We start from the raw sequence: 92,662 nt of genomic DNA on the forward strand, positions 1-92,662 counted from the left end.
GACGTGCGCCGGATGGATAAGGCCGAACTGATGCGCAGCGTGTCGTTCGTCTTCCAGAACACGCGCCTCTTCAAGACCACAATCTTGGAGAACGTGCGCTACGGCAGCCCCGAAGCGACACCCGACGAGGTGAACCGCGCCATCAACCTGTCGCAGAGTCGCGAGATCGTCGACCGACTGCCGGAGGGGCTGAACACCGTCATCGGAGCCGAAGGCACTTACCTCTCGGGCGGCGAACAGCAGCGCATCGTCCTCGCACGCGCCATCCTCAAGAACGCGCCCATCGTGGTGCTCGATGAGGCCACGGCCTTTGCCGACCCCGAAAACGAGCATCTCATCCGCCAGGCGCTTGCATATCTCACCGGCGGCAAGACCGTGCTGATGATCGCCCACCGGCTGACCACCGTGCAGGATGCCGACAACATCGTGGTCGTCGACCGCGGCAGCATAGCCGAACAGGGCACGCACGAGCAGCTGATGGCCCGCAAAGCGCTCTATTATAATATGTGGAACGAATACCAGAAAGCGGTGGCGTGGAAACTATAACCATTCAAAAAGACATACAACTATGACCGGATACTTTCAAAACCGTTTCGCCCTGTCGGAAAAAGGGGCAAAAGACTTGCGGCGAGGCATTGCCTTCTCCACGCTGCTCAACCTTGCGTTGATGGTACCGCCCACCTACTTGTTTCTCTTCCTCATGGAATACATCGGCACGCAGCCCCTGACGCCACGCCACACGCTGTGGTTCTACCTGCTCCTGGCCGCGGCACTGGCGGCCGTCATGTTCATCGTGGCCCGCCGACAGTACGACAGCACCTACACCACCATCTACACCGAGAGCGCGCAACGCCGCATCAGCATGGCCGAAAAGCTGCGCCGTCTGCCCCTGGCCTTCTTCGGAGAACGCAATCTTTCCGACCTCACGTCGACCGTGATGGAGGACTGCACGGAGCTGGAACACACCTTCTCGCACGCCGTTCCCCAGCTGTTCGCCTCGGTGTTGAGCATGCTTCTCATTGCCGTCGGCCTGTTCTGCTACGATTGGCGACTGGCCTCCGCGCTCTTCTGGGTCGTCCCGCTCGCCTTCGCCACGCTGCAGTTGTCGAGACGTCGGCTCGACAAGGTGTTTTCAGAACACTATCACGTGAAGCGCGGCGTCACCGAGCAGATTCAGGAAGGACTGGAATGCGTCCAGGAAATCAAGTCGTACAGCGGCGAACAGGCATACTGCCACAGCTTTGACCTTAGGCTGAAGGATTACGAAAAGGCACTGGTTCAGGGCGAACTGGCGGCCGGCGTCTTTCTCAATCTCGCCGCCATGCTGCTCAAACTGGGCATGCCGACGGTCATTCTGCTGGGCGCGTGGCTGCTGCAACGCGGCGATGTGTCGCTATTCGTCTACCTGGCGTTCCTCATTGTCTCCGCCATGGTCTACAATCCGATACAGGAAGTGTGCGCCCATCTGGCCATCCTTGCGTTTCTCGATGTGCGCATCGACCGCATGAAAGAGATCGAATCCATGCCGACACAGGAAGGGAGCAAGGACGTGGAGATGAGCAATTACGACATCGAGTTCCGTCATGTCAGCTTCGCCTACGAAGCTCGGAAGCAGGTGCTGCACGACGTTTCCTTCACAGCTCGCCAGGGAACGGTGACAGCTCTCGTAGGTCCGTCGGGCGGAGGGAAGAGCACCACCGCCAAACTGGCCGCGCGATTCTGGGACATCGACGGCGGACAAATTCTGCTCGGAGGCTGCGACATCGCCGCCATCGACCCAGAGACGTTGTTGAAAAACTACGCCATCGTCTTCCAGGACGTGCTGCTGTTCAACGCCTCCATCGCCGACAACATCCGCATCGGTAAGCGCGACGCCACCGACGAGGAAGTGCGCCGCGTGGCAAGGCTGGCCCAATGCGACGACTTCATCGGCCGCATGCCGCAGGGATACCATACGATCATCGGCGAGAACGGCGAAACGCTATCGGGAGGGGAGCGTCAGCGCATCTCCATCGCACGAGCGTTGCTGAAGAACGCGCCCGTCATCCTGCTGGATGAAGCCACCGCCAGCCTCGACGCCGAGAACGAAACGAAGATACAGGCGGGCATTTCCGAACTGGTGCGCGACAAGACCGTCATCATCATCGCCCACCGCATGCGCACCGTCCGCAATGCCGACCACATCGTGGTGCTCGACGGCGGCACCGTCAGCGAGCAGGGCGCGCCCGACGAACTGATGGCCCGGGGCGGCGAGTTCGCCCGAATGGTGAGGTTGCAGCAGGAAAACAAACATCCCAACAAATCAGAAAACATACGACAATGAAAATCGAAAGAATCAATCATAAGTTCAAGCAACTGACCAAGTGGACGCTCTCCCATCGCCTCATCGTGACCGCGTTGTTCACGGCCGTTGTCGCCTTCTCGTTCATGGGCACGAAGCGCATCGTGATGCGAACCTCCTTTGACGACTATTTCGTTGGCGACGATCCCATGCTGCTCAAGACGAATGAGTTCAAGTCCATCTTCGGCAACGATTACTATGTGGCCGTACTGGTCAGGAACAAGGACCTCTTCTCCACGCGCAGCCTGACACTTATCCGCCAACTCAGCAACGAACTGAAAGACAGCTTGTCATACGCCGACAAGGTGACGTCGCTCACCGACCTTGAGTTTGCCGTCGGAACGGAAGACGGCATGACCATCGAACAGATCGTGCCCGAGCGTATTCCCACCGACGCGACCGCACTGCGAGAAATCAAGCGCAAGGCTTACAGCAAGCCTTATCTGGCCAGGAAGATGGTGTCGTCGGACGCAACGATGACCTGGATTATGGTGAAACTACGGCCTTTTCCTGAGGACAGCGTATGGAAGCAAACGAGTGACATCGCACCCGACATGCTCACGGGCAAGGAGGCGGGCCACATCATCGGCAAGGCCAAATACGCCGAACTCTCGCCCAACGCCTCGGGCATGCCCTATCTGGGCTATGAGAAGTTCATTTATCTGCAAAGCGAGTTGGGGCGGCTGTTCCTATTCGCATTCATGGTCTCCATCGTCGTCATGCTGTTTGTCACCCGTTCGCTGCGTGGCGTGGTCGCACCGTTGCTCACGTCGATATTGGCGCTCGTGATAGGCTTCGGCGTCATTGGGTGGGCAGGGCTCTACATCGACATGAGTACGTCCATGATTGCCGTGATTCTCACCTTCGCTTGCTCCATAGCCTATAACATCCATCTCTACAACTTCTTCAAGACACGCTTCGTCGAAACGGGCCGACGACGCGTTGCCATCGTCGAAGCTGTGAGTGAAACGGGCTGGGGCGTGCTCCTGTCGGGCCTCACGACCGTAGCGGCGATGATGACTTTCCTCGCCATGAAGATTGTCCCGATGAAAGCCATCGGCGTCAACACCTCGCTGTGCCTGCTGAGTGTATTGCTCACTTGCCTGTTCATCACACCCGTCATGCTGTCCTTTGGCAAGGACCACAAACCTATCGACAACATGTCGAAAAGCCTTGAGGGCTACTTTGGCAACCTCTTCGAGCGTTTCGGCAGCTTCATCGTGCGCAAACATCGTCCTATCATCGCCTCGTCAGTGCTGATTACGGCTTTATGCGGCGTCGGCCTCTTATTCATCGAGCCGGCTTTCGACATCGAAAAGACGATGGGCCACAAGATTCCATACGTCAAGAAGTTTCTCGACCTCTGCCAGACGGAACTCGGCTCCATGTATGCCTACGACCTCATGATTACGCTGCCACACGACAACGACGCCAAGAAACCGGAGAACCTGCAACGGCTCGACCGGCTGGCTGCAACGGCCGACGGCTACAAACTGACCAAACGCCATAACTCCATCACCGACATCGTGAAGGATATGAACTGCACACTCAACGGCAACAATCAGCAGTTCTATCGCATCCCCGCCGACGCCAACATGGTGGCGCAGCTGTTGCTGCTCTACGAAAATGCCGGCGGCACCGAGTCGGAATACTGGATGGATTACGATTACAAGCGGTTCCGGCTACAGATAGAGATGAAGGACTACAACTCCAACGAGGCCGAAAAGGAGATGGCCGCCCTGGAACGAGAAGCCCGCAGGCTGTTCCCCGGCGCCCACGTTACGGTAGTGGGCAACCTTCCGCAGTTCACCGTGATGCAACAATACGTGGAACGCGGACAGATGTGGTCGATGTTACTCTCGGTACTGGTCATCGGACTGATTCTCGTGCTCATCTTCGGCAACTGGAAAGTGGGCCTTGTCGGCATGATTCCCAACATTGCGCCAGCCATCATAGTGGGCGGCGTGATGGGCTGGCTCGATTATCCGCTTGACATGATGACCGCCTCGCTCATCCCGATGGTGCTGGGTATCGCCGTCGACGACACCATCCACTTCATCAACCACAGCCATGTAGCCTACGACCGATACGGCAACTATCAGCAAGCCATCAACCGGACATTCCGCACCGAAGGGCTTGCCATCGTCATGTCGACCATCATCGTCTCGGCAACGTTCGCCGGCTTCATCCTCTCCGACGCCACACAGATACGCAACTGGGGAATCCTGGCCGTGGCAGGCATGGTTTCGGCACTGTTGGCCGACCTCTTTCTCACGCCCATTCTCTTCAAGTATCTCCGTGTATTCGGGAATGACAAGAAGACGGGAACTCCTCAGTGAACGCAGCGAACGATAACTCCTTTAAACTCCTTATCCCCTAAAATAACTCTTAAAAAAATGAGAACAAGACACTTCATATTGTCGCTCATCGCCATGCTGGCGGTCGGCGGCGTGCAGGCAGCCCAGCTATCGGGCCGCGACATCATGCAGAAAGTAAGAAACCGTGCCGACGGCGACACCCGTTATGCCACCATCGAGATGACGCTTATTCAGAAAAGTGGGCACAAACGAGTCAGGAAACTGGAATCATGGGCCATGGACATCGGAAAGGACACGAAGAAAATCATGTTCTTCACCTATCCCGGCGACGTGAAAGGAACGGGCTTTCTCACCTGGGACTACGACAACACGGACAAGGTAGACGACAAATGGCTCTACCTTCCGGCCATGAAAAAGACTCGTCGCATCAGTGGAAAGTCGTCGAAAACAGACTACTTCATGGGCAGCGACTTCACCTATGACGACATGAGCACCCGTAGCGTGGACGAGGAGAAACATACTTTCCTGCGCGAGGAGACGCTTGACGGACACCGCTGCTGGGTTGTTGAGTCGGTGCCTTACGGCAAGGACGACATCTACACGCGTCGTATCACGTGGATTCGCCAGGACTGCCTGATGGCGGCCAAGGCCGAATTTTACGACAAACTCAACAAGCTGCACCGCAGTTTGACCATCTCCGATATAGAGAAAGTGCAGGGATTCTGGACCATGCACTTCATGAAGATGGAGAATGTACAGACAGGTCACCAGACAATTATCCGCATGAGCAATCAGAAGTTCAACGTGAAGATTGCGCCGAATCTCTTCACCGTTGCCAAACTGGAGAAAGGACTATGACATGGAAGTATTGCGATTATGGTTTCTGCTGCTTGTGCCGTTGCTCTCGGCACAGGCTCATGCGCAAACCGACACGCTCGACGAAGCGTCGCTACAGGTCAGAGTGAAAGGCTTTCTCGACAGCTATCACGCCGTCAGGACAGAGGGAAAGGCCGACTGGATGGCGTCGAGGACACGGGCACGGAGCGAAGTGACGCTTGAGAAAGGCCCGGCCTCGCTCTTTCTCTCCTTGAATGCCACCTACAATGCCCTGCTGAACGACCGCACGGGTATCGAACTGCGTGAGGCTTATCTCTCCTATGCCAAAGGCAATGTAGACCTGCGCATGGGGCGACAGATCATCGTGTGGGGCGTGGCCGACGCCCTGCGCATTACCGACTGCGTGTCGCCGTTCGACTACACCGAGTTTCTGGCCCAGGACTACGACGACATTCGCATTCCCGTCAATGCGCTGCGGGCCCGATACACGTGGCGAAGCCTTACGTTGGAAGCGGTGTGCGTCCCCACAAGTGCTTTCGGTATAGTGCCTACAGACTCACGTAATCCATGGGCTTTGCGACCGGCAGCCTCCTCGCTGCCTTATACCATCGACCTGGAAAGCGGCAAACCGGACAAACGGCTGGCCAACATGGAGTTCGGCGGCCGATTGACTCTGAACCTCAGTGGTCTTGACCTCTCGCTGAGCGGCCTGCGCACGTGGAACAAAATGCCGGTCGTGACGACCCGCTTAAGCACCGACGGACAGTCGTTGTTCATCGACGGACTGTATCGGCGCATGACGATGGCAGGCGCCGACTGCTCTCTGCCAGTCGGCCGGTTTGTGCTGCGCGGCGAAACGGCCTGCTATTTCAATGAGGCTCAGGAGGCCATAGCGGGCACGGATGTTCTTCAGCGCAACGTGCTCCACGCGCTCGTGGGCATAGACTGGTTTCCCGGCAACGACTGGAATGTCAGTGCCCAGTATGCTCATCGGCATTTGTCGGGTCACCTCGGCAATGCCACCCATCGCAACACGGGACTTGCCACGGCAAGAATCGGCAAGGAGTTGCTGCGAAACACGCTGAAGTTGTCGACTTTCGCCTATATCGACGTGACGAACGGCGGCGTCTTCAACCGCTTTTCGGCAGCCTACGCCCTCAACGACCAGATAGAACTGACCGCCGGCTACGACTTTTTCCATGCCGACAAGGGCACCTTCAGCCTATACCGCCACAATTCGGAGACATGGATGAAGCTGAAATACAGCTTCTAAAGCCTGACGGTTTATAAAGCCATTCATCCGCAAGCGGCGGCATTCACTTCAAGTCATAGAAGAACTTCCACAGCGGAGCCGCCATCATGACCTGCATGAACGCGCCGGCTTTCAGCATTTCGAGCACCTCGGCCTTGTCCACGAGATAGACTTTCAGGTCTTCCGTGGCGTCGAAATGCGTGGCGCCCACCCGCTCCACGCCCTTGGCACGGTAGCTGTAGCAGAGGTTGTCCATCGAACCGGGATTGGGAGCCACGCGCAGAAGCTCCGTCCACACGCCGTCGCCATAGCCCGTCTCCTCCATCAGCTCACGGCGGGCGGCCTCCAGGGGCGTCTCTCCCGCCTCCACGCAGCCCGCGGGAATCTCCGTCGACATCACGCCCAGCCCGTGACGGTACTGCCGTTCCAGGATAATCTTGCCGTCGACGGTCTCGGCTATCACGTTGATCCACGTGGGATAATGCAGCACGTAGTATTCGTCGTGTATGCGCCCGTCGGGCAACTGCACCCTGTCGCGATCGACATTGAGCCACGGCCGCGAGATAAGATTCTCCGTCGACAGCACTTTCCATTTCATTTCGTCGTCATCAAACTTCATGGTCTCTTGTGTATATGGGGTTTACAAACATGCGGTTTCACGCCTGTAAAGATAACACAAATCGACGACAATGCGGCCAACGCGCCGCCTTGATTTGGCAAGAGGCCTGCTTTCAGGACGTCAAAGCACCACGATGACGTTCTGAAAGCAGGCTTTTTACAAGCCAAAAGGGCAGCTTTCGCAAGACGAAAGCTGCCCTTTGACGGGACGGCGGATGTGCCATATGAAGGGGGATGGTGTGGAAGGAAGCTTCGGAAGCTTATTCGCCCCACACCTCGCGGGCGATGTCGCACACCAGGTCGACCTTCGCCCACTGCTCCTCCTCGGTCAGTTTGTTGCCGATTTCGCACGAGGCGAAGCCGCATTGCGGACTGAGATAGAGATGGTCGAGCGGCACGTAGCGGGCAGCCTCATGGATGCGGTCGATGACGGCACGGCGGTCTTCGAGCACGGGCGACTTGGTGGTGACGAGACCGAGCACCACCTTCTTGCCCGCCGGTACATACTTCAGCGGTTCGAAGCCACCCGACCGCTCGTCGTCGAACTCCAAGTAGAAGGCGTCCACATTGGCCCGGGCGAAGAGATAGGGCGCCACGGGGTCGTAGGCGCCACGGCAGGCATAGGTGGAATGGTAGTTGCCGCGGCACACGTGGGTGTTGACGACGAGGTCGTCGGGCAGGTTTTCCAGCGCAAGATTGTTGACACGCAGGTAGCGTTCGGCGTCGGTCTCCAGGCTGAAGTTGGCGTTCATCTTGCTTTTCCAATAGTCGCCGTCCACGATCATGCCCCAGGTGCAGTCGTCGAGCTGCACGTTGCGGCAGCCGGCGGCGTACAGGTCGAGAATCACCTGGCGGTAGGCTGCGGCAATGTCGTACTCCAGCTGGCCGCCGTCGGGATAGACACGCAGCGTGTTGAGCGTGTTGTCGCCACGGAAAAGCTCGGCCAGCAGCTGGGCCGGAGCCGGCAGCGTCTGCTTGGCCACAATGCCTTCCTCTTCGAACTGCTTCACGAACTTGTAGTCTTCGACGAACGGATGGGCGTGGCCGCCGATGCGACCTGTCAGCCGGATGGAGCCTTTCGTCGTCTCCTCGCCGTGGAATTGGTAGCCGTGGGCCAGCTCGATGTGCTCTATTCCCTCGAAGCCCCACATGAAATCCAGGTGCCAATAGGCGCGGCGGAACTCACCGTCGGTGATCGCCTTCAGGCCATGGGCCTTCTGCTTGGCTATCAAGTCGGTGATCAACTGATCTTCGATTTCTCTCAACTGCGTGGCCGTGATGCGGCCTTCCTCAAAGTCCTTGCGAGCTTTCTTCAACGCTTCGGGGCGCAGGAAGCTGCCCACGACGTCGGCTCTGAACGGGGTTTGAATCGTTTGTTGGCTCATTTTTCTCTCTTATAAAATATGTTTGACTTTGTGTTGGCGTCACTTTGACGAATGCAAAGGTAAGCGGTCTGCACTTAATGAGCAAATATTTTGCGCATAACGGAAGATTATGCTACTTTTGCCACATATTCATCCATTTGACAGAATATCATCCTTTAAAACAGTAAAAACAAGAAATGACAGAAGAAAGACTCGACGACATCGACATCAAGATTCTACGGCAGCTGCAGCGCGACGCCCACCTGACGGTCAAGGAGCTGGCCGCGCGCGTCCACCTGTCGCCCTCGCCCACTTTCGAGCGGCAGAAACGCCTGGAACGGGAGGGCTACATCGAACGCTACATGGCCATCGTCGACCGCAAGAAGGTGGGCAACGGCATTATCGTGCTGTGCAACATCCGGCTGAAACAGCATTCGCAGGCGTTCATCCAGGAGTTCATGGACGCCGTGCAGAACATCGAGGAGATCACCGAATGCTACAACACCAGCGGCGACTTCGACTTTCTCGTCAAGGTGTATGCCCACGACATGAAGGCCTACCAGCAGTTCATGCTCAACACGCTGGGCCGCATGGAGTGCATCGGAAGCCTCCACAGCGTCTTCGTCATCGGCGAAATCAAGAACACCCACGCCGTGCCGGTGGTCATGAAGTGAGCGGACGGCGGGCGGCGGCGGCCTCCGCAAGAAGCAAGAAGCGCGAACCCATGATGGATTCGCGCTTCTCGTGTTTTGCAAAGGTCGTTCCGTTAGATTGGTTTGGGATGTCTCCTGCAGCTTCAGTCGGCCTGGACAAGATAGAGACTGGGCAGGTCTAGCCAGGCGGGCGTGGTGTAGCCGCTGTAGGTTCCGTCCTTCGACAGGGCCAGACGAATCTGCGCGAACTCGTAGACGGACGAGTCGAACGACTCGTTCGGCGTGAAGTTCCAGTTGACTTTGCCGTCGACGACCTTCGGAGAGGCCACCACCTTGATGCTCGCGTCCTTGTAGCGATAGACGGAAGTGGTGCCTTTCTTCAAGCCCATGATGAGCGTCATGATCCTGTAGGTCTTGCCCTTGTAGTCCTTGCTGCCCAGCAGGGAGAGGTTGGCGATGGAGAATGTCATCTTGGTTTTGTCCACTTCCACGGGGAAAGCCAGGTCGACGAGGTGGGCGTTGTTCTTGTCTGCAAACCGCAGGAGATAGCTTCCATCCGCCGCTTTGGCCAGTTCCACCGGCACGGACTTCCATGCCGACTTCACATGATACATCAGATTGTAGGTCTGAAGATAGGCCTTGTCGAAGCTGTAGGCCTGGTACACCTCCATCGAATCGGTGTAGGGGCCCGACTGCACGTAGACCTTGCCCGGCCGTCCGGCCGTGCCCGCGTTCTCGGAGGTCTCCACGACCAGGCTGTCGCCGTCGACCGAGGCCTTCAACCAGGCCACATCGCTCCACGCCTTGGCGTCGGACGTATGCTTCACGTAGAACTTCATGACGCTGTGGTCGCTTTCCAGCGAGAGCGTGGACACCAGATGGGGCAGGAACGAAAGTCCCTTCTGCTGCACGACGGCGTCCAGCGACTGGTCGCCGCAGCTGATGCGGATGGCGGCCGAACGCCCTGCAATCTCCTTGTTCTCGTCTACGCTGACGGTGATGGAGTCGCCGTTGACGACCGCGATGTGGCACCATGAGGCCGAAATCTGAGCGGTGATGGCTGCGGGGGCCGCCACGCGGAGGCCGCCCGTGGCCTTGCCGCCCTCGAAAAGGATGTCGGAATTGACGATCTTGATTGGCGAACGCCAGTCCACTTCCTTGCTGTTGTCGTCGGAGCAGGCCGCAAAGAAGACCATGCCCAGCAACAGTATCATTGAACTAAAGACTTTTCTCTTCATTGTTTTCACGTTTTAGTTGGGTTTCTTGACCAGATAAGGTGCCTTGAACGACAGCACATCTCCCTTGTAATTGGCCTTGGTCATGCTCTTCGGAGAGAAGGCCGACACCGTGAACATGCCGATTTCGCGGCTTCCGAAATGGCCGCTGAAGGTGCAGGTCTGCTGTTTCGTCGCGTCGGAATAGGTGAACGTGCCGTTGTAGAAGTAGCCGCGGTTGTAGCCCGTCCAATATTTGCCCTCCGCGTCCAGGAAGATGTCGTAGCAATAGAACTTCTTCCCTTCCGTGTCGGTATACTCGCCGAGATACTGTCCACACTCCATGGAGATGGAAGAGCTGGTCGGCGTCCTGAGTGATATGTGCAAAGTGTCGGCTCCACACATGAAGTAGAGCTTGCGGTCGGCCGTGATCCAGGCGTCCACCTTGCCCTCGTCGGTGCCCAGGTCGTAGCGCAGTTCGTAGTTGCCGACGATGTCTTTATTGAAGTCAGACTGCACGATGTCGATCGTTCCCTTCACGTCGCCCAGCGAATAGTTCACCTTTCCCAGGCGCACATGGCCCGTATTGTTGCCCGTGAAGGTGAGTTTCGCGTTCTCGCCGTTGGCCTCCAAGGTGAACCAATCACCCGTCTGCTCGATCTTGAAGTCCTTGAGATGCGACATGACGACGGTCTTTGTCAACTCGTCGTCGCCCAGACGGATGGCTCCGTTCACAGCGCCCAGCAGGCCGGGAAGGTAGGATGACGACAGTGTTCCCTTGAGAGCGACGTCGGTCGCGCCGTCGTCCACGCACTTCAGCTGCATGGTGGCGTCGTCGTTCTGGAAGTTGCGCACGCTCTTTCCACCCACTTCGACGGGCTGGTAGAGCCTGATTCCCTTGTCGGTGAACGTGTAGGCCACGTCGTTTCCGCCGATGTTCATCTGGCGGGAGCCCAGGTCGAAGGTCTGACGGGCGGTCTCCGTGCCGATGGTTCCTTCCGTATGGTCGTACCAGAACAGGTCGCGCTGGTGCTCGACCTTCGACAAATAGGCTTCGGCGCTCTCGTTCAGCTTGTAGAGATACATGGTGTTGCCGATGCGTTTGCCGTGCATTTTGATGACATCGTCGCCGATACTGTCGATGACAAACTCGTAATCGCCCTGCTTGGCCTGGTAGGCGCCGCTCGAAGGAGTGGCATATTCATGGAGCAGCGTGCTGTAGGTGTCGAACGAGAGGACAGGACCGGCGTCCGACTTCAGGCTGTATCCGGTAGTCTCCGCTGTCTTCACGCCTTCCTTGCGGGCCTCGACCGTGCCGTTGGTGTTGAACTTCAGCGTGTAGGTGAAGCCGCCGTAGCCCTGCGTCTTGCCGGGATAGTATTCGAAAACCCAGCCGTTTGAGGCCCCTGTCAGCGTGGTCTGGGCCTTGGTCAGGTAATCGTTCATGCGCAGGGAGGACGGCTTGTCGAACAAATCCTCTTGGTTTTTCAGGCACGACTGCAAGAGCGTGGCCGCCCCCAAGACCAGCATGAACGTCAATATCGTTGTTCTTTTCATAATCGTTACGTTTAAAAGGTTATTCCACTTTCAGGTCGGTCAGGCTGACCTTGCCTGTCATCACGTCTTGTTGACGACGCAGAATGGCGGCACGAAGCTCGTCCAGCACGACGCCCCAGGAGTCTTTCATGTAGTTTCTCACCATCTCAAGCTTCTGCTCTATCAGCTGTCTGCCCGTCACGCCGTTCACCGTTCCCTTGGCAGCTTCCACCATCCAGGTCTCCCATTGCTCGGGCGTGCTGGTCACGTAGATGGACAACAGTTCGGCATAATCCTCACGGTCGTCGTCTTGGGAGTAGGCCGAGATGAAGCCACGGTGCAGGTAGCCCGTGTCGTTGGGGGCCACGTTCCACTCATCGTTCACGTAACCGGTGTCCGAAATCTTCCTGAAATCGTTCTGATAAGGCTTGTTCTGGTTGAGAATGTGGGTGAACTCGTGGTGAATCGTCTTGAGATAATAATAGTTGAGGTCGGCCGCGGACGAGAGATGGGTGCTCAAGTCGTTGACACCTGTCAGGTAAATCTTCTTGCCGCCCTCGGCCGTTCCGAGGATGAAAGTGCCGTTGTTCTTGTATTGCCATTCGCCGATGAGGAAGATGTGCTTGGGGAAATTGGCGCGAGTGAAGTTGATTCCGGCCACTTCGTCGTATGTTTCCAGACACACGTGCTTGAGCAGATGCGCCATCTTGACCGACTCCTCCAGCCTGGCCGGCACGGTGTAGTAGCCCATGTCGGCCTGGTTGTCGGCAAAGCGATACTCGAAGTTGATGTTGTAAGTGTTCACGAAGTTGGCCGTCAGCCACTTGTCGAACGCCGTCTCCTCTACTTTCGTCTCGACGATGACGCTCTCATCGCTCAGTTTCTCTTCGCTGCAAGCCGCCAGGCCCAGCCCTGCGGCAGCGCACAATAGGATATTTAAAAAGAATGTTTTCATACGATTCCTTGTTTATAAGTTAGTTGTTGCGTGGATTTGGCGCCATGCCCGCGTCGCGAGCCTTTTGCGGAATCTGGATGGCACGGCGCGGATCGTCCTGCGTCAGCTGGTCTTCGATGGAGGCGGGGTTGCCCGACGCGTCGATGGTGCGGCGCGGAATCACGATGCGATAGCGCTTGATGTCGAACCAGCGGAGCCCCATGTGCAGCGTCTCTATGCGACGGAAGTCGAGCACGCATTGCAACATGCTCTCCACGACGCCGCCTTCCTCGCCGATGTTGAAGTGCGGATGCAGGTGCTTCTTGATGGTGGAAATCAGCGGATCGCCGTCATAACTGTAGTTCACCGACGAATAGAAAGCCTGGATGGAGGCCGGCGTCAGCGTCTGTCCCGCAGCCGCCTTCACGCAGTTGCGCATCCACAGCGTCAAGTCGGCAGCCGCCTCGTTCAGCTTGTTCTGCATGATGCGGGCCTCAGCACGGTTGAGCAGACACTCGTCGGTGGTGAACAGCGGGTAGACACTGCGGTGATAGCCCGTTCCGGCCACAGGGTTCGTGTACTCGAAGTCACGCGGGAAACGCCAGAAAATCACGTAGCTGAAGTTCGATCCATTATAAGAATGGCCCCTGTCGTAGAACGACGAGGTGGAGGTGGGGCCCCAGATGTGGTTGGCCGCAATGTCCTCGTGCTCCGCAATGTAAGGAACGTGGGCGAACTTCTTGGCCGAACTCGAGTTGGCCAACACGCGGCCCGGACTTCCGTAGGTCGTGGTCAGCAGCAGGTTGGCCGCCACATCGGTGGCAGAATAGTGGTTGACGCGTACTGCATAGTCGTTGGGCAGCGTGCCCATCTTCTCATAATCGCGCAGAATGGCCGACGGGTCGGCTCCCAGACAGAGCGTGGCATACCGCTCGGCTTCGGCCCACTCCTCCTTGTAAAGGTAGAAACGGCAGGCAAAGGCATAGGCGGCCCGCATGTTGAAATGGTACTTGGGCACCTTGAAATAGCTCTCGCCCATCATCGGCAAAGCCTCCTTGAGGTCGCGTTCAATCTTCTCATAGACGCCGGCCACGGTGCCTCGGTCGCCTTTCGGGTTCAGTTCCGTCTCGGGAACTACCCTGTATGGCACGCCCAAATCGGTCTTGCTCGTCTCGCTGTTGTAGGCCATGCAAAACTCGTTGACCAGCAGGAAATGGTTGAAAGCCCTGCAAAGCAACGCCTCGGCCTTGGCTTCACGCAGCGTTGGCGTGATGGCTCCACCCTGCTTCTCTATGCCTTCGAGTGCCAGGTTGGCGTTGGAGATACAATCGTAGCAGCCTGTCCAGAACCGCGCCGAGCTTTCATTGTCCGACTCTGTCACGTCACTCCAGCTGTAGACGCTTTCATAGTAGCGCGAAGTATTGGGGTTGTTCTCCATGTAACGGTCGGTGTTGTCCGACATCAACTCGTTGACGACGAGGTAGTCGTGGTCGGGATAGGCCGACACCAACATCTTCTGCACCTCATCCTCCTTGTCTATTTCAGCACGGTTGTCGGGCATTTTGTCGAGGAAACCATTACAGGCGCTCAGCGAAAGCAGGCCCAGCAACGCCACACCGTATATATATATCTTCTTGTTCATAGCTGTATTCGTTTAGATTCCAAGTCGTAATGTAAGAGTAAACTGCTTCGGCATAGGCGCAGCCACGCCACCGGTGTTGAAGAATTCCGGGTCTTGGCCGTTGAGTTTCTTGTCCGCGTAGATGAGGAAAAGGTTGGTTGTCTGCAACTTGAGCGCGAGGGACGACAGGCCCAGGCGGCCGCAGAACGGCTTGGGGATGTCGTAACCCAGCGATATTTCCTTCATTCGGACGAAGTCGCCCTTGGCGATGCGCTCCGTAGAGTAGTTGTATGCGCTGTAGGCGTAGCCCAAGTGCGAGTCCAGATTGCGCTGACGCTGGCTTGCGATGACGGGAATCGTCGTCTTGTGCTCGTCTCCCGGCACCGTCCAACGGTTCTTGAACTCCTTCGGTGTGGCCGTCATGTCGCTGTAATAGCTCCTGAACACGGGGTCGAGACGCACCACATTGCCAAACGAATAGGTCACGAAGACGTTCAGCGTGAAGCCCTTGTACTTGAAGATGTTGCCCAAAGAACCGGTCTCCGTGGGGTCGGTCGAGCCTTCATACTTGAGGAATCGGAGCTTATCGGGGTCGCTCGTCTGGAAATAAATGCCCGTGGTGGAGATGTTGCCGTCCTGGTCGAGGAAGGTGGGAATACCCTCCTTGTTCAGCCCTTTGAACGGAATGGAGAACAGACAGCGCACCGGGCGGCCCTCCATCGTGAAGCCATTGCCCGATATGAGCGACATCATTGAGGTCGAACTCTGCAGTTCGGTCACCTCGTTGTGCGTGTGTGAATAGATGAAACTGCTCGTCCAGCTGAAGTCTTTGGTCTTGATGTTGGTCGTAGAGAGGCTCAATTCCACGCCATTCGACTTCATTGCGGCGATGTTTCCGTACTGGGTGAACGAGCCGGTGAAGCCTTCCGTGACGGTCGGACCTATCAAATCATAGTTGTTTCGCTTGTACCAATCCACCGAAAGATTGATTCGGTTGTTGAGGAATCCCGCATCCATACCCAGGTTCAACTCATGCTTTTTCTCATAGGTAAGCCCGTGGTTGGCGGCCGAAGACTGGTAGAGCGCGGTCTCCTTGATGTTCGCCTCCGGGCGCCAGGGTGTGGAGCTGCGGATGATGACGGCCGCATTGCTCACCGAGGGGCGGTCGGCCGTCAGCGAATAGGAAGCCTTGAGCGTCAGGTGGCTCAGCTTTCCCTTGAAAGTCTTCTTGAACCAAGGCTCCTCATGGGCGTTCCAAGTGCCCGCCAGGTTCCACGTTGGCAGCCAACGGCTGCTGCGGCTCTTGCCCAAACCATTGGTTCCTTCGTAGCGATAGGTGCCGTTGATGGTGTAACGGCCCTTCCATGAATAGGTGGCGTTGGCAAAGAAGGCGGCACTTCGCGTATGGGTGTTCCTCAAAGTGTAGTACTGCGTGTTCTCCTCCGCTCCTTTCTTGAACACCTCGTAGTTGTAGTTTGCGATTTCACCGGCGTCATATTGCATGCCCCAACCACGGAACCAGGTGTTGTGCCGATCGATCGAATTGGTTTCCAAACCGCCGTAGAAGTTCACGATGTGGTCGTTGGCATAGACGTCGTTGTACTGCAAGCTGGCGCGCATGTCCCAACCGAAGAGGCTGCGGTCGGTGCGTTCGAAGATACCGCCGTAGTCGAGCACGGTGTGCTTCACGTCGTAGGCGTTGCGCCGGTCCTTGTAAAGGAACGGGTTGTTGTCGCGGATGACGGTGGTATAGGCTGCCCGATAAGCCTCAGCCTGATTGGAGTTGTCGAGGATATAGTGCTCCTGCGACGTCCCGGAATACTTCACGGCCGTGAGCAGCGACAGCTCCACCTTCGAGATGGGCTTGTAGTCGAGCTTGAACTGGCCGCGGAAGTCCTGCACGTGGAGGTCCATATAGTTGTTGTCCAGCTCGTGCTTGATGTTGAATGGAGCGTAGTTGCGGGTGTAGAACTCGTTCGGGTCCAGGCAGCGCGACGTGTTGAGCGCGTAGGAATAGGGGTTGATGTCGAAGTCGCGGTCAACCGTTCCGTTCACCGCATCCACCGAAGAGGCCAGCGTTCCCGGTGCCCGCTGCTTTCGGAAGGAGGCATTTCCCGCGATGTTGGTCGTCAACTTGTGCGACAACCGATAAGTGGCGTTGAAGTTGGCCGTGTAGCGTTGCACCTTGCTTTGCATCGTCCAACCCGGATCGAGCATGGCGCTGACCGAGCCATAGAACTGCGCCCGCTCCGTACCGCCCGAGATACTGACCGAGTGGTTGCTCATGACGTTGGTGTTGAACAGCTCCTTGAACCAGTCCGTATTGCGGTATTCGGCCGAACGCAGATAGGCGTCGCGCGCCGCCTGCGTGTTGGGCAGCCCGAACTGGCCCGACGCGATGTCGTATTGGGCTATCAGGTCGTACATCTTTCCATAGATACCATACTCCGAACGGTTGGAAGTGTTGGCGTAGTTGAGGAATCCTTTCTGCTCCAACTCCCTGTAAATGGAAATCTGGTCCTGGGAGTTCATGATGTTGAAGGTGCTGTAGCGCGGAATCAAACGCATCGTAAACTCACCCGTATAGTTGATGTGTGCCTGTCCGGCCTTGCCCCTCTTCGTGGTGATGACAATCACGCCGGCCATGGCGCGGGCACCATAGATGGAGGTTGCCGAACCGTCCTTCAGTATCTGGAAGCTCTCGATGTCGTCGGAGTTGAGTCCGGCGATGGCCGACGATATCAAAGTGGCGGCGTCTCCCGAAGAGAGTTCGTCGGCACTGACGTTCACCACGTCTTCCTGAATCACTCCGTCGACCACCCACAAGGGCTTTGAGCTTCCGTAGATGGACGTGGCGCCGCGCACACGGATCTTCGGTGCCGTTCCGAAAGTGCCGCTGACGTTCTGCACCGACACACCGGCTGCCCGCCCTTCGAGCGACCGGCTGATGTCGGCCACACCGTCGAGCTTGGCCTTGTCGGCGTCCAACTTGGTGGTGGCACCGGTGAAAAGGCGCTTGTCCACCTTCATCATACCCGTCACGACGACCTCTTCGAGAGTAGCGTTGTCGGGCACCAGCGTCACCTTCATTCCGTTGCGGGCCGTCACGGTCTGGCTTTTCATGCCGACATAGCTCACGACGAGCTTGGCGCCGTTGGGCACCATGATGGTAAACCGCCCGTCGACATCGGTCACCGTGGCCGTCTTCGTGCCCTGCATGGTGACGGAAGCGCCTATCACGGGCTCGCCGTCGTCCTGCGAGACCACCGTACCCGACACCTTCGTTTGGGCCAGCGCCGTCCCCAAGCTTAGGAACAGCCCGACTAAAAGCATTAAAAGTTTTCTTTCCATAGATTCTCTGGTTTGTAAATTCTTCGATATTCAAAGTCGAAGGACTGCATAGGGACGCTGACGTCGCCGCCGTCTCGAAAGCGCGGCGTCAGCCGATTGTTAATTTATGTCCATTCAACGAAATTCTCTTCTCCGGTCTGCCAAAGGATTGCAACATTACAAAACATGTTCAAGAGCATGCCTTCCAATTACAAAACGCCCTCTTTTCAAGGCTTGCCATTCTTTTTCATAACTTTGTTCTGGTGGTAAAGATTCCCGAAAAGCTGCCTTTTCATCGACAACCCTCATGGCAAATTTATATATTTTTCATTTTGTTTGCAAGCATAAAACAAACGCTTGTTAATAAAAAAGGGAATATTAACAACTCCATCGGTGGCATAAACATAAATTAAATGTCGTTTTATTTTGCCTTACTTGCCTTTTCCCGTAACTTTACCGCAATGTTTATCACATCCCATCACACAGAATGAACAACATCAAACGAATCGTATTGACCGGCGGCCCCTGTGCCGGCAAGACCACAGCCCTTATCAAGGTGATAGAACATTTCAACAGTTTGGGCTACCAGGTGTTCACCATCCCCGAAGTTCCCACCATGTTTTCGCAGGCGGGAATGAACTATCTGACCCGCAACAAGGCCCTTTTCTACGAAGGGGAGAAAGCCACGCTCGAAGTGCAGCTGGCCTTGGAAGACAAGTTCATGCGCATGGCGGAGGCCTGCGAGCAGCCCGCCATCATCGTATGTGACCGCGGCACGATGGACATCTCGGCCTACATGAAGCCCGAGATGTGGCAGGAAATCACCCGGGCCGTGGACACCGACACACAACGGCTGCGCGACGGCCGCTACGACGCCGTGCTCCACCTGGTGTCGGCCGCCGACGGGGCCGAACGCTACTACACCACGGCCAACAACCGGGAGCGCACCGAGGGGCTGGAACTGGCCCGGCAGCTCGACAAGAAAATCATCAACGCGTGGACGGGGCACCCCCATCTGCGCGTCATCAACAACGACGACGACTTCGACCGCAAGATAAACCGCGTGGTGAAGGAAATCAGCAACGTGCTGGGGCTGCCCCAGCCCATCGAGAACGAGCGCAAGTACATCGTCGAAGTCACGGGGACGATGGCCGACTACACCGAGACCGACATCACGCAGACCTATCTGGCGTCGGAGCCGGGCAACGAAGTGCGGCTGCGCAAGCGCGAGTGGCAGGGCAACCGGGTCAACGTCCACACCACCACCAAGCGCATCTCGCCCACCGAGGAGATTGTGGTGGAGCGGCAGGTGAGCAACAACCTCTACGAATCGCTGCTGCAACAGGCCGACCCCTACCGGCTGACGATACACAAGAAGCGCAGGAGTTTCATCTACCAGGGCCAGTTCTTCGAGCTCGACACGTATCTGGAGCCTGTCGACAACCTGGTGATTCTCGAAACCAAAGGCATTGCCCGCCACGAGGACATCAAGTTTCCGCCCTTCCTCAAGGTGGTGAAAGACATCACCGGAGACATCCGATACTACAACTACACGCTGGCCGTGAAACACTGACGGACAGCCTTTCGACAGGCGTCCCGCAGCCCTTGCGCGACAACCGCTCTGCCGCCGTTTTCCCAAAGCTGCCCTCTTGCCGCCTGAAAGCTGCCCTTTCAGCGTGCAAAAGGGCAGCTTTTACAACACGAAAGGACTGCGGTTGAAAAGCCATCCGCCAGCCGTCATCCCGCCGGCAACACCCTTCAACCTGACACCCAACACTTTTTTCACCCTTTTGCTTAGTTTTTTCGGTCGCCCAACTGTATTGGAAGTATATGAAACAAGAAACGACATCCATCGAACGGCTGTTCCGACAGCACTACACGAAGATGTACCATCTGGCCAGATACATCCTCTTCGACGCCGACGAGTGCCAAGACGTGGTGAGCGACGTGTTCGCCCACATCCTGGAAGACGGCATTGTGCTGCTTCCCGGCACCGAGGAAGCCTTTCTGTTGCGCAGCGTTCGCAACCGCTGCCTCAACCTCATCGCCCACAAGAGCGTGAAGGGGCGGGTGGCGCGGCTGCTCTTCGACGACGCGACCATCGGCACAAGCGAGGACGACGACGAGCGACTCGACAGGCTCATGCACGTCATCGACCGTCTGGAACCGCCGCTGCGCCGACAGATTCTGCGCCTGCGCCACCTCCAGGAGATGAGCTATCAGGAAATCGCCGACACGCTCGGCGTCAGCAAGGTGACCGTCTACAACCACCTGTCGCAGGCGATGGATACCATCCGAGAACTTTTTAAAACCGCAAAACGATGAAAGAAGAGACCATCAACGAAAAGCGGGCGCGACTGCTCGACATGCAGGAACACCCCGACCGCTACACGGAAGAAGCGATAGAAAATCTCCTGACCGACGAGGACGTGCGCCGGTTTGCCCACGACATGGCCGCGGCGAAGCGGGCCATGAGGAAGCATGAGCGCGAGGAAGTGGACGTAGACCGAGCATGGAAGGCCTTCGCCATGCGCCATCGGCACCGCCGTCGCAGCCGGCTGAAGGCTGCCGCCTCGACCATCGGCATTATCCTGCTGTCGGGCGTGGCCTTTGCGGCCGTTCTGCAATGGGGCGTTTTCAGAAACACAGGACTGGAAGCGCCGACGGCCGACCGGCCGGCCGCCATCCGGAAGTCATCCGTCATGGCGACACAGGACTCTACGACCACGCCCAAGGACAGCGTCGCCCACCGGCCCGTCGTCTTCGACAACGCCGAACTCGCCACCGTCCTCGGCCAAATGGCGGCCCATTACCATGTGGACATCGTGTTCCGACATGAACAGAGCAGGCACATCAGGCTCTACTTCAAGTGGGAGCGCGAGAAAAGTCTGGCGCAACAACTGGAGCTGCTCAATGCTTTCGACCGCATCAAACTGACTCTCGACGACCACACCGTAACCGTAGACTAAGCCATGAAACACCTGATGATTGCCTTGTTTTGCGTCTGCTGCTGTCAGCTTCAGGCGCAACGTGTCAGCAAACTATATAATAATGTGTCGCTGGCCTCGGCCCTGAAGGAACTCAACACGCTCCAGGACCGCTACATCGTGAACTTCATCTACGACGATCTGGAAGACTTCAAGGTGTCGACGCGGCTGTCCAACCTGTCGGTTCCCGACGCCGTGCGCCGCCTGACGGGCTTCTACCCCGTCCGAATGACCATCAAGGACAACGTGATTCTCGTGGAATGCACGCACAAGACACGGCGCCACCTGACGGGAAAGGTCGTCGACGAGCATGGCGACGCCCTGCCCTACGCCAACGTGCTGCTGCTTTCGGTCGGCGACTCCAGTGTCATCGCGGGGGGCGTGAGCAACGAGAGCGGCGTCTTCGTCGTGCCCTACGAACCCGAAAAGGTGCTGGCCAAGGTCAGCTATGTGGGCTACGAACCGGTCTGCCGACTATGCACGGGCGAGGATGTCGGCACGATTCGGCTCAAACCGTCGACCCTCTACCTGCAGACCGTGAAGATACGGGGACGCCAACAGCTGTACAAGATGTCCAAAGGAGGCATGACCATCGACGTGGAACATTCGCTGTTGCGGCAGGCCGGCACGGCCAACGACGTGTTGAAGCAGCTGCCTCGCGTCAATGTGGGCCACGATGGAGCCATCACGGTCTTTGCCAAAGGCACCCCCGAGGTGTATGTCAACGACCGGTTGGTGCGGAATCAGCAGGAACTGGCCAGTCTGAAATCGACCGAAATCAAGGCGGTCGACGTCATCACAAGCCCCGGTTCGCGGTACAACGCCGAGGTTCAGTCGGTCATCCGCATCAAGACGAAGGGCACGCTGGGCGAAGGGTTGAGTGCTTCCGCCACGTTGTCGGCCGACAACAACAGCCGGATGAACACGCGCGACCAGCTCTCTCTGACCTACCGCACGGGCGGACTTGAAATCTTCGGCAACACCACCTATAACAACAGCTACACTGGTGAAGAGAACAAGATATCGAGTAGCATCACGACAACGGCCCATTCGCTCTACACACAGGAAGATGCCAACACCGATTTCCGCTCCTCCTACACGCTGTCGAAGCTGGGATTCAGCTATGACTTCTCACCCCGCCACTCGTTGGGGGCCAGCTATTCGCTCTTCAAAAGTATCACCGGACGGGGCTACAGCAATCCTACGCAGGACGTGTGGCGCGACGGCACGCACACGGCACAGGTGCGTCAGCGGCTTCGGCTGGACGTATTCAACGGTCCCGAGCATGAAGCGAACGTCTATTACCTGGGCCAGGTGGGCCGGCTGAACATCAATTTCAACGCCACTTGCCTATGGAAGAAGAATGGACGGAACGACGACTGGCAGGAAAGGAGCAAGGAACTGGAAGACCGCGACGTGCACACCTACAACACGCAGCGCAACAAACTGGCGGCGGCCAAGCTCGTCTTGAGCCATCCACTGGGGCAAGGCACGCTGGAAGGGGGCGTCGAACTGACCCGCACCACGGCGCATTCCACCTATCGGAACCCCGAGAACTACGTCGGCAGCACCGAAAACGACACGCGGGAAAGCCGCGTCGCGCCCTTCATGGACTACAGTTTGACGCTGGGACATTGGACTTTCGAAGCGGGACTGCGCCATGAGCGTGTCGACACGGAGTATCGGCTGTTCGGGCAAAGAGAGGATGAGCCGAGCCGTTCCTACAGCAACTGGTTTCCCAACGCCTCGCTCTCGTGGAACAAGAACAGCTGGAGCGCGCAGTTGAACTATGCCAAGAAAATTGCCCGACCTTCGTATCGTGACCTGCGCAGCAACGTGCAGTATATCAACCGGTTCGCCTACGAGGCGGGCAACCCTTATCTGCAACCCGTCATCCGACACAACATCGAACTCAACGTGCTCTGCAAATGGCTCAACGTCAGCCTGGGCTACAGCTATCGCAAGCACGACATCGTCTACTCGTCAGGCCTCTACCGGAACCAGGAAATAGCGCTCATCCAGAATCGGAACTATCCCCATACGCAACTGCTGTATGGCTCTGTGGTCGTTTCGCCCAAGTTCGGATGGTATCAACCCACGCTGGAAGTGGACCTGCGGAAGCCTTTCTTCCCCACGAAGCGCTATGGCTGCAGCCGGGACTTGCAGGAACCATCGGCCAATCTGGAGCTGAACAACAAGCTGGTGTTCAGTCGCCACAGCTTTGCCACCATCCTTTTGGCTTACGACACGGAGGCCTGCACCGACTTCATAAAGGCCAAATCGAGCGGCACCGTCGACCTGGCCTACTCCCATTCTTTCTTCAACGAGTCGCTGTCGCTCAACGTTTTCGTCAACGACTTGCTGAAAACGAGGCGCAGCGCGTGGACACTATACGGGCAGAATGTCGTCGATACGAAGGACTGTTATGAGTTCACGCGCAGCATCGGCCTTATCCTCACCTGGCATTTCAACGCCACGCGCAGCAAATACAAGGGCACCGGCGCAGGTATCGACGAGAAACGGCGGTTGTAGGGGGCCGCAAAGGGCCGTCTGTATGGGGCACAGAACGAAGCGTATACAAAGACGGGGAGTAGAAAAAGAGGTTAAGTTGTTTATATTCAGAAGGTTAGTCGTTTGTCTGTAGTTGAGGCTCTGCAAAACGAAATGTTACATTGCTTTATATTTGTGTTACATTTGGGGCATGTTGAGGCGTAAAGGTTAACGACAGGTTTACATCGGTTGACGAATGTGTTACATTAGGAAGAATGCGGGGCGACGATGTCGCTTCTTTTTTATTGCTTCTCTGAAAAAAAATAAAGTGTGTTTTTATTCTATATAATGATTATTTGGTATATTTGCAACACAAAAAGAAAGATTATGGCAAAGGTTATACACGTACATTTGACACATGGGTTAGAGAACACGGAGCGGAAAGACTGGTATTTCAGCAGCATATCGGCGGTTTACACGGTATTCACAGCTGAACAGGTCGGCGTGACGCGCAATTATTTGCTTCATGCGGGGCTTTCTGGCAACGGCTCAATCGTTACGAAACGGGCTATAATAAAGCAATCTACGCTGATTTCCGGAGGTTCCGGGGCGAGGTATAAAGACTGAGAACGAAAAGGCTTAAAACGGCATTAAAACGACGTTTACAGGGGTGGTGGAATCGGGGTGGTTTCATTACCCTTTTTTCGTGCATTTTGGACGTTTTTTGAGGGGTGGATGTTCAGGTGGATGTTCAAAGTGGATGTTCATTTTCTTAAAAGTGGATGTTCAAAACTCTTGCCAAGCTCCCCCCAGTAGAGAGGTTGCCAGCGAACAAAAAAGGGGGGATTGGTGTAGGAAACTGACACTTTGCGAGCAACTTTTAGAGGGCGTTACACCTTTTATATATAGGGATTTAGGATGAAAATGGTATGTTCTGGGGGGGGACACCCCACAGGGGTACTATTTCGTACACATTCCACCCTTTATGACATGGAAGGGTTCTAACCGACGTTCGCAGTGTCTGAAGAGTGGGCATTGGAGGCAAGCCTTTCTTTTTCAATAGTTAGTTGGCGGACTTGCTCCTTGAGTTGTCCGATTTCCTCTGCTTGTGCAACTAATTGTCTATCCTTTTCTGTAATTAAAGTTAATAATGTTGGAGCAGCATTTTGTTCCTGCTCTTTGCGTTCCATTTCCTCTACTTCATCAATGCGTTGTTTGAGGATCTCGTCTTCGTTCTCAAACATATATGGATGCTCCCAACTTTCTTTTCCGTCTTCCAAACGAGTAGGTAAAATAGATGATTTGCGGAACATGCTTTCTCCTCTACCTGTTAATAGCCACTCTGGACTTACCAAGTAATTTTCAGACAGAATAGCGAGCATATCTACACCAACATGCATTCGGCCGTTCATAATTTCTGAAAACTTGGCTGTTTTAACGCCAAGTTCTTCAGCAATTTCTCCTTGCGTATGCGCAATATTGTTGGACAAAAGCTCTTGAACAGCCCTTACAAACCGGTAATCTATATGCGTTTTCTGTAAAAATGGGTTTTCGGTGTTCATTTTTTCTGAATTTATTTGGTGGTTATACAGGAATTCTGTATCTTTGCAACGTATTCCATTTGGAAACGCGGCCAAATGTACAAAAAAGGGTCGAGAAAGAAGAATGTTTTATTTAAAAAATATAGAAGTATGAGAACTTACGATGTGTTTTTCAACAGCGAAACGAGCAGCAACAACAAGGGTTGGAAAGCGACCTACGAATACTGCCGGGAGTGGATCCGTGAAAACAACGGAACGACTGAGAGTTATTTTGCCGACTACAAGGGTGGGACTGTATCGATAGTTTGCAACGAGACAGGTGAAACCGTGTACGAGGATAATGTAAGGTAACAGATTGCAGGATAACAAGGCGGATGGCTCGGATAGCAGGTTCGCAACCTCCGGGTTCGATTCCCGGCATCCGTTCAAAGTAGTAACAAATAAAAAGTGAGATTATGAAGATTAACAAGGAACAACTAATTGACGCTCTTGATTTCACGGCAAAAGAGTATCACAAAAAGACACAAGGACATAACGGTTATAGCTCATTTGATGAGTTTATAAAAGGAATATTGTCTTCTTGCGAGGATTGTAATGGCACTTTAGAAGACGCCGTCTTTATAGCGAACGACGCTTACGAAAAACTTTAATAAACTTAACGCTGCGCTATCGGCATGACGGGCAAAAAAACATGATAAAAGATTACACAAAAGCAATTATCAGAGAGGACTACGACAAGTACTATAATTACAAAGACGCACCATCTTTACGAGAGTATGTTGAGACAGAGGCTGAAAACGCCCCCGGATTCTTCGCTTTCCTTTTTCAAGATAGCAACATCGAAGGCTACTCCGACCTCACGGAAGCGCAAAAAGTAGAATATAAAGAATACTTGAACTCATTGTAAAATGGTAAGACATGAACAAGAATTTATTAGACCGAGTAAGTGTTGAGAAAATAGATGCGCTGGTTGACGCCTTAAGCGGGGTGATAAGTAGTATGCGCATTACAGGAGAGAATAGTGCTACTTGTTTTTGTAATGAAGCATATTGGGCATGTTATTCTTTAAGAAATATGATGTTTGCATCTCTAAGACGTCGTGAACAAAAATCAACAGGTGATTAGATTGTAGGATAACCCAAGGCGGCTACGTCCGAATGGTAGCGGACATTTGAGGGAGCAACGGGGTTCGATTCCCCACCGCCTGCGATAAACATTAATAATTAAAAAAGTGAGATTATGAAGACAAGAAGAAACGCAAGGCACTATGAAAGTCAGGAAAAGTATGCGGAGGCGTTGAACGCTTCGCAAAAAAATGACGGCATCATTCGTTGTTATCGTCCGACAAGAGCAGAAGAGGGTCCTCAAGAAGACATTGGACTTGTGTTCCGATTGCTCCGTCGAGTAGATTGCTTAGAGCAAGAACTAACTGCGATAAGGAAACAACTGAGCGAAATCGCTTGCAGGAACGCTGAAGGGAGATGTGCAGTTTTACATAGTCAACAGCCTTCATCTCGGCCTCCTCATCAGGATGGTAGTAAGAGAAAGATAGCTTACTTGGTATTAGAAGAAGATTTAATACAGGTAGAATGTTTTGCTCGGCAAATTCACGAAGAGCCTGTTCGCTTTTCTCAGATGCGACGCGCTGTTGATGAACTGTGATAGTTGCTTTGAATAGAAATTTGGTTGTATCCATGTTGTTCTATTTGGAATTTGGCTATAAAGTTAGTAAAAATAAACGAATTAAATTAAGTGAGATTATGAAAAAGTACATTCACATACAAAAAGCGGACCGCGAGTTTATCGCGAAGGCTTTGGGCATTACCGAGCGTACTATTTTTAACGCTACTCATTTCGAGAACATGAGCGAGGGTAATGACCTTGCGAAGAAGATACGCACGCTGGCATTGCAGCGTGGTGGCATCGTGATGGTGGACGCCCCAGAGTGGGAGGTTTTGCATGATGCTGATGGTTATATGCGCCAGTATCTTGGTGAAGTTCTATTGGAGTTTTCAAAGGAAAAACCCACCTGCGATGTGTACAAGAAAGGTGAGAAAGTTCGCCATTACGACAATGTGATGACGAGCGACATTCAGGGCATTCAGGATTGGGCTTCAACACTTAGATAAGGGAGGCACGCGATGGAGTATTACGAAGGTAAATGGTGCATATCGGCGCGTGAGTTGGTGGATGGTGGTGTCGTCAGTGAGGCGAACTACCAGAACTGGACCCGGCGCAAAAAGGTCGATATAGCTCGTCGCGGTGGCGGTGCATCGGGCAACTGTGCATTGATAGTCGTAGATAGTCTTCCTCGCGTTTACAAGGAAAAGGTTAAGGATCTCTATCCTGACGGTGCGCGGACTCACCTTCGACTTTGGATAATGGAGAACTACGAGACCGACCAGGCCGCTGTTGCATTTTTTCACGATAAGGAGAAGACAGGGGTGGATTTGCATCAATATCCCGAGAAGATCAGGGAGTATGTGACGAATGCGAGCGTGCTAAACTGCTGCATCAAACTCTACGACCGCGCCTCGACAGCCCGGCGACTGTTGGGCGAGAAGTACAACTGGAACTACATGGCTGACACCATCGACGCGCTGCGGTCAGAACTCGGACACACGCTGCCTACGAGCACGCTGCGGTTCAGAAAGAAGGTAAACGAGTACAAACGCGAAGGATATGGCTGCCTTATCAGCGGCAAGTTCGGCAACCAGAGCGCGCGGAAGGTAGATTACAAGACCGAACAGCTGATACTCGGGCTGGCCGTGCTGCCCAACAAACCGTTCAACACGAATATCGCTGAAATGTATAACATGTTCGTATGCGGCGAGCTGGAGGTGTATGACCCGAGTACCGGAGAGTTGATGAATCCTGACGATTTCACTGATAAGAAGACCGGCGAGCCTAAAGAATTGAGCGAAACAACTATCAACAACTACCTGAACAAGCCGAAGAACCGCGTGTTGGTGGAACACGCCCTAAGCAGCTGGACAACCTTCATGCACGAGCAGATGCCACATGTTCACCGTCATGCCCCTGAGTTCTCACTGAGTAAGATTTCTTTCGATGACCGCGATCTACCGCGCAAGCTGAAGGACACGAAAGCCCGTCCTAAGGCATATTATGCTTACGATGTGGCCAGCCAGTGTGTCGTTGGTTTCGCCTACAACCGCAACAAGAATGTGGACCTGGTGGTGGAGTGCTTCAGGAGCATGTTCAGACTTCTGGAGCGCAGGGGCTGGAACTGTCCGGCGCAGGTGGAGGTAGAAAATCACCTGATGAGCCAATGGAAGGAGTCTTTTCTGAAAGCCGGTGTGCTGTTTCCGTTCGTAAGATTCTGCGCCCCGCAGAACTCGCAGGAGAAATACGCCGAGCCTATGAACGGCGCAAAGAAGCGCAGCATCGAGCACAGGAACCATCTGGGAATCGGCCGTTTCTACGCCAAGGACCATCACTACCGGACGGAGGCGAAGAAGGTGTTCGACGAACTTAACGACACCTATGAGGACAAGCAGTATTACAGCTGGGACGAACTCATTGCTGACGATATGAGGGACGTGATGGAGTTTAATAACTCACTTCACCCTAATCAGAAGAAATATCCCGGCATGACGCGCTGGCAAGTGCTTGAGGCGAACCTGAACCCGACATTGCAGCCCCTTGACAAGAGCGTGCTGGCGCGTTTCATCGGTGAGCATGTGGAGACAAGCATCCGCCGCAACAGTTACTGCCGCGTGGCCTACACCGACTGGTGGCTGAGCGACGTGAGCGTGCTGGAGAAACTTGCCCCGAACAACTGGAAGGTGGATGCCTACTACCTGACTGATGAGGACGGCAACGTGAAAAATGTGTACATCTATCAGAACGACATGCTCATAGACGAGCTTCAGAACGTCGGTACGTTCAATACGGCAGAATGTGAGCAGACTGAGGAGGATAAGGAAATTTTCATGCAACAGCAGAAGAAAATAGCCAAGTTCAACAAGTATGTCGAGGACAATGCCATTGGCAGACTGGGAATATTGAAGCCATCCCCACAGATGCAACAGGAGGAACCGAAAGAGGTTATTTCCATCGCCCCGCAGGAAGAAGTTCCCTTTATATCATTTCCAAGTGCATCGAGCCACGCTGTGGCAGACATATAATTTTGTTATAATGGAGTTTTAATCGTGTTAGAATATGATTAGTGAGACACAGAAACATCGGATTTTGGAGGCGATAGCCGCCAACCGCAAGAATTATCCAAGTGACGCTAAGCACGCCTCGGCATTAGGCATATCGGCCAGCGTCTACAATGGCTTGAAGAAGGGTCAGACGGATAAGGCCCTTAGCGACGCCAACTGGGTGAACATCGCCCGGAGGTTAGACGTGAACCTGCGCGAGACGATTGAATGGAAGGGCGCGCAGACGGAGACCTTCAAGTACATCAGCATTCAGCTGGAGGCGTGCCAGGAGCGCAGCCTTAGCGTAATACTCTGCGACCTGCCGAACATCGGCAAGACCTTTACGGCTCGCTGGTACGTGAACGAGCACCGCAACGCCGTATACGTAGACTGCTCACAGGTGAAGACGAAGCGGGCGTTGGTGAAGAAGATAGCTAAGGAGTTCGGCGTAGGCACAGCGGGCAAGTATCAGGACACCTACGAGGATCTTGTGTATTACCTGCGCTCAATGGAGCGTCCGTTGGTGGTGCTGGACGAAGCCGGGGACTTGCAATATGAAGCCTTTCTTGAACTGAAAGCCCTGTGGAACGCCACGGAAATGTGCTGCGGTTGGTACATGATGGGCGCGGATGGTCTGCGTGCGAAGATAAACCGCATGGTGGAATGTCAGAAGGTAGGTTATGCAGAGATATTCTCACGCTACGGTGGCAAGTATAGTAAAGTGACGCCAGATCAGGAAGACGACCGCAAGGCGTTCCTGCTGGAGCAGGCCCGCGTGGTGGCGACAGTGAATGCCTCGAAAGGCACGGATATAGGCCAGATTGTACGCAAGAGTGGCGGTGGGCTTAGGAGAGTATATACGGAAATTGAAAAACTGAAGAAAGGAGCATAATATGACAAACATTGAGATTCTGACACATCAGGCGTTGCAATCAATCGACTGCAAGATGTGTGACCAAAATGAAATAAACTGGGAACAACGCAGGTATGAGATTGCAAAAGACCTTTATATTCAAACCTGTCAACAGGCAAAGTTGGAGGGTGATAATACCGCTGCAGATGTGTTCCGAAGTGCGGCGTGGTTATCTCGCGTGGCAGCCGATTACTTAATAGAGGTTCTGAAAAAGTAGCTATGGCAAAGCGAGCATATAGTCCGAAGGAGATCGCGAAGAAGACGTACAAGACACTCCCGTGGGGTGGCCGTTGGGCGGAGTGTTTCGGCTTACCGGAAGAAAACTCCACATGGTTTATCAGTGGCGCCAGTGCTGCCGGGAAGAGCTCGTTCGTGATGCAGCTGGCCCGTGAGCTTACTCATTACGGGCAGGTGCTGTACGCGAGTTATGAAGAAGGTGTAAGTCAGAGTTTCCAGGATCGTATCAAGCTGTTTGAGATGGACAAACGGCAGGGTTGGTTTCGGGTGGTGACGGAGGACACGATAGAAGACCTGACCGCACGGCTGAAGAAACGGCACAGCGCGAAGTTCATCATCGTTGACAGTTATCAGGAGAGCGGCTGGGAATGGCCGGAGACGAAGAAGCTGATAGAGACCTTTCCTCGGAAGAGTTTTATCTTCATCAGTATGGAAGCCAAGGGACAGCCATTGGGCAAGCCTGCGCTCCGACTTCGTTACAAGGCGGGTGTGAAAGTAAGGGTAGTCGGTTTTAGGGCTTATTGTCAGGGACGTTTCAATCCCGATGCGGGCAACAGTTTCGTTGTGTGGGAGGAAGGTATATTGAGAACAAGCAATAACATTTAAAGGTAAAAGGGTAAAACGATGGCAAGTAAGCGAGATAACCTGCTGTACAGGTTGAGGAAAAAGGGTATAAGGGTGCTGATACGTGAACGGATTATATTCCTTCCTTTTGACGGCGCGCCTTTTGAAATCATACAGGTGAAGCGGCTGTGTAAGGAGTTTCGTTTTCATGTACAATTAGAAATTGAGTAAAAAATATGAGCAAGGAAAAACGAATAAAGAAAGTATATATCGCAGGAAAGATAGGTGAGGATATTCTTAGCGATACAACTCGCAAGAAATTTGCAGAGGCAGAAGCGTGGTTGAAAGCAAAAGGATATAAAGTGTTTAATCCGACTCAAAGCGGGCTTGGCATCATGGCAGAGAACTACGCAAAGGCATGTGGCACGAACTTCTATGAAGAGATACTTCTTCTTGACATTATGCAACTGAAACGGTGTGATATCATCTGTTTGCTTCCTGACTGGCACGAAAGCCCAGGTGCCTTGGCTGAGTTTTTCTTCGCTAAAGCAATAGGTAAGAAAATAAAACAGATTACAATGTTTGAAAATAAAATAGTAGATTGGATATGAGCAAGGAAAAACGAACAATCGAAATTGCCCCAAGACTGATAAGTCCCGGCGGGCGTATGACGGAGGTGTTGGAAAGCCGTGGGCACGCGTGTAGCTGTTGTCAAGGCAACGGCTATTTTTGGCAGGAGAACGTATATCGGGAACGGTATAAGCAAGAATGCCCCGTGTGTAAAGGCAGCGGACGGCTTGATGCGGTGGTGACTATAGAATGGAAAGCGGGAGAAAGGTAAAAAGGTAAAAAAGTAAAAGGGTAAAAAATATGAAGCAGACAATAAAAACATTGAAGCAGTGGGAAAAATCGGGAAAGGACTTAGACGAGTTCCTGTGTCCCGGTGATTGGATAAGTGAAGATTTGTGTAACTATATCGGCGAAATCGTTCCTCCTTATTATTGCTCTTGCGACTTCGTTCAGGGTGGAGATCCGATTAAATCTGAAGACAATGTATTGTTTTATTGCACCTGTTACAAAACAGAAGACAACAGATACTTATACCTCGGAGTTCTTCCAGAGTTCAAACAATAAAAACGCTAAAGATATGGAGAAGTTAAAGTATTATTCGATGATACAGAGTGACAAGCCGGAATGGCTGTTGAGGTTGCAGTTTGAAGTCAGTCAGCATTACACACTGCGTGGCATTGAGGACACTCCTGAAGAGTGGCTGGCATTGCAGGACTTCGTGGACGCTTTCATTCGCAGTCTATACATCCGTCGGGATATCATGGTGAAGAGCGAGGTGGCTGCGGATCTGCAGACGGAGGACGGCAAGACGCAACTGCTCATCAAGCGGAACGGGAAGACGGTACAGGCGTATTACATTGAAAAGTAAAAGAGTAAAACGATAAAAAAGTAAAATATAAGATATGGAAAGAGTAAAAAGCATTGAACAGCTTCAGAAAGGAAACAGAATAGTGAGAGTACAGGGTGGTAATGTTGAGATCTTGGAATTTATTTGCCCTCACCCTCATCACGAGAAGTACTCTGTATTCTTAAACCAGAACTGGGACGGACTGCCGAAATTTTACAATCCTCGGCTTGAAAGCGAAAAATGGTATCTGTTTCACGACACGACTGAAGAATGGGATGAAATAATCGACATAAGAATGGCGCAACTCAGAAAAGAGATAGAGAACATTGAAAACTATCGTAAGAACGAAAAAAGGAAAGAATAAGAAAATCTACATCAGCGGCGCGATAGCGCACTATGACATAATGGGAATAAGTTTTACATCAATTTAATATAAGCATTATGAGCAATTTTTTAGACGAAATCAAGAAGCGTATTCAAGTGTGGCACGAGCAGCGTGCTCAGCGTATCGAGGCGGAGCGTCAGGCACTGCTCGACGCGGAGGCACGTGAAGCCGTGCAGGTAATGGAATTCAACGGCAGGCTGTACATCTGTGTACACGGCAAACCACTGTTTGACATCGACATCTTCAAAGGCAGCGTGGCCGAGGTCGTAGCCAATGGCCGTAGGGCTTATAAAGACTGGAAGGAGGAGAAATTATGGGAAAAGTAAATATTGGACCACGATATTATCGTGTTACTGCCATCATTAAACCGGAAGGGTTTAATAAGATATTATTGGAGGGGCTTTTTGTTTATGGAAAAGAGGCATATACTCTTTCGGAAATCAAAAAGAAATGCTGGGATTTCCTCAAACCTCAGATAAACTTCGAAAAATATGGTATTGACCCAGAACAGGTAAGAAAGGATATTAAACTTACATCGCTGCCGTGTGATTTCTTGCTCAATGCGGACCAAAAATAGGAATTATGGAAGAAGGTTTTAATTACGCACGGTTTTATACTCTGCTGAAGAAATTGCCTGGAGCGGACAAGGAGACGCTGGTGTATTGTTCCACCATCGGGAGGACAACAAGCCTGCGCGAGATGACTTCAAAGGAGTATGACGAGATGTGCGCCTCGATGGAGGAGCAGATAGGCTGGAAGGCGCAAGTGAAGAAGAAACGCAGCCTTTGCCTGAAGCTGATGCAACAGGCTGGTATTGACACGACTGATTGGCAGCGCATCAACGATTTCTGCCGTCACCCGAAGATTGCAGGGAAAGTATTCGCCCGGCTGAATGTAGCGGATTTGGACGTACTTCAGACAAAGCTGCGCAGCATTATACGCAAAGGCGGACTGAAACCGAAGCCGGCACGAGATGAACACAGGAATACGACCTCGTTCGTCTATATCCCGATGAACAATATAGCAGAAAGTTAGACAAAATGACATCAAGAGAATTTGTAAAACGCTCTATGGAGCGCATTCGGGAACTCGGTAAGGACATGAGCAATGAGGATTATAGCAACAGCCTTGAGCAACTTGCCTATGAACTTGAAACCGAACGGCAGGAAGTGAACTGGCAGGTATTAACCAGTGAGGGAAAATTTATTTAATAATTTATAAGAATATAATTTATGAGAACAAAAACAAGCAATTGGTTTGAAGTCAAGATGCGCTATGACAAAGTGCATGAGGACGGGTATGAAAAGAAAGTGACCGAGAGTTATGTGGTCGAGGCTCTTTCATTCGGAGAGGCAGAAAAGACGGCTATTGAGTTCCTTGGCAGCTATGTGTCCGGAGAAATTCAGGTTGTAAACATCAACCCGATGAAATTCCAAGAAGTGTTCTTCAACGAGCAAGAGTCATGCGACCGATACTACAAAGCCATACTTCAGTTTATCACCATTGACGAGAAAACGGAAAGAGAAAAGCACACGCAGGTTTACTATCTGGTGCAGGCTTCTTCTTTCGACAACTGCAAGGACACTATCCGAACGATTATGGACGGCACCATGATAGACTATCAGATTGCTTCAGTAGCAGAAACCAAGGTTATTGATGTGATAGAACACGAGTTATAAACCCTATAAAAAGAAAAGACAATGGCAACAAGAAAAAAGAAAGTAATCATCACAGGCGTGAGCAGAGAAGCCGCCGATGAAGCGTTTGCAACCTACGCTAAAAGCGATGCACAGGTACAGAAAATCAATGCGGACATCGAGCTGCAGTGTGCCAAGATCCGTGAGAAGTATGCAGACAAGCTGGCGACCCTCACCGAGGGGAGGGACAAGGCTTTCGATACCCTGCAGGCTTTTGCCACGGAGAACCAAGCCGAGCTCTTTGCCAAGAAGAAGAGCCTCGACATGGCTCACGGTACCATCGGTTTCCGTACAGGAACACCGAAGCTGAAGACACTGAAAGGCTTTACTTGGGCGAGTGCGCTGGAATTGGTTAAGGAGTTCCTACCTGACTATGTTCGTCAGACATGGGACATCGCCAAGGACAAGCTGCTTGCAGACAGGGAGAGTTGCGTTCAAGAGCCCGGCAACCCTCTTGGTCCCGGCAAGTCTATGTATGAGCAGATGGCCAAATGCGGCATTCAGGTAGTGCAGGATGAAGCCTTCTACGTGGAACCCAAGAAGGAGGAAAACGAATAAAGGTAAAAAAGTAAAAAAGTAAAAAGGTAAAAAAACGAGATTATAGCCCGTGAGGGTGGTTTCATACGTTGTATTTTAAATTAAACAAAAACGGGGGCAGCGGCCCCCTCTCCGGGCGGAACGGTTCATGCAGAAAAGGTTCGATTCCTTTACCGCCCACGTTGACGTTAACACACAATTCATATATGAGAAGAAAAGACAATCAAAGACGGCCTGGGCTGTCTTACATGCGACGGGTTGCGGAGGTAAACGAAATCTATGACAAGTATGTGCGTACGGGACTCTCTAATCGGGAGATCTGGCGTCGTTATATCTATCCCCGGTTTATGATCAGCGAGCGGGCTTTTTACAAGATCCTGAAAGCGTCCGCAAAGATTGATGAACAAACGGCACGTGTTATTGAGCCTTATCTGAATTTTGATTTTTCACCCGATCACTCATGAACGATATAGCTGTTGTCTTTCGTCGCATTCTGAAAGATATTCAGGTGGATATGAAGGACGAATTCGATAAGAACTTCGAGCGTCAGGGCTTTTTCTCGGAAAAGTGGGCACGCCGGAAGAGTCCGCTTCGCCCGGGGCGGGCCACGCTCGTCAACACGGGCGGTCTCAGGCGGAGCGTTCTTAGCCGTGTGACCGCCGATGGCGTAACATTCTATTCGACCCACTCCGCGGCAGAGATACATAACGAGGGCGGTGAAATCAAGGTGACGGCAAGAATGAAGAGTTATTTCTGGCATCGCTATTACGAGGCGGTCGGCGGTTTCGGACGGAAGAAGAACGGTGAAGTACGCAACGACAAACGCACCCGGCAACTGACTGGCGAGGCTGCCTTTTGGAAGTATATGGCCCTGATGCGTGCAGGCAGCGTTATTCGTATACCGAAACGGCAGTTTCTGGGTGCCTCGCCCGAAGTCGAAAGGGCTGTGACGGAAATCATCGAGAAGCGGCTGAGTGAGTATTTTAACAACGAATTTAAACTGAAATAAAACAATGGAAATAAGAAAGGAGCTGTATGCCGCCATCCGGACAGCGATGGCAAAAATAGAGGAAGTGAAGCACATCGACTTGTGGAATCACAATGTGGAGTTCATTGAGGAGGAAGCGGGCTGGGAACGCCCCGCTGTGTTTGTGGAGTTTGGTCCGATAGCCTGGCAGCCCTATGTTGGCGGCGGCTATCGCGGTGATGGCAGCGTTCGGCTGCACATTGTTACGGACTGGATGGAAGGCGGTCAGGAAGCAGCCTGGGATTTGATAGTCAAGATCCGGGAGGCTATGGAGAGAGTGTACGGCTACGGTATCCACGGCCTGTATTTGACGGAGACCTTGACGAACCACAACCACGAGGACATTTTGGAGAGCATCGAGGGGTATGCCGTGAAAGGCGTGTTATAAACGGAACCTCATTCAAGAAAAAGCCTGTCGAATTTCTTTTCGACAGGCTTTTTTAATGGAATATGAAAAAATATTGTTCGTTTTGTTGTTTGTATGGAAATAATGACTATATTTGCAGTGAAGTAAAGCATTGAAGGAATGGCATCCTGGCTATTTAGACCTAACCGCCGCCCTCGGTGTAACGATATTAGCGCATTGGGAATGATGAACTGGCAATTGAGTCCTAACTATCGCCCAATGCGTTTTTTATATATCATTTATAGAATACAGGAAATGTGTTATACGGATAAATCCATTGTCTTTCTTATCAGCTTTCCTTGCCACATTCAATCTTACCTTTTGCCCTCTGATTTCTCCTTCATAATAATAGAACCGGTCTATGCCGTCTGTTCTTGGATGCGTCAGTGGCGAGGATTCTATAAAGGTAGCCTTGCGCAACACTTTATCTAAAGATGCCAAATCGTCCTTTTCGAGTATCTTTGACCTCCCGAACGTATCGGAAAAGAGGTGTTTATTGCCGTATGTGGAGAAACCAACCTTAATCGTTCCCTCCCCGACGGGCTTTTCATGCTTCACCTTGAGCAGCGGTTTCATCTCGTGCAGGTAATGTATGCGTTCAATGGCGCGCTGCGATTTTGTCTTGTCGCCGTAACATTGTCTTACCAGCCGGCACGCTGCGCACAACTCATTATCGGGCACGAAGGCAAGTTTCGTATTCCCTTTAGCAAGGTCGCAATCGTTGCACCGCTTGATGCTGTAAGGGTTGTAGTCGGGAAACGCCTTGCGCTGCTTTCCGGCATTAAATCGGAAGATACCTCGTTTGTCTTTTGCAAGGGCCTGTTCGCCGCGCGCGTATGCTTCTTTTTGCGGCGTGGGCGCGTATTTGCCTTTCCTTACCTGCACGACCGTACAGCGGCAGTTCCACGAGTTTGGCGGCATGTAGGCGTCCCAGAAAGGATCGGAAGGTGGCAGCGTCGTACCGTTGAGCGCTGCGTGCTCGGGGCGTACATGGTCGTCGCCCGCGGTGCGGTATTGCAGGTTGTATTCGTCGCCGGCAGCCTGGAACTGCTCCCACTTAGCCGCCATGGCCGCGGAGGCATGGGCAAAGTTGTATTCGGCACGGAGGTAGTTTCGGTTATAGGTTTCGTCGACCTTTTGAACATCATTCAGGAACTGTTCGAATGGCTTTCGATTGCCATTCTCATCAAGGAGCAACGGGAACGCCTCATTGAGTTCGTGAAAAGTCTTGAGTCCGGAGAAAACATAGGTGGACTGCTCGAGGCGTTCGCGCATCGTGTCTGACATCTTTGTCTGCAGGAAGGCACTGTTTAGCATGTCTGCATGTGTCTCTATAAAGGCCTGTGTCTCGTCTGACGCAATGATGTTTATATCCAATGATGCCCCTTTCTGCTTAAAGAGCCCTTTCATCATAGCCTTGAAAGCCGATCGGAGCCGCTCTTGTTGCTTCTCATCGATTTTCCCGGTGAGTGTAACGTCGGCATGACCATCGTTTAGGATTCCGGCATAGCGACTGTGCAGCCCCACATAATCGGTGGGGCTCAGTCGAAAAAAGGTAATCCCTCCCCGGCCCTCCCCGAAGAAGAGGGAGTATTTCGGGACATTTTCTTTTTATCGTTGCTTTGTGGCTCTCCTCCTTGGGAGGGGGCGGGGGAGGTGGGAAGCAGGTTATTTTCCCTGCGCTCGCCCACGGGCATGGCATACTTCTTCGCGAAATATTCGCCGTCGACCTCGAAGCGGTCGGCAATCATCGTCTCGTAGGCTACTTGCTGCTCGGGTGTGTAGTCGATAGAGTCGTTCCAGTCGAAGCGGCAACCCGCGAGTGGGAAGCCATGCTTCACCATGCGCGGCAGGAGTTGATTATTGATGATGTCACGCAGCATGTCGGCATCGGCCTCTACGAGGTTCTGCAGCACCTTGAGGTGGGTTTGACTCTGCGAGAGCGATGAACCATCCTCAATGGTCATGGTCTGTCCGATGATGAGCTTCGATATTTCGGAGTTGGCCCGGCTGACGCGCTCATTGTAGACATTGTAGGCATCGGCGCGTGTGGACTCGATGAACTCGAGCTCGGTGTCGAGCGGCATTACCGCCGTCTGCGAGGCCCCGGCGTTGACGAGCATCTGGTTGAGCCGGTCAATTTCCTTTTTATCGCGCGAGGAAGTTTTTGCAATGCGCATGGGCATGCCGAAGATCTCACCGAAGTTATCCCAGAACGCGAGCATGTTCTTTTTCGGTATCGTGTGCAATGTGGCTTTCAAAAGCAGACCGAGATCGTCAGGCTTCCCGGCTTCGATAAGGCTGTCAGTGATGCCGGGGCTGCGATAGTCGATACCGGCATGCCAGTCCTGCCCTGGCTCGGTGATGACGCGGCCGTATTCGGGAATGACATGCTTGCGCGGAAGGAGGGTTACTCCGGTATAGGTCATACCCGGCGTGCCCGCGCCGACGATGTCGCCGAGCTCAATGAGTGAGTGCCCCCAGTAGGTGGAGTCGAGCACAAGCAGGCAAAGGTCCTTGAACCAGGCGTGATCGAAGTAGGCCAAGAGGTCGGGGTTGTCTTCTTCCTTGCCGTCTACGATCTTGAACGACTTAGCTATGACGAAGCCCTCGCGCTGGCGTATGCAGCCCGAGAGGTGGGCGTCGGCATCGGTGTCGCGGTAGATGTCGTAGAGCGGCCCCCGGTTGGGGTTGTCAATATTGATGGCCGCCTGCCATGCCCGGCGCCAGTCGGCGATGTCCTTTCGCGTGAGCGCGTCGGTGTTCCGTTGAATCTGTGTGATGATATGCTTCACCTGCTGTCTGCCGTCTTCCTTTGCGAGGTTGATGGTGCCGTAAGGCGTGTGCAGGATAGACCCCTGTGTGTCACTTCTACGGAGCGAAGCGAATAGGTTTTTGATATTCATGTGATTTGTCTTTTATAAATTCGGTTTACCAGTTATGCCTAAGCGGCTTTTGCGAATGCCACATCACGCCCATGCCCGAAGGCTCGCCCGTGGCGGCATCGGTGGCCATAGGTAGGTCCGGGACAATCTTGCCGGCCTGCACACCTTCGAGCCACTTTATTGCCCGTTCGTAGCGTTCCTTTCTGATTTCGCTGCCCATCTTTTGCGGCATGGCCGATGCCATGTGATATAGGGCGATGTCGCAGGTGTACATCACGATGAGTCGGTTACGATTGTCGCCCTCGGCCTCGAATGTGGCCTTACAGTCGTAAACCGGGCGGAGGTACGACGCGATTTCCTCTATGGCTTCAACCTCGGCATTGGCGCGGTTCTCCGCGGAGGCCTGCGAGACAACCTTTAAGGCCGCCTCGCCTATCACTACGCGATAGTCTTCATCTGTTATAAACATAAGCCTACATTGTTATATATAATGCCTTTCGTTCGAGGTCTTGGGTGGTGGTTCCCTTGCGGAATACCCCGCACGAGACGAACTTCCTTACTTCCTGTTTTGAAAGCACTTCGAACTTCCCGCCTATCACGAGGACCATGTGCTTACGATGTGTGATGTGGCGTAGATAGTCCGCCTTTCTGACCGCCCGCTTGTATTTCCAAGCGCGGATAATGTCTTGAATTAACTTTCTCATTTTTACCAACTGTTTTTTGAGGTTTGTCGTTTGCTGAATACCGGCTGAAAACTTTCCTGTCTTGTCGTTCGTTGCAGCTGCCAAATGGCCCCTTCATCGGCGTCGGGGGCATCGTCGTTTCCGGACATGCCCTTCTCGAAGGCCAGCGTCTGTTCGATACCCGCCTGCATGTCCGGGTCCTCCTTCTGCGTGCTGTCATAAAAGACAAAGCCCCGTTCCCACAACGGGCTGATGGCCTCGACGCGCTGGAACTTGTCCGGCTTCTTGCGCTTGTCGCCCGTGATGGGCAGCTGATAGCCGCGCTGGTTGCCCTCGATCGTAAAGTCGTCGAGGATTATATCCTGCATGAAGCTCGCTTCCATCATAAAGCGGATAGCGATACCCGTTTCAAGGCTCCACTCGTAGAGGTCGTAACACCAGCGCACGAGCTCGGCCACCGAAGCCTTACGCACGAAGGCGCGCAGGTGCCACAGCTGCGACTTGTGCTTGCCCCAAAGTTTTGCCGCTTTGGTATCGTTAGTCTTCTTGCTTTTCCACGACGGGTCGATGTAAAGTACCAGTTCGTCGAACTCCCGCCATGCCGGGCGCTTGGCATATTTTATCCACTCCTGCTTGAATACCGTGCCCTCGATGATAGGATTGTGCATCATCTCCTTGTTCCATGCACGATAGCCCACGAAGTCGGCATAGCCCCGCGCCTCTTCCTTGGTCCATTTTTCGCGCCATGCAGGGTTCCCCTCACTGTCGACGGCATATACCGTAGAGACGTGCACGCCCTTCGTCTTGCAGATGTTTGCCAGTACCGAAGTCTTCGAAATCAGGTTGCCGACCATGATGAAGCGGCCGCGGCCTACATCGAGCGCGCCGAAGAGCGCTTCTTTCACCCAGTCTGTCACCTCACGCACGCGGCGCGGGTTGCGACAAAGCTCGTCGTCGTCGAGGTCATCGATGACAATGTAATCAGGGCGCGCCTCCCGCTTGCGAAGACCGCGCGGCGACTGTCCGCGTCCCACGGCAAGGAAGTGCATCCCGTCCTTGGTGGTAAATTCGCCTTCCGTCCAGTCGCCCATCGACATCTGCTTTCCGAAGTCCGCGATAATGCGCTTGTTATAGCCAAGCTCGGCTTGAATGTCCCCGAGCAGTCGGTTTGCGCTATCCTCGGACTTGCCGACAACGACCATGAAGTCGATGAGCCGCTTGGGCTGGAACATGAGCCACAAGGGCGTGAAGATGTCCATGTGGGTCGACTTGGCGTGGCCGCGCGGCCACTTGAATACCGCTTTGAGGTTCGGCGTGTTCTTGACTTTGTTAGCTGCTGCGTTGTGGAACGGCGCATTGTGCACGATACGGATAATCTCTCCCGTAACCTTATCACGCAATTGCAGGAAGTGTGGGAAATAATACTCGCAGAAGGCAGCATAGTCCTTCTGCAGACGGCGTATGCGCTGTTCTTTCTGTACGGAGCTCTCGCGGACAAGACTCTTCGTATCCGTTATACTCTGTATCTGCTGGCAGTGCTCCTGCCACTCCTGCTGCATCTGTTTTAGTTCTGTAATCGTCGCCATAGCGTATGTTTATAATGTGGATGGGTTCTGCATGCGCTCCATCAGGAACTTATTCTGGTACTTATTGATGGCCTTGATAAGCTCCGGCGTGATTTCCGGATCGTAAGAGGCCTGGTCCTGAATCCACCGATTGAACGCCATGAAGACTTCGATGGCGTCGATGACGTTCGCCTTCTTGTCGAGTTTCTCGATTGTGGCCGACAGTTTGGAGAGCTTGTCGGCCAGCGATCCGATGAGTGTCGGATCGTTTGACTTATTCACGCTATCAATCAGCCCGTCGATGGTGAGCAATAGTTTATTGACAAGTTCCGGGCGCGATATGTTCTTCGCGGCGCGCGCTTCCTTCCACCCCTCGGTATTGACCCACCGGGAGACGGTGACGCGGGAGACGTCGACTTTCTCTGCGATTTCGTTTTGCTCCATGCCCGAAAGGTATAGCGACCGTGCGAGCGATTTTTTCTTTTCTGTGTCTTTTGTCATTTCGTTGCAATTTGTTTGAATTATACATGCAAAATTGGGTTAAAATATCGGCATAAAAAAGAAAGTGTGAACCGCGCTCAGGGTATACCGAACCGTGCTCCCTGTTATTTTGCGACATGGGAATAATACGCTAATATTGCATCGTAAATCGACAGTCGGCGGTGCTCGACATAGTTGAAAACATGTTTTCACTCTGCTCTTTCTTGCACGACTGTTACAGCATAATATTCACAAAAAACAATGGGAAAAAGAGTAAGAATTTCAAACGACCGACTGAACAGTTATGGTTTTCGCGTACTGACCTCGGGAATCGACGTGGAGCAGTACAAACGGAATCCCGTCTTGCTATATATGCACGAGCGCGGTAACGTGGTGGGCTACGTGAAAGACCTGAAGGTGGAGAATGACGAAGTAACCGGCGAGCTGATGTTCGACTGCGCTTCGGAACAGAGCGAGCGTTGTCAGAAGCAGTTCGAGTTCGGAAGCCTCCGGATGGTGAGTGCGGGGCTCGAGATCATCGAGACGAGCGAAGACCCGGCTGTGCTGGTAGCGGGCCAGACGCGGCCTACGATTACGAAGAGCCGCCTGTTTGAGGTGAGCGTGGCCGACGTCGGGGCGAACGACGACGCTATCGTACTGGAGAAAGACGGCAAGCGAATAACATTAAGTAAGGACGGAGCCTGCGAGCTTCCTCTTATCAATTCAAATAACAATCAAAAAGAAAAAGAAATGGAGCAGAAAGTCATTGCCCTGCAGTTAGGGCTGCCGGAAACGGCAACAGAGAAAGAAATCAATGAGAAGCTGGCGCAGCTGAAAGCTATGCAGCAGGAGAACGAAACTCTGAAGGCGGAGAAACAGAAGCTGACCGACGCGCGCATCGTGCAGTTAGTCGACACGGCCATCGCGGAAAAGCGCTTAGAGGCGCAGCACAAGGAACAGTTTGTGAAGCTCGGCGCTCAGATCGGGGCTGATGAATTGGAAAAGACCTTGCAGGCTATGAAGCCGCAGGTGAAATTGTCGGCGGTACTGGGCCATCACGGTAGTGCCCCCGAAACGCCCGGCGAGAAGACCTACACGAAGCTCAGCGAGGTTCCGGCCGACGAGCTCGTGAAGCTGCGTGCCGAGAATGTAGAGGAGTATAAGAAACTCTACAAGGCCGAGTATGGCGTTGAATGTGAGCTTTAAAAGGTAAAAAAGTAAAAGAGTAAAAAGGTAAAGATTCATATAAAAAAACAAGAAAATGAGTAAAACGAAGAAATTGGTTATGAAACTGGCGGCCGCATTGCTGGTAAACGCAGTTGTTGGCGCCTTGATAGCGTCGCTGCTGGGCGTATCGCCCTGGATTGGCGCAGTGGTATTGAACGTCATCGCACTGGTGATAGGTTCGTCACTATCGAAGGATACGCTGCGTGTCGGCGTGTTCACAGAGATCTGGACTGGCGAGTTAGTGAAGTCGCTGCGCCGCGGGCTGGAAGGTTCGTGGCTGGACGGCGTTCCTGACAACTCGAGTATCGTGAATAACGACGTGATACACTTGGTAGAGGTAGGCGTGGATCCTGACGTACTGATCAACAATACTACATATCCCATTCCTCTGCAGGTATTGAGTGACAAGGACATCGCCATCAAACTGGACAAGTTTCAGACGAAGGTGACGCCGATTACCGACGATGAGCTCTACACTGCAAGCTATGATAAGATGGCGCGCGTCAAAGAGAGTCACGGCAATTCAATAAACGATTCGAAGTTCGCCAAGGCGGCACATGCCCTTTGCGCACAAAAGAACACGGCTAAGACTCCTGTGCTGAAGACCACGGGCGAGAAGGACGCCGCGACCGGTCGGGTAAAGATGACGGCAATAGATCTGCTGAACTTGAAGCGAGCGCTGGACAGTTTGGGCGTACCTTCGAAAGGTCGCCGCTTAGTGCTCTGCAGCGATCACGCGAACGACCTGTTAGAAATATCGCAGGCATTCAAGGAGCAGTATAACATTAATCGCACCGACGGCACTGTGGGCAGATTGTACGGCTTTGACATCTACGAGTTTGCCAACAACCCGCTGTATACCAAGGCCGGCGAGAAGAAAGCAGTAGGCTCCACCGCGGCTGCCGGTGAGTTCCAATGCTCTTTTGCTTTCTTCGCTCCGCGCGTGTTCAAGGCCACCGGCTCGACGAAGATGTACTACAGCGAGGCATCAACCGACCCGCAGAACCAACGTTCACTCATCAACTTCCGTCATTACTTTATCTGCATGCCAAAGGTGGCTGATGCCGGTGTTGTGATGATGAGCGATTACAACGCCTGAAAGGGATGAGCAAGGTGATGAAGTACTTAGTCATTCACTGCACGGCGACCCCTGAGGGGCGTGAGGTGAGCGCGGCTGAAATACGCCGCTGGCACACCGCGCCCCCGCCTGCCGGGCGAGGCTGGAAGCAGGTAGGCTACACGGACCTGGTGCACCTCGACGGACGCATCGAGCGTCTCGTAGACAACAACGAAGACGCGCAGGTGGATTCCTGGGAGGTCACCAACGGTGCCGCAGGCTACAACTCGGTATCGCGACATATCGTCTACGTAGGCGGCTGCGACAGTGCAATGAAGCCGAAGGATACCCGGACACCTGAGCAGCGTGAGGCCCTCAAGCGCTATGTCGAGGACTTCCATGAACGTTTTCCGCATATTAGGATCGTGGGGCATCATGACCTGAATCCCGGCAAGGCCTGCCCGAGCTTCGACGTTGAGTCGTGGCTTCGCGAGATAGGCATTCGGCAAACGTAACTTATTGATAAGACAGAACAATGGCAGACACGATATTCCAGATTCTGCAATGGGCAATCCCTTCGGGCGGTATCGGCGCTGCCATTGCCTGGATTGCGAACCGTCGCATCAGGACGGTGGAAGAGAAAAAGAAAGTGGAAGATACCTACAAGCAGATGTACGACATGGTGAGTGCGGAGCTTGTAGGGCTTCAGAAACAAAACCACATCAATTATGAAAAAATGGAAGAACTGCGCACCGAGAATGACAAGACTCGCCGGGCTCTCAATCGCCTGTCGCGGGCCATCGAGGCCATTCAGCTATGCCCTCATCGCGCTGCTTGCCCTGTCAGCGGTGAGCTGTCGATCGACGAAGACGGTGTTCGCGGAAAGTCGAACAGACTCAAGTCGCGTAATGAAGGAAAACACGCGGCAGACGAGCATCGCCAGGCGGTGGCAGGAACGGGTGACAGTGCCGGTGTCGAAAGTGACGCTAAGCGTAGCTGAAGACAGCCTCGCACTATTGCCCGCAGGCGCCGGTTACACGGCCCGCCGGGGGCAGGCGCACGTTAAAGTGGGACGACGGCAAACGGGCGACGGAAAGCCCGGGCGCATCATCATCGAAGCCGGCTGTGACAGTCTGGAAGTGCAATGCGCACGTTATGAGCAGCGCATCGAAACGATGCAATCGCGATTGACTGCTGCCGAGCGTGCACTAAGCACGCAGAAGCAGAAGATCAAGGAACGGCAACCGTGGGATATCAGAACGATTTTATACGCCTTTTTCACCGGGGTGGCGACCGGTATAGTATTAATTTTAATCATCAAAAAATATGGCAAAAAGTGTTTTAGACGGAACTAATCTCATACTGAGTGTTGGTGGTAAGGCCCTCGGCTTTTCGACGGGTTGCAAGGTGAGCACGTCTACCGAGACAGGCGAGCGCGTGACCAAGGAGGCTGCGAGCGGCAAGTGGAAGGAAAAGTACGTGAAGAGTTTCTCGGAGAGTATCTCGGCCGACGGCTGCGTGCTCACCGACGGCGATAGCGACACACCTACTTACGATCAGCTGAAGGATCTGATGCTCGCCGGCGAACCGGTAGATGCAGCCTACAACCTGCGTGAAGGCGACAAACGCACGGGTAAGGCTGCCGGTGGCTATAAAGGCAAGTATATCATCACCTCGCTGGAACTGGACGGCCCGGCAGGCGATGACGCCAAGTACAGCGTGAACTTAGACAATTGCGGTAAGGTGGACAAGCAGACGAACGGCTTGAGTGAAGCCGCGAAGCCCGGCGGCACCGGTCATTAATACGATCAGTACATGAAGAAGCAGATACTGAAACTGAAAGTCGGTGGCAGGGAATACCCCTGTCGTGTGACGATGGGCGCGATGGTGCGCTTCAAGCATGCTACGGGTAAAGACGTCAGCCAGCTTGACCAGGGCGACATCGGCGAGCTTGTGCAGTTTATCTATTGTTGTGTGCAGAGTGCCTCGAAAGCTGACGGCGTGACATTCGACACAGATTTCGAGACCTTTGCCGACCTGCTCGAGCCCGACAGCCTGACGGCCTTTTACGCCCAGGTGGGCGATGCCGAAAAAAAAACGACGGCGAAGCCGTAGGCATCGAAGAACTACAAGGAATCGCGTTGGGGTGCATGGGAATGAGTTTTGATGACTTCTGCCGGTGCACCCCTTCCGAGTTTCAAGCAGTATGGGAACATTGGAATAAGTGGCAGGATCACAGCCAGCAGGCTGAATGGGAACGCTTGCGCATGGCATGTCTGTGCATCTTGCAGCCTTATAGCAAGAATACGCTTTCGGCCCGCGACGTGATGCAGTTCCCGTGGGAGGAAGACACAAAAGCAGCCCCCCGGGAGACCGTGAGCGATGAAGAGTTGAAGCGGCGCTATCGGGAAGCCAAACGGGCCGCCGGACTGAAATGAGGATTACTTATTTATGTCGGAGGACACCGACGCAGAAAAGAGCACCAAAGGTAAAGACCACAAGACAGGCTGCCACGGTAAAGACCGAGGCCACGGGGTGCTCGCTGATGAGCCTAAGAATGGGTGTCCAATGAATGGTCGACATAAATAGATTTTTATAGTTGATGGGACAAAGATAATAAAAAAAAGAGAAACGATGACAAAAGAAGTCAGTTTTTTAATCAAGATACACGATGACGGTGGTGCAAAGCGCGTTACCGCCAACGCCGAAGAGATGGGCCGTGTCATCCGGAGCGTCCAGGACGAGGCGGAACGATTGAAGCGCGATGTGCTGACCTGGTCGGAGGCCGCGCAAGCCGTCGGCGTGTTGCAGAACTCCATCAATGAACTGCGTGGCGTGTTGCAGGATCTGACCACAGCTTACCAGGTGCAGCTGGTTGCCGAGACCCAGCTGGATACCATCATGCGGCAGCGCATGAACAGCACGGACGAAGAGATACAGCATATCAAAGATTTGTGTTCGGCTCAGCAGGAATTAGGCGTTATCGGCGACGAGGTGCAGTTGAGCGGCGCCCAGCAGATGGCCACCTTCTTAAAACAGAAGGAGAGTCTGGACGTGCTGATACCGGCAATGAACAACCTCATCGCCCAGCAGAACGGCCTGAACGCGACCAACCAGGCCGCGGTGGGCATCGGCAACATGATGGGCAAGGCGATGCAGGGACAGACGGCCGTGCTGCAACGTGTGGGTATCACGTTTGACGAGGCGCAGGCCCGCGTGTTGCAATATGGGACCGAGAGCGAGCGCGCCGCCATGCTGGCAGAGGTGATAACGGCCAATGTGGGTAACATGAACGCCGAGTTGGCCAAGACCGATGCAGGAAAGCAGAAGCAATTAGAAAATACGCTGGGTGACATCAAGGAGAAGTTGGGAAGCATGGTGCAGGGGGCGATGCCCTTTGTCACGATTACGGCGCAGGCCATGATCTGCGTCGCAGGTTGCGTGAAGCTGATTACCTCCCTAAGGGCATTGGGCGCCGCGTTCAGCCTGACGGCCATCAAAGGAACTGTTCTTGCGGCGCATGAACGGGTGGTGGCAGCCGCACAGGCCATACTGGCGACCAGCGGCTACACGGCAGCCGGCGGTACGGCCGCTCTGGCCCTTGCCGTTACAGCCCTCTATACCGCGCTAACCATGGGGCTTTCGGTGGTGATAACAGCCGTTATCGGGTTGTTCAGTTCCATGAGCGACGAAGCCGAAGACGCTGCTGAAGGTGTAGATCACCTGAAAGAGAGCGAAGACGCCTTTTCGCAGGCTTCGTCGAATGTACGAGCCGAACTTGATTTGGAAATCAGCCGCCTGGCTTCGTTGATTCACAATCACGAGAACGCCTCCAAGAAAGTGTCGGAATTGAACAAAAAATATGGCGAAAGTTTCGGTTATCACCGCACGGCGGCCGAGTGGTACGACACGCTGATTGAAAAGAGCAAGGTTTACTGTGCACAGATGGGCTATGAGGCACAGGCAAAGGTACTTTCATCGCAGATAGCAGCGGCACAGCTCGAGAAGGAAGCCAAGGAAGCCGAGCGCCGGCTGTTGGGTCAGCAGTATATGGACAGCAAGGGCTCGGTGCATTATAACTGGGAGAATACGAAGGACGGCAAGGACTACTACACCAGGTTAGGCAGCGATATCAACGATATTACCTCGAAAATAAACGGCTTGCAAAAGCAGTATGATTCGGCTATTCGCCACATGGTGGATGCGCAGAAGCAATTAGACAGGTCGCGCAAGTCAACCAAGTTGGTAGGAAACAATCTGAAAGATTCTACTACCGAAGAACTCAAACAGGCTATCGATGAGAAGCAGCAAGAAGTCGGCAGGCTGAAAGGGGACGCTACCGCAGAACGTCAGCGCTTGAACCGGGAAATCGGACAGATGCAGAAAGAAGTGAACCGACGCGACGCGATAAACAAACGCGAGCAAGGAGTCCCGAGTGGTAAGAAGACCGGAAGCACGACTAAGACGGAAAAGCCTGTAAAGGTAGTTAAGACCCTTGATGATGTGGCTAAGAACGTGGCCTATTACGAAGCACAATTGAAGAAGACCGATAAAGCCGACACGGAAAAGATACAGAAGCTGTCCCGACTTATCGCGAAATACAAAGAGCTGGGTGCGGCAATACAAACGGAAATAGCCGAAGTGCAGCGCCCCAAAGAACTGGATAGTTTAGAAAAAATAGACGCGGAAATACAGCGTCAACAGCAGCTGCGCAAGAAAGCCGGTAAGGAGCAGCTGACGACGATAGATAACGAAATCAAGCGTTTGAACGCGCTTCGAACCGCATTCGAGGACAGTTCGCATGTAGGTCTACTCCGCGATGAGATAACGACTTACGAACAGCTTGAAAGCGAGATAGCCTTTTATACGAAAAAACTCAAGACCGCGACGGACACCGAGCGCGTGGAAATTCAAAAGCAGATCAACGCGCTTAATGACCTGAAAAAAAAGTGGGACGAGACGCTTGCCGACCTGAAGGCTCCCGAGGACATCGGTCGCCTGAACACAATAGAGAAGCTCGACGAAGCCATCACCTATTATCAAGCGAAGCAGAAAAAAGCCACGGGCGCGGAGATAAGCGCCATCGGTGAGACCATCACGGCGCTGGAGCGGAAGCGTGAGGCGCTGACACGGCTGACGCGCCTGCCGGAATTGCGTGCCGAGACAGTGAAGCTGAACGGTCTTGGACAGAAGGAGCTGAAGCTGGAGTTGAAGGTGATGGGTCTCGACGGCATCAAAAAGCGCATCAAAGAGCTTCAGGACATGCTCGCCGACACGAAGAACCCGCTGGATAACAGTCAGCGTGCCGAGGTGGAAAAGCTCATCGGTAGTTACGACGACTATGCAAGAGTACTGCAGAAGAGTGACGCGCGCGTCGAAGATTTATGGGGCAATACGAAAGGTATTGTGGGTGGTATCTCGTCGATGACGAACGCTTTGGAAAACGGGCGTGGCGCGTGGGAAACCCTTATGAGCGTGGTAGACGGGGTTATACAGACCTTTCAGGGTATCATGAACGTGGTGGAGATTGTCAAGGCGCTGACAGGTGCGACGCAGATGAGCGCGGCTGCCGGGCAGGTGAAGGCCGCAACGACGGCAAGCGAAACCGCTGCCACGACGACGCATACGGCCGCCACGGCCGCTGATACTGCCGCGACGATTACGAATACGGCCGCCAAGAGCGGCGAGGCTATAGCCGGAGCCACGGCCAGCGGCGCGAGGATGCCTTTCCCGCTGAATATCGTAGCTATTGCCGCAGGTGTGGCCGCCGTGGTAGCTGCGCTGGCCTCCATCAGCGGCGCGTTCGCAAACGGCGGTATCGTAGGCGGCTCATCGCCCAGCGGTGACAAACTGCTGGCCCGCGTGAACTCGGGAGAAATGATCTTGAACGGCGCGCAGCAGAGCCGGTTGTTCCGCTTCATTAATGGTGTTACACCGTTTGCCGACGGTGGCCTCGTCTATGGCCCGACGCTGTCGATCATGGGCGAATATGCCGGGGCGCGATCGAACCCGGAGGTGATAGCACCGCTGAGCAAGCTGAAATCGCTCATCGGTGACAGCGGAGTCGGCGGCGGACGCTTGGAAGCCCGGTTGCGCGGCCGCGACATCGTGATGGCCCTGGCTAACGAGACACGAATCAGCAGACGCAAGACGAACATCAGGCTCTGAAAAGTCGAAAAAAAGTAAAAAGGTAAAAAAGTAAAAAGGTAAGAATGTATATACACGGACACTTTTATAACGAACAGAGCGAGCGCATCGAGGTGCATATCGTGACTCATAACGACCGCACACAGGAGCTTGAAATCGGTGCTGCCGGCAGCGGCATCAGCTGGACGGACGATCCGGTGGAGATAGAAAGTCAGGTTAGTGACACGTTTGACGTGTTGCTGAAACATCAAGCTACCGTAAGGCTGCTGGTGAAGAACTTCACCCCTGATTTCTTTTGCGCCTCCTGCCGCGACGCGGTCATCAATATCTATCGCGATGGGGAGTGTCTGTTCGCCGGATTTATCGAGCCGCAGACTTACTCGCAGCCTTACAATGAGGAAGAAGACGAGATAGAACTGAGCTGCCTTGACGTGCTGACGGCGCTACAGTACACCAAGTACCGGAATGTGGGCAGCTTGGGCGTGCTCTACAGTATCGTTAAGTCTGAAGCCAAGCAACGCAGTTTCTACGAAATTATAACCGGCATATTGGACGGCATAACTGACACTATCGACATTGTTGGCGGGCAGCCTATCCGTTATTTGTATGACGGCAGCAAAGCCATTAACGAAAGCGAAAATCGATATACTATTTTTAAGCAGCTCGCTATTTCAGAGTTACTGTTTTTAGGAGCTGAAGAAAATGATGTCTGGCAACAGGACGGAGTATTGGAAGAAATCTTGCGCTACCTGAACTTGCATATCGTACAGGAAGGCTTTGTATTTTATATTTTCTCGTGGGAATCGGTGAAGACCGCAAACCCGCAGGTGTGGCGCAACATCATAAACGGGCAGACTATTACGACGGCGTTTAAGACAATCGCAATAAATAACGGTAACGTCGCCGATTGCGGCACGACTATAAGCGTCGGTGAGGTTTATAACCAATTACTTTTGACTTGTAAAACCGAGCGTATAGAAAACGTTATAGAAAGTCCGTTGGACGCCGATTTACTGAAGTCGCCGTTTTTTTACTGGCAGAAGTATTGTACCGAGTTTTCTGCCGACGGCGAGGGAAAAAGAGCGAGCAGGGCTTTTAAAGCGATGTGCAAAAATCAAGAAACAAATTATAGTGAAGGACGCATCACGGACTGGTTTGTGCAAGTGATGGCAAATAGCCGATGGAAATTTCCGAAGAACGGCAATCAAGCCGAAGATCTCACAACTCTGTTTGGTACAGGCACCAATCAACAAGCATTGCCCAACTGGTTAGGCGCGAATCCCGGTGCGGCAATATTATCTATTGGCAGCGTTGAAACAAATACGGCAAAAAATGACAATCGCCCTTTGGCAAAAATCAACATGTCAAAATATTTGGTTGTCAGCGTTAATGGCAATGGTAAAGATGGGGAAAAAGACTGTTATCCCGGGGTCGCGGACATCAAGGCTAATATCCCATACGCCGTATATACAGGCAACCGCGCGGGTGGCAACTTCTCGCCGTCAGATGATGACACGATTAACTATATTGTTATATCAGGTAAGATAGTGCTTAATCCGCTTATGGACATGACCGGACCATATAAGTTTTTACACAACACGGAAAATTGGAATAGTATTTCGTTTATACTGCAATACAAAACCGTGCCCAGCCGGGACAATAAGGACGGCAGGTATTACACACGAAAATATTGGAAAGCAAGCTCACCGAGAGAGACCGCGCAATGGGATGAAAGCACGGATTACGGTTTGGTGCCGTTCACAGGCAAAGGACCTGAATTATACGAATTCGAATATAGCGCGGTAGGTGACGGCACCGATACCGTTTCTAAGATATCGGTATTGGCATGTATGTTGATTATCGGTGACAAGTGCGTAGTGGAATCCGGCACACAAGGGCAGGTTACCGATTTTGTTTGGAAAACATATAAGACGCGTGAGCAATGCGGCAGTGATGATGAGTATTACCAGCAATGCTTTTATATAGGTTTTGATCCTAAGATCGGTGACAAACTTGTCGGTACAGAGTTTGATATACAAAACAACATCGATTACACGATGGGTATCGAAGCGGAAGGTATAGCAATTCCTGTCCGGAAGGGCGATAAGGTTAACGGGCAAGTTAAGTTTATGATTTTAGGACCGGTTAACGCGGTATGGGACAAAATCACACGGCGGCATCCTACTTTTTTCAGACATACGAAATGGGGTAAAGAATCAATACCACTTCTTGCTCATGTCAGTAACATCATGGTTAAGCAGTTCGAAGTTAAGATCTATAGCAACAACGGATTGATTAACAACATGGATGATAATGATATTATCTATATGAGCGATACCCGCGAAGAATTCATCAACAAAAAAGACGATATAGAATTTAAGATAAACTCGGCCTTGACGGCGGAGGAGCGTAAAGATTTAGGAGTTGTAAACTCTGTGAACCTTTCAACGCCGCAGAACATCGCGACCAAGGAGGGTATAATAAGGATTTATGACTATGTCAAAAAAGAACAAGCGAAGCCTGAACAATTATACGTAGACAGTTATTATAGAGAATATCACGCGCCTCGAGTCCTAATGAGGCAGAAACTGATAGATAAAGGCGGGATAGTAAATCAATTCTATCATTACGCGCACCCGGCATTGAATAAGGTATTTTTCGTTCAAGGAATCAGCCGCAATTTGACAGAAGGCTGCGCTGACTTGACAATAAAGGAAATTGACAAATGATTGACGTAAAGGTTATAAAGAAGCTCAAAGGCACGGCTGGCGGCAGCAGTTCTGCCGGCATAGGACCTGGTGCGGATAACGTTGCCCGGGAAACAAGACACGCGGCCCGTGCAGACAAAGCAGAACACGCGGAGTTAGCTGAATACGCTAATCGTGCAGGCTACGCAACGCGCGCGGAATTTTCAAAAGAAGCGCAGACGGTATCTGAAGACAGCGATATTTTCGATAAATTTCTACGAAAGGATATCGCAGACGCGGCGCGGGAGTTGATCACCTTCCTGAAGGGTATTGCGTTTCAGGGCGGATATGGCATCGACGGTGAGGGCAAGGCGAAGTTGCTCTCGCTGATCGTCAGCGTGCTGCAGTCTGCCGACTTCGACGAGCACTCGCAGGCCGGCTTCGGAATCACGCGTCGCAAGGACGGTAAGTATCAGCTGTCCATAACGGATCTGATTGTCTGGGGCAGGGCGATCTTCAACGAGCTGGAGATAAGGAAGCTAAGCTACGTCGGCGGGAATATGGTGTTTTCCTCCTGCGGCACCAAGATAACACGGGTGGAGACGGTGGATGCGGACGGGCATGTTACTACGGACGCGGAACGGCGTAAGGCCTACCGCTGCTATTTCTTTCAGGACGACGGCACGACGGCCACGACGAACCTGTGGAAAGTGAACGACCAGGCGCGCTGCCGGACATTCAACATCAAGCCCGGCAAGTACGATGGAGTCTCCAACCGCAGCTATTGGCGCAGGGTAACCGCCGTGGGCGAGGACTACATCGACCTCTCCCGGGACGACTGCGAGCAGGGCTCCGACATGCCGGCAGCAGGCGATGCCCTCGTGCAGATGGGCAACCGCACGGACACCGACCGCATGTCCCTTATTTATGTCATTGTCAATGGCGACGACGCACCGGCGATAATATGGTACGACAAGGTCAACTCTTACACGCTGGAGAACAGACGCACGGCCATTATTTCGCCGAAAGAGGTGATGTTCTCGTCGCAGATGTTCAAGCTCTTGCCCGTAAGCGGTGAGCCCGTTTCCATCGTGATCGACCGCGGACGGTGGCAGAAAGAAGGGGAATACGCCTACTACGAACGGGTGTCGCACCTCGGGTCGCTGTGGCTCTGCGTGGCCCCTCCGGGCATCACCGTCACCTCAGAGCCATCGGACGGCAACAGCGAATGGCAGAAGCAGGTAAGCAAGGGCGACGACGGCGATAGCCCCATCGTGCTCTCCATCTTCACCGACTGCGGCAACTTCATCCGCAACGGGCAAGGACAGGTGACGCTCACGGCCGTCGTGACCCGCGGGGGCGAGGACATCACCGCCACGTTTTCCTCCGCGGCTTTCTCGTGGATACGCAGTAGTGACAACGCCGAATATGACAAGGCGTGGAATATCAGGCATGAGTGTTTCGGAAACACCGTGACCGTCAAGGCGGAAGATATATTCAAGCGGGCAGTGTTCGAGTGCATTCTTGAAAGTTAGAAACAAAAACATAAATTCAATATAAAAATAAGACTCATCATGGCAACAACAGCAAGGAACCAAATTACCATCGTCGACCTCAACGACGCCAAGAGCGTACAGGTGTATTTCACGGCCACACAGGGCTTCTCGCAAGGCTACAACCCTGACACGCATCAGTTCAGCCCGAACTACTCTTCGTCGAACAACGTCATCACCCCAAAGGTGTACGAGACGGGGGACGCGAACGACCACCTCGCACGGTGCTCGAACGTGAAGTACACCATCGGTGGAACGGCCTACACGGCAAGTTCAAGCAACGCCTCTTACACGGTCAACGCCAACGGCACGCTGACCGTCAAGGCTAATCTTAACGCTAATCTCAACGTAACGTTCGAGGCGGACTACACCGACGAGGACAACATCGTCTCGAAGATAGGTAGCACGTTCACCATTATCCGCAACGAGAGCAGCGGAGCTCTCTTTCAGGTGGTACTCACCGCCCCAAAAGGCAACATTTTCGACAAGTCCGTGCCCGGAGACCTCACCGTGCAGGCACAGGCCGTGCGTGGCGGTGTGAAGGACGACACGAACGTCGCATACAGCTTTCAGCAGTTCGATATCGCATCGGGCAAATGGGTACCCGCAGCTTCGGGACGTGCAAACGGCAAAACGCTGACCGTAAAGCCTGATGACGTACTGAACTTCCAGACGTTCAAGTGCGTTGCAACCGATGCGGGCGGTACTGACAAGGCGGCCACAGCCGAAGCCCTCATCACGTTCGAGGACAAGACCGATCCGTACACTCTTGAGCTGTACTGCCCCACGGGCGACAAGATTGTTAACGGTACGGGCTCAACTACCGTCAACGCCCGCGTGTGGCAGGGCGGCAACAAGATTGAGGACGAGAACACTCCGGCGGCAAGCCGTAAGTTCAACTACTCATTTGCAAAGTTCGACAAGGACGGCAAGCCGCAGAACTGGAACGGTACGACCTCGAACGTCAAGACCGGCAACCCTATTACCGTGCTTGCCGCAGAGGTGAACACGAAGACCACGATAGTATGTGAAATCTCAAAGAAATAGACAATGATTGTAGCACGGGCGCAAATTACCATAGCGGGCGTGAAGGACGGGCAGGATGTAAACGTCTTCGAAATCAGACCTGACACGCAGGTCGTCAAGCCCACGGATATTAAACATGACAGCGATGTAATCACGGTTCGCGTAACACGAAGCGGGCCTAAATTTGCCGGCAAGGATTGTATCCTTGAGCTTAGTACAGTGGAAAAGGGGTACAGCGGGATTGATTTAATACTCGTTACACCAAAGGTGTTCTGGTGGGCGCCAGATTATTCATATTTCACACTAAGAGCTCGCACGATACAGCAGTATGGTACTGTGTTTATAAAGGTTTCGTGCGCAGGAGAACACAGGAACACACGAATATCCTGCGTATCGGACGGGCAGGATGGCATGGCTGCCTACATCGTCAGCTGCTCTCCTTCTGTGGCCGTATTTAATACCGATAAAAACGGCATCCTCCTTGCTGACGTCGGTGTAGCGATAGATGTGAAGCAAGGGGAGCGTGACGTCAACGTTAGCGGGAAGATTTCGGTAGTTGGAGCTATGAATTTCACAAAGGCCGAGGCGAGGGTGGGTGGAAATATGGTAACATTAAGAAAAGCAGGAGTAGCAATGCAAACGGTGACGAACAACGGCATTGCTACTACGCTGCCCTGTACGTCTGCCGCTGTGGAATTGAGAATAGAGGTTGGGAGTGGCATCACGCTGGCCTATACGATACCGATTGCTGTTAATATCAGTAAGTTTTTAAGTTCGACATACTCTGATCTGAAAGGATTTCATCGTGAATTTACAGAGTTTAAAGGGTCGGAAAGAAATCTGAACGAGTTTAGATCCGGAATCTTACAGACCGCAAGGCAAATCAGCACCGAAGTATCCGAGAAAGCTCTGGGGGCCGTGAACCTGCTGAAGGATTCTGAGTTAAAGCGCTTAGATTCAGTCAGCGTCAGATGGCCACATCTGAATGTCTGTGTAGTCAAGAATAGAGGCTACAACGGCACAAACGCTATGCGTGTAAACCTGTTGGGAATTACGGGCGACGACACGAACTATAATGGCTTATTTTGGAGCGGAGAACATGTCGTTAAAATTGAGAAAGGCGCCACCTATACTTTTTCCTTCCTTGCCATGTCACCAGATCCGGCAAAGGTAGAAGGTGTATGGAGTGAAATAATATTCTGGGACAGTCCGAGCGGAGGTCGGAAATCGCAGATCACTTCAATGAATATAATAGAACAGCTGACTGCGTCTTACAAGCTGTTCATGCAGACCTTCACCATTCCTGAGACCGCACAATACGAGTATATCGAGATTACGCTGTTTTCTCTAAGAAACGGCGAAGTGTATTTTTCCCGGCCTTGTCTTGCAAAAACAGACGTCTATGTCGGCTGGAGCAGAAGTAAAGATGACAAGGAGCGCATTTGTGGTAATCTTCTTGATGGGACGAAGAAGTTTGACGGTCCTAAATTTCAGACACAGGGAACGCTTGTGCCGAACGGACACGGAGACTTTACAACCTTGCAAAACGCGACCCTATGCCGCTATCTGTTCAGCCCGGGCGAAATAAAAGCGAACACTGACTATATGCTGTCTGCGTGGATTAAGAACGCAGAGAATGTGGATATTACTTTCCGAGATTGGACCCACGCGGTGGCGTCCTGTCTGTTGACAGAGAACTCGGACGGACAGTTCGTTACGGATTCATCGCAGGCAAAGAACGGTTATTCGCAGCTTTCTCCTCACGCTGGCTTTACAAGGATCTGGGTGCATTTCAGAACCGCCGCGTCCGTGCCGGCACAGATAGCTCTTATTATCGCCGGCGGAAAGATCGAGCTGTACGGGCTGAAATTAGAAGAGGGCGCGGAAATGACGGACTGGACGGAAGAGAAAGAAACGCTAACGTTCTCGCTGAAAGATTTCAAATCGTATGTCAGGCAGACTGCAAGGGAGGTTGAGATAAACGTAACGGACGGGGTGAATAAAGCAGGATTGAAGTTAGGCGCAGATGGCGGTTTTACTGCCACGGGAAAAAACTTCAAATTTCAGGACAGTAACGGCAATACGCATCTTGCGCTAACAGAAGATGGCAAGATGAAGGCAGAGGTCATCGAAGCCGACAAGGTAGTCGCCACCGGCATTCAGAGTAAGACTATTGACGCGAAGAATGCCACGTTTGAGAACGTAAATCTCAGAGGAAATTTAGAAGGCGTGAGCGGGTCGTTTCGTTACTTAAAATGCGTTAACGCGCGCGGGGAAACGGTAGCGACATTGAGATTCAGCCAAGACGGCAAACTTGAAATCACCGGCGGGGATTTTCAAATGCAAGGCTTGAAGGACGAAAGAGCCTTGCGCTTCCTGGCTTCAGACATTTGGTGCCGCGGGGCGTTCGGACATCATCAAAGGACTTGTGCCGTAATAAGAAATGGTATCATGCACGTGTATGTCGGAGTTGGGGGAACAGACGGAATAAGGGTCAGATTGCCAACAGTGAAGCTCACGTCAGGCGAAACGGTTTACGAAATCCCGATGTACGGCCCCGGAACCAAAGGTATCCTCGGCGATTTTGGCTCGTTAGTTAACCCTAAGGACCCAAGCCTGGCAGGTGCTCCGATCGATTTAGTCGTGTTTAACTGCACAGCGAACTACCTATATTCATTCACGGCGCTCGGAGAAGGGAAAGAGTGGACTGTCATAAACGGTAATGACGACCAGTCTGTTCGGGTTGTCGATATTGGCGGTTGGAGAACAGTTCTGGGAGGTGAGGTCTCTAACTACTTCTACGTTAATCCCACCTGGCTTACCCCTGTCAGCGCCGCCGGCAGTCTCGGCCGCGGCGTGTTCCATGCCGGTATCAGCGACTTGAACTGGCGATGAGGTATAAATTGTATGAAGACAAAAAAGATCGGATAAAATCAAGTAATAGAAAGGTAAAAATGGTCGTGGAGAGAAGAAAAGCCCCCGGCCTGTCAATAGTCATCTCACCTACATATTAACACTACGAGCGAACTCGCACGACCGGGGGCCAATACCCTCATTCGCGAGTTCGCTCTTTTTTATATGTAAGTGAGATTTTGCAAAGATACGAAATATTGTGATAATGAAGATAATTGAGATTGTAAAAATTAACAGGGAACTTCTGAAAAACCTGCGTACGGCAGGAGTGAGAATGAAAGATATGAAATATATAGACCTCTACACCGAGTACCAAAAACTGAAAGGTGACGGTGAAAAAGTGTCCTATATTGTAGCCTTGCTGGCCAACCGCTATCACGTGAGCGAGCGCACCGTGTATAGCCTCATTAAACGACTCGGCAGTGAGTGTAACCTATTTGCAGTGTGAATAAGTGGAAAGAGGCTTCTGTCTAACAGGAGATGTCGACCTTTGCCGGCAACTAAAACAATAAAAACAATGAGAAAACAATATCTTTCCGCACCGCTGCCTTTCCAAGGGCAGAAGCGCATGTTTGCTAAGGAGTACATCAAGGCACTCCGGCAGTTCCCTGACGATACAACCTTTGTGGACTTGTTCGGAGGCAGCGGTCTGCTGTCCCATATCGCCAAGTGCCAGAAACCGAACTCCACCGTTGTGTATAATGATTTTGACGGCTATCGCAGACGGCTGGAAGCCTTGTCACAGACAAATGCCCTGCTGGCAGAACTGCGGGCGATAGTGGACGTGCCACGCCATAAGGCCATTGTGGGCGCACAGCGTGAGCGTGTGCTGTCCTGCATACGCAAGCATGAGCAGGATTACGGATATGTCGACTACATCACGCTGTCCTCATCCATCCTCTTTTCGATGAAGTATGCCACCGAGTATGCAGGCTTGGAGAAGGAGACCTTATATAACAACATCAAGGGGGTGGATTATCCACCCTGTGAGGATTACCTTGACGGACTGACCATTACCTCCTGTGATTACAAGAAGGTGTTTGAGCGTTACAAGAATGTGCCTGGCGTGGTGTTCCTCGTTGATCCGCCCTATCTGAGCACAGACATCAAGACCTACAGAATGTGCTGGAAATTGTCCGACTACCTTGATGTGCTGACTATCCTCGCCGGACATCGCTTCATTTACTTCACCTCAAACAAATCTTCCATAATCGAGCTTTGCGAATGGATTGGCAAGAACAAGCTCATAGGCAACCCCTTTGAGAACTGCCGATGCCAAGAGTTCAATGCCCACATGAATCACAATGCGTCCTATACGGACATCATGCTTTATACTGACGTCGCTTGAATAACATTCTAATACCGTTTGAACGATGAACAAATACTATCAGATGCTGAATAAGATACTGAAGCAGGGAAAGGTTCAGACCAACAAGAAAGGTAATATCCGTTACCTCCTCAATGAACAACTGTCTTTATCTCCCGCCGATCTGCTCGATATATTCGAGAGCCACGGCATTGCGAGAAGGAAACTGAGAAATGAACTGCAGCTGTTCATGCAAGGCGAGCGGCAGGTGGAGAAATATCGTGAGGCTGGTATTAACTGGTGGGACTATTGCGGAAGCGTGCTGGTGAACAGCTATCCGACCTACTTTGAGAAGCTCCCGCCGCTGATAACGAAGATAAACTGCGAGAAGCGCAACTCAAAGAATTATGTGCTGTTTCTCGGTGAGACAGGTGCGGAAAGCAATCAGGCTCCATGTCTGAGCCTTGTGCAGTTTCAAATAGATGAGGGGGAACTGGTATTGTCTGCCTATCAGAGGAGTAGCGATGCAAACCTTGGGCTCCCTGCCGATATATACCACCTTTATCTTATGGCACGGCAGATAGATTTACCTCTGAAAAACATAACCTTGAATCTTGGAAACATCCACATATATGAGAACAATATAGACCGCACCAAACTGCTGCTTGATGGTGACGAGAGTGTGAAGTTCGACTTGAATGTCTGAAATATAATAGATAAGAAACAGGAAACGCCCCCGAGAAATCCGGGGCGTTTTACGTGAGGAGGGTAACCTGGAAAAAGAACGTTTCGTTTTGCGAGATAGAACGCTTCGTTCTGTTTGCTCGGAACATTTCGTTTTGCGGATTATATCTGGAAAATGAAAACACCGACAACGAAAGGGCCATCCGGTCTCGTTGTCGGTGTTTTTTGTATCTTGCAGATGTGCCATCCGCCTGCGAAAGGGGACTTATTTGGGCGCGTGGCAGTAGCTGCTGCCGTCGAAACAGTGGGTGCAGACCTTGCATTTGGGCAGTCCGATACTCTTGATAAGGGTTTCGATGGTATTGAATTTCAGGGTCGTGAGACCCAGCCGGCGGCCTATTTCCTCCACCATCCGCCTGTATTCGGGGCTGCCGGTAGTGGCATATTCCTTCAGTTTGACGTCTTCATGCCCCTCGAAGTCCTTGATGACACGCCTCGTGATAAGCTCCAGGTCGCTCTTCGACGACGTGAAGCCGATGAAGGGACAGCCATATACCAAGGGCGGACAGGAGATGCGGGCGTGCACTTCCTTGGCGCCATATTCGAAAAAGGTGCGCACATTGTCGCGCAACTGGGTGCCCCGGACGATGGAATCGTCGCAGAACACGACCCGCTGGCCGTCGAGCACCGCCTTGTTGGGTATGAGTTTCATCTTGGCCACAAGGTTGCGGCGGCTCTGGTTGCCCGGCGTGAAGCTGCGGGGCCATGTCGGCGTGTATTTCAACACGGCCCGCTTGTAGGGAATGCCGTGTCCTTCGGCGTAGCCCAAAGCCATGCCAACCCCCGAATCGGGTATGCCGCACACCAAATCGGCTTCGGTATCGTCCTCCCGTCCCATCATGGCGCCATTGCGCTCGCGCACCGCTTCGGCGTTGATACCTTCGTAATCGCTGGCGGGGAAACCGTAATAAACCCACAGGAAGGAGCATATCTGCTCATGGTCGTAAGGCCCTTGCAACACCTCCATGCCGTCGGCACGCAGCCGGACGATTTCTCCGGGAGCCACATCGCGCACCACCTGATAGTCGAGATTGGGGAAAGCGGCCGACTCACTTGCAGCGGCCAGCGCCCCTTCCTTCCTTCCGATGACGATGGGGGTGCGCCCCAGAAGGTCGCGCGCGGCGATAATGCCGTCTTCCGTCAGGATGAGCATGGAGCAAGAGCCTTCTATGGTCCGGTAGACGTTGTTGATTCCCTCGATGAAATTGTTGCCCTTGTTGATCAACAACGCCACGAGTTCAGTCTGATTGATGTTGTTGGCCGACATCTCGCTGAAGTGAATGTGCTGCGACATCATCTCTTCGGAGATCTGTCGGATGTTGGTGATCTTCGCAACCGTGGCCACCGAATAGCGTCCCAAGTGCGAATTGATGATGATGGGCTGCGGGTCGGTGTCGCTGATGACGCCTATTCCCGAGTTGCCGCTGAAGTGTTCAAGCTCATCCTCGAACTTGCTGCGGAAGTAATCACGCTCCAGACTGTGAATGCTTCGGCTGAATCCGCGCTCCTTGTCGTACAATACCATTCCGGCACGCTTGGTTCCGAGATGCGAGTTGTAGTCGGTGCCATAGAAAACATCGTTCACGCAGTCCTTGACGGATATGGTTCCAAAAAAACCTCCCATAGGTTCAATGTCTTTATAAGATGGATTTGAAAGAAAAGCCGTGGGCACACGACAGGTGTATCCACGGCTTATATTGCTTCATTATTTGATTTGTTTGGCGTCACCCACGCAGGCGTTGGGCATTTGGATGTGCAGCATGGCGCACACCGTCGGCGCGATGTCGACGATACGGGTAGGCTCCGACGTGCTCCCCGGCTTCACATTCCACCCATAGAGCACGAAAGGAATGTGGGCGTCGTAGGGATTCCACTGGCTGTGGCCTGTACCCTTGTAGTCGGGCGCGTTGGTGGCGTCGAGCCATCCGGGCGCGGTGACGATGAAAAGGTCGCCGCTCCGCTTGGCGTTCCAGCCGTTGATGATGCGCTCCTTGATGGGTTGGGGTATCGTCTGTGAAGCGATATTGGGCTGGTCGGCCACATACATCACCTCGGGACGCTGCAAGAGCCAGGCCGAAGCCTTGTCTTTCACCTGCTGCAAGTCAAGCCCCGCCTCGGCAATCGCCTTGTGGTCGAGGTACACACGGAAGGAGTTGCAACCCGTCACCAGCTTGGCGGTGGTGCCGCAAGCCTGCTGCAAGTAGGCGTTCAAGTCCTTGCCACCTATCGTCCAGCCCTCGAAGCCACCGGCGGGAATACCGTGACGCTTCATGAAATTGGGGTTGTGGGCGCCTCCATGGTCAGCCGTGAGGAAGAAGAGATAGTTTCCCTCGCCCACCTTTTCGTCCAACACCTTGAAGAAAGCGGCCAAGTCGCGGTCCAATTGCAGGTAGACACTCTCGTTCTCGGGGCCTCGCGTGCTGTATTGGTGGCCTATGGCGTCGGTCGAAGATATGCTGACAGCCAGCAAGTCGGTCACGTCGTCCTGCCCCAGCTGCTCGTTTTCGAGCACGGCCTCGGCCATCTTGAACGTCAGCGTGACGCCCAGATCCATCAGTTTCACCTCGGTTCCGGGCTTCTGCCGGTACTTCCTGTTGAAAGCCACGACCCAATCGGGCAGTTCGTTCCGATAGAATGTGCTCGTGACGAAGTGTCCCGCCTTCGTGTCCCACCAGTAAGCGGCGTTCGCGCTGTGGCCCGCGGGCAGGATGGCGGCCCGGTCTTTCAGGGCCACGCCTATCACCTTCGACTTGAAGTCGGTGGCGATGCGCAGTTCGTCGCCCATCGTCGAGGCCCACAGGTTGCGCGGCGACATCCGTCCGGCGCCGCTGCTGCAGCCCACACTCTTCACGGTGGGGTCGCCGACGCAATATTTCGATTCGCCGTTCTCGAAGAAGTTGTTGCCCGCAATGCCCGTCAACGCCGGCACGGAACCCGTGTAAATGCTGGCATGGCCTATCGCCGTGACCGTCGGGACATAGTTGATCATCGTGTTTTCGAAGCTATACCCCCGGTCGACGAGGCGTCGCAGGCCGTCGGTTCCGAACTTGTCATAATAGTAATACAGGTAATCCCAACGCATTTGGTCGACCACCAAGCCCACGACGAGCTTGGGACGGGCCACCTGGGCCACCGCCGCCAGCGAGCCGACGGCCAACAGCACGAGCGCAAAAAGCTTCTTCATCGCCGCCAATCGTTATCAGTTGAAATAATACAGGAACGTGGCGACGCCTTCCAAGGCCGGTTTGCGGTCGCCCTCGATCTCTATCTTGAACTTGATGCTGGTCTTGCAAATGCCACGCAGGTTCTCCACGCCGTCGAGCGAAGCCACCAGCCGCACGCGGCTGCCTGTCAGTACGGGCTTGCCGAAGCGCATTTTGTCCATTCCGTAGTTCACCAACATCTTCAGGTTGCGCACCTCGATGATCTGGTCCCACAGGTAAGGCAGGAGCGAAAGGGTGAGATAGCCGTGCGCGATGGTGCTCTTGTAAGGCGTCTCGGCCTTGGCGCGTTCCACGTCCACGTGAATCCACTGGTGGTCCAAGGTGGCGTCGGCAAACTGGTTGATACGTTCCTGCGACACCTCAAGCCACTCCGACACGCCCAACTGTTCCCCCAGACGGGCCGCAAAGTCTTCGTATGAATTGATGATAAGCTTTTCCATTTTCTTGATAAGTATGATATGAAACATCCATGACTCCCCCACAGGGGAAAAAGAAAAGGACGAGACAGCCTCCAAGAGGGTCTTCTCGTCCTGCTATGCTTTGTTTAATCCTCTTCCTCGTCCTTCTTTTTGCGAATGGCCCGCTTGCGTTTCGGCTTCTCCTCGGCCTCCTGCGCCATCTTGACGCCGGCCAGTTCGGGGTCGATCATGATGCGGCCACAGTATTCGCAGACGATGATTTTCTTGTGCATCTTGATGTCCAGCTGCCGCTGGGGCGGTATCTTGTTGAAGCAACCGCCACAGGCGTCGCGCTGCACGTAGACGACGCCCAGACCGTTGCGGGCGTTCTTGCGGATGCGGCGGAAGCTCGTAAGGAGTCGCGGCTCGATTCTCAGTTCCAAATCCTTGGCCGTTTCCTTCAGCCGGTCTTCCTCCTCACGCGTCTCCTGCATGATTTCCTCCAGCTCGCCGCGCTTCTGTTCCAAGTCGCCACGGCGGTCGGCAATCTGCTCCTGCGCCTTCTGAAGGTCTTCCTGACGCTCGCTTATCCTGACCTGAGCTTCGTTTATCTTCTTGTTGCACAGCATGATCTCCAGTTCCTGGAACTCTATTTCCTTGGTCAACGTGTCATACTCGCGGTTGTTCTTCACCTCGTCGAGCTGCCGTTTGTAGCGGTCTACGCTGGCCTGGGCGTCCGCTATCTCGCCTTTCTTCTGCACAATGGCGTCGCGGAACTCCTGGATTTCGCTCTCAATCTTCTCCACACGCGTGGTCAGACCGGCGATTTCATCTTCCAAGTCCTGCACTTCAAGGGGCAATTCGCCACGGAGCGCACGCTTCTCGTCAATGCCACTGAGCGTGGTCTGCAACTGGTAAAGCGCTTTCAGCTTCTCTTCTACCGACAAATCCGTCGGATCTTTCTTTGCCATAATGATTCTATTTTTTCTGATGAATGATTCTTTTGAAAGGAATTTCGCCCACCGCCACACCGCTAAAGGTAGAGGATGGGATTGGTGTCGATGGCCGTCAAGTGGCACGGAACACCCGGACAAGCCTGCTCGATGACCTGCTTGAAGACCTCGGCGGTGAACCGCTCGCTCTGGTAATGGCCGATGACGCAGATCTGCAACTGCTGGTCGTGGCCAAAGAACTCGTGATAGCGCATCTCGCCGGTCACGAACGCGTCGGCACCGGCCTTGATGGCGTCGGGCAGAAGGAACGCGCCTGCGCCGCCACAGATGGCCACCTTGCGGATGGGACGCCGCAACAGCTGGTTGCACTGCACGCTTTCCACCTCGAAACGGGTGCGCAAGAGGCCCACCAAATCGTCGGCGGCAAGCGGTTCAACGAACGTTCCCACGACGCCGGAGGCATAGTCCATGCGCCTCGGTGCGCCGTCGACGACATCCTCGTAATGGCGGGTTTCGCCGAAATAGCACACGTCCGTCAGGCCCATCTTGGCCGCAATGCGGAAGTTGACGCCCCCGGGCGCGTTGTCCATGTTGGTGTGCATCGACACGATACATACGTCGTTCTTGATGGCTTTCCACACGGTGCGCTGCACATAGTCGTCATTGCTGACGCGACTGAGCTTGTGGAAGATGAGTGGATGGTGCGAAACGATGAGGTTGCAGTGCCTGGCGACGGCCTCGTCGACAATCTCCTCGGTCACGTCAAGACACAATAAAGCCCCTGAGACTTCCGCCTCTGTCAGTCCAACCTGCAGGCCGGCATTGTCGAAGCCTTCCTGTAGGGGCAGAGGCGCGAATCGTTCAAGGGCTGATAACACTTGTAATATTTTCACGCGGAACAGCTGTTTGAGCGAGCCGAAAGGCGAAGAAGCCGCCATTCGACCCAAATAGAGTGCAAAGATAGCGATTAATGGCGAGATATGGCCAAGCCGTCAAATCGCGTTAACATTATTTACCACTCGCTTAAGTCCTGCCGCGACTCCACCATATGCTCCATCTTGTCGGGCAAACCGGGGAAGAAATCGATGCGCGTGATGCGTTCCACCTCGTCCACCGAGTTCACATAGTCGCCCTTGGGGCGGTTCCCAGGCTCGTTGCGATAGATGAATCCGATGGCCTTGGGCTTGCCGCGCAGGCACAACACCACCTTGTAGAAGGCTTCGGGCACCACCACCTTGGCCCGCCCGATGGTCTTGTGGCGCTTGTTCAGCAGGACGGGGCCGGCCACCACGTAGATGTCGCCATACCGTCGGGCCCAGCGGCGGCACTGGAGTTCCATCTCGTTCCAGTCGCCGGCGTTGAGCTGGTGGTTTTGCGGACAGATGTTGGTCAGCAGAAACGACTCTTCCTGCGCGCGCCGGCTCCACTTGTTGTCGCCCGACGGGCACAGGTGGCCCCGATCATAGCCCGACCGCATGTAGTCGTAGGTGGTCACTTGCGGGCCGTCGGCCTCCGGATCGGTCAGAAACTTGGCTCCGTCACGCTTGAACGGGCCTGACGTGCGGTCGGCGGTCAGGTGCCACATCACCCAATTGGCAATGCGGTTGTCTTTGTTGTACGAAACGACATAGCCTTCGCGGCGCAGCACCTGCGAGGGCGTGCCGGCCTTTTGCACGCGGGGAAGCAGACTGTCGAAGTCGGTTTCGACAGCCGGCGAGACTTGCGCGGCGGCTTCCGCAACGGCCGGCGACGGCTGAATGCCCGCCATGAGCGGCCGATGACCGCGCGGCGATGAAAGATTGCAACTGCCCAGCCCTGTCAAAAAAGCCAGCAGTCCCAGGAATGTGGCGCAATGCTTCATGACTTCAACTGTCCGTAGGCGTCGAAGGCATAGCGGCGGGCCACCCACAGCGTGACGAGCAGCGAACCGCAACCGGCTGCCAGCGACGTGACGAGCAGCAACACCTCAAATTCGGCGGCCACGACAGGGTCGGTTCCACCGACCAGCAAGGCCCACATCAGGACGGGCGAGGTCAGCGTGACGGCCGTTCCCATGCGTTTCAGATAGGGCATGAGCACCCGCTGCATGGCCCGGCGCAGGAAATAGGTCACGGCTTCGACGTGGATGGAGCCGTTGCCGCGCAGGTAATCGTAGAGCTGTGCGTGGTGGCGGAGGCCCGAATAATAGATGTGCAACGCCCGGGCGTTCACGGGGATGACGCCACCGATAAGCAGTCCCATCACGGGAAGGAAGAAACGGGCGTCGAAGGGGTTCTTCAGGCTGAGCACCAAGAGCAGGAAATAGAGCCCGAAGAACAAGCCCGAGAGCAGCGTTCCGGCCACAGCGGGCAGCAGAAAGCGGGCCGTTCCCATGCGTGCGTGGGTCACCGTGGAGAGCGCGGCCAGCACGGCCATCAGCACAAAGCAGAGCAGATTGAGGAAGAGATTGTTCCAAATGAGCAACATCTTCATCAGAAAGGCCGTCACGCCGATGACCAACAGCTGCTTGCCGAAGGCCTTGTAGAGCTTGGTTTCAAGCGCAATGCCGAAGCGATAGATGACAAACAGGGGAACAGCCAGCAACAGTATGCCGAAGAAAACACCTAAAACAGAAATTTCCATGCTACAAATGGATTGGGGATGGGGCCGCGGCTTCCATCCGAATGAGGTAATCACACACCGTCGCCACCATGGGTTCGTCGCTCACAACGACCACGGCCTGGCCGTTGCGCTTCATCCGCGACAGCAGCGAAGCCAGCTGCGCGGCGTCGACGCCGGTCAGTCGGTCGATGAGCACATAAGGCTTGCGCAGCAAGAGGGCCACCAGCAGCATGACGAGTTGCAACGTGGCGAACGGCGTTTCGTCCATTCGGCGCGACAACAGCGCGGCGTCGAGGCCCAACTGCTTGAGCTCATGCACCACCTGCTTGGTGCCGGCGTCGGCCGAGCGGTTCGCCTTCAGGTCGAGCAAGGTCGACACAAGGTCGCCCACGGTTTCATAAAAGGGTTCCAACCGCTGCGGCACATAGGCCATGCGGCGGCGGAAATAGGGAGCCGAAAGGGGCGTGAGCAGGTCGCCGTCCATGCTGATGAAACCGCTCTCCAAAGGTTCCAGCCCCATCAACACGCGCAGCAGCAACGTCGCCGCCCCCCTGTCGACGTCGGCCAGGCACACGGCCTCTCCCCCGTCGACGGCAAACGAATGGTCGACCGTCAGCACAGGCCGCCCATCCCGATGATATATGGGGTCTTTGATTTCGAGCATTCCACAAGTCACATTCAACCTTCAATCCACTGGCTACAAGCATGTTGCGCCCTCGCCAGCCAGCCGTTGCCCGGCCATCGCCGCCGTTTTCCAGCGCCATCGCAGTCTTTCCATGTTCCCGACGCAGCCCTTTTGCGCTGCAAAAGGACAGCGATCTGCGGCTGAAAGGGCTGCTTTTACAAGCCAAAAGGACAGCTTTCAGAAAGCAAAAGGACAGCGATGGAAAAGCCATCGGCCAACGATGTTTCCATCACTGCAAAGATATAGCTTTTTTATCAGTAATGTTGGGGGATGACATAATTAAGGTTTCTCCGCTTTTCAGTTTTGTTTTTTTTAACGTATCGCGCCGCCATTGCTCCGCGAAAAGCCGACGGACGTGTTGCCCGACTTGCGGGAAATGCGTATTTTTGCAAAATATCGCAACACCGATGGATGTTCACCAGCTTCCATGCTTCGAGCAAAGCGATCCGTAATATTCGTTTACGATATGACAAACATCAATGAATTTGACGAATATTTCCGTCAAGGGGAACCCGACAAGGGGAAGAAGGCATACGTATGGGCCACAGCCATAGGCTTGCAGGCCGTGGACGGGCTGGAGCCCTCCACCTATCTGCGCGAGACCGCCAAGCGGAACATAGAAGGAGAGATAGGGCTGGATGAAGCGCAAAAGCTCATCCGGTCGTACTATGAGGGCAAAACGGACCGGACTTCCAATCATGACGATACGGAAGAAGCCGACCGTGTTGCGGCAAACATCGCAAAGATACTTTCCGCCAACACGCTTGCTTTCAACGCAAACGGCTTCATTTCCTTGCACCGACGTATCTTCGATGGCGTCTTTAAGTTTGCCGGGAAGATTCGCGACTATGACATCACCAAGAAAGAATGGGTATTGCGAGGCGACACCGTGAACTACCTGAACTGGGAAGACCTGAGAAGGGCGTTGGATTACGACATCGAACAAGAACGAAACTTCAGCTATGTGGGATTGACGGAAAACGAAATCATCTCCCATCTCACGAAATTTGTCTCCGGACTCTGGCAGATTCATCCTTTTGGCGAGGGCAACACACGCACCACCGCCGTCTTCACCATTCAATATCTTCGTTCCATCGGTTTTAATATCACCAATGATTTGTTTGCCAAACACGCATGGTATTTCCGAAACGCGCTGGTTCGTGCCAATTACAAGAACGTGGCGCAGCACATAGAATACACACCAATCTATTTGGAACGGTTTTTCCGCAATCTGCTGTTAGGCGAGCAATGGGAACTCCGCAATCGTCACCTGATCATCCATCCTTCCAAAGAATGGAGCGCACAGGCCAACCACATACATGCCGAGCAGGTTTCGAGCGAACACCGAACAAGTACCGAACAAGTACCGAACAAGCTGAAAATGGAGAATCCCCATGTTCTCAAACTCATTTCAACGATGGGAGAACGCCAAATGAAAGTAACGGAAATGATGGAAGCCATGGGAATGAAACATCGTCCTACCTTTCTCGCGAATTATCTCAACCCGGCCATTGACGCAGGAGTCATCGCTTTGTTATACCCCAACAGCCCGCGACATCCACGACAAAGGTATCTGTTGACGCCAAAGGGATTGCTTGTTTTAGCCGGCAATCGGTAGAAAGTGTTGCCCGCCTTGCGGGAAATGCGTATTTTTGCACAGAATTGATGGAGAAGAAGCACGATATGACAAGAACAAACGAGCTGGAGGATCGTTCGGCGTTCATCCTGCCGGCAGAGTGGGAACGGCAAAGTTGCGTCCAACTGACATGGCCGCATGCACAGACCGACTGGCTGCCCTACCTGGAAGAGATAACGACGACATTCATTGAAATGACGGATGTCATCACCCGCTATGAGCCTGTGCTGATTGCGGCGCAGGAACCGGAGACGGTGGAAGCGGCGTTGCGCTGGAAATTGAGTGCGGCTCAATGGCAGCGTGTCCGCATTTGTCCCGTGGAAAGCAACGACACGTGGGCCCGCGACCACGGTGGCATAACGCTCGTGGTGCACGACCGCGACCGACAGACGCGCTGCCGCCTGCTCGACTTCAGGTTCAACGGCTGGGGCGACAAGTTCGAAGCGGGGAAAGACAATGCCATCACACGCACGCTCCATGCCCAAGGCGCGCTGCGGGGCCAATGGGTCGACAAGGACGACTTCGTGCTGGAAGGCGGTTCGATTGAGAGCGACGGCAAGGGAACGGTCTTCACCACCTCCATGTGCCTGCTGGCTCCGCACCGCAATCAGCCGCTCACCCGACAACAGATAGAAGAACGGCTGAAGCAGGAGCTGTGCGCGCGCCGCATCGTGTGGCTCGACCATGGCAATCTGGTGGGCGACGACACCGACGGGCATATCGACACCATCGTCAGGACGGCTCCGGACGACACCTTATTATATATAGGATGTGACGATTCGCGGGACGAACAGTTTGAAGACTTTCAGGCTTTGGAGGCTCAACTCGTGTCGCTGAAAACCGACGGGGGCCTCCCCTATCGCCTGCTGCGGCTGCCCATGCCCGCCGCCATCTACGACGGCGAGGACCGTCTGCCTGCCACCTACGCCAACTTCGTCGTCATGAACGGGGCCGTCATGGTGCCTACCTATGGGCAACCGGACAACGACCGTGCCGCCATGGACGTCATTTCCCAGGCTTTTCCCGCACATGACATCGTCGGCATAGACGCCTCCACCGTCATCCGACAGCACGGTTCGCTCCACTGTCTCACCATGCAATACCCGGAGGGAGTGTGGAATGGGAAATGAGGAGTGTGGAATGAGGAATGTGAAATGATGTCGAATAGAACACACAACACCCAAATTATGAACAAACTAAAGATAGGTTTCTTACAACAACACAACACGGCCGACCGTCAAGACAACATGGTGAGACTGGCCGAAGGCATTGCCGACCTGGCAAAACGGGGCGCACAGCTCGTCGTTTTGCAGGAATTGCACAACTCACTCTACTTCTGTCAGGTGGAAGATGTAGACAATTTCAACCTGGCCGAACCCATCCCGGGGCCTTCCACCGACTTCTTCGGCGAACTGGCCCGGCAGTACCATGTGGTCATCGTCACATCGTTGTTCGAGAAGCGTGCGCCGGGCCTCTACCACAACACCGCCGCCGTCATCGAAGCCGATGGCAGCATTGCCGGCAAATACCGCAAGATGCACATCCCCGACGACCCCGCTTATTACGAGAAGTTCTACTTCACGCCCGGCGACCTGGGCTTCCGACCCATCGACACCAGCGTGGGGCGGCTGGGCGTGCTCGTCTGCTGGGACCAATGGTACCCCGAAGCAGCCCGCCTCATGGCCCTGCAAGGTGCCCAACTCCTCATCTATCCCACCGCCATCGGCTACGCCTTGAACGACACGGACGACGAACAGCAACGCCAGCGTGAAGCCTGGACGACCGTGCAGCGCGGGCATGCCGTGGCCAACGGACTGCCCGTCATCACCGTCAACCGCGTGGGCTTCGAGCCAGACCCCAGCGGACAGACCGAAGGCATTCGGTTCTGGGGCTGCAGTTTTGTGGCCGGCCCGCAGGGGGAACTGCACTACCAGGCCTCGACCGACGAGGAAGAGAGCGTCATCGTGAGCATAGACCTCGACCATAGCGAAGACGTAAGGCGCTGGTGGCCCTTCCTTCGCGACCGGCGCATTGACAATTATGACAACATCGTCAAGCGGTTCATCGATTAGACATGCCAACTTGTCACTCCCTATGCCAGTTCTTTCCCCATGGCATAGGGTTTGTTATTTTGGGGTGTCGTCGTTTTATGCGGCTACACCTTATTATATAGAACAACAAGAATAAAATATATACGATTATGGGAAAGATTATTGGAATCGACTTAGGTACTACAAACAGTTGCGTTGCGGTTTTTGAAGGCAACGAACCTGTAGTGATTGCAAACAGTGAAGGCAAGCGTACAACGCCTTCAGTGATTGGTTTCGTGAAAGACGGCGAGCGCAAGGTGGGTGACCCTGCCAAGCGTCAGGCCATCACCAACCCGAAGAACACCGTTTATTCTATCAAGCGCTTCATGGGTGAGACCTATGAGCAGAGTCGCAAAGAGGCCGAGGCCATGCCTTACACGGTCGTAAACGACGGCGGCTACCCACGCGTAGAGATTGAAGGTCGCAAATATACGCCTCAGGAAATCTCGGCCATGGTGCTCCAGAAGATGAAGAAGACGGCCGAAGACTATCTCGGACAGGAAGTGACCGACGCCGTCATCACCGTTCCGGCCTACTTCTCCGACTCACAGCGTCAGGCCACCAAGGAAGCCGGGCAGATTGCAGGCCTCAACGTTCAGCGTATCGTGAACGAGCCTACGGCTGCCGCGCTGGCTTATGGCGTAGACAAGGCCAACAAGGACATGAAGATTGCCGTGTTCGACTTGGGTGGTGGTACGTTCGATATCTCTATCCTCGAATTTGGCGGCGGCGTGTTCGAAGTGCTCTCCACCAATGGCGACACCCATCTGGGTGGCGATGACTTCGACCAAGTCATCATCAAGTGGCTGGCCGACGGCTTCAAGGCCGACGAAGGCATTGACTTGACCAAGGACCCGATGGCCATGCAGCGCTTGAAAGAGGCTGCCGAGAAGGCAAAGATTGAATTGTCAAGCTCAACCACGACGGAAATCAACCTGCCTTACATCTCTGCCGAGGGCGGTGTTCCCAAGCACCTGGTCAAGACTTTGACTCGTGCACAGTTCGAGCAGTTGGCCCACGAATTGATCCAGGCTTGTCTGGTACCCTGCCAGAATGCCGTTCGCGACGCCAAACTTTCTACATCCGACATCGATGAAGTAATCCTGGTGGGTGGTTCGAGCCGTATTCCTGCCGTGCAGACATTGGTGAAGAACTACTTCGGCAAGGAGCCGTCAAAGGGTGTGAACCCGGATGAGGTGGTCGCTGTAGGTGCCGCTATCCAGGGCGCCATCCTCAACAAGGAGAGTGGTGTGGGCGACATCGTTTTGCTCGACGTAACGCCGTTGACCCTCGGTATCGAGACCATGGGTGGCGTCATGACCAAACTGATTGAAGCCAACACGACCATCCCCTGCAAGAAGAGCGAGACTTTCTCCACCGCCGTTGACAACCAGACCGCCGTTACCATCCACGTATTGCAGGGTGAACGTCCCATGGCTGCGCAGAACAAGAGTATCGGCCAGTTCAACCTGGAAGGTATCGCCCCGGCTCGCCGCGGCGTTCCACAGATTGAGGTTACTTTCGATATCGACGCCAATGGTATTCTCAATGTGAGTGCCAAAGATAAGGCCACCGGCAAGGAGCAGAAGATTCGCATCGAGGCTTCGAGCGGCTTGAGCCAGGAAGAGATTGACCGCATGAAGGCGGAGGCCGAGCAGAACGCCGCAGCCGACAAGGCCGAGCGTGAGAAGATAGACAAGCTCAATCAGGCCGACTCTATGATCTTCACGACCGAGAACTTCCTGAAGGACAATGCCGACAAGATTCCGGCCGACAAGAAACCCGCCATCGACGCTGCCCTCCAACAGCTCAAGGACGCCCACAAGTCAGCTGACGTTGCAGCCATCGACACAGCTATCAATAACCTCAACACCGTTATGCAGGTAGCATCACAGCAGATGTACAGCCAAGCAGGTGCACAGGCAGGTCCTCAGCCAGGCGCAGACGCTGGTCAGCAGGAGCAGCCAAAGCAGGATGACACTATCCAAGATGCAGATTTTGAGGAAGTGAAGTAAAGAAGATTATAAGTATATTACAACAAAAGAGAGGAACTATAATATTCTTCTCTTTTGTTTTATCCAACCTAAACAATGAAGAAAGAGAATATCTTAAAGCAGGTAGTACTGCAAGAGTATGGAGAAAAGAAGCACTCGAAACTTACTAAGAGTCAGTTATCACTTTCACCTGAGCTTTATTCTGAGGTGAAGAGTATGTACAAAGAATTAGGAGGAACACAGGAAGATCCTCCTTTAACTTTTGGTCCATGGGATATCTCAACCCCTGAGTTTATAATAGAATTAGATGAAGAGAATCATTTCAATAGATATAGATTGCAAACATTAAACTCTGCCATTTATCAAGAAATAAAAGGTTTCTCAAAAGACCGATATCAACAATATTGTATCAAATATGAGGCTAATTGCTGTAAGTATGGCGGATATTGGAAAAATGATTCATCGGAAAATCTGTTCATAAAAAGTGATGATAATGGATGCTTAAATGGAACTGGTAGCTCGAGATGGAGACAACGTGCCTTTTATGATTTCCTAAGAGATATTACTGGAGTTATAAGCGGAATTCCTGTTATCCGTTTATCTATTTATCAAACATTTAAGGGTAAGAAAGTCCAAGATATTATAGAGTCTAAAGATAAGACTATGATTTTAGATTTAGTAAGGACGACAGTCGATGAGTGGATGTAGGAATCACTTATGACACATTATATTGAAGAAGAATATCCTATGACCCTTGAAGAATACAACCAATTATCCTACGATTACGAACACTGTGCTGGTACTCACTGCGAGAAAGCCAATCAGTGTTTGCGCCATACTGCCTACACGATGCTTGAATCGGGTGGGCGGGAACGGTATATGATGTTGAACCCGAAAGTGGTAACGGGTGCACAGCCATGTCCGTACTATGAGCAGAAGCGAAAGAAACGTTTTGCGTGGGGCATCTCTCGCATTTACGACAATGTGCGGATGGCAGACTTGAAGCGTGTCCGTCACGAAGTAATGATGTGCTTCGGCTCTGAAGTTTACTACAAGGTTAAGCAGCAACGCCGTGCCATAACTGAAGAAGAGCAGAAGATGGTTCGCCTTTCCTTTACTGAAATGGGTTACGACGGTAGTTCCATCGAGTTCGATCGCTATGAAGAACAATACGCCGCTGTGATGCGGTTGGCAAGATACAGTTAGATATCTGCACACATTTGCTTGACATTCTCTGACAGTTCTTCATTAGGTTCTTATAGAAAGGTATATAACTTATAAAATTGGACACGTTAGTCCAGTGAGTTGGACAGACGTGTCCAATACGTTGGATCAGTCAGTCCAATTAATTGGATTAGCTTGTTCAATTCTTTAGATGAACTTATCCAATTTCTTTGGTTTAGAAGAAATCATTTAGTAATATGAATAGACAGAAGATTGCAAACATAATAGACAGGAAGTCACATACCGATTGGATGTGTACGGCTTATGACTGGTTTATGGTTCTGACCATTCTCGTAAGCCTTCTTCCGCTGATGTTCATGGAGTCGCACAAAGTGTTTTGGTTTACGGAAATGGCTTCTACGTTTGTGTTCATTCTTGATTACTTGTTTCGCTGGGGTACGGCTGATATTAGAAGCAACAATCGCAAGATAGTGTTCCTCACCTATCCGTTTTCTTTTATGGCAATCATTGACCTGCTGTCTATCCTGCCTGCCGTAACACTGCTTAATCCTGCATTCAAGCTCTTCCGCTTCATACGCCTGCTGAGGCTGACAAGAGTCTTGAAGATGTTTGGAATATCAAGCAAGGTGCGGTTGTTTATGTCCATACTCTACAAGGAGCGTCAGGTCTTGTCGTCTGTCTTGGTCTTGGCTCTGCTCTATATCTTTGTGACGGCACTCATACTGTTCGATGTCGAACCCCATATAAATCCATATACAGGTCAGCCTACCTTCCGTTCCTTCTTCGATGCCTTGTATTGGGCAACCGTAACACTTACCACGGTAGGTTATGGCGATATGTGTCCTGTGACCGACATTGGTCGTTTCGTAAGTATGCTTTCGTCCTTGTTCGGTATAGCTGTTATCGCTTTGCCCTCTGGTGTCATTACCGCCCGATATCTTGATGAGTTGCGAAAGGAGAAGGCATGTTAAGTAAGTGATTAAAGATATGGAAGTTGGAAGCATAAAAAGTCATCTTCGTGATGATGAGAAGAAAGGTGTTATTCCTATTGTACAAAGCCTTTCAGACCACCAAATAACAGAATAACACACAAACCTATTGTGTTTTTATAGTGTTTCTTCAGTGTCTTAGGACACAGAGGAAACACTTTTTTCATTTGCACCGTAAAAATCAATAACAAGTATTATGGTACAAAATGAAATCACTTTTGAGAACTTGCCAAAGGCAGTTGCTCACTTAGTCGGCGAAATTGCTGAAATCAAGAATTTAGTATGTAAAGGACAAACACCTGTTACCCCTCCCAAACGTATTCCTATTGGAATAGATGATGCGTGTAAACTAATAGGGAAAGCCAAGCCCACGGTTTACACCTTAGTACGAAAACGCTTACTACCTTGTTATAAAAATGGTAAGCATCTCTATTTTTTTGAAGATGAGTTGTTGGCATGGATTGAAGGAGGTAAGAAAAAGACTGTTGCCGAAATCAACGAGGAGGCAAAAAAATTTATCTCTGAGAAACATTCTGATTCCTTTTTATAAATATATGCATTATGGAAAAGGAAAGAACTGAAGGGCGAGCCAAGGAATCTAAGAATGAACGCATAGAGCAATTCTTGAAAGAACATTATGCTTTTCGTTTTAATACAGTTAAAAGTAGAACAGAGTTTCAAAAACAAGATTCTAAGACTTCATTCCGTCCTCTTACTAAATATGATATTAATTCTATGCGTCGGCTGGTAGATGGGACTTTGGGGATATATACTCCAGCTGATAATATTCGAGCAATATTGGAGAGCGACTTTTACAATAAAGTTAACCCGATTCGTGAGTATTTGTTGAATCTTCCAAAGCCTAAAGGTGAAGATGAATCTGAAATCATAAGGTTGGCAAATTGTGTTGTGGTGAGAAATCCTGATAAATGGAACCACTACTTTGTAAAATGGTTGGTTGCTGTCGTAGCCAATGCTATGGATGATTTACAGTGTCGTAATCATACATGTTTAGTTCTTACAGGTGAACAAGGAAAATTCAAAACAACTTTCCTTGATTTACTCTGTCCAGAACAACTGAAGAGTTATCTTTTCACAGGAAAGATTGACCCACAAGGAAAAGATGTACAAACACTGATTGCGGAATATCTTTTTATCAATATTGACGACCAGCTAAAGGCACTCAATAAGAGAGATGAAAATGAATTGAAGAATCTGATAACGACACCCAAAGTAAAATATCGTAGACCATACGACACTTACATCGAGGAGTATCCTCACTTAGCAAGTTTTATGGCATCAGTTAACGGTAATGATTTTCTAACAGATCCGACAGGCAGTCGTCGCTTTCTACCTTTTGAAGTTGAACACATTGATATTGACACAGCTAAAGAGATTAATATCAACAAGGTGTACTCAGAGGCAGTTGACTTGTGGAGAGTTGGCTATCATTACTGGTTCAATGAAGAGGAAATAGCTGAACTGCATCAAGAGAGCGAAGGGTTTCAAGTGCAGACTGTTGAGTATGAAATGCTTCTTAAAGGTATGGAAAAACCAGCTGTAACCGAAGAAAGTTATATGACCACTTCTGAAATCTTAAACTATTTGCGTGGATATACAACGCTTAACCTAAGTGAAAGGAGAATGGGAGAAGCCTTGAAAAAGGCTGGTTTCTTGCGGAAATCCAAAAGGATAGGTGGCAATCCAATGTATGTCTATCATATACGCAAGATTGTTCCAAATCCCTTTATTCAAAGTTACAATACTAATTATTAATACTACTTTACTACAAAGAGAGATAAAGCATTGAAAGAAAAAAGGTTAGACCGTAGTAAATAATGATATAAGGTATTACTACCTCATTACTACCAACCTATCATATACAGATGCAATGATTACCACAAAGATAGTTAGTACTACATATTTTTCTTTCATTGTCAATGACTTACAAAACAATAACATTGTAGTAAGTAATAGGTTTAAAAGTTACAAGTATGACAATAGATGAAATTAAAGCAATATCAATTAAAGATTACTTAGGTAGTATGTCTATATACCCAACAAAGAATTATAGCTATTACGGGATGTATAAAAGTCCATTCCGAAATGAACATACTCCAAGTTTCAAAGTTGATTATAACCAAAATCTATGATATGACTTTGCCCTTGATGAAGGTGGGAGTCTTATAGATTTAGTTATGAGATTACATAATTGCAGTTTAGTACAAGCTATAGAGTTGTTTAATGGTAAACAAAATAACCTACCAAAATCCATAGCTAATAGCAAAACAATTTCTCTAAGCCAATCACGTATAGAGCTTATCGGCTCTACCAACTTATGTCATCCGAATCTCATAGAATATTTTACACATAGAGGAATCAATCTGAACATTGCGAAAAAATATTGTAGGGAAATCCATTATAGAATTGGTGATAGGAGTTTTTACGCAATAGGCTTTCCAAACAATTCTTATGGGTATGCATTGCGCAATCCATACTTCAAAGGGTGTTTGCCTCCTTCCAATGTGTCGTATGTTCCCAATCCCTCAGAACAAATCAATCTGCTTGAAGGTTTTATGGATTATCTTAGTTTACTCACGATGAGTCCAGATGAAGAGAAGAAAGCCGCACTGATACTTAACTCGATTAATAATATCAAAAAGTCAAGATTTTTTCTTTCAAAGCACAAACTCATCTGTTCATATTTAGATAATGATGAAAGAGGAAAGCGAACTTTAGAACAACTTAAAAGAGACGGTTTTGCTGTTCAAGACTGCTCTTCTGTCTTCCAGAATTATAAAGACCTAAATGAGTACTTATGTGCTGAATTCAAGCATTCAGAGGAAGCAGAAAATAAGAAAATCAAAGGGATTAAGCTATGATTGTAGGATTTGCTTTGCATAATCTGTTTTTCGGGGAGCAAGTTTATGTTTTGGGCATACCAAAACCACTTGCTCCACCTCCTGACAGTCGGTGCAGAGGATTATCCCGTCGGTCTCCATCAAACCAAATTAAAGAAACAAATATGACTAAATCAGAATACCACAAGGGCGGTCGCCCGACCAAAGGCGCAGCCGAAAAGAAGAAATACCGTATCACGGTAAAACTGAATACGCAGGATTATTATACGCTTAAAGGTAAAGCCAAGAACGCAGGAATATCCATGAGTGAGTTTGTAAGGAAAGTTCTTGATAAAGGAAATGTCATTGAACGACTGACAGTAGAGCAAGCAGACTTCATCCGCAAACTGTGTGGCATGGCAAACAATCTCAATCAGTTGGCACATCGTGCCAATGCAGAAGGTTTTCATGCCGTTGCTCCTTTCCATAAAATCATCATTGGCAAGATTGACGAAATCCTAAATCTGATACGAAGATGATTGCAAAGATAATGAAAGGTTCGGGCTTCAAGGGTGTCATCAATTACATCCTTGACCCGAAGAAAGGAACGGAACTCATAGATAGTTCGGGTGTGAGAACAGATAGAGTTAGCCACATCATTCAGAGTTTCATTGACCAAACTGATCTAAATCCACGAGTGGATAAGGTTGTGGGGCATATCTCTTTGAGTTTCTCTGCACAAGACTCCCCAAGACTCAGCAATGAGCGGATGGTGAAAGTGGCTAGTGAGTACATGGAAAAGATGGGAATAAAAGATACGCAGTATATCATTGGTCGCCATTTCGATAAGGAGCACCCACATGTGCATATTGCATTCAACCGAATAGATAATAACGGCAAGACTATCTCTGACCGTAACGATAGATTCAGAAGTGAGAAGATTTGCAAGGAACTGATCGCAAAATATGGTTTGTACTTCGCCGATGGTAAGGAGAAAGTCAAGGAACACCGCTTGAAAGAACCTGACAAGACCAAGTATGAAATCTATCAGACGTTGAAAGCAGAAATTGGTCAGTGCAGGAATTGGAAAGACCTTCTTGCTCACTTGAAAAAGCAAGATATTGATGTCCATTTCAAGTACAAAGGCAACTCACAAGAAGTGCAGGGTATCATCTTTGAAAAGAATGGCTATCATTTCAATGGTTCTAAAGTGGATAGGAGTTTCAGTTATTCCAAGATAGACTTTGCCCTGCAACAGAATAACAGGGAAAACGAACAGCAAACACAAGGAATGATAAACCTCATATCCAATGTTGCAAGTGTTACGAGCGAAATTACCAACGACCTCATCAAAGGAGGATTGGATTTGTTTCAAACTCATGGTACTGTCCCTGCGGAGGTTTACAACACACTCGATAAAAAGAAGAAAAAGAAAAAAATACATTTATAACTATGGCTGATAATAATACATTTGTCCTCTTTGAGGAAATCAAAAACAAGTTGGAGACAATTTACAGGGAGCTAAAGGAGTTGAAAGAAAAGGAGAACGGTTCTGTTTCCCTCCCTGTTCAATCTACACCAGCACAAAGTGATGAGCAGAAAGAACAGGAATTGCTCAATCAGTATGAACAGCGAACAAAAGAAGTGATTAACAAGTACATTGGTGTGCAAGTACGCATCAAAGACGAGGAGGCCAAATCCATTGATAAATTAGTGGCACATGTCTTGACTATGCTGCACGAGTGGCAGGAACAGAAAGAGCATCCTCAACCGCAGGAACTGCTTCACAGGCACAGCTTTGACATCAAGTCCTCGAAAGTCTTTACTACTGTGGTGGCAATGTCTGCCCTCTGCTTTGTTTCTTTGGTCGGTAACTACTTCTTGTGGCAAAGCAAACAGCAATACAAAGATGATGCCTTGAAATTCCGTATCATCAGAGTATGGAGAGGATGCAGCCCAAAGGAAATTCTATGGCTCAATGATGTGTTCGATATTCATCGCAATGAAAAGATTATCAAGCTAATCAAGGAAAAATCCGATGGTTACGACATGGAATTGAAGCAAAAGGCAGATAGTTTGATGCAGAATAACTTACAAAACAAGAAGAGCAAATAGGATTGTGGATATAAAATTTTTGAAAGAGGAGAAAATATCTCCTCTTTTTTATTTCTTATACAAGAAAATTTACTATATTTGCAAACAATCATATAATATTTATGGAAAGTCCAACCAACAGAATAAAAGAGGTGCTTATCGAGAAGGGGATTAAGCAAACATGGCTTGCAGAGAAACTTGGCAAAAGTTTCACGATAGTGAACTCATACGTTTGCAATCGTCGACAGCCAAGTTTGGAACTGTTATTTCAAATAGCCGAAATTTTACAAGTCAATCCAAAGGAATTGATTAATACCCCAGATGAGTAACGATGTTTATTATGGCAGAGCATAAAAAATCTATTCGTTTTTTCAACGACCGTGAAGTAAGGGCGGTATGGGATGAGGAACAAAACTGTTGGTGGTTCTCAGCAACAGATATTGTTCGTGCCATTAACAATGAGCCTGACTATACCAAAGCTGGTAACTATTGGCGATGGCTTAAAAGGAAGTTGAAGCAAGAAGGTGTTGAACTCGTGAGTGCAACTCACGGCTTCAAGTTTGAAGCTCCTGATAGGAAGCTACGTGTGGCAGATGTTCTCAATAGTGAAGGCGTTGTATTGTTGGCAAAGAACTATCCCAATAATCGTGCTAATGACTTTCTCGATTGGTTTACCTACAGCGATAATACCATTGATGGGCAGAGTAAGAAGAAAGCCTACCAACTCTTTGAGAGTGGCATCTTGCAGACGACAGAGCCAGGAAGTATAAAGTCTCTGCAACAGATACACGCTTATCTCTTTGGCGGTCTTTACGATTTTGCAGGGCAGATACGTACCAAGAATATTTCAAAAGGTGGTTTTACCTTTGCTAATTGTATGCACTTCCCTGAAACCCTGCAAGCAATAGAGCGAATGCCAGAAACAACCTTCGAGGAGATAATGGACAAATATGTTGAAATGAATGTTGCGCATCCATTTATGGAAGGTAACGGTCGTAGCACTCGCATTTGGCTTGACCTCATGCTAAAGCGTTCTCTCAAACGGTGTGTGGACTGGAGCCAGATAGATAAAAACGAATATCTGACCGCAATGCGTGAGAGTGTAGCAGATAGCACGCTCATCAAGACTTTGGTACTGCCTACACTCACCACTAAGATTGATGACCGAGAAATGTTCATGAAAGGTATCGACTATTCATATTATTATGAGCAGAATGATTGATTTTTCCACATGGAATCTCTATTGTTAGGTAGGATGTTCTTTTAAAAAAGAATTACAACGTTATCTCACAATGAAAATTATATGATTCCGTTATAATAAAATGTAAAATAGGAAACTCTATGAATACAGAGAAAACAATAGAATACAATCTTATAAAAAGACTTATAGGTTTAAATTATACTTATCGTGAGGATATTCATGATAAGGAAGCACTTGAACAAAATTTCAGACAGAAGTTTGAACAACTCAACAGAGTTCATCTTTCGGATGCAGAATACAATAGATTGCTTGAAGATATTATCAACAGCGATGTTTATGTAGCTTCCAAGATGTTGAGAGAGGTGAATACTTTCATCCGAAAAGATGGTACACCGTTGCAATATAGCTTGGTCAATATTAGGGATTGGTGCAAAAACGAATATGAGGTTGTCAATCAACTAAGAATAAACACCAAGAACAGCTTCCAGCGATATGATGTGATTCTGTTGGTTAATGGACTTCCGCTCGTTCAGATAGAACTGAAGACCTTGGAAGTAAGTCCACGTCGAGCAATGCAACAGATTGTAGATTACAAGAATGACATAGGGAACGGATTTACTAATTCGTTACTATGCTTTATGCAATTATTTATAGTAAGCAATCAGACGCACACTTGTTATTTTACCAATAACAACAGCCTATATTTCAACTTTAATGCTGATGAGCAGTTTCTCCCTGTATATTATTGGGCAGATAAGGACAATCATAAGATTACAAACCTTGACGCTTTTACGGATGAGTTTCTCCCCAAATGCAAATTGGGAGAAATGATTAGCCGATATATGGTATTGGTTGCCAGCGAACAGAAACTACTCATCATGCGCCCTTATCAGATTTATGCTGTAAAGGCTATTATGAGTAGTGTTGAAGAAAATAGAGGAAACGGTTATATATGGCATACAACAGGTAGTGGCAAAACCCTCACTTCATTCAAAGCATCGACATTGTTAAAGGAAAACAGAGAAATAGTAAAGTGTCTGTTTGTTGTCGACAGAAAAGACCTTGACAGACAGACTCGTGAGGAATTTAACAAGTTTCAAGAAAATTGTGTAGAAGAAAATACAAATACAGAATCTCTTGTACAACGATTGGAGTCTGACGATTATGCAGATAAGGTGATTGTTACAACCATTCAGAAATTAGGCATTGCTCTGAACTCAAATACCAAGCAAAATTACAAGGAAAGACTATTACCGTTGAAGAATAAGCATTTGGTTTTTATCTTCGACGAATGTCATCGTTCCCAGTTCAAAGAAAACCATAAAGCCATTAAGGATTTCTTCCCCAATGCACAATTATTCGGATTTACAGGAACACCGATTTTTGAAGAGAATGCGGTCTATATCCAATATAATAACGAGCAGGGGACTTATATGACCACCAAGGATGTATTTGAAAACGAATTGCATACCTATACCATTACCCATGCCATTGAAGATAAGAATGTTCTTCGATTTCATGTGGACTATTTTAAACCCGATGAAAAAAAGGATATAACAGCTGAGGGAACCGTAAAGAAACAAGCCATTGTAGAGACTATCCTGTCTAAGCACGATGCTGCAACCAATGGCAGACGTTTCAACGCTTTTCTTGCTACATCCTCCATTAATGATGCAATAGAGTATTATCATTTGTTCAAAAAGGCTCAAAAAGCAAAAACAGATTGTGAACCATTAAACATTGCGTGTGTCTTTACTCCGCCTGCAGAGGGCAACAAAGATATTATGCAGATGCAGGAGGATTTGGCACAAGAAAGACAAGACAATACGGTTGAGCCTGAAAAGAAGAAACGAGCTTTGCAAGAAATCTTAAAGGATTATGAGCGACAGTTTGAGGCTCATTTTACTATCAACGAATTCGACGCATATTATCAAGATGTGCAGAAGCGAATAAAAGACCAACAATATAGCAATAAAGACTATCCACACAAGAATAAAATAGACATTACTATTGTTGTAGATATGCTCTTAACAGGTTTTGATTCTAAATACTTGAACACGTTGTATGTTGATAAAAATTTAAAGTATCACAATCTGATACAAGCCTTTTCAAGAACAAACCGTATCTTGAATGATACCAAGCCATACGGTAATATTCTTGATTTCAGAGGGCAGCAAGAGGCTGTGGACATAGCGATTACCAGATTCTCTGGTGTGGATGTAGATAAGCCAAGAACAATTTGGCTTGTTGATCCAGCCCCCACAATCGTGCAGAAATACAAGGAAGCTGTTACGCATTTGAAAGACTTTATGCATTCGCAGGATTTGGAGTGCAAGCCCGAAGAGGTTTATAATTTGCAAGGTGACGATGCACGTATTGGATTTGTAAATTGCTTCAAGGAAGTACAACGCTATCGAACACAACTTGACCAATATACGGATATTAGTGAGGAAGAGCGTACCGCCATTGACAATATGCTCAATGAAGAAAGGCTGAGAGGCTTCCGAGGTGCCTACCTTGAAACAGCAAAGCAACTCAAAAAGCAACAGGATAGGACAAAAGAAGGAGAGAACCCCCAAATAGAGAACATCGACTTTGAATTTGTCTTGTTTGCCTCTGCCTTGATAGACTATGACTATATAATGGAACTGATAGCAAGACTGTCGGGTGGAACTACTTCCAAGCAGAAGATGACAAAGGAGCAAATCATAAGCCTTATAAAGTCAAGTTCAAACTTATTGGAAGAGCGTGACGACATCATTGCTTACCTCGACAGATTAAAAGAAGGTGTAAACGGAAAAACTGCCAAGCAGATAAAGGAGGAATACGAAATATTCAAAACGGAGAAATATGCCAAAGAATTGCTCACGATAGCAGATAAGTATAATATCAGTGCTAAAGCATTGGAAGCATTCGTAAACGAAATTATCGACCGTAAGATCTTCGATGGCGAGAAACTGAACGACTTACTCGCTCCGCTTAATCTCGGCTGGAGAGACAGAACCAAGAAGGAGTTGGCACTAATGGAAGATGTTACCCCATTGCTGAAAAGACTATCAGCTGGGCAGGAAATCTCTGGCTTGTCAGCATACGACGAAAAGAAATAAAAGTATGACAAAAAAAATAAAACATATACCTAATCTCCGCTTTCCAGAATTTAAGAATTCTGGAGAATGGGAATTGAAAACTTTAAGTAAAATTACATCTTCCATTTTTGATGGTACACATCAGACACCTCAATATGTGGATAAAGGAGTTCCATTTTTTAGCGTTGAGAATCTTGTGAGTAACGCAAAGAATCGTTTTATTTCTCGAGATGATTATAATATTGCGACCGCAAAAAATAAACCCGAAAAAGGAGATATTTTGCTTACAAGGATCGGAAATATTGGCTTTTCTTCTATTGTGAGTTGGGATTATGATTTTAGCATTTATGTGACTTTAGCATGTATAAAGAGTTCAAGTTCTTTTAACTCATATTTTCTACATAGCTTTTTCCAAACCAATTGGTATCAAAAGGAGATCACAAGCAAGTCTTTATTAACTGCAGTTCCATGCAAAATAAATATGAGGGAATTAAAGTCTACAAAAGTCTTGCTTCCTCCTTCTCCACTATCTATAAAGGAACAATCAAAGATTGCTGAATGTCTTTCTTCTCTTGACAACTATATCAATGCTACGCAAGAGAAGATAGATTTATTACAAGCACATAAGAAAGGATTGATGCAGCAATTGCTCCCTGCATTAGGGAAAACTATACCCCAGTTGCGTATGCCAAAGTTTGAGCAGTCAAAGAAATGGAATCCTTATTCTATGAAAGAAATGTTTGAAATCAAGAATGGTTATACTCCCTCAAAATCAAATCCTAAATTCTGGGAAAATGGTACTATACCTTGGTTTAGAATGGAAGATATAAGAGAACACGGACATATACTTTCTGATTCAATCCAACATATAACGAAAGAGGCTGTTAAAGGGAAAGGTCTGTTTCCTGCTAACTCTATCATTGTTGCTACAACGGCTACAATTGGTGAACACGCACTGATAATTGTTGATTCGCTTGCGAATCAACAATTTACGTTTTTAACAAAACGTAAATCGTTTGATACACAAATAAATATGAAGTATTTTTACTATTATATGTATATCATTGACGAGTGGTGTAAACAGCATACAAATGGAGGTGGTTTTGCGTCTATTGATATGAATGGATTTAAACGACTGTCCGTATCTCTACCCTCACCAGAAGAACAGAAGGAAATTGCTGAATGCTTCACCTCAATTGATGATTTAATAGATAGTACAAAACAAAAACTTGTAATGCTTCAGAATCACAAGCGTGGTCTAATGCAACAGTTATTTCCAACAGTTTAAATAAAAAGCATAGATATGGATAAAGAAAACAACAAAATAATACCTTTCAAGACAATAGACAAAATTGCTGACAAATTAAGAGACGTTCTTAATTCGTCTGATAATGTCTTGCTGTATGCCTATAATGGTACTGGCAAGACTCGTTTGTCAATGGCATTTAAGAATAAAGGTAAAAAGAAAAATGGTGGTGACACTTTATATTTCAATGCTTTTACAGAAGACTTGTTTACTTGGGACAATGACTTGAAAAATGATGAAAATCGCACATTGAAGATAAATGAATTATCTAATTTTTTCAATGGCTTTAAAGATCTATCACTTGAAAACAGAATCTTTGCTCATCTGGAAAGATATGCCAAGATAAATTTCAAGATTGATTATGAAAAATGGACAATATCATTCAGCAGAATCATTCCTAATCCAAAATACAATCCACACAATCCGAACAATAGAGAACCTGAAACAATAGAACAGGACGGTATCAAAATATCACGAGGAGAAGAAAATATATTTATTTTCTGCATCTTTTTGGCTATCTGCGAATTGGTAATTGATGGAGCAGAAGCATATAAATGGGTAAAGTATATTTATATTGATGACCCTATATCTTCATTGGATGAAAACAATGCTATTACTATTGCAAATGATTTATCCAATATAATTGGAAAATGTAAGGGAAAGGCAAAAGTTGTTATATCCTCACATCACAGTTTATTTTATAATGTAATGTACAACGAACTGCGAAAAAGTAGCAAAAGCTATTTCCTGCACAAGACATCAAGCGAAGAATATCGCCTGCAAAAGACGGAAGATACACCTTTCTTCCATCATATAGCATTACTTTGCGAGCTAAAACAAAGAGTAGAGCAATATAAAAAGGAGAGAGAAGAAAATAAAGAGAATATTCAAACAAACATACTCAATACTTATCATTTTAATATTTTACGCAGTATATTGGAAAAAACTGCAGTCTTCTTTGGTTATACCGATTTTTCATTTTGTCTCAAAGATAAAAAAGACGAAGATGAGGACAAGGATAAAGTAGATAATGAAAATGAGAACTTATATGCACGTGCATTAAATATAATGAGTCATGGCAGATACTCAATTTTTTCACCTGTCGGAATGATGCCTGATAATGCAGACTTGTTTGTTGAGATATTTGATACATTCACCAAGAAATACGATTTTTACTTTCCTGATATTTTTGCAGAAGGAGATATATAAAAAAAGATTATGACAACAGAAAATAAAAATGAAATAGGTAAAACCCTTTGGGATATTGCCAATAGCTTGCGAGGTGCAATGATGGCAGATGATTTTCGTGATTATATGCTATCATTTCTCTTTCTGAAGTATCTTTCAGATAATTATGTTGCATTTGCAAAAAAAGAGTTAGGGGGAGACTATCCTGTTATAGATATAAAAGAAGCTGATGCTATTGGAGTCAATTCCCCATTGCAACTTTGGTACGAAAACAATCTACAAGATATAGATTTGTTTGAAGCACAGATGCGAAAAAAGATTCACTATGTTATTAAGCCACATTATCTTTGGGATAGCATAGCCGAAGAAGCACGTACACAATCTGATTCTTTATTAGAAAATTTAGAGAATGGCTTCAAATATATCGAAGAGGAATCTTTTGATACTTCTTTCAAAGGATTGTTTTCTGAAATCAATTTGAACTCAGAGAAACTTGGTAAGAACTATGCAGAACGTAATACATTGTTGGCAAAAGTTATCAATAAGATAAAAGAGGGAATATCAGAATTAGATACAACTACAGATGCATTGGGTAATGCCTACGAGTATCTTATTGGACAATTCGCAGCTAACTCTGGACAAAAGGCAGGTGAGTTCTATACCCCACAAGGAATTTCCTCAATACTGTCAAAGATAGTTATACTCGATTGCCAGGATCCCAAATCAGGTAAAAAGAAAAAGATAAACAAAGTATTGGATTTTACTTGTGGTTCTGGTTCATTACTTCTCAATGTACGGCATGAAATGGGAGCTAATGGTATTGGCAAAATTTATGGTCAGGAGAAGAATATTACAACCTATAACCTTGCCCGTATGAATATGTTGCTGCATGGAGTAAAAGATACGGAGTTTGAAATTCATCATGGTGATACACTTGTCAATGACTGGAGTATCCTAAACAATATGAACCCGTCAAAGAAGATGGAGTTCGATGCCATTGTTGCAAATCCCCCATTCAGTTATCGCTGGGAGCCAAAAGAGGAAACTGCAAAGGATTTCCGTTTCAGTCGTTACGGCCTTGCTCCGAAATCTGCTGCCGATTTTGCTTTTCTATTACATGGTTTCCACTATTTAAGTGGTGACGGTACTATGGCTATCATTCTTCCTCATGGAGTTTTGTTTAGAGGAGGAAAGGAGGAAACAATCAGAAAGAAACTTCTGAGCGATGATAATATAGATGCAGTTATCGGACTTCCTGCTAATCTATTCTATTCAACTGGTATTCCCGTCTGTATTTTAGTGTTGAAGAAATGTCGTCGTACAGATGACATTCTTTTCATCAATGCCAGTTCGGAAGAACACTATGAGAAAGGGAAACGCCAGAACTCATTGCGTCCTGAAGATATAAACAAAATAGTAGAAACTTATCAATTCCGTAGGGAAGAAAATCGTTATTCTCGTAAAGTCTATATGCGAGAAATCAAAGACAATGGCTATAATCTAAACATTTCACGCTATGTAAATCTGTCCAAAGAAGAAGAAAAGATTGATTTGGCAGAAGTACACAGACAGTTAGTTGCAACAGAGGAAAAGATTGAAGCTGCCCGTCAAAAGCATAATGATTTTCTGAAAGAGTTAGGGCTAGAACTTGTATAAAAACCATATCGCATAAAATTATAAAAAATGAAACATGAAATTAGTCCAGACAAGCAAACTGTAGAATCATGTCTGAAACAGAAATCCTACTATGTGGACTTTTATCAGAGAGAATATGTTTGGTCAAAAGAAACAGTAGAGATTCTTTTGCGTGATATTTTTTATGAATTTGAATTGTCGTATAATATTCATAAAGATGAAGAATTAACTCAAGAGGTTCTTGACCTCTATAATTGGTATTATATGAATGTATTCATTACCAATAAAGTGGATGGAAAAGTCTATATAGTAGATGGTCAGCAACGGTTAACGACACTTACGCTTATCGCTACCAAATTATATCATATAATTGATGATGAAAATCTAAAAGATACCTTAAAGGAATGTATTTTCTCAAAGGATAAATTCAAGGGAGATATTTTCTGTATAGACAATGAAAAGCGTAAAGATGTCATGCGAAGTATCTTAGCAGAAACTAAATACCAAGAACCTTATAAGAATAAAACCGAAGAAAATCTTATTTTAAGGTATAATGACATCAGTAAGTTTATAGATGACAAGAATCTTCCTTCAGAAGAAATTAAGGCTTTTACTTTTTATTTTCTTGAAAGATTAGTCATGGTAGAATTATCTATTGAAAAAGATGATACACCTATGGTCTTTGAAGTTATTAATGACAGAGGGGAATCTCTTAAGCCTTTTGAAATTCTTAAAGGAAAAATGATAGGGGCATTAGGTAAAAATGACACCGAAGCTTACTCTGAAAAATGGGACAATGCCATATCATGTTTGAGTGGCATACAAGATGCTTTTTTCATAGACTTCATAAAGTCTAGATTTGTTTTTAAGGAAAATGCCAAGTTAGAAACAGCATTGAACCAAGCGTATCATAGATACATCTTTGATTATAATGATATTGCAGATTCCTTACAATTCAGAAAGACTGATAAAAAGCATATTGCTAATATCAAACATTTTATAGATACGGATTTTAAGTATTATTCTAAACTATATGCTAAAATACGAGATAATCAAAATCAGTTCCTGAGGTATGATAATGTAATTAATTATCTATCAGGACAATATCAGATTATAATGGCTGCTTGCAGTATAGATGATCCGGTTGAAGATGAAAAGATAGATACTATTGCTAAAGAGATAGATAGGTTATGGATGCTTTTAATCTTAAATGATATCTATGATAGTAATAAGTTTCAAAATTTGTGTTATGAACTTAACAAATTATTGAAAGAAAAGAATATATCTGAATATCGTAGCATATTTGATAAGTTAATCATGGATGCAATTCGTGATAAGAGGAATACCACTCCAACTTCTGTATTAGATTATCAGAATTTCATCAAGAAGAATTATAGTAATATGAATACTCGTTCTTTAAGGTATCTTTTTGCACGAATAGAAAAATTCATTTGTGAACACACAAATCAGTCTATGCAAAACGATGTGGAGTATATATCTACAAAAACGGGGAATAAAACGGGGTACCATATTGAACATATTTTATCACATAATGAAATCAATAAAAAATATTTTGATAATGAAGAAGAATTTGAAGATAAACGGAATCTCTTAGGTGGATTGTTGCTACTTAAAGGTTTAGACAATATTAGTTCTGGTAATGAAGAGTATGTCGATAAGCTTAAAACTTATAGCAGTGGTTTAATATGGGGACATTCTTTGTGTGCAGACTTTTATCATGCAAATAAAGACTTTGCTAACTTTAATTGTTCCTTTAAAGAAGCAACTTCGGCAGAGTTTAGACCTTTCAATACATTTAATAAGGAGGCATTAAGTGAAAGAAGTCTATTACTCTATAACTTAATAAAAGTTATTTGGGAGGTATAGCATGAGAATAGTGATAACATCCAAGATGATTTCTAATCAATACTACTCAAATAGAGGAAACATTTTTGTACCATACAAATGTAATTTACTGATAATCAGTGTAGGATAAGTTTGAGGAAGTGAAGTAAGAATAGTATTCATATTAATCGCAGCTTTCCACAATGGATTGCTGCGATTATTGTTTAAATAATACAATGGAGCTAAGAGAATTAATAGAAGAACAGCGGATACGGTTAGGAGCATTGCATCAAAATGTAGATGCCCTCATTCCATATTATACTTATGGCAGTAATGAGTTCGAATATTTTGAATGGGTAGAGAGAGCCAAGCGGTACATAGAACAAACCTTTCATGGAGATAAGCATATAGATGAATTTTATAAAACCTGTAACGAGAAACTTACTCTGAAACAGCAAATGAAATTATTAGCTATACTTGAAGCTTTTGAGAAATATCCAAAAGTGATAGAAAACAGCAAAGCAACAAATCGGGCTGGTGACATAAACATACACAACAATATCAGCAATACTAATACTCAAAGTCAATCTCAACAACAGGGAATAGAGATTCTCATAAAAGCACTTGGAGACCAACTCTCTGTAAGCCAGTTAAAGGAAATAAAGCAAGTCGTAGAAGAAGCTAAGGGTGACTTAGAAAAAGCTAAACCCAAACTCATTGATAAAATAAAATCGTTTGGCGGGAATGTAGCTTCGAATATCCTCGCAAACCTCATAACCAATCCTACTATTTGGGCACTGCTGGGCTAAATGCATTTACCTTATCCAATTGAAACAACCAACCAAATTCAACCTGCTATGACCCTCGAAGAATACAATCAATTAGACAGTGGCTTCGCCCATTGCAGCGGAGCAAACTGCGAGCGGGCAAGCGAATGCCTGCACAACGCGGCACACAAGATACGCCAGTTCGGGATAAGGACTTGCTTAGAACAATTCCAATTGCCTGCTCTTTTCAATGTGTACGGGCAGTGCCTCGGGCTTATTCTCGAAGA

93 protein-coding genes and 2 pseudogenes (1 of these 95 running past the window's edge) are annotated in these 92,662 nt (G+C 50.2%); 73 read left to right on the top strand and 22 right to left on the bottom strand.

From position 1 onward, the window contains the following. The 5 genes in view from K334_RS0104865 to K334_RS0104885 are tightly spaced (at most 57 nt apart) and all read left to right on the top strand, a layout consistent with a single transcriptional unit that may run on beyond the window. Window positions 1-546, top strand: partial view of an ABC transporter ATP-binding protein gene (locus K334_RS0104865; RefSeq protein ID WP_027444596.1) — the end only. It extends 1,206 nt beyond the left edge of the window; 546 of the gene's 1,752 nt are visible here — the last part of the coding sequence; its start codon lies off the left edge, out of view; its stop codon occupies window positions 544-546. Between the two features lie 22 nt (window positions 547-568). Beyond that, window positions 569-2,323, top strand: coding sequence for an ABC transporter ATP-binding protein (locus K334_RS0104870; protein WP_025880349.1), 1,755 nt, complete (start codon window positions 569-571; stop codon window positions 2,321-2,323). Next, window positions 2,320-4,680, top strand: coding sequence for an efflux RND transporter permease subunit (locus K334_RS0104875; protein ID WP_025880348.1), 2,361 nt, complete (start codon window positions 2,320-2,322; stop codon window positions 4,678-4,680). Before K334_RS0104870 ends, K334_RS0104875 begins: the two co-directional genes overlap by 4 nt. A 57-nt stretch (window positions 4,681-4,737) precedes the next feature. Beyond that, window positions 4,738-5,517 carry an outer membrane lipoprotein-sorting protein gene (locus K334_RS0104880; RefSeq protein WP_025880346.1) on the top strand — a complete coding sequence of 260 codons (780 nt, stop codon included), beginning with the start codon at window positions 4,738-4,740 and terminating at the stop codon, window positions 5,515-5,517. Window position 5,518: 1 nt separating this feature from the next. After that, the gene (locus K334_RS0104885; RefSeq protein WP_027444597.1) at window positions 5,519-6,769 is read left to right on the top strand and encodes a DUF1302 family protein; all 1,251 of its coding nucleotides are present in this window, start codon (window positions 5,519-5,521) and stop codon (window positions 6,767-6,769) included. 43 nt (window positions 6,770-6,812) lie between these two features. Here the strand turns inward: K334_RS0104885 and K334_RS0104890 are convergent, their stop codons facing one another. Continuing rightward, complete coding sequence (locus K334_RS0104890) at window positions 6,813-7,367, bottom strand: NUDIX hydrolase (protein WP_025880345.1); 555 nt, start codon at window positions 7,365-7,367, stop codon at window positions 6,813-6,815. Window positions 7,368-7,626: 259 nt separating this feature from the next. After that, complete coding sequence (locus tag K334_RS0104895) at window positions 7,627-8,751, bottom strand: 5-methyltetrahydropteroyltriglutamate--homocysteine S-methyltransferase (protein WP_025880344.1); 1,125 nt, start codon at window positions 8,749-8,751, stop codon at window positions 7,627-7,629. A gap of 176 nt (window positions 8,752-8,927) precedes the next feature. On the opposite strand from K334_RS0104895, the gene K334_RS0104900 reads away from it, so the two are divergent. Then, entirely contained in the window at window positions 8,928-9,404 is a 477-nt protein-coding gene (locus tag K334_RS0104900) for an Lrp/AsnC family transcriptional regulator (RefSeq protein ID WP_025880342.1), read from the top strand. A 122-nt stretch (window positions 9,405-9,526) separates the two neighbouring features. Here K334_RS0104900 and K334_RS0104905 read toward each other — a convergent pair whose 3' ends face one another. The 5 genes from K334_RS0104905 to K334_RS0104925 are packed head-to-tail and all read right to left on the bottom strand — an operon-like array spanning window position 9,527 to window position 18,039. Continuing rightward, on the bottom strand, window positions 9,527-10,621 hold the full coding sequence (locus tag K334_RS0104905) for a BACON domain-containing protein (protein WP_081658032.1): 1,095 nt from the start codon (window positions 10,619-10,621) through the stop codon (window positions 9,527-9,529). Window positions 10,622-10,633: 12 nt separating this feature from the next. Continuing rightward, complete coding sequence (locus K334_RS14175; protein ID WP_025880338.1) at window positions 10,634-12,154, bottom strand: DUF4302 domain-containing protein; 1,521 nt, start codon at window positions 12,152-12,154, stop codon at window positions 10,634-10,636. A gap of 19 nt (window positions 12,155-12,173) precedes the next feature. Then, complete coding sequence (locus K334_RS0104915; RefSeq protein WP_021589028.1) at window positions 12,174-13,088, bottom strand: zinc-binding metallopeptidase; 915 nt, start codon at window positions 13,086-13,088, stop codon at window positions 12,174-12,176. 19 nt (window positions 13,089-13,107) lie between these two features. Further along, window positions 13,108-14,709 carry a RagB/SusD family nutrient uptake outer membrane protein gene (locus tag K334_RS0104920; RefSeq protein WP_027444598.1) on the bottom strand — a complete coding sequence of 534 codons (1,602 nt, stop codon included), beginning with the start codon at window positions 14,707-14,709 and terminating at the stop codon, window positions 13,108-13,110. 12 nt (window positions 14,710-14,721) lie between these two features. Continuing rightward, the gene (locus K334_RS0104925) at window positions 14,722-18,039 is read right to left on the bottom strand and encodes a SusC/RagA family TonB-linked outer membrane protein (protein ID WP_027444599.1); all 3,318 of its coding nucleotides are present in this window, start codon (window positions 18,037-18,039) and stop codon (window positions 14,722-14,724) included. A gap of 466 nt (window positions 18,040-18,505) precedes the next feature. Here K334_RS0104925 and K334_RS0104930 point away from each other — a divergent pair, with 466 nt between their 5' ends. The 5 genes from K334_RS0104930 (at window position 18,506) to K334_RS15230 (ending at window position 24,122) form a co-directional block, all read left to right on the top strand. Beyond that, window positions 18,506-19,591, top strand: coding sequence for an AAA family ATPase (locus K334_RS0104930; protein WP_025880336.1), 1,086 nt, complete (start codon window positions 18,506-18,508; stop codon window positions 19,589-19,591). A 257-nt stretch (window positions 19,592-19,848) separates the two neighbouring features. Further along, on the top strand, window positions 19,849-20,343 hold the full coding sequence (locus K334_RS0104935; RefSeq protein WP_025880334.1) for a sigma-70 family RNA polymerase sigma factor: 495 nt from the start codon (window positions 19,849-19,851) through the stop codon (window positions 20,341-20,343). Further along, a complete protein-coding gene (locus K334_RS0104940) occupies window positions 20,340-20,987 on the top strand; it encodes a DUF4974 domain-containing protein (RefSeq protein ID WP_025880333.1) in 648 nt (215 codons plus the stop codon). The genes K334_RS0104935 and K334_RS0104940 overlap by 4 nt, the downstream gene beginning before the upstream one ends. 3 nt (window positions 20,988-20,990) lie before the next feature. Beyond that, the gene (locus K334_RS0104945) at window positions 20,991-23,537 is read left to right on the top strand and encodes an outer membrane beta-barrel family protein (protein ID WP_027444600.1); all 2,547 of its coding nucleotides are present in this window, start codon (window positions 20,991-20,993) and stop codon (window positions 23,535-23,537) included. Window positions 23,538-23,882: 345 nt separating this feature from the next. Next, a complete protein-coding gene (locus K334_RS15230) occupies window positions 23,883-24,122 on the top strand; it encodes a hypothetical protein (protein ID WP_025880332.1) in 240 nt (79 codons plus the stop codon). A 374-nt stretch (window positions 24,123-24,496) separates the two neighbouring features. Here K334_RS15230 and K334_RS0104955 read toward each other — a convergent pair whose 3' ends face one another. After that, a complete protein-coding gene (locus K334_RS0104955; RefSeq protein ID WP_027444601.1) occupies window positions 24,497-25,057 on the bottom strand; it encodes a helix-turn-helix domain-containing protein in 561 nt (186 codons plus the stop codon). 129 nt (window positions 25,058-25,186) lie between these two features. Between K334_RS0104955 and K334_RS13490 the strand changes: the two genes are divergently transcribed. From K334_RS13490 to K334_RS0105065, 24 genes are all read left to right on the top strand, one after another. Beyond that, complete coding sequence (locus tag K334_RS13490) at window positions 25,187-25,387, top strand: hypothetical protein (protein ID WP_027444602.1); 201 nt, start codon at window positions 25,187-25,189, stop codon at window positions 25,385-25,387. A gap of 104 nt (window positions 25,388-25,491) precedes the next feature. Then, entirely contained in the window at window positions 25,492-25,686 is a 195-nt protein-coding gene (locus K334_RS14745; protein WP_025880327.1) for a hypothetical protein, read from the top strand. Window positions 25,687-25,727: 41 nt separating this feature from the next. Then, window positions 25,728-25,943, top strand: coding sequence for a hypothetical protein (locus K334_RS0104970; RefSeq protein ID WP_025880326.1), 216 nt, complete (start codon window positions 25,728-25,730; stop codon window positions 25,941-25,943). An 11-nt stretch (window positions 25,944-25,954) separates the two neighbouring features. Beyond that, entirely contained in the window at window positions 25,955-26,161 is a 207-nt protein-coding gene (locus K334_RS14405) for an S-adenosylmethionine synthetase (RefSeq protein WP_081658033.1), read from the top strand. Window positions 26,162-26,275: 114 nt separating this feature from the next. Beyond that, window positions 26,276-26,698 (top strand): hypothetical protein, encoded by a 423-nt coding sequence (locus tag K334_RS14750; RefSeq protein ID WP_154655554.1) that lies wholly within the window; start codon window positions 26,276-26,278, stop codon window positions 26,696-26,698. Window positions 26,699-26,796: 98 nt separating this feature from the next. Next, a complete protein-coding gene (locus K334_RS0104980; protein WP_051218661.1) occupies window positions 26,797-27,165 on the top strand; it encodes a hypothetical protein in 369 nt (122 codons plus the stop codon). A 12-nt stretch (window positions 27,166-27,177) separates the two neighbouring features. Beyond that, entirely contained in the window at window positions 27,178-29,184 is a 2,007-nt protein-coding gene (locus tag K334_RS0104985) for a hypothetical protein (protein ID WP_025880322.1), read from the top strand. A gap of 34 nt (window positions 29,185-29,218) precedes the next feature. Then, a complete protein-coding gene (locus tag K334_RS0104990) occupies window positions 29,219-30,094 on the top strand; it encodes an AAA family ATPase (RefSeq protein WP_025880321.1) in 876 nt (291 codons plus the stop codon). A gap of 1 nt (window position 30,095) precedes the next feature. Further along, on the top strand, window positions 30,096-30,332 hold the full coding sequence (locus tag K334_RS13495) for a hypothetical protein (protein WP_025880320.1): 237 nt from the start codon (window positions 30,096-30,098) through the stop codon (window positions 30,330-30,332). Window positions 30,333-30,334: 2 nt separating this feature from the next. Continuing rightward, entirely contained in the window at window positions 30,335-30,958 is a 624-nt protein-coding gene (locus K334_RS0105000) for a P-loop NTPase family protein (protein ID WP_025880319.1), read from the top strand. 194 nt (window positions 30,959-31,152) lie between these two features. Further along, window positions 31,153-31,527 (top strand): DUF4406 domain-containing protein, encoded by a 375-nt coding sequence (locus K334_RS0105010; RefSeq protein ID WP_027444604.1) that lies wholly within the window; start codon window positions 31,153-31,155, stop codon window positions 31,525-31,527. Further along, window positions 31,524-31,757 (top strand): hypothetical protein, encoded by a 234-nt coding sequence (locus tag K334_RS15235; RefSeq protein WP_081658034.1) that lies wholly within the window; start codon window positions 31,524-31,526, stop codon window positions 31,755-31,757. The genes K334_RS0105010 and K334_RS15235 overlap by 4 nt, the downstream gene beginning before the upstream one ends. Window positions 31,758-31,786: 29 nt before the next feature. After that, the gene (locus tag K334_RS14415) at window positions 31,787-32,050 is read left to right on the top strand and encodes a hypothetical protein (protein WP_081658035.1); all 264 of its coding nucleotides are present in this window, start codon (window positions 31,787-31,789) and stop codon (window positions 32,048-32,050) included. 13 nt (window positions 32,051-32,063) lie between these two features. Next, window positions 32,064-32,354: a hypothetical protein gene (locus K334_RS0105015; protein ID WP_025880317.1), complete on the top strand. Its 291-nt coding sequence runs from the start codon at window positions 32,064-32,066 to the stop codon at window positions 32,352-32,354. 34 nt (window positions 32,355-32,388) lie between these two features. Further along, window positions 32,389-32,697: a hypothetical protein gene (locus K334_RS0105020; protein ID WP_027444605.1), complete on the top strand. Its 309-nt coding sequence runs from the start codon at window positions 32,389-32,391 to the stop codon at window positions 32,695-32,697. Window positions 32,698-32,774: 77 nt separating this feature from the next. Next, entirely contained in the window at window positions 32,775-33,044 is a 270-nt protein-coding gene (locus tag K334_RS0105025) for a hypothetical protein (protein WP_025880315.1), read from the top strand. Beyond that, entirely contained in the window at window positions 33,032-33,295 is a 264-nt protein-coding gene (locus tag K334_RS0105030; protein WP_025880312.1) for a hypothetical protein, read from the top strand. Before K334_RS0105025 ends, K334_RS0105030 begins: the two co-directional genes overlap by 13 nt. Before the next feature lie 5 nt (window positions 33,296-33,300). Continuing rightward, entirely contained in the window at window positions 33,301-33,753 is a 453-nt protein-coding gene (locus tag K334_RS0105035; RefSeq protein WP_036889977.1) for a hypothetical protein, read from the top strand. 5 nt (window positions 33,754-33,758) lie between these two features. Next, entirely contained in the window at window positions 33,759-33,929 is a 171-nt protein-coding gene (locus K334_RS14755; protein ID WP_154655555.1) for a hypothetical protein, read from the top strand. 21 nt (window positions 33,930-33,950) lie between these two features. Next, window positions 33,951-34,397, top strand: a complete 447-nt coding sequence (locus tag K334_RS13500) for a DUF4494 domain-containing protein (protein WP_025880309.1) — start codon at window positions 33,951-33,953, stop codon at window positions 34,395-34,397. Window positions 34,398-34,418: 21 nt separating this feature from the next. Continuing rightward, window positions 34,419-34,973 (top strand): host-nuclease inhibitor Gam family protein, encoded by a 555-nt coding sequence (locus K334_RS0105050; protein WP_025880307.1) that lies wholly within the window; start codon window positions 34,419-34,421, stop codon window positions 34,971-34,973. 185 nt (window positions 34,974-35,158) lie between these two features. Further along, window positions 35,159-35,416 carry a hypothetical protein gene (locus K334_RS0105055; protein ID WP_025880306.1) on the top strand — a complete coding sequence of 86 codons (258 nt, stop codon included), beginning with the start codon at window positions 35,159-35,161 and terminating at the stop codon, window positions 35,414-35,416. Continuing rightward, entirely contained in the window at window positions 35,413-35,961 is a 549-nt protein-coding gene (locus K334_RS0105060) for a phage virion morphogenesis family protein (protein ID WP_025880304.1), read from the top strand. Before K334_RS0105055 ends, K334_RS0105060 begins: the two co-directional genes overlap by 4 nt. 10 nt (window positions 35,962-35,971) lie before the next feature. Further along, complete coding sequence (locus K334_RS0105065; RefSeq protein ID WP_025880302.1) at window positions 35,972-36,367, top strand: hypothetical protein; 396 nt, start codon at window positions 35,972-35,974, stop codon at window positions 36,365-36,367. A 246-nt stretch (window positions 36,368-36,613) separates the two neighbouring features. Here the strand turns inward: K334_RS0105065 and K334_RS13505 are convergent, their stop codons facing one another. The 6 genes from K334_RS13505 to K334_RS0105095 form a co-directional block, all read right to left on the bottom strand. Continuing rightward, entirely contained in the window at window positions 36,614-37,798 is a 1,185-nt protein-coding gene (locus tag K334_RS13505) for a phage head morphogenesis protein (protein WP_027444607.1), read from the bottom strand. A gap of 128 nt (window positions 37,799-37,926) precedes the next feature. Next, entirely contained in the window at window positions 37,927-39,291 is a 1,365-nt protein-coding gene (locus K334_RS0105075; protein WP_025880300.1) for a phage portal protein family protein, read from the bottom strand. A gap of 25 nt (window positions 39,292-39,316) precedes the next feature. Next, window positions 39,317-39,739, bottom strand: coding sequence for a phage protein Gp36 family protein (locus K334_RS0105080; protein ID WP_025880299.1), 423 nt, complete (start codon window positions 39,737-39,739; stop codon window positions 39,317-39,319). Between the two features lie 4 nt (window positions 39,740-39,743). Then, window positions 39,744-39,974: a hypothetical protein gene (locus K334_RS0105085; RefSeq protein ID WP_025880296.1), complete on the bottom strand. Its 231-nt coding sequence runs from the start codon at window positions 39,972-39,974 to the stop codon at window positions 39,744-39,746. A 2-nt stretch (window positions 39,975-39,976) separates the two neighbouring features. Continuing rightward, window positions 39,977-41,539, bottom strand: coding sequence for a hypothetical protein (locus K334_RS0105090; protein ID WP_027444608.1), 1,563 nt, complete (start codon window positions 41,537-41,539; stop codon window positions 39,977-39,979). A 9-nt stretch (window positions 41,540-41,548) separates the two neighbouring features. Continuing rightward, window positions 41,549-42,019 carry a terminase gpP N-terminus-related DNA-binding protein gene (locus tag K334_RS0105095; RefSeq protein ID WP_025880295.1) on the bottom strand — a complete coding sequence of 157 codons (471 nt, stop codon included), beginning with the start codon at window positions 42,017-42,019 and terminating at the stop codon, window positions 41,549-41,551. A 240-nt stretch (window positions 42,020-42,259) separates the two neighbouring features. On the opposite strand from K334_RS0105095, the gene K334_RS0105100 reads away from it, so the two are divergent. From K334_RS0105100 to K334_RS0105175, 16 genes are all read left to right on the top strand, one after another. Then, window positions 42,260-43,204: an HK97 family phage prohead protease gene (locus tag K334_RS0105100; RefSeq protein WP_025880294.1), complete on the top strand. Its 945-nt coding sequence runs from the start codon at window positions 42,260-42,262 to the stop codon at window positions 43,202-43,204. 55 nt (window positions 43,205-43,259) lie between these two features. After that, window positions 43,260-44,324 (top strand): phage major capsid protein, encoded by a 1,065-nt coding sequence (locus K334_RS0105105; RefSeq protein WP_025880293.1) that lies wholly within the window; start codon window positions 43,260-43,262, stop codon window positions 44,322-44,324. Window positions 44,325-44,329: 5 nt separating this feature from the next. Next, window positions 44,330-44,797, top strand: coding sequence for an N-acetylmuramoyl-L-alanine amidase (locus K334_RS0105110; protein ID WP_025880291.1), 468 nt, complete (start codon window positions 44,330-44,332; stop codon window positions 44,795-44,797). Window positions 44,798-44,817: 20 nt separating this feature from the next. After that, the gene (locus K334_RS14760) at window positions 44,818-45,282 is read left to right on the top strand and encodes a hypothetical protein (RefSeq protein ID WP_025880289.1); all 465 of its coding nucleotides are present in this window, start codon (window positions 44,818-44,820) and stop codon (window positions 45,280-45,282) included. Beyond that, window positions 45,254-45,637 (top strand): hypothetical protein, encoded by a 384-nt coding sequence (locus K334_RS14765; protein ID WP_025880287.1) that lies wholly within the window; start codon window positions 45,254-45,256, stop codon window positions 45,635-45,637. Before K334_RS14760 ends, K334_RS14765 begins: the two co-directional genes overlap by 29 nt. Further along, window positions 45,609-46,085 carry a phage tail tube protein gene (locus tag K334_RS13515; RefSeq protein ID WP_081658036.1) on the top strand — a complete coding sequence of 159 codons (477 nt, stop codon included), beginning with the start codon at window positions 45,609-45,611 and terminating at the stop codon, window positions 46,083-46,085. The genes K334_RS14765 and K334_RS13515 overlap by 29 nt, the downstream gene beginning before the upstream one ends. 12 nt (window positions 46,086-46,097) lie before the next feature. Continuing rightward, on the top strand, window positions 46,098-46,397 hold the full coding sequence (locus tag K334_RS0105130) for a hypothetical protein (RefSeq protein WP_051218656.1): 300 nt from the start codon (window positions 46,098-46,100) through the stop codon (window positions 46,395-46,397). A 35-nt stretch (window positions 46,398-46,432) separates the two neighbouring features. Continuing rightward, window positions 46,433-46,720 (top strand): hypothetical protein, encoded by a 288-nt coding sequence (locus K334_RS14770; protein ID WP_051540569.1) that lies wholly within the window; start codon window positions 46,433-46,435, stop codon window positions 46,718-46,720. 196 nt (window positions 46,721-46,916) lie between these two features. Then, window positions 46,917-50,450 (top strand): hypothetical protein, encoded by a 3,534-nt coding sequence (locus tag K334_RS0105140; protein ID WP_025880279.1) that lies wholly within the window; start codon window positions 46,917-46,919, stop codon window positions 50,448-50,450. 44 nt (window positions 50,451-50,494) lie between these two features. Beyond that, window positions 50,495-53,158 carry a hypothetical protein gene (locus K334_RS0105145; RefSeq protein ID WP_027444612.1) on the top strand — a complete coding sequence of 888 codons (2,664 nt, stop codon included), beginning with the start codon at window positions 50,495-50,497 and terminating at the stop codon, window positions 53,156-53,158. Further along, complete coding sequence (locus K334_RS13520) at window positions 53,155-54,651, top strand: hypothetical protein (protein ID WP_025880277.1); 1,497 nt, start codon at window positions 53,155-53,157, stop codon at window positions 54,649-54,651. Before K334_RS0105145 ends, K334_RS13520 begins: the two co-directional genes overlap by 4 nt. Window positions 54,652-54,690: 39 nt before the next feature. Then, the gene (locus K334_RS0105155) at window positions 54,691-55,716 is read left to right on the top strand and encodes a hypothetical protein (protein WP_025880275.1); all 1,026 of its coding nucleotides are present in this window, start codon (window positions 54,691-54,693) and stop codon (window positions 55,714-55,716) included. Between the two features lie 3 nt (window positions 55,717-55,719). Then, window positions 55,720-58,590, top strand: a complete 2,871-nt coding sequence (locus tag K334_RS0105160; RefSeq protein ID WP_027444613.1) for a carbohydrate binding domain-containing protein — start codon at window positions 55,720-55,722, stop codon at window positions 58,588-58,590. Window positions 58,591-58,813: 223 nt separating this feature from the next. After that, complete coding sequence (locus tag K334_RS0105165) at window positions 58,814-59,056, top strand: hypothetical protein (RefSeq protein WP_025880272.1); 243 nt, start codon at window positions 58,814-58,816, stop codon at window positions 59,054-59,056. A gap of 69 nt (window positions 59,057-59,125) precedes the next feature. After that, window positions 59,126-59,956, top strand: a complete 831-nt coding sequence (locus K334_RS0105170; RefSeq protein ID WP_025880271.1) for a DNA adenine methylase — start codon at window positions 59,126-59,128, stop codon at window positions 59,954-59,956. Window positions 59,957-59,981: 25 nt separating this feature from the next. Beyond that, window positions 59,982-60,620 (top strand): thymidylate synthase, encoded by a 639-nt coding sequence (locus K334_RS0105175; protein WP_025880270.1) that lies wholly within the window; start codon window positions 59,982-59,984, stop codon window positions 60,618-60,620. A gap of 243 nt (window positions 60,621-60,863) precedes the next feature. Here K334_RS0105175 and K334_RS0105180 read toward each other — a convergent pair whose 3' ends face one another. The 8 genes from K334_RS0105180 to K334_RS0105215 form a co-directional block, all read right to left on the bottom strand. Further along, entirely contained in the window at window positions 60,864-62,282 is a 1,419-nt protein-coding gene (locus K334_RS0105180) for an amidophosphoribosyltransferase (protein ID WP_025880269.1), read from the bottom strand. A gap of 81 nt (window positions 62,283-62,363) precedes the next feature. Then, window positions 62,364-63,842, bottom strand: a complete 1,479-nt coding sequence (locus tag K334_RS0105185; protein ID WP_027444614.1) for an alkaline phosphatase family protein — start codon at window positions 63,840-63,842, stop codon at window positions 62,364-62,366. Window positions 63,843-63,857: 15 nt separating this feature from the next. After that, window positions 63,858-64,322, bottom strand: a complete 465-nt coding sequence (locus tag K334_RS0105190; protein ID WP_021589250.1) for a MaoC family dehydratase — start codon at window positions 64,320-64,322, stop codon at window positions 63,858-63,860. A 104-nt stretch (window positions 64,323-64,426) separates the two neighbouring features. After that, window positions 64,427-65,251 (bottom strand): zinc ribbon domain-containing protein, encoded by an 825-nt coding sequence (locus tag K334_RS0105195; protein WP_021589171.1) that lies wholly within the window; start codon window positions 65,249-65,251, stop codon window positions 64,427-64,429. Between the two features lie 62 nt (window positions 65,252-65,313). Continuing rightward, complete coding sequence (locus tag K334_RS0105200; protein ID WP_027444615.1) at window positions 65,314-66,126, bottom strand: Nif3-like dinuclear metal center hexameric protein; 813 nt, start codon at window positions 66,124-66,126, stop codon at window positions 65,314-65,316. A gap of 119 nt (window positions 66,127-66,245) precedes the next feature. Further along, window positions 66,246-67,094: a DNA/RNA non-specific endonuclease gene (locus K334_RS0105205; RefSeq protein ID WP_025880268.1), complete on the bottom strand. Its 849-nt coding sequence runs from the start codon at window positions 67,092-67,094 to the stop codon at window positions 66,246-66,248. Continuing rightward, complete coding sequence (locus K334_RS0105210) at window positions 67,091-67,855, bottom strand: ABC transporter permease (protein ID WP_025880267.1); 765 nt, start codon at window positions 67,853-67,855, stop codon at window positions 67,091-67,093. The genes K334_RS0105205 and K334_RS0105210 overlap by 4 nt, the downstream gene beginning before the upstream one ends. Before the next feature lies 1 nt (window position 67,856). Then, a complete protein-coding gene (locus K334_RS0105215; RefSeq protein WP_025880265.1) occupies window positions 67,857-68,498 on the bottom strand; it encodes an ATP-binding cassette domain-containing protein in 642 nt (213 codons plus the stop codon). A gap of 487 nt (window positions 68,499-68,985) precedes the next feature. On the opposite strand from K334_RS0105215, the gene K334_RS0105220 reads away from it, so the two are divergent. From K334_RS0105220 to K334_RS15485, 22 genes and pseudogenes are all read left to right on the top strand, one after another. Further along, a complete protein-coding gene (locus K334_RS0105220) occupies window positions 68,986-70,137 on the top strand; it encodes a Fic family protein (protein ID WP_027444616.1) in 1,152 nt (383 codons plus the stop codon). Between the two features lie 65 nt (window positions 70,138-70,202). Next, window positions 70,203-71,285, top strand: coding sequence for an agmatine deiminase family protein (locus K334_RS0105225; RefSeq protein WP_025880262.1), 1,083 nt, complete (start codon window positions 70,203-70,205; stop codon window positions 71,283-71,285). Between the two features lie 57 nt (window positions 71,286-71,342). After that, window positions 71,343-72,227 carry a carbon-nitrogen hydrolase gene (locus K334_RS0105230; protein ID WP_025880261.1) on the top strand — a complete coding sequence of 295 codons (885 nt, stop codon included), beginning with the start codon at window positions 71,343-71,345 and terminating at the stop codon, window positions 72,225-72,227. Between the two features lie 128 nt (window positions 72,228-72,355). Then, window positions 72,356-74,260, top strand: a complete 1,905-nt coding sequence (gene dnaK / locus K334_RS0105235; protein WP_027444618.1) for a molecular chaperone DnaK — start codon at window positions 72,356-72,358, stop codon at window positions 74,258-74,260. Window positions 74,261-74,335: 75 nt separating this feature from the next. Next, window positions 74,336-74,947, top strand: coding sequence for a DUF7255 family protein (locus K334_RS0105240; RefSeq protein ID WP_025880260.1), 612 nt, complete (start codon window positions 74,336-74,338; stop codon window positions 74,945-74,947). A 39-nt stretch (window positions 74,948-74,986) separates the two neighbouring features. Next, window positions 74,987-75,445 carry a DUF6078 family protein gene (locus K334_RS0105245; RefSeq protein WP_025880258.1) on the top strand — a complete coding sequence of 153 codons (459 nt, stop codon included), beginning with the start codon at window positions 74,987-74,989 and terminating at the stop codon, window positions 75,443-75,445. A gap of 215 nt (window positions 75,446-75,660) precedes the next feature. Further along, entirely contained in the window at window positions 75,661-76,395 is a 735-nt protein-coding gene (locus K334_RS0105250; protein ID WP_025880256.1) for an ion transporter, read from the top strand. Between the two features lie 214 nt (window positions 76,396-76,609). Then, entirely contained in the window at window positions 76,610-76,963 is a 354-nt protein-coding gene (locus tag K334_RS0105255; protein WP_025880254.1) for a helix-turn-helix domain-containing protein, read from the top strand. 11 nt (window positions 76,964-76,974) lie between these two features. Continuing rightward, window positions 76,975-78,189 carry a virulence-associated E family protein gene (locus tag K334_RS0105260; RefSeq protein WP_025880252.1) on the top strand — a complete coding sequence of 405 codons (1,215 nt, stop codon included), beginning with the start codon at window positions 76,975-76,977 and terminating at the stop codon, window positions 78,187-78,189. 218 nt (window positions 78,190-78,407) lie between these two features. Continuing rightward, window positions 78,408-79,295 (top strand): annotated as a pseudogene (locus K334_RS0105265) (toprim domain-containing protein). A gap of 143 nt (window positions 79,296-79,438) precedes the next feature. Next, the gene (locus K334_RS0105275; RefSeq protein WP_027444619.1) at window positions 79,439-79,792 is read left to right on the top strand and encodes a plasmid mobilization protein; all 354 of its coding nucleotides are present in this window, start codon (window positions 79,439-79,441) and stop codon (window positions 79,790-79,792) included. Beyond that, entirely contained in the window at window positions 79,789-80,703 is a 915-nt protein-coding gene (locus K334_RS0105280; protein ID WP_025880249.1) for a relaxase/mobilization nuclease domain-containing protein, read from the top strand. The genes K334_RS0105275 and K334_RS0105280 overlap by 4 nt, the downstream gene beginning before the upstream one ends. 2 nt (window positions 80,704-80,705) lie before the next feature. Beyond that, the gene (locus tag K334_RS0105285) at window positions 80,706-81,368 is read left to right on the top strand and encodes a hypothetical protein (protein WP_025880246.1); all 663 of its coding nucleotides are present in this window, start codon (window positions 80,706-80,708) and stop codon (window positions 81,366-81,368) included. Window positions 81,369-81,469: 101 nt separating this feature from the next. Next, window positions 81,470-81,676 (top strand): helix-turn-helix domain-containing protein, encoded by a 207-nt coding sequence (locus tag K334_RS0105290; protein WP_004362600.1) that lies wholly within the window; start codon window positions 81,470-81,472, stop codon window positions 81,674-81,676. Between the two features lie 11 nt (window positions 81,677-81,687). Further along, on the top strand, window positions 81,688-82,569 hold the full coding sequence (gene fic, locus K334_RS0105295) for a protein adenylyltransferase Fic (RefSeq protein ID WP_027444620.1): 882 nt from the start codon (window positions 81,688-81,690) through the stop codon (window positions 82,567-82,569). A gap of 119 nt (window positions 82,570-82,688) precedes the next feature. After that, window positions 82,689-85,655 (top strand): type I restriction endonuclease subunit R, encoded by a 2,967-nt coding sequence (locus K334_RS0105300; protein WP_027444621.1) that lies wholly within the window; start codon window positions 82,689-82,691, stop codon window positions 85,653-85,655. Window positions 85,656-85,659: 4 nt separating this feature from the next. Then, on the top strand, window positions 85,660-86,922 hold the full coding sequence (locus K334_RS0105305; protein WP_025880245.1) for a restriction endonuclease subunit S: 1,263 nt from the start codon (window positions 85,660-85,662) through the stop codon (window positions 86,920-86,922). Window positions 86,923-86,937: 15 nt separating this feature from the next. Continuing rightward, complete coding sequence (locus tag K334_RS0105310) at window positions 86,938-88,149, top strand: AAA family ATPase (RefSeq protein WP_027444622.1); 1,212 nt, start codon at window positions 86,938-86,940, stop codon at window positions 88,147-88,149. Between the two features lie 9 nt (window positions 88,150-88,158). Then, window positions 88,159-89,784 carry a type I restriction-modification system subunit M gene (locus K334_RS0105315; protein ID WP_025882390.1) on the top strand — a complete coding sequence of 542 codons (1,626 nt, stop codon included), beginning with the start codon at window positions 88,159-88,161 and terminating at the stop codon, window positions 89,782-89,784. A gap of 27 nt (window positions 89,785-89,811) precedes the next feature. Beyond that, window positions 89,812-91,650, top strand: coding sequence for a DUF262 domain-containing protein (locus K334_RS0105320; RefSeq protein ID WP_025882389.1), 1,839 nt, complete (start codon window positions 89,812-89,814; stop codon window positions 91,648-91,650). Window positions 91,651-91,844: 194 nt separating this feature from the next. Further along, entirely contained in the window at window positions 91,845-92,417 is a 573-nt protein-coding gene (locus K334_RS0105325; protein ID WP_025882387.1) for a hypothetical protein, read from the top strand. 48 nt (window positions 92,418-92,465) lie between these two features. After that, window positions 92,466-92,570, top strand: a pseudogene (locus K334_RS15485) (DUF6078 family protein); the annotation flags it as partial. Window positions 92,571-92,662 lie beyond the last annotated feature (92 nt).

It is taken from the genome of Segatella baroniae DSM 16972 = JCM 13447, assembly GCF_000426585.1.
GTDB lineage: Bacteria > Bacteroidota > Bacteroidia > Bacteroidales > Bacteroidaceae > Prevotella > Prevotella baroniae.

What these genes read in the sequence shown, in the direction of transcription:
- K334_RS0104870 (WP_025880349.1), top strand. Translation starts at nt 569, where the DNA reads ATGACCGGATACTTTCAAAACCGTTTCGCCCTGTCGGAAAAAGGGGCA.
- K334_RS0104875 (WP_025880348.1), top strand. Translation starts at nt 2,320, where the DNA reads ATGAAAATCGAAAGAATCAATCATAAGTTCAAGCAACTGACCAAGTGG.
- K334_RS0104880 (WP_025880346.1), top strand. Translation starts at nt 4,738, where the DNA reads ATGAGAACAAGACACTTCATATTGTCGCTCATCGCCATGCTGGCGGTC.
- K334_RS0104885 (WP_027444597.1), top strand. Translation starts at nt 5,519, where the DNA reads ATGGAAGTATTGCGATTATGGTTTCTGCTGCTTGTGCCGTTGCTCTCG.
- K334_RS0104890 (WP_025880345.1), bottom strand. Translation starts at nt 7,367, where the DNA reads ATGAAGTTTGATGACGACGAAATGAAATGGAAAGTGCTGTCGACGGAG.
- K334_RS0104895 (WP_025880344.1), bottom strand. Translation starts at nt 8,751, where the DNA reads ATGAGCCAACAAACGATTCAAACCCCGTTCAGAGCCGACGTCGTGGGC.
- K334_RS0104900 (WP_025880342.1), top strand. Translation starts at nt 8,928, where the DNA reads ATGACAGAAGAAAGACTCGACGACATCGACATCAAGATTCTACGGCAG.
- K334_RS0104905 (WP_081658032.1), bottom strand. Translation starts at nt 10,621, where the DNA reads ATGAAGAGAAAAGTCTTTAGTTCAATGATACTGTTGCTGGGCATGGTC.
- K334_RS14175 (WP_025880338.1), bottom strand. Translation starts at nt 12,154, where the DNA reads ATGAAAAGAACAACGATATTGACGTTCATGCTGGTCTTGGGGGCGGCC.
- K334_RS0104915 (WP_021589028.1), bottom strand. Translation starts at nt 13,088, where the DNA reads ATGAAAACATTCTTTTTAAATATCCTATTGTGCGCTGCCGCAGGGCTG.
- K334_RS0104920 (WP_027444598.1), bottom strand. Translation starts at nt 14,709, where the DNA reads ATGAACAAGAAGATATATATATACGGTGTGGCGTTGCTGGGCCTGCTT.
- K334_RS0104925 (WP_027444599.1), bottom strand. Translation starts at nt 18,039, where the DNA reads ATGGAAAGAAAACTTTTAATGCTTTTAGTCGGGCTGTTCCTAAGCTTG.
- K334_RS0104930 (WP_025880336.1), top strand. Translation starts at nt 18,506, where the DNA reads ATGAACAACATCAAACGAATCGTATTGACCGGCGGCCCCTGTGCCGGC.
- K334_RS0104935 (WP_025880334.1), top strand. Translation starts at nt 19,849, where the DNA reads ATGAAACAAGAAACGACATCCATCGAACGGCTGTTCCGACAGCACTAC.
- K334_RS0104940 (WP_025880333.1), top strand. Translation starts at nt 20,340, where the DNA reads ATGAAAGAAGAGACCATCAACGAAAAGCGGGCGCGACTGCTCGACATG.
- K334_RS0104945 (WP_027444600.1), top strand. Translation starts at nt 20,991, where the DNA reads ATGAAACACCTGATGATTGCCTTGTTTTGCGTCTGCTGCTGTCAGCTT.
- K334_RS15230 (WP_025880332.1), top strand. Translation starts at nt 23,883, where the DNA reads ATGGCAAAGGTTATACACGTACATTTGACACATGGGTTAGAGAACACG.
- K334_RS0104955 (WP_027444601.1), bottom strand. Translation starts at nt 25,057, where the DNA reads ATGAACACCGAAAACCCATTTTTACAGAAAACGCATATAGATTACCGG.
- K334_RS13490 (WP_027444602.1), top strand. Translation starts at nt 25,187, where the DNA reads ATGAGAACTTACGATGTGTTTTTCAACAGCGAAACGAGCAGCAACAAC.
- K334_RS14745 (WP_025880327.1), top strand. Translation starts at nt 25,492, where the DNA reads ATGAAGATTAACAAGGAACAACTAATTGACGCTCTTGATTTCACGGCA.
- K334_RS0104970 (WP_025880326.1), top strand. Translation starts at nt 25,728, where the DNA reads ATGATAAAAGATTACACAAAAGCAATTATCAGAGAGGACTACGACAAG.
- K334_RS14405 (WP_081658033.1), top strand. Translation starts at nt 25,955, where the DNA reads ATGAACAAGAATTTATTAGACCGAGTAAGTGTTGAGAAAATAGATGCG.
- K334_RS14750 (WP_154655554.1), top strand. Translation starts at nt 26,276, where the DNA reads ATGAAGACAAGAAGAAACGCAAGGCACTATGAAAGTCAGGAAAAGTAT.
- K334_RS0104980 (WP_051218661.1), top strand. Translation starts at nt 26,797, where the DNA reads ATGAAAAAGTACATTCACATACAAAAAGCGGACCGCGAGTTTATCGCG.
- K334_RS0104985 (WP_025880322.1), top strand. Translation starts at nt 27,178, where the DNA reads ATGGAGTATTACGAAGGTAAATGGTGCATATCGGCGCGTGAGTTGGTG.
- K334_RS0104990 (WP_025880321.1), top strand. Translation starts at nt 29,219, where the DNA reads ATGATTAGTGAGACACAGAAACATCGGATTTTGGAGGCGATAGCCGCC.
- K334_RS13495 (WP_025880320.1), top strand. Translation starts at nt 30,096, where the DNA reads ATGACAAACATTGAGATTCTGACACATCAGGCGTTGCAATCAATCGAC.
- K334_RS0105000 (WP_025880319.1), top strand. Translation starts at nt 30,335, where the DNA reads ATGGCAAAGCGAGCATATAGTCCGAAGGAGATCGCGAAGAAGACGTAC.
- K334_RS0105010 (WP_027444604.1), top strand. Translation starts at nt 31,153, where the DNA reads ATGAGCAAGGAAAAACGAATAAAGAAAGTATATATCGCAGGAAAGATA.
- K334_RS15235 (WP_081658034.1), top strand. Translation starts at nt 31,524, where the DNA reads ATGAGCAAGGAAAAACGAACAATCGAAATTGCCCCAAGACTGATAAGT.
- K334_RS14415 (WP_081658035.1), top strand. Translation starts at nt 31,787, where the DNA reads ATGAAGCAGACAATAAAAACATTGAAGCAGTGGGAAAAATCGGGAAAG.
- K334_RS0105015 (WP_025880317.1), top strand. Translation starts at nt 32,064, where the DNA reads ATGGAGAAGTTAAAGTATTATTCGATGATACAGAGTGACAAGCCGGAA.
- K334_RS0105020 (WP_027444605.1), top strand. Translation starts at nt 32,389, where the DNA reads ATGGAAAGAGTAAAAAGCATTGAACAGCTTCAGAAAGGAAACAGAATA.
- K334_RS0105025 (WP_025880315.1), top strand. Translation starts at nt 32,775, where the DNA reads ATGAGCAATTTTTTAGACGAAATCAAGAAGCGTATTCAAGTGTGGCAC.
- K334_RS0105030 (WP_025880312.1), top strand. Translation starts at nt 33,032, where the DNA reads ATGGGAAAAGTAAATATTGGACCACGATATTATCGTGTTACTGCCATC.
- K334_RS0105035 (WP_036889977.1), top strand. Translation starts at nt 33,301, where the DNA reads ATGGAAGAAGGTTTTAATTACGCACGGTTTTATACTCTGCTGAAGAAA.
- K334_RS14755 (WP_154655555.1), top strand. Translation starts at nt 33,759, where the DNA reads ATGACATCAAGAGAATTTGTAAAACGCTCTATGGAGCGCATTCGGGAA.
- K334_RS13500 (WP_025880309.1), top strand. Translation starts at nt 33,951, where the DNA reads ATGAGAACAAAAACAAGCAATTGGTTTGAAGTCAAGATGCGCTATGAC.
- K334_RS0105050 (WP_025880307.1), top strand. Translation starts at nt 34,419, where the DNA reads ATGGCAACAAGAAAAAAGAAAGTAATCATCACAGGCGTGAGCAGAGAA.
- K334_RS0105055 (WP_025880306.1), top strand. Translation starts at nt 35,159, where the DNA reads ATGAGAAGAAAAGACAATCAAAGACGGCCTGGGCTGTCTTACATGCGA.
- K334_RS0105060 (WP_025880304.1), top strand. Translation starts at nt 35,413, where the DNA reads ATGAACGATATAGCTGTTGTCTTTCGTCGCATTCTGAAAGATATTCAG.
- K334_RS13505 (WP_027444607.1), bottom strand. Translation starts at nt 37,798, where the DNA reads ATGATGAAAGGGCTCTTTAAGCAGAAAGGGGCATCATTGGATATAAAC.
- K334_RS0105075 (WP_025880300.1), bottom strand. Translation starts at nt 39,291, where the DNA reads ATGAATATCAAAAACCTATTCGCTTCGCTCCGTAGAAGTGACACACAG.
- K334_RS0105080 (WP_025880299.1), bottom strand. Translation starts at nt 39,739, where the DNA reads ATGTTTATAACAGATGAAGACTATCGCGTAGTGATAGGCGAGGCGGCC.
- K334_RS0105085 (WP_025880296.1), bottom strand. Translation starts at nt 39,974, where the DNA reads ATGAGAAAGTTAATTCAAGACATTATCCGCGCTTGGAAATACAAGCGG.
- K334_RS0105090 (WP_027444608.1), bottom strand. Translation starts at nt 41,539, where the DNA reads ATGGCGACGATTACAGAACTAAAACAGATGCAGCAGGAGTGGCAGGAG.
- K334_RS0105095 (WP_025880295.1), bottom strand. Translation starts at nt 42,019, where the DNA reads ATGACAAAAGACACAGAAAAGAAAAAATCGCTCGCACGGTCGCTATAC.
- K334_RS0105100 (WP_025880294.1), top strand. Translation starts at nt 42,260, where the DNA reads ATGGGAAAAAGAGTAAGAATTTCAAACGACCGACTGAACAGTTATGGT.
- K334_RS0105105 (WP_025880293.1), top strand. Translation starts at nt 43,260, where the DNA reads ATGAGTAAAACGAAGAAATTGGTTATGAAACTGGCGGCCGCATTGCTG.
- K334_RS0105110 (WP_025880291.1), top strand. Translation starts at nt 44,330, where the DNA reads ATGAGCAAGGTGATGAAGTACTTAGTCATTCACTGCACGGCGACCCCT.
- K334_RS14760 (WP_025880289.1), top strand. Translation starts at nt 44,818, where the DNA reads ATGGCAGACACGATATTCCAGATTCTGCAATGGGCAATCCCTTCGGGC.
- K334_RS13515 (WP_081658036.1), top strand. Translation starts at nt 45,609, where the DNA reads ATGGCAAAAAGTGTTTTAGACGGAACTAATCTCATACTGAGTGTTGGT.
- K334_RS0105130 (WP_051218656.1), top strand. Translation starts at nt 46,098, where the DNA reads ATGAAGAAGCAGATACTGAAACTGAAAGTCGGTGGCAGGGAATACCCC.
- K334_RS14770 (WP_051540569.1), top strand. Translation starts at nt 46,433, where the DNA reads ATGGGAATGAGTTTTGATGACTTCTGCCGGTGCACCCCTTCCGAGTTT.
- K334_RS0105140 (WP_025880279.1), top strand. Translation starts at nt 46,917, where the DNA reads ATGACAAAAGAAGTCAGTTTTTTAATCAAGATACACGATGACGGTGGT.
- K334_RS0105145 (WP_027444612.1), top strand. Translation starts at nt 50,495, where the DNA reads ATGTATATACACGGACACTTTTATAACGAACAGAGCGAGCGCATCGAG.
- K334_RS13520 (WP_025880277.1), top strand. Translation starts at nt 53,155, where the DNA reads ATGATTGACGTAAAGGTTATAAAGAAGCTCAAAGGCACGGCTGGCGGC.
- K334_RS0105155 (WP_025880275.1), top strand. Translation starts at nt 54,691, where the DNA reads ATGGCAACAACAGCAAGGAACCAAATTACCATCGTCGACCTCAACGAC.
- K334_RS0105160 (WP_027444613.1), top strand. Translation starts at nt 55,720, where the DNA reads ATGATTGTAGCACGGGCGCAAATTACCATAGCGGGCGTGAAGGACGGG.
- K334_RS0105165 (WP_025880272.1), top strand. Translation starts at nt 58,814, where the DNA reads ATGAAGATAATTGAGATTGTAAAAATTAACAGGGAACTTCTGAAAAAC.
- K334_RS0105170 (WP_025880271.1), top strand. Translation starts at nt 59,126, where the DNA reads ATGAGAAAACAATATCTTTCCGCACCGCTGCCTTTCCAAGGGCAGAAG.
- K334_RS0105175 (WP_025880270.1), top strand. Translation starts at nt 59,982, where the DNA reads ATGAACAAATACTATCAGATGCTGAATAAGATACTGAAGCAGGGAAAG.
- K334_RS0105180 (WP_025880269.1), bottom strand. Translation starts at nt 62,282, where the DNA reads ATGGGAGGTTTTTTTGGAACCATATCCGTCAAGGACTGCGTGAACGAT.
- K334_RS0105185 (WP_027444614.1), bottom strand. Translation starts at nt 63,842, where the DNA reads ATGAAGAAGCTTTTTGCGCTCGTGCTGTTGGCCGTCGGCTCGCTGGCG.
- K334_RS0105190 (WP_021589250.1), bottom strand. Translation starts at nt 64,322, where the DNA reads ATGGAAAAGCTTATCATCAATTCATACGAAGACTTTGCGGCCCGTCTG.
- K334_RS0105195 (WP_021589171.1), bottom strand. Translation starts at nt 65,251, where the DNA reads ATGGCAAAGAAAGATCCGACGGATTTGTCGGTAGAAGAGAAGCTGAAA.
- K334_RS0105205 (WP_025880268.1), bottom strand. Translation starts at nt 67,094, where the DNA reads ATGAAGCATTGCGCCACATTCCTGGGACTGCTGGCTTTTTTGACAGGG.
- K334_RS0105210 (WP_025880267.1), bottom strand. Translation starts at nt 67,855, where the DNA reads ATGGAAATTTCTGTTTTAGGTGTTTTCTTCGGCATACTGTTGCTGGCT.
- K334_RS0105215 (WP_025880265.1), bottom strand. Translation starts at nt 68,498, where the DNA reads ATGCTCGAAATCAAAGACCCCATATATCATCGGGATGGGCGGCCTGTG.
- K334_RS0105220 (WP_027444616.1), top strand. Translation starts at nt 68,986, where the DNA reads ATGACAAACATCAATGAATTTGACGAATATTTCCGTCAAGGGGAACCC.
- K334_RS0105225 (WP_025880262.1), top strand. Translation starts at nt 70,203, where the DNA reads ATGACAAGAACAAACGAGCTGGAGGATCGTTCGGCGTTCATCCTGCCG.
- K334_RS0105230 (WP_025880261.1), top strand. Translation starts at nt 71,343, where the DNA reads ATGAACAAACTAAAGATAGGTTTCTTACAACAACACAACACGGCCGAC.
- dnaK (WP_027444618.1), top strand. Translation starts at nt 72,356, where the DNA reads ATGGGAAAGATTATTGGAATCGACTTAGGTACTACAAACAGTTGCGTT.
- K334_RS0105240 (WP_025880260.1), top strand. Translation starts at nt 74,336, where the DNA reads ATGAAGAAAGAGAATATCTTAAAGCAGGTAGTACTGCAAGAGTATGGA.
- K334_RS0105245 (WP_025880258.1), top strand. Translation starts at nt 74,987, where the DNA reads ATGACCCTTGAAGAATACAACCAATTATCCTACGATTACGAACACTGT.
- K334_RS0105250 (WP_025880256.1), top strand. Translation starts at nt 75,661, where the DNA reads ATGAATAGACAGAAGATTGCAAACATAATAGACAGGAAGTCACATACC.
- K334_RS0105255 (WP_025880254.1), top strand. Translation starts at nt 76,610, where the DNA reads ATGGTACAAAATGAAATCACTTTTGAGAACTTGCCAAAGGCAGTTGCT.
- K334_RS0105260 (WP_025880252.1), top strand. Translation starts at nt 76,975, where the DNA reads ATGGAAAAGGAAAGAACTGAAGGGCGAGCCAAGGAATCTAAGAATGAA.
- K334_RS0105275 (WP_027444619.1), top strand. Translation starts at nt 79,439, where the DNA reads ATGACTAAATCAGAATACCACAAGGGCGGTCGCCCGACCAAAGGCGCA.
- K334_RS0105280 (WP_025880249.1), top strand. Translation starts at nt 79,789, where the DNA reads ATGATTGCAAAGATAATGAAAGGTTCGGGCTTCAAGGGTGTCATCAAT.
- K334_RS0105285 (WP_025880246.1), top strand. Translation starts at nt 80,706, where the DNA reads ATGGCTGATAATAATACATTTGTCCTCTTTGAGGAAATCAAAAACAAG.
- K334_RS0105290 (WP_004362600.1), top strand. Translation starts at nt 81,470, where the DNA reads ATGGAAAGTCCAACCAACAGAATAAAAGAGGTGCTTATCGAGAAGGGG.
- fic (WP_027444620.1), top strand. Translation starts at nt 81,688, where the DNA reads ATGGCAGAGCATAAAAAATCTATTCGTTTTTTCAACGACCGTGAAGTA.
- K334_RS0105300 (WP_027444621.1), top strand. Translation starts at nt 82,689, where the DNA reads ATGAATACAGAGAAAACAATAGAATACAATCTTATAAAAAGACTTATA.
- K334_RS0105305 (WP_025880245.1), top strand. Translation starts at nt 85,660, where the DNA reads ATGACAAAAAAAATAAAACATATACCTAATCTCCGCTTTCCAGAATTT.
- K334_RS0105310 (WP_027444622.1), top strand. Translation starts at nt 86,938, where the DNA reads ATGGATAAAGAAAACAACAAAATAATACCTTTCAAGACAATAGACAAA.
- K334_RS0105315 (WP_025882390.1), top strand. Translation starts at nt 88,159, where the DNA reads ATGACAACAGAAAATAAAAATGAAATAGGTAAAACCCTTTGGGATATT.
- K334_RS0105320 (WP_025882389.1), top strand. Translation starts at nt 89,812, where the DNA reads ATGAAACATGAAATTAGTCCAGACAAGCAAACTGTAGAATCATGTCTG.
- K334_RS0105325 (WP_025882387.1), top strand. Translation starts at nt 91,845, where the DNA reads ATGGAGCTAAGAGAATTAATAGAAGAACAGCGGATACGGTTAGGAGCA.